This is a genomic window from Acinetobacter sp. ANC 7912 (assembly GCF_039862785.1).
GTDB classification, from domain to species: Bacteria; Pseudomonadota; Gammaproteobacteria; order Pseudomonadales; family Moraxellaceae; genus Acinetobacter; species Acinetobacter thermotolerans.
Genome location: NZ_CP156795.1, coordinates 690973 through 806315, shown reverse-complemented (window position 1 = coordinate 806315; position 115343 = coordinate 690973). Strand labels below are relative to the sequence as shown.

General features: G+C 43.8%; 105 protein-coding genes, 1 other RNA gene, 6 pseudogenes and 1 other annotated feature (3 of these 113 cut by a window edge). Of the genes and pseudogenes, 48 read left to right on the top strand and 64 right to left on the bottom strand.

Translation table 11 applies throughout. The features are described 5' to 3' along the window. From ABEF84_RS04055 to ABEF84_RS04040, 4 genes are all read left to right on the top strand, one after another. On the top strand, nucleotides 1–1247 hold the 3' portion of the coding sequence (locus ABEF84_RS04055; protein WP_347455571.1) for a feruloyl-CoA synthase. The gene continues 640 nt to the left of window position 1, outside the view; 1247 of the gene's 1887 nt are visible here — the last part of the coding sequence; the start codon falls outside the window, past its left edge; its stop codon occupies nucleotides 1245–1247. Between the two features lie 70 nt (nucleotides 1248–1317). Beyond that, nucleotides 1318–2457, top strand: a complete 1140-nt coding sequence (locus ABEF84_RS04050; protein WP_347455570.1) for an acyl-CoA dehydrogenase family protein — start codon at nucleotides 1318–1320, stop codon at nucleotides 2455–2457. 57 nt (nucleotides 2458–2514) lie between these two features. Then, the gene (locus tag ABEF84_RS04045; protein WP_347455569.1) at nucleotides 2515–3768 is read left to right on the top strand and encodes an OprD family outer membrane porin; all 1254 of its coding nucleotides are present in this window, start codon (nucleotides 2515–2517) and stop codon (nucleotides 3766–3768) included. A 241-nt stretch (nucleotides 3769–4009) separates the two neighbouring features. Continuing rightward, on the top strand, nucleotides 4010–4399 hold the full coding sequence (locus ABEF84_RS04040; protein WP_347455568.1) for a PaaI family thioesterase: 390 nt from the start codon (nucleotides 4010–4012) through the stop codon (nucleotides 4397–4399). An 82-nt stretch (nucleotides 4400–4481) separates the two neighbouring features. On the opposite strand, the gene pcaG is transcribed toward ABEF84_RS04040, so the two are convergent. From pcaG to ABEF84_RS04000, 8 genes are all read right to left on the bottom strand, one after another. Further along, complete coding sequence (gene pcaG / locus ABEF84_RS04035) at nucleotides 4482–5111, bottom strand: protocatechuate 3,4-dioxygenase subunit alpha (protein WP_347455789.1); 630 nt, start codon at nucleotides 5109–5111, stop codon at nucleotides 4482–4484. 14 nt (nucleotides 5112–5125) lie between these two features. Next, nucleotides 5126–5851: a protocatechuate 3,4-dioxygenase subunit beta gene (gene pcaH / locus ABEF84_RS04030; protein ID WP_347455567.1), complete on the bottom strand. Its 726-nt coding sequence runs from the start codon at nucleotides 5849–5851 to the stop codon at nucleotides 5126–5128. Nucleotides 5852–5886: 35 nt separating this feature from the next. After that, the gene (gene pcaC / locus ABEF84_RS04025; RefSeq protein WP_347455566.1) at nucleotides 5887–6285 is read right to left on the bottom strand and encodes a 4-carboxymuconolactone decarboxylase; all 399 of its coding nucleotides are present in this window, start codon (nucleotides 6283–6285) and stop codon (nucleotides 5887–5889) included. Between the two features lie 85 nt (nucleotides 6286–6370). Beyond that, nucleotides 6371–7153, bottom strand: coding sequence for an alpha/beta fold hydrolase (locus ABEF84_RS04020; protein ID WP_404798869.1), 783 nt, complete (start codon nucleotides 7151–7153; stop codon nucleotides 6371–6373). 5 nt (nucleotides 7154–7158) lie between these two features. Then, nucleotides 7159–8511 (bottom strand): 3-carboxy-cis,cis-muconate cycloisomerase, encoded by a 1353-nt coding sequence (gene pcaB / locus ABEF84_RS04015; protein ID WP_347455565.1) that lies wholly within the window; start codon nucleotides 8509–8511, stop codon nucleotides 7159–7161. Between the two features lie 70 nt (nucleotides 8512–8581). After that, nucleotides 8582–9787 (bottom strand): 3-oxoadipyl-CoA thiolase, encoded by a 1206-nt coding sequence (pcaF, locus tag ABEF84_RS04010; protein ID WP_347455564.1) that lies wholly within the window; start codon nucleotides 9785–9787, stop codon nucleotides 8582–8584. 132 nt (nucleotides 9788–9919) lie between these two features. Then, on the bottom strand, nucleotides 9920–10573 hold the full coding sequence (locus tag ABEF84_RS04005) for a 3-oxoacid CoA-transferase subunit B (RefSeq protein WP_347455563.1): 654 nt from the start codon (nucleotides 10571–10573) through the stop codon (nucleotides 9920–9922). 15 nt (nucleotides 10574–10588) lie between these two features. Further along, nucleotides 10589–11260, bottom strand: coding sequence for a 3-oxoacid CoA-transferase subunit A (locus tag ABEF84_RS04000; RefSeq protein WP_347455562.1), 672 nt, complete (start codon nucleotides 11258–11260; stop codon nucleotides 10589–10591). A gap of 284 nt (nucleotides 11261–11544) precedes the next feature. Between ABEF84_RS04000 and pcaU the strand changes: the two genes are divergently transcribed. After that, the gene (pcaU, locus tag ABEF84_RS03995; protein ID WP_347455787.1) at nucleotides 11545–12369 is read left to right on the top strand and encodes an IclR family transcriptional regulator PcaU; all 825 of its coding nucleotides are present in this window, start codon (nucleotides 11545–11547) and stop codon (nucleotides 12367–12369) included. Between the two features lie 115 nt (nucleotides 12370–12484). Here the strand turns inward: pcaU and pobA are convergent, their stop codons facing one another. Beyond that, nucleotides 12485–13678, bottom strand: coding sequence for a 4-hydroxybenzoate 3-monooxygenase (gene pobA, locus ABEF84_RS03990; RefSeq protein ID WP_347455561.1), 1194 nt, complete (start codon nucleotides 13676–13678; stop codon nucleotides 12485–12487). A gap of 153 nt (nucleotides 13679–13831) precedes the next feature. Between pobA and ABEF84_RS03985 the strand changes: the two genes are divergently transcribed. From ABEF84_RS03985 to ABEF84_RS03975, 3 genes are all read left to right on the top strand, one after another. After that, on the top strand, nucleotides 13832–14641 hold the full coding sequence (locus ABEF84_RS03985; RefSeq protein ID WP_347455560.1) for an IclR family transcriptional regulator C-terminal domain-containing protein: 810 nt from the start codon (nucleotides 13832–13834) through the stop codon (nucleotides 14639–14641). Nucleotides 14642–15052: 411 nt separating this feature from the next. Continuing rightward, on the top strand, nucleotides 15053–16402 hold the full coding sequence (locus ABEF84_RS03980; protein ID WP_347455559.1) for an MFS transporter: 1350 nt from the start codon (nucleotides 15053–15055) through the stop codon (nucleotides 16400–16402). Between the two features lie 63 nt (nucleotides 16403–16465). Beyond that, entirely contained in the window at nucleotides 16466–17734 is a 1269-nt protein-coding gene (locus ABEF84_RS03975; RefSeq protein ID WP_347456348.1) for an OprD family outer membrane porin, read from the top strand. A 110-nt stretch (nucleotides 17735–17844) separates the two neighbouring features. Here ABEF84_RS03975 and ABEF84_RS03970 read toward each other — a convergent pair whose 3' ends face one another. Further along, nucleotides 17845–18327 (bottom strand): VOC family protein, encoded by a 483-nt coding sequence (locus ABEF84_RS03970; RefSeq protein WP_347456221.1) that lies wholly within the window; start codon nucleotides 18325–18327, stop codon nucleotides 17845–17847. A 282-nt stretch (nucleotides 18328–18609) separates the two neighbouring features. Further along, nucleotides 18610–19815 (bottom strand): annotated as a pseudogene (locus ABEF84_RS03965) (IS3 family transposase). A 1169-nt stretch (nucleotides 19816–20984) separates the two neighbouring features. On the opposite strand from ABEF84_RS03965, the gene hcaE reads away from it, so the two are divergent. The 3 genes from hcaE to ABEF84_RS03950 all read left to right on the top strand — a co-directional run bounded on the left by hcaE (nucleotide 20985) and on the right by ABEF84_RS03950 (nucleotide 23985). Beyond that, nucleotides 20985–22352, top strand: a complete 1368-nt coding sequence (gene hcaE / locus ABEF84_RS03960; protein ID WP_347456220.1) for a 3-phenylpropionate/cinnamic acid dioxygenase subunit alpha — start codon at nucleotides 20985–20987, stop codon at nucleotides 22350–22352. After that, on the top strand, nucleotides 22349–22867 hold the full coding sequence (gene hcaF, locus ABEF84_RS03955) for a 3-phenylpropionate/cinnamic acid dioxygenase subunit beta (protein WP_347455556.1): 519 nt from the start codon (nucleotides 22349–22351) through the stop codon (nucleotides 22865–22867). The genes hcaE and hcaF overlap by 4 nt, the downstream gene beginning before the upstream one ends. Before the next feature lie 152 nt (nucleotides 22868–23019). Then, a complete protein-coding gene (locus tag ABEF84_RS03950; protein ID WP_347455555.1) occupies nucleotides 23020–23985 on the top strand; it encodes a 3-carboxyethylcatechol 2,3-dioxygenase in 966 nt (321 codons plus the stop codon). Between the two features lie 313 nt (nucleotides 23986–24298). Here ABEF84_RS03950 and ABEF84_RS03945 read toward each other — a convergent pair whose 3' ends face one another. From ABEF84_RS03945 to ABEF84_RS03935, 3 genes are read right to left on the bottom strand one after another with little or no spacing between them, the layout of a single operon-like run. After that, the gene (locus ABEF84_RS03945; protein ID WP_347455554.1) at nucleotides 24299–25600 is read right to left on the bottom strand and encodes an aspartate aminotransferase family protein; all 1302 of its coding nucleotides are present in this window, start codon (nucleotides 25598–25600) and stop codon (nucleotides 24299–24301) included. A 3-nt stretch (nucleotides 25601–25603) separates the two neighbouring features. Continuing rightward, complete coding sequence (locus ABEF84_RS03940) at nucleotides 25604–26620, bottom strand: phosphotransferase (RefSeq protein ID WP_347455553.1); 1017 nt, start codon at nucleotides 26618–26620, stop codon at nucleotides 25604–25606. Nucleotides 26621–26632: 12 nt separating this feature from the next. Then, on the bottom strand, nucleotides 26633–27916 hold the full coding sequence (locus tag ABEF84_RS03935; RefSeq protein ID WP_347455552.1) for an amino acid permease: 1284 nt from the start codon (nucleotides 27914–27916) through the stop codon (nucleotides 26633–26635). A gap of 216 nt (nucleotides 27917–28132) precedes the next feature. Between ABEF84_RS03935 and ABEF84_RS03930 the strand changes: the two genes are divergently transcribed. Next, the gene (locus ABEF84_RS03930) at nucleotides 28133–29089 is read left to right on the top strand and encodes a helix-turn-helix domain-containing protein (RefSeq protein WP_347455551.1); all 957 of its coding nucleotides are present in this window, start codon (nucleotides 28133–28135) and stop codon (nucleotides 29087–29089) included. A gap of 97 nt (nucleotides 29090–29186) precedes the next feature. Here ABEF84_RS03930 and ABEF84_RS03925 read toward each other — a convergent pair whose 3' ends face one another. Both ABEF84_RS03925 and ABEF84_RS03920 read right to left on the bottom strand, forming a co-directional pair. Beyond that, nucleotides 29187–29855: a helix-turn-helix transcriptional regulator gene (locus ABEF84_RS03925; protein ID WP_347455550.1), complete on the bottom strand. Its 669-nt coding sequence runs from the start codon at nucleotides 29853–29855 to the stop codon at nucleotides 29187–29189. A 203-nt stretch (nucleotides 29856–30058) separates the two neighbouring features. Then, complete coding sequence (locus tag ABEF84_RS03920; protein ID WP_347455549.1) at nucleotides 30059–30952, bottom strand: phytanoyl-CoA dioxygenase family protein; 894 nt, start codon at nucleotides 30950–30952, stop codon at nucleotides 30059–30061. A 152-nt stretch (nucleotides 30953–31104) separates the two neighbouring features. On the opposite strand from ABEF84_RS03920, the gene ABEF84_RS03915 reads away from it, so the two are divergent. Then, nucleotides 31105–32339, top strand: a protein-coding gene (locus ABEF84_RS03915; RefSeq protein ID WP_347455548.1) for an IS3 family transposase whose coding sequence is annotated in 2 segments (ribosomal slippage) — nucleotides 31105–31381 and nucleotides 31381–32339 — 1236 coding nt in all. Because the reading frame shifts where the segments join, the coding sequence is not laid out codon by codon here. Further along, nucleotides 31380–31496 (top strand) — a sequence feature (AL1L pseudoknot). Its footprint overlaps the gene before it by 117 nt. Nucleotides 32340–32367: 28 nt before the next feature. Here ABEF84_RS03915 and ABEF84_RS03910 read toward each other — a convergent pair. Then, nucleotides 32368–32601 (bottom strand): annotated as a pseudogene (locus tag ABEF84_RS03910) (Arm DNA-binding domain-containing protein); the annotation flags it as partial. Between the two features lie 183 nt (nucleotides 32602–32784). Next, nucleotides 32785–33144, bottom strand: a transfer-messenger RNA (tmRNA) gene (ssrA, locus tag ABEF84_RS03905). A gap of 131 nt (nucleotides 33145–33275) precedes the next feature. Here ssrA and glpK point away from each other — a divergent pair. After that, the gene (glpK, locus tag ABEF84_RS03900) at nucleotides 33276–34760 is read left to right on the top strand and encodes a glycerol kinase GlpK (protein WP_347453627.1); all 1485 of its coding nucleotides are present in this window, start codon (nucleotides 33276–33278) and stop codon (nucleotides 34758–34760) included. 49 nt (nucleotides 34761–34809) lie between these two features. On the opposite strand, the gene ABEF84_RS03895 is transcribed toward glpK, so the two are convergent. From ABEF84_RS03895 to ABEF84_RS03885, 3 genes are all read right to left on the bottom strand, one after another. After that, the gene (locus tag ABEF84_RS03895) at nucleotides 34810–36336 is read right to left on the bottom strand and encodes a DHA2 family efflux MFS transporter permease subunit (RefSeq protein ID WP_347453626.1); all 1527 of its coding nucleotides are present in this window, start codon (nucleotides 36334–36336) and stop codon (nucleotides 34810–34812) included. A gap of 6 nt (nucleotides 36337–36342) precedes the next feature. Further along, a complete protein-coding gene (locus tag ABEF84_RS03890) occupies nucleotides 36343–37485 on the bottom strand; it encodes an HlyD family efflux transporter periplasmic adaptor subunit (protein ID WP_347453625.1) in 1143 nt (380 codons plus the stop codon). 244 nt (nucleotides 37486–37729) lie between these two features. Beyond that, complete coding sequence (locus tag ABEF84_RS03885) at nucleotides 37730–38221, bottom strand: thioesterase family protein (RefSeq protein WP_347453624.1); 492 nt, start codon at nucleotides 38219–38221, stop codon at nucleotides 37730–37732. A gap of 107 nt (nucleotides 38222–38328) precedes the next feature. Between ABEF84_RS03885 and hemB the strand changes: the two genes are divergently transcribed. Further along, nucleotides 38329–39342, top strand: coding sequence for a porphobilinogen synthase (hemB, locus tag ABEF84_RS03880; protein ID WP_347456219.1), 1014 nt, complete (start codon nucleotides 38329–38331; stop codon nucleotides 39340–39342). A 77-nt stretch (nucleotides 39343–39419) separates the two neighbouring features. Continuing rightward, entirely contained in the window at nucleotides 39420–40541 is a 1122-nt protein-coding gene (gene thiO, locus ABEF84_RS03875; protein WP_347453622.1) for a glycine oxidase ThiO, read from the top strand. Here the strand turns inward: thiO and ABEF84_RS03870 are convergent. Next, complete coding sequence (locus ABEF84_RS03870) at nucleotides 40521–41432, bottom strand: TIGR01777 family oxidoreductase (RefSeq protein ID WP_347453621.1); 912 nt, start codon at nucleotides 41430–41432, stop codon at nucleotides 40521–40523. The genes thiO and ABEF84_RS03870 overlap by 21 nt on opposite strands. Nucleotides 41433–41567: 135 nt before the next feature. On the opposite strand from ABEF84_RS03870, the gene ABEF84_RS03865 reads away from it, so the two are divergent. Further along, nucleotides 41568–42431, top strand: coding sequence for an IS982 family transposase (locus ABEF84_RS03865; RefSeq protein WP_004679438.1), 864 nt, complete (start codon nucleotides 41568–41570; stop codon nucleotides 42429–42431). Nucleotides 42432–42597: 166 nt separating this feature from the next. Here ABEF84_RS03865 and ABEF84_RS03860 read toward each other — a convergent pair whose 3' ends face one another. Continuing rightward, the gene (locus tag ABEF84_RS03860) at nucleotides 42598–43053 is read right to left on the bottom strand and encodes an ABZJ_00895 family protein (RefSeq protein WP_347453620.1); all 456 of its coding nucleotides are present in this window, start codon (nucleotides 43051–43053) and stop codon (nucleotides 42598–42600) included. Between the two features lie 554 nt (nucleotides 43054–43607). On the opposite strand from ABEF84_RS03860, the gene ABEF84_RS03855 reads away from it, so the two are divergent. Genes ABEF84_RS03855 through ABEF84_RS03845 form a run of 3 tightly spaced genes read left to right on the top strand, consistent with a single transcriptional unit; the run spans nucleotide 43608 to nucleotide 49585 of the window. After that, on the top strand, nucleotides 43608–44858 hold the full coding sequence (locus ABEF84_RS03855; protein WP_347455547.1) for an exonuclease SbcCD subunit D C-terminal domain-containing protein: 1251 nt from the start codon (nucleotides 43608–43610) through the stop codon (nucleotides 44856–44858). A gap of 9 nt (nucleotides 44859–44867) precedes the next feature. Then, a complete protein-coding gene (locus tag ABEF84_RS03850) occupies nucleotides 44868–48473 on the top strand; it encodes an SbcC/MukB-like Walker B domain-containing protein (protein WP_347453618.1) in 3606 nt (1201 codons plus the stop codon). Nucleotides 48474–48478: 5 nt separating this feature from the next. Continuing rightward, nucleotides 48479–49585, top strand: coding sequence for an acyltransferase (locus tag ABEF84_RS03845; protein ID WP_347453617.1), 1107 nt, complete (start codon nucleotides 48479–48481; stop codon nucleotides 49583–49585). A gap of 35 nt (nucleotides 49586–49620) precedes the next feature. Here the strand turns inward: ABEF84_RS03845 and ABEF84_RS03840 are convergent, their stop codons facing one another. Next, nucleotides 49621–50307: a YggS family pyridoxal phosphate-dependent enzyme gene (locus tag ABEF84_RS03840; RefSeq protein ID WP_347453616.1), complete on the bottom strand. Its 687-nt coding sequence runs from the start codon at nucleotides 50305–50307 to the stop codon at nucleotides 49621–49623. Between the two features lie 123 nt (nucleotides 50308–50430). Between ABEF84_RS03840 and ABEF84_RS03835 the strand changes: the two genes are divergently transcribed. Next, a complete protein-coding gene (locus ABEF84_RS03835) occupies nucleotides 50431–51468 on the top strand; it encodes a type IV pilus twitching motility protein PilT (RefSeq protein ID WP_034585994.1) in 1038 nt (345 codons plus the stop codon). Nucleotides 51469–51500: 32 nt separating this feature from the next. Continuing rightward, on the top strand, nucleotides 51501–52622 hold the full coding sequence (locus ABEF84_RS03830) for a PilT/PilU family type 4a pilus ATPase (RefSeq protein ID WP_034585991.1): 1122 nt from the start codon (nucleotides 51501–51503) through the stop codon (nucleotides 52620–52622). Nucleotides 52623–52688: 66 nt separating this feature from the next. Here the strand turns inward: ABEF84_RS03830 and fur are convergent, their stop codons facing one another. Continuing rightward, nucleotides 52689–53126: a ferric iron uptake transcriptional regulator gene (gene fur / locus ABEF84_RS03825; protein ID WP_347453615.1), complete on the bottom strand. Its 438-nt coding sequence runs from the start codon at nucleotides 53124–53126 to the stop codon at nucleotides 52689–52691. Nucleotides 53127–53238: 112 nt separating this feature from the next. On the opposite strand from fur, the gene ABEF84_RS03820 reads away from it, so the two are divergent. Beyond that, nucleotides 53239–53637, top strand: a complete 399-nt coding sequence (locus ABEF84_RS03820) for an outer membrane protein assembly factor BamE (protein ID WP_034585986.1) — start codon at nucleotides 53239–53241, stop codon at nucleotides 53635–53637. Between the two features lie 109 nt (nucleotides 53638–53746). Here ABEF84_RS03820 and ABEF84_RS03815 read toward each other — a convergent pair whose 3' ends face one another. From ABEF84_RS03815 to ABEF84_RS03775, 9 genes are all read right to left on the bottom strand, one after another. Next, nucleotides 53747–54073 (bottom strand): RnfH family protein, encoded by a 327-nt coding sequence (locus ABEF84_RS03815; RefSeq protein ID WP_347453614.1) that lies wholly within the window; start codon nucleotides 54071–54073, stop codon nucleotides 53747–53749. After that, entirely contained in the window at nucleotides 54073–55152 is a 1080-nt protein-coding gene (locus tag ABEF84_RS03810) for a hypothetical protein (protein WP_347453613.1), read from the bottom strand. Before ABEF84_RS03810 ends, ABEF84_RS03815 begins: the two co-directional genes overlap by 1 nt. Nucleotides 55153–55292: 140 nt before the next feature. After that, on the bottom strand, nucleotides 55293–55748 hold the full coding sequence (locus tag ABEF84_RS03805) for a bacteriohemerythrin (RefSeq protein WP_347453612.1): 456 nt from the start codon (nucleotides 55746–55748) through the stop codon (nucleotides 55293–55295). A 273-nt stretch (nucleotides 55749–56021) separates the two neighbouring features. After that, nucleotides 56022–56870, bottom strand: a complete 849-nt coding sequence (locus ABEF84_RS03800) for a class II glutamine amidotransferase (protein WP_347453611.1) — start codon at nucleotides 56868–56870, stop codon at nucleotides 56022–56024. 267 nt (nucleotides 56871–57137) lie between these two features. Beyond that, nucleotides 57138–58046, bottom strand: a complete 909-nt coding sequence (gene argB / locus ABEF84_RS03795; RefSeq protein WP_034585973.1) for an acetylglutamate kinase — start codon at nucleotides 58044–58046, stop codon at nucleotides 57138–57140. A 10-nt stretch (nucleotides 58047–58056) separates the two neighbouring features. Beyond that, a complete protein-coding gene (locus ABEF84_RS03790) occupies nucleotides 58057–59475 on the bottom strand; it encodes a phosphomannomutase/phosphoglucomutase (RefSeq protein WP_347454435.1) in 1419 nt (472 codons plus the stop codon). Nucleotides 59476–59713: 238 nt separating this feature from the next. Next, a complete protein-coding gene (gene dut / locus ABEF84_RS03785) occupies nucleotides 59714–60166 on the bottom strand; it encodes a dUTP diphosphatase (protein WP_347453609.1) in 453 nt (150 codons plus the stop codon). A gap of 46 nt (nucleotides 60167–60212) precedes the next feature. Beyond that, nucleotides 60213–62252 carry a DNA helicase Rep gene (rep, locus tag ABEF84_RS03780; protein WP_347453608.1) on the bottom strand — a complete coding sequence of 680 codons (2040 nt, stop codon included), beginning with the start codon at nucleotides 62250–62252 and terminating at the stop codon, nucleotides 60213–60215. Between the two features lie 134 nt (nucleotides 62253–62386). Beyond that, a complete protein-coding gene (locus ABEF84_RS03775) occupies nucleotides 62387–63040 on the bottom strand; it encodes an OmpA family protein (RefSeq protein WP_034585961.1) in 654 nt (217 codons plus the stop codon). A gap of 250 nt (nucleotides 63041–63290) precedes the next feature. Between ABEF84_RS03775 and ABEF84_RS03770 the strand changes: the two genes are divergently transcribed. The 6 genes from ABEF84_RS03770 (at nucleotide 63291) to ABEF84_RS03745 (ending at nucleotide 67807) form a co-directional block, all read left to right on the top strand. Next, a complete protein-coding gene (locus ABEF84_RS03770; protein ID WP_034585957.1) occupies nucleotides 63291–64214 on the top strand; it encodes an acyltransferase in 924 nt (307 codons plus the stop codon). 19 nt (nucleotides 64215–64233) lie between these two features. Continuing rightward, nucleotides 64234–65301: a hypothetical protein gene (locus tag ABEF84_RS03765; RefSeq protein WP_034585955.1), complete on the top strand. Its 1068-nt coding sequence runs from the start codon at nucleotides 64234–64236 to the stop codon at nucleotides 65299–65301. Between the two features lie 158 nt (nucleotides 65302–65459). Then, nucleotides 65460–66176: a septum site-determining protein MinC gene (gene minC / locus ABEF84_RS03760; protein WP_034585952.1), complete on the top strand. Its 717-nt coding sequence runs from the start codon at nucleotides 65460–65462 to the stop codon at nucleotides 66174–66176. Between the two features lie 66 nt (nucleotides 66177–66242). After that, a complete protein-coding gene (gene minD / locus ABEF84_RS03755; RefSeq protein WP_034585950.1) occupies nucleotides 66243–67055 on the top strand; it encodes a septum site-determining protein MinD in 813 nt (270 codons plus the stop codon). Between the two features lie 2 nt (nucleotides 67056–67057). Beyond that, the gene (gene minE, locus ABEF84_RS03750; RefSeq protein ID WP_034585949.1) at nucleotides 67058–67330 is read left to right on the top strand and encodes a cell division topological specificity factor MinE; all 273 of its coding nucleotides are present in this window, start codon (nucleotides 67058–67060) and stop codon (nucleotides 67328–67330) included. A gap of 189 nt (nucleotides 67331–67519) precedes the next feature. After that, the gene (locus ABEF84_RS03745; RefSeq protein WP_034585947.1) at nucleotides 67520–67807 is read left to right on the top strand and encodes a PA4642 family protein; all 288 of its coding nucleotides are present in this window, start codon (nucleotides 67520–67522) and stop codon (nucleotides 67805–67807) included. 67 nt (nucleotides 67808–67874) lie between these two features. On the opposite strand, the gene ABEF84_RS03740 is transcribed toward ABEF84_RS03745, so the two are convergent. Continuing rightward, entirely contained in the window at nucleotides 67875–71006 is a 3132-nt protein-coding gene (locus tag ABEF84_RS03740; RefSeq protein WP_347456218.1) for a DNA translocase FtsK 4TM domain-containing protein, read from the bottom strand. Between the two features lie 261 nt (nucleotides 71007–71267). On the opposite strand from ABEF84_RS03740, the gene trxB reads away from it, so the two are divergent. From trxB to ABEF84_RS03725, 3 genes are all read left to right on the top strand, one after another. Further along, a complete protein-coding gene (trxB, locus tag ABEF84_RS03735) occupies nucleotides 71268–72224 on the top strand; it encodes a thioredoxin-disulfide reductase (protein ID WP_034585941.1) in 957 nt (318 codons plus the stop codon). Nucleotides 72225–72310: 86 nt separating this feature from the next. Continuing rightward, complete coding sequence (aat, locus tag ABEF84_RS03730; RefSeq protein ID WP_034586024.1) at nucleotides 72311–73042, top strand: leucyl/phenylalanyl-tRNA--protein transferase; 732 nt, start codon at nucleotides 72311–72313, stop codon at nucleotides 73040–73042. A 21-nt stretch (nucleotides 73043–73063) separates the two neighbouring features. Continuing rightward, nucleotides 73064–73879, top strand: a complete 816-nt coding sequence (locus tag ABEF84_RS03725) for an arginyltransferase (protein ID WP_034585938.1) — start codon at nucleotides 73064–73066, stop codon at nucleotides 73877–73879. A 24-nt stretch (nucleotides 73880–73903) separates the two neighbouring features. Here the strand turns inward: ABEF84_RS03725 and rimI are convergent, their stop codons facing one another. The 7 genes from rimI to ABEF84_RS03690 form a co-directional block, all read right to left on the bottom strand. Next, nucleotides 73904–74362 (bottom strand): ribosomal protein S18-alanine N-acetyltransferase, encoded by a 459-nt coding sequence (gene rimI / locus ABEF84_RS03720; protein WP_034585935.1) that lies wholly within the window; start codon nucleotides 74360–74362, stop codon nucleotides 73904–73906. Between the two features lie 105 nt (nucleotides 74363–74467). Then, nucleotides 74468–75349 (bottom strand): metal-dependent hydrolase, encoded by an 882-nt coding sequence (locus ABEF84_RS03715; protein WP_034585932.1) that lies wholly within the window; start codon nucleotides 75347–75349, stop codon nucleotides 74468–74470. Between the two features lie 210 nt (nucleotides 75350–75559). Beyond that, nucleotides 75560–76750 (bottom strand): elongation factor Tu, encoded by a 1191-nt coding sequence (gene tuf / locus ABEF84_RS03710; protein WP_347453254.1) that lies wholly within the window; start codon nucleotides 76748–76750, stop codon nucleotides 75560–75562. A 91-nt stretch (nucleotides 76751–76841) separates the two neighbouring features. Next, nucleotides 76842–78977, bottom strand: coding sequence for an elongation factor G (fusA, locus tag ABEF84_RS03705; protein WP_347454437.1), 2136 nt, complete (start codon nucleotides 78975–78977; stop codon nucleotides 76842–76844). A 131-nt stretch (nucleotides 78978–79108) separates the two neighbouring features. Continuing rightward, on the bottom strand, nucleotides 79109–79579 hold the full coding sequence (gene rpsG, locus ABEF84_RS03700) for a 30S ribosomal protein S7 (RefSeq protein ID WP_034585285.1): 471 nt from the start codon (nucleotides 79577–79579) through the stop codon (nucleotides 79109–79111). Nucleotides 79580–79758: 179 nt separating this feature from the next. Then, complete coding sequence (gene rpsL / locus ABEF84_RS03695; RefSeq protein WP_019837219.1) at nucleotides 79759–80133, bottom strand: 30S ribosomal protein S12; 375 nt, start codon at nucleotides 80131–80133, stop codon at nucleotides 79759–79761. Between the two features lie 158 nt (nucleotides 80134–80291). Next, nucleotides 80292–81806 carry an EcsC family protein gene (locus ABEF84_RS03690; protein WP_034585290.1) on the bottom strand — a complete coding sequence of 505 codons (1515 nt, stop codon included), beginning with the start codon at nucleotides 81804–81806 and terminating at the stop codon, nucleotides 80292–80294. A gap of 277 nt (nucleotides 81807–82083) precedes the next feature. Here ABEF84_RS03690 and ABEF84_RS03685 point away from each other — a divergent pair, with 277 nt between their 5' ends. After that, nucleotides 82084–83313, top strand: coding sequence for a beta-ketoacyl synthase N-terminal-like domain-containing protein (locus ABEF84_RS03685; protein WP_034585293.1), 1230 nt, complete (start codon nucleotides 82084–82086; stop codon nucleotides 83311–83313). Nucleotides 83314–83336: 23 nt separating this feature from the next. Further along, nucleotides 83337–83789, top strand: coding sequence for a protoporphyrinogen oxidase HemJ (hemJ, locus tag ABEF84_RS03680; protein ID WP_034585295.1), 453 nt, complete (start codon nucleotides 83337–83339; stop codon nucleotides 83787–83789). A 413-nt stretch (nucleotides 83790–84202) separates the two neighbouring features. On the opposite strand, the gene tnpA (ABEF84_RS03675) is transcribed toward hemJ, so the two are convergent. After that, nucleotides 84203–84616: an IS200/IS605 family transposase gene (gene tnpA / locus ABEF84_RS03675; protein WP_075167884.1), complete on the bottom strand. Its 414-nt coding sequence runs from the start codon at nucleotides 84614–84616 to the stop codon at nucleotides 84203–84205. A 20-nt stretch (nucleotides 84617–84636) separates the two neighbouring features. On the opposite strand from tnpA (ABEF84_RS03675), the pseudogene ABEF84_RS03670 reads away from it, so the two are divergent. After that, nucleotides 84637–85694, top strand: a pseudogene (locus ABEF84_RS03670) (RNA-guided endonuclease InsQ/TnpB family protein). 95 nt (nucleotides 85695–85789) lie between these two features. Here the strand turns inward: ABEF84_RS03670 and tnpC are convergent. The 9 genes and pseudogenes from tnpC to ABEF84_RS03625 all read right to left on the bottom strand — a co-directional run bounded on the left by tnpC (nucleotide 85790) and on the right by ABEF84_RS03625 (nucleotide 92186). Beyond that, nucleotides 85790–87394: an IS66 family transposase gene (gene tnpC, locus ABEF84_RS03665; protein WP_347473765.1), complete on the bottom strand. Its 1605-nt coding sequence runs from the start codon at nucleotides 87392–87394 to the stop codon at nucleotides 85790–85792. 74 nt (nucleotides 87395–87468) lie between these two features. Then, nucleotides 87469–87804, bottom strand: a complete 336-nt coding sequence (tnpB, locus tag ABEF84_RS03660; RefSeq protein WP_160243458.1) for an IS66 family insertion sequence element accessory protein TnpB — start codon at nucleotides 87802–87804, stop codon at nucleotides 87469–87471. Then, nucleotides 87801–88183: pseudogene (locus ABEF84_RS03655) on the bottom strand (transposase). Before ABEF84_RS03655 ends, tnpB begins: the two are co-directional and overlap by 4 nt. A gap of 227 nt (nucleotides 88184–88410) precedes the next feature. After that, nucleotides 88411–88908, bottom strand: coding sequence for a peptidoglycan-binding protein LysM (gene lysM / locus ABEF84_RS03650; protein WP_034584510.1), 498 nt, complete (start codon nucleotides 88906–88908; stop codon nucleotides 88411–88413). 187 nt (nucleotides 88909–89095) lie between these two features. Further along, a complete protein-coding gene (acpP, locus tag ABEF84_RS03645) occupies nucleotides 89096–89332 on the bottom strand; it encodes an acyl carrier protein (RefSeq protein ID WP_004783299.1) in 237 nt (78 codons plus the stop codon). A gap of 86 nt (nucleotides 89333–89418) precedes the next feature. After that, a complete protein-coding gene (gene fabG / locus ABEF84_RS03640; protein WP_034584508.1) occupies nucleotides 89419–90153 on the bottom strand; it encodes a 3-oxoacyl-ACP reductase FabG in 735 nt (244 codons plus the stop codon). Further along, nucleotides 90150–91136 (bottom strand): ACP S-malonyltransferase, encoded by a 987-nt coding sequence (fabD, locus tag ABEF84_RS03635; RefSeq protein WP_034584506.1) that lies wholly within the window; start codon nucleotides 91134–91136, stop codon nucleotides 90150–90152. Before fabD ends, fabG begins: the two co-directional genes overlap by 4 nt. 232 nt (nucleotides 91137–91368) lie before the next feature. Then, nucleotides 91369–91551, bottom strand: a complete 183-nt coding sequence (gene rpmF, locus ABEF84_RS03630; RefSeq protein ID WP_004783304.1) for a 50S ribosomal protein L32 — start codon at nucleotides 91549–91551, stop codon at nucleotides 91369–91371. A gap of 77 nt (nucleotides 91552–91628) precedes the next feature. Further along, a complete protein-coding gene (locus ABEF84_RS03625) occupies nucleotides 91629–92186 on the bottom strand; it encodes a DUF177 domain-containing protein (RefSeq protein WP_034584504.1) in 558 nt (185 codons plus the stop codon). A gap of 97 nt (nucleotides 92187–92283) precedes the next feature. On the opposite strand from ABEF84_RS03625, the gene ABEF84_RS03620 reads away from it, so the two are divergent. The 4 genes from ABEF84_RS03620 (at nucleotide 92284) to ABEF84_RS03605 (ending at nucleotide 95353) form a co-directional block, all read left to right on the top strand. Further along, entirely contained in the window at nucleotides 92284–92946 is a 663-nt protein-coding gene (locus ABEF84_RS03620; RefSeq protein ID WP_034584502.1) for an elongation factor P hydroxylase, read from the top strand. An 86-nt stretch (nucleotides 92947–93032) separates the two neighbouring features. Beyond that, on the top strand, nucleotides 93033–93650 hold the full coding sequence (locus ABEF84_RS03615; protein ID WP_034584499.1) for an L-threonylcarbamoyladenylate synthase: 618 nt from the start codon (nucleotides 93033–93035) through the stop codon (nucleotides 93648–93650). Nucleotides 93651–93688: 38 nt separating this feature from the next. Next, nucleotides 93689–93979: a hypothetical protein gene (locus tag ABEF84_RS03610; protein WP_034584497.1), complete on the top strand. Its 291-nt coding sequence runs from the start codon at nucleotides 93689–93691 to the stop codon at nucleotides 93977–93979. 144 nt (nucleotides 93980–94123) lie between these two features. Next, entirely contained in the window at nucleotides 94124–95353 is a 1230-nt protein-coding gene (locus ABEF84_RS03605) for a transposase (protein WP_168419539.1), read from the top strand. An 83-nt stretch (nucleotides 95354–95436) separates the two neighbouring features. On the opposite strand, the gene tnpA (ABEF84_RS03600) is transcribed toward ABEF84_RS03605, so the two are convergent. Beyond that, nucleotides 95437–95850, bottom strand: a complete 414-nt coding sequence (tnpA, locus tag ABEF84_RS03600; RefSeq protein WP_075167884.1) for an IS200/IS605 family transposase — start codon at nucleotides 95848–95850, stop codon at nucleotides 95437–95439. Between the two features lie 20 nt (nucleotides 95851–95870). Here tnpA (ABEF84_RS03600) and ABEF84_RS03595 point away from each other — a divergent pair. Continuing rightward, nucleotides 95871–96928, top strand: a pseudogene (locus tag ABEF84_RS03595) (RNA-guided endonuclease InsQ/TnpB family protein). Nucleotides 96929–96941: 13 nt separating this feature from the next. Here the strand turns inward: ABEF84_RS03595 and ABEF84_RS03590 are convergent. From ABEF84_RS03590 to ABEF84_RS03580, 3 genes are read right to left on the bottom strand one after another with little or no spacing between them, the layout of a single operon-like run. Beyond that, nucleotides 96942–97403 carry a hypothetical protein gene (locus ABEF84_RS03590; protein ID WP_034584899.1) on the bottom strand — a complete coding sequence of 154 codons (462 nt, stop codon included), beginning with the start codon at nucleotides 97401–97403 and terminating at the stop codon, nucleotides 96942–96944. Between the two features lie 26 nt (nucleotides 97404–97429). Continuing rightward, complete coding sequence (locus ABEF84_RS03585; RefSeq protein ID WP_227504135.1) at nucleotides 97430–97654, bottom strand: hypothetical protein; 225 nt, start codon at nucleotides 97652–97654, stop codon at nucleotides 97430–97432. Nucleotides 97655–97711: 57 nt separating this feature from the next. After that, nucleotides 97712–97993, bottom strand: coding sequence for a hypothetical protein (locus ABEF84_RS03580; RefSeq protein WP_227504136.1), 282 nt, complete (start codon nucleotides 97991–97993; stop codon nucleotides 97712–97714). A 134-nt stretch (nucleotides 97994–98127) separates the two neighbouring features. Here ABEF84_RS03580 and ABEF84_RS03575 point away from each other — a divergent pair, with 134 nt between their 5' ends. From ABEF84_RS03575 to ABEF84_RS03555, 5 genes and pseudogenes are all read left to right on the top strand, one after another. Next, complete coding sequence (locus ABEF84_RS03575; RefSeq protein WP_004783898.1) at nucleotides 98128–98790, top strand: IS1595-like element ISAcra1 family transposase; 663 nt, start codon at nucleotides 98128–98130, stop codon at nucleotides 98788–98790. A gap of 348 nt (nucleotides 98791–99138) precedes the next feature. Next, a complete protein-coding gene (locus tag ABEF84_RS03570; RefSeq protein WP_034582723.1) occupies nucleotides 99139–99933 on the top strand; it encodes a ScpA family protein in 795 nt (264 codons plus the stop codon). Further along, nucleotides 99930–100520 (top strand): SMC-Scp complex subunit ScpB, encoded by a 591-nt coding sequence (gene scpB / locus ABEF84_RS03565; protein ID WP_034582725.1) that lies wholly within the window; start codon nucleotides 99930–99932, stop codon nucleotides 100518–100520. The genes ABEF84_RS03570 and scpB overlap by 4 nt, the downstream gene beginning before the upstream one ends. A gap of 41 nt (nucleotides 100521–100561) precedes the next feature. Beyond that, a pseudogene (rluB, locus tag ABEF84_RS03560) lies at nucleotides 100562–101464 on the top strand (23S rRNA pseudouridine(2605) synthase RluB); the annotation flags it as partial. 246 nt (nucleotides 101465–101710) lie between these two features. Further along, entirely contained in the window at nucleotides 101711–102244 is a 534-nt protein-coding gene (locus ABEF84_RS03555) for a hypothetical protein (RefSeq protein ID WP_034582728.1), read from the top strand. Nucleotides 102245–102295: 51 nt separating this feature from the next. Here ABEF84_RS03555 and bfr read toward each other — a convergent pair whose 3' ends face one another. Then, complete coding sequence (gene bfr, locus ABEF84_RS03550; protein ID WP_034582731.1) at nucleotides 102296–102760, bottom strand: bacterioferritin; 465 nt, start codon at nucleotides 102758–102760, stop codon at nucleotides 102296–102298. A 343-nt stretch (nucleotides 102761–103103) separates the two neighbouring features. Between bfr and ABEF84_RS03545 the strand changes: the two genes are divergently transcribed. After that, a complete protein-coding gene (locus tag ABEF84_RS03545; RefSeq protein WP_034582733.1) occupies nucleotides 103104–104171 on the top strand; it encodes an aldehyde reductase in 1068 nt (355 codons plus the stop codon). Between the two features lie 120 nt (nucleotides 104172–104291). Here ABEF84_RS03545 and rlmF read toward each other — a convergent pair whose 3' ends face one another. The 6 genes from rlmF to ABEF84_RS03515 form a co-directional block, all read right to left on the bottom strand. Continuing rightward, nucleotides 104292–105266 (bottom strand): 23S rRNA (adenine(1618)-N(6))-methyltransferase RlmF, encoded by a 975-nt coding sequence (rlmF, locus tag ABEF84_RS03540; RefSeq protein ID WP_034582736.1) that lies wholly within the window; start codon nucleotides 105264–105266, stop codon nucleotides 104292–104294. Nucleotides 105267–105486: 220 nt separating this feature from the next. Beyond that, entirely contained in the window at nucleotides 105487–107526 is a 2040-nt protein-coding gene (gene ligA / locus ABEF84_RS03535; protein ID WP_034582738.1) for an NAD-dependent DNA ligase LigA, read from the bottom strand. Nucleotides 107527–107620: 94 nt separating this feature from the next. Next, entirely contained in the window at nucleotides 107621–108586 is a 966-nt protein-coding gene (locus ABEF84_RS03530; protein WP_034582741.1) for a cell division protein ZipA C-terminal FtsZ-binding domain-containing protein, read from the bottom strand. Nucleotides 108587–108589: 3 nt separating this feature from the next. Continuing rightward, on the bottom strand, nucleotides 108590–112042 hold the full coding sequence (gene smc / locus ABEF84_RS03525) for a chromosome segregation protein SMC (RefSeq protein ID WP_347453594.1): 3453 nt from the start codon (nucleotides 112040–112042) through the stop codon (nucleotides 108590–108592). 11 nt (nucleotides 112043–112053) lie between these two features. Continuing rightward, nucleotides 112054–112749 carry a GntR family transcriptional regulator gene (locus ABEF84_RS03520; protein WP_034582744.1) on the bottom strand — a complete coding sequence of 232 codons (696 nt, stop codon included), beginning with the start codon at nucleotides 112747–112749 and terminating at the stop codon, nucleotides 112054–112056. Between the two features lie 265 nt (nucleotides 112750–113014). After that, nucleotides 113015–113824, bottom strand: coding sequence for a sulfite exporter TauE/SafE family protein (locus ABEF84_RS03515; RefSeq protein WP_034582746.1), 810 nt, complete (start codon nucleotides 113822–113824; stop codon nucleotides 113015–113017). Between the two features lie 27 nt (nucleotides 113825–113851). Between ABEF84_RS03515 and ABEF84_RS03510 the strand changes: the two genes are divergently transcribed. Continuing rightward, complete coding sequence (locus ABEF84_RS03510) at nucleotides 113852–114607, top strand: biotin--[acetyl-CoA-carboxylase] ligase (RefSeq protein ID WP_034582749.1); 756 nt, start codon at nucleotides 113852–113854, stop codon at nucleotides 114605–114607. Nucleotides 114608–114621: 14 nt separating this feature from the next. Beyond that, nucleotides 114622–115343, top strand: the 5' portion of a protein-coding gene (locus tag ABEF84_RS03505) for a type III pantothenate kinase (RefSeq protein WP_034582751.1). Its footprint extends 25 nt past the window's final position; the window shows 722 of its 747 coding nt (coding positions 1–722); its start codon is at nucleotides 114622–114624; its stop codon lies off the right edge, out of view. Then, on the bottom strand, nucleotides 115316–115343 hold the 3' portion of the coding sequence (locus ABEF84_RS03500; RefSeq protein WP_034582754.1) for an alpha/beta hydrolase. 581 nt of this gene lie beyond the right edge of the window; 28 of the gene's 609 nt are visible here — the last part of the coding sequence; its start codon lies beyond the right edge, outside the window; the stop codon is at nucleotides 115316–115318. The two genes, ABEF84_RS03505 and ABEF84_RS03500, sit on opposite strands and share 53 nt — an antisense overlap.

The following is a 115343-nucleotide window of genomic DNA, read 5'->3' as shown; positions in this document are numbered from 1 at the left end:
ATGAGCACCAGATTGCAAAATTTCTGTTTACTTCCGGCTCTACCAAAATGCCGAAAGCGGTACCCACAACACATTTGATGTTATGTACTAATCAGCAAATGTTATTACAAACCTTCCCAGAGTTTGAGGAAACACCACCGATATTAGTAGACTGGCTCGCTTGGCATCATACCTTTGGTGGTAGCCATAATGTTGGAATCGCTTTATATAACGGTGGAACGATCTATATCGATGATGGCAAACCAGTCCCAGGTAAAATGGATGAAACTATTCGCAACTTGAAGGAAATTTCACCAACCGTCTATTTAAATGTACCTAAAGGCTGGGAAGAAATTACTGAAGCCCTGGAGCATGATGCTGAATTGCGTGACAAGTTTTTTGCAAAAGTAAAAGTACTGTTTTTTGCTGGCGCAGCTTTGTCTGAGGCCGGATGGAATCGACTAGATAAGATTGCACAAGACCACTGCGGTGAACGTATACGCATTATGAGTGGTCTAGGGATGACCGAAACTGCACCTTCCTGTGTATTTACCACTGGACCTAAAGTCATGGCGGGCTTTATTGGTTATCCGGCACCAGGATGTGAAGTCAAGTTAACACCATATGGCGATAAGCTTGAATTCTGTGTACGTGGCAAGAATGTCATGAAACATTACTGGCGTCTACCTGCTGATCAGCAAGCCGATATTTTTGATGAAGAAGGTTTCTATCGTACGGGTGATGCTGTGCAACTGGTAGATCCTAATGATCCAAGCCAGGGATTAATGTACGATGGCCGTATTGCTGAAGACTTCAAACTGAATACAGGAACATTTGTTAACGTTGGCACACTCCGCAACAAAGTCCTCATTACGGGTAACCAACTGATTCAAGATGTGTGCATTACAGGTTCCAATTTAAGTGCGATTGGTTTTTTGATTTTCCCGAAAATCAATGCCTGCGCTGAGTATGCTGGTTTAGACCTGCAACATTCAAATGCCAAAGAGATTTTAGCGCATCCCAAAGTTCAACAATGGTTCAAACAGTTCCTTCTTGATTTCAATAAAGATGCTACGGGTAGTTCCAATACTGTTCCAATGCTGTACCTCATGACCGAGGCACCACAACTGGATGCAGGTGAAACAACTGATAAAGGAAATCTGAATCAAAGCGGCATTCTCAAGCGCCGTGCTGCATTAGTACAGGAACTGTATGAAAAAAATGTCAATAATCCACTGATTATTCGCATTCCAACACTGAAAGCATAAGTCATTCAATTTTAAAAACAGCTCCTTTTTTGGAGCTGTAAAGCTATTTTTGTCCAAAAAAGGGGAAATCATGCAAAGGGATAGTGATTTTGAGTTGTTCCGTGACAATTTTAGGCGCTTTCTACAGGAAAATGTAGCGCCATTCTACGAATCGTGGGAAGAACAGGGTTTGATTCCACGTGAGCTATGGTATCAGCTTGGTGAAAACGGTTTTCTCTGTGTTGATGTACCTGAAGAATATGGCGGTTTTGGTGCTCCGATTCATTATTCACAGATGCTGGTTCAAGAAACAGCTCAAGCCGGATTTACCTCTCTTGCGGTTGCCATTGGTGGACAAAGTGAACTGGTTTCTCCCTATATTCAGAACATTGGTTCTGAAGATCAGAAAAAATACTGGTTACCGAAAATGGTTACTGGCGAAGTCATTACTGCAATTGCGATGACTGAAGCCAACGCTGGCTCTGACTTACAGGCAATTCGTACGCAAGCTATTCCTGAAGGTGACCACTATATTGTAGATGGCTCGAAGACTTTTATCTCTAATGGTCAACAGGCTGATCTGATCGTATTGGTTGCTAAAACGGATCCACAGGCACGTGCCAAAGGCATTTCAATTCTACTGGTCGATGCTCATCTAGAAGGCGTTAAAAAAGGCCGTAGTCTAAAAAAAATTGGTCTGCATGCCCAAGATACTGCAGAGCTCTTCTTCGATCAGGTCAAAGTACCCAAAAATCAGCTTCTCGGCCAGGAAGGCCAAGGCTTCAGTTATCTCATGCAGGAGTTACCACGTGAACGTCTCAGTATTTCACTGATGGCACTTGGTTCAATACTGGGCGCAATTGAACTCACTAAAAACTATGTGCTGGAGCGTAAAGCATTCGGACAACCGTTGTCTCAGTTCCAGAATACCCGTTTTGTACTTGCCCAAGCTCAAATTAAGGCACTGGCAGCCCAGTCATTTGTCGATCATTGCACCCAGCTGTATAGCCAAAATGCACTAACAGTGAATGAGGTCGCGGCCTTGAAATGCTTCATTACAGATACCCAATGTGAAGTTATCGATCAACTGCTGCAGCTCTTTGGGGGTTATGGCTACATGCAGGAGTATCCAATTTCACGCTTCTTTGTAGATGCACGAGTGCAGAAAATTTATGGAGGCACTAACGAAATTATGAAAGAGATTGTTGCTAGAGAATTACTCGGTAAGTAATACCTTTTAGCAACACAAAACAAGAATATTTTTTATAAAGCTTCAGGATGAATCAAAATGAATAAATTATGGATAGTGCCACTACTTATAAGTAGTACACCTGCTTTAGCAAACAATTTTATAGAAGAAAGTGCAGTTGAATTGACTGCAAGAAATTTCTACTTTGATCGTGATTATCAGGTAGAAAACCGTTATCCCGCACTCAGAGACTGGAGTCAGGGCTTTATCTTAAAAGCAAATTCTGGTTTCACCGAAGGACCTATAGGATTTGGTTTGGATATCCTTGCCACTGCAGGCTTTAAACTGGAGGGTGATGCAAAATATGGGGGTACAGGAAACCTGCCTCGTAATGCGCGTACCAATGAACCTGCTGATCAATATGGTGAAATTGGGATTACTGCTAAAGCTAAAATCAATCAAACAGAATTACGTGTTGGTACATTACAGCCGATGACGCCAGTACTGGTCGGCTCCCCTGCACGCTTACTTCCACAGATATATCGTGGCGTGGCATTACAATCCAAGGATATTCCTCAACTCGATCTGCAAGTCTCATATATTGATAAAGTAAATCATCGAGATTCGACCAATTATGAAAATATCAAAATTTCAGGAGTAAACGGTCGTTTCACATCTGCAGAGTCTGATCACCTCTACTATGTCGGTGGACATTACGATTTAAGCGCAGCTCCTTTGAAAGTCACCGCTTTCCATATGGATGTAGAAGATCTATATCATCAGTCACTTTTAGGTGGTACCTATAAATACGCTTTTAGTGACCAAACCGTTTTAACTTCCCAACTACGTTATTATCTTAGCCGTAAAGATGGTCAAGGCCGTGCTGGAAAAGTCGATAATGACCTCATTCACAGTCATTTCGAGCTTAAGCATGATGCCCATAAATTTATTCTTTCAACATTCCATCATCAGGGTAAAACTGCTTTCCCTTATTTAACTGGAGGTGAAACCGGTTTAACCATTGATACCTGGACTGGAGAATTCCTAAATCCAAAAGAACAAGTCTATAGCTTACGCTACGAATATGATTTCAAGAATTATGTACCTGGCTTACGCTTTATGACACGTTATACTGCCGGTAGTAATATTTATGCGCCGCAATTTGGGGGAACAGATTTCAAAGAAGATGAACTCGACTTTGACATTGGCTATACCGTACAAAATGGACCATTAAAAAATCTTGGTTTACGTGCACGTTATGCCATTTATGACAATGACATGCCTGCGACTGCTAATATCAAAGAAGCGAATGAAACCCGCATCAATGTCGATTACACATGGAAGTTTAAATAATTTCTTCTTCGAGAGGCTCTGAATTTGCAGAGCCTCTTTTATCTTAGATGTCGTTCCAAACCAAAATGACTTTCACTTGAGCATGCTTTAAAACGAGTATTCCCCCTATACCTCGTTAAATCAGACAATGGCTATAAGCAGTGCAATACGTTGAGGCAAGGCCGCCATTGATGATGCTTTCACCTGAAAATAAAAAAGAATGAATCATCAGTATCTAAAAAATTTTTAAGGAATAATAGCTATGGATAACAAGATTCTGGACCACCTCCCTCCTATTCATCACTTATTAAATGGTCACAATATTCAATGGAATGAAGAAAAACGTGAAATTGAAGTAACGTATACAGCAATTGAAAGTTTTACTAATCCACGTGGTACAGTAGAAGGTGGAATGATCTGTGCAATGTTAGATGATGCTATGGGAATATTGGCAGCACTCAATAAAAGTCAGAAACCAGCCGCGACGATTAATCTTTCTATGGATTTTTTTAGACCTTGTGAAGTAGGTGATGTGCAAACCAAGGCACGTTATATCAAGGAAGGAAAAAAAATTCTGAGTATTGAAAGTGAAGCTTGGCAACATAACAAATTGGTCGCAAAAACCAGTGCAGCTTTTATGGTTCTTGATTAAATCCTGAAATTTTATTCATTTGTATTAAAAAGGTCAGTAAAAACTGACCTTTTTTTGTCGTTTAACGCTTTCCATCGAATGCTTAGATATCTAGGAATACCGTTTCATTTTCGCCCTGAACACGGACATCAAAACGATAAACCACTTCACCATCACGTTCTTCACGTTTGGCAACCATTGTCTGACGACGTGGCGTCCATTCAATACCATTTAATAATGGATCTTTGGCATTCGCTTCCGTTTCGTCATCAAAGTAAATACGGGTATGCAAACCGAGGTTAATACCGCGGGCAAAAATAACTAGCGCAATATGTGGTGCCTGAATAGAACCTTTACGGCCAGGTACGGCACCTGGTTTAATTGTTTCGAAACTCCACAGGCCGGTTTCAAAATCTGCAGCTGCACGTCCCCAGCCAAAGAAGTGTGGATCTGCCTGCTTACCTTGGGTATCCGCATGACTTGGATAAACACCATTCGCATCAGCTTGCCAGATCTCAACTAATACATCACGCAAAGGCAAACCTAGTCCATCCAATACTTGACCTTCAATACGGATACGTTCGCCCTGAGTTTCCGGCTTTACCATTTTATTGTTAAAGCTCTGTTCAAAAACTTCAATCCCTGCCTGGTTTGGCATCAGGCCAATATGAACATAAGGACCACCTGTTTGAGATGGTGTTTCACGTAATTCCTCAAATTTCCAACCGTACATCATGATGCTCCTTATCATGTCAAATCATTTTCAAAATAAGTACCGCGACGACCGCGTAAAGTAATATCGAAACGATAACAACGGCTGTCAGCCTCGATAAAGTTACTCTTATCTTCACGTGCAATCAGGGCACGGCGTTGTTCTTCAGATGGGATAGTTCTTAAAATTGGACACGTATCAATTAAAGTGTCGCCTTCAAAATAAAACTGAGAAATCAGACGTTGTGCCCATCCATCTGCAATTACTGAGAAGTGGATATGCGCTGGACGCCATTCATTGATACGGTTACGCCATGGGTATGGACCTGGTTTAATGGTACGGAAAATAAAGAAACCATTTTCATCCGTCAGCATTCGACCACATCCACCAAAGTTTGGATCTACTGAACCGATATACTGATCATTTGGGTGACGATATCGACCCGATGCATTTGCCTGCCAAACTTCAATCAGTGCATTTTTCACAGGGCGGCCAAACTGATCACGCAAATAGCCGTGAACAATGACACGCTCACCGATTGGTAAACCATCTTTGGCATAGTTTAAAATCAGATCGTTGTCTTTTGGACCTAATAGTTCTGAGGTGAAATGTGGCGCAGTGACTTCTGTCAGTGTTTGTGCTACGGAAATGAGTGCATTTTTTGGTGAGCGTAAAACACTGGTTTTATAACCCGGTGCATATGCTGGTGGATGGTCATCTGTATTACGTTGCGCATAGGCGCCTAGTTGATTCTGAAACATGAATCTCTCCTTGTTCAATTTGTTAACATCGTCCGTTATTTAATTTTTTCTGGTGAAATTCCCAGTTCAGCAAAGACCTCTTCTGCCATATGCATGGCGGCATTTGCGGCTGGCAAACCAGCATATAAAGATGAATGCAGGAAAAGTTCCTTGAGATCATTTTTCGTCACACCGTTGTTAAAGCAGGCACGAATATGCATGCGTAGTTCGGCTTCTCGACCCAAGGCCAGTAAAATCGCAATAGTCACCAAGCTACGTGTATGGCGCGGCATACCTGGCCGAGACCAGACCTCTCCCCAAGCAAAACGACTAATGAAATTCTGAAAGTCTTCATTAAAATCATTCAGGTTTTCCAGTGAGCGCCCAACATGTGCTTCCCCCAATACAGAAGTCCGCACTTCAATTCCCTGTTTGTAACGTTCTTCATCATTCATGATAAATACACTCTTAAGGATTTATTTGGCGGTACGAACATGTCTGAGGAACATCTTCATACCATTATGGTTTTTTTCAATAAAATCAGTGCTTCGCAATAAAAGCTGAAAGTACTTGGTTAAATTGCACTGGCTGTTCAATATTGGATAAATGCGATGCTTCTACTATCGCAATTTCACATTGTGGAATACGCTCTTGCATCAATTTGCCATCAGCCACTGTTGTTACCGGATCAAGACCACCACACAGTGCCAGACAAGGCACCTGAATATTTGAGATCTCTTCACGCAGGTCTGCAGCTGCAAGCGCCCTACAAGAGGCTGCATACCCTTTCGGCTCTGTCACCGACAAACTTTGAATGGTTTTTTGCGCGATGGCATCGTGAATATAATCAAACTTGTCACTAAACCAGCGGGTATGGGTTGTGCTGACAATATTTGCCAAACCATCAGCTTCTACTGTAGTCGCACGAGATAACCAAGCTGCTTCTTGACCTATTTTTGCCGCAGAATTCGCAATAGTGATACTTAAAAAGCGTTCGGGTGCAATGAGTCCGAGTTGCAAGCCAGTAATTCCCCCCATAGAAATTCCACAGAAATGTGCCTTTTCAACTTGGAAGTGATCGAGAATATCCAGTACATCATTGGCCAGGTCTGTAAGGGAGGTATTTTCAATAACAGAACTCTTGCCATGACCCCGCGTGTCATAACAGATCACATAATAGTGCTGAGAAAATTCGGCCACCTGTGACTGCCACATGCCATGATCTGTGCCTAATGAATTTGAAAAAATAATGGCTGGATGTGCTGCATCCCCAAAGGAATAAACTGCTAATTGCTGGCCATTACGATTATTAATAAGTGTCATGATGGCTATCTTCCTTGTACATGTTGCAATACCGCATCAATCTGCTGCTGGGTATTTCCTAAATAATTCTGTGGATTAAAAATCTGTTCGAGCTGCTGGACATTAAAAATAGCTGTAATTTCTGGATTTTCTTTTACGATATCCAATAAATGGCGATGTTCCGCAACAGCCTGTTTACATGCTGCTTCAACCAGATGATGAGCATTTAAACGCCCCAACTCAGGCGCGAGCGACATCATCAGTGCCTCTGCCATAATCAAACCTTGAGTACATTCCAAGTTACGAAGCATATTGTCTGTCTGTACATCCAGCCCCTCAAAAACTTCAGTCGCGCGTTGCAGGCTACCTGCACATAACTGAAAAATTTCTGGTATTGCCAGCCATTCAGCATGCCATGCCCCTAAACTGCGTTCATGTTCCTGCACAAGACTTTGGTAAATACTGGACATGAGTGTTGGAACACGATTTGCTGCGGCCAGAATGGAAGCTGCTGCAACAGGATTACGCTTGTGCGGCATAGTCGATGAACCACCACGACCTGCACCACTTGGCTCAAATACTTCTGCGATTTCAGTCTGCATCATCAGGGACCAATCACGGGCCATTTTTCCGAGGTTGCCGGCAATAGTGGCGAGCACATGTGCAATTTCGACAAAGCGATCACGTTCACCATGCCAAGTACAGGCGGGTTCATTCAGATTCAGCTCTGCTGCAAAAGTCTGCACGACCACACTGCCCTGATCCAGCAAAGAAGCCAAGGTACCTACTGCTCCACCTAACTGAACTGTTAAAACGTTCTGCTTCAGTTGCTGTACACGATCCAGATCACGCTGCAAGCTTGACATCCAGCGAGCAGTTTTATGCCCAAATGTCAGTGGTAAACCCTGCTGTAACCAGGTACGCCCAATCATGACTTGATCACGATATTTTTGAGTTAATGCAGTAGTCGCGTTTATAGCTTTTTGTAGTTGTTGTTCTATGACAGTGAGTGCTGCTCGGCACTGCAGCATACATGCGGTATCAATGATGTCCTGACTAGTCGCTCCCCAATGTACATATCGGGAAGCTTCTTCATCTACAGCCTTAACTGCAGCTGTAAACTGCTTTACTAGAGGAATGGCAATATTGCCTGCCAGCCCTGACGCTTTTGCCAAAGCAGCAAAATCAATAATATCTTCTACAGAGCGCTGGGCGACATTCACAATTTTTTCTGCAGCCTCAGAGGGAATCACACCGACTTTTGCTTGTGCTCGAGCCAATGCTGCTTCTGTCTCCAGCATATATTTCACCAAAGTAACATCGCTAAAAATGCCTGTTACTTCTGGCTGGTAAAATAAGCTTGCATATAACTGACTCATCAAATCTTCCCTCTTCACTTTGTTTTTTATATGAACTCACATTCTGCTTGAACATGAGCTCGTTATTGTCTTAAACACGTTCAATAATCAGCGCGATACCTTGACCCACACCGATACACATAGAGCAAAGGGCATATTTTCCACCAGTCTGTTCCAGCTGGTTCAAGGCAGTGGTCACCAGACGCCCCCCGGAAGCACCGAGTGGATGGCCAATTGCAATGGCCCCACCATTCGGGTTGACATGCGCAGCATCATCTGGAAGACCTAGGTCACGGGTAACAGCCAGTGCCTGTGCGGCAAAAGCTTCATTCAGCTCAATGACATCCATCTGGTCTAGCGTCAAGCCGGTCTGAGCTAGCAGCTTTTTGATCGCCGGTGCCGGACCAAAGCCCATAATGCGGGGTTCTACACCGACAACCGTTGAACCAATAATCTTGGCACGTGCTTTTAGGCCATATTCAGCAACAGCTTCATCAGATGCAATTAATAATGCCGCTGCACCATCGTTAATGCCAGAAGCATTACCCGCAGTCACCGTACCATCCGCTTTTACGACTGGTTTTAGCTTAATTAATCCTTCCAGTGTTGTAGATGCACGTGGATGTTCATCAGTATCAACTACAACCGGTTCGCCTTTACGCTGAGGAATGACCACGGGCACGATTTCATGTTTAAAGAAATCTCTGGCTTGTGCCGCTGCAGTACGTTGCTGGCTGGTCAGGGCAAACTTGTCTTGATCTTCACGGTTGATATTGAATTGTGCTGCCACGTTTTCAGCAGTTTCCGGCATGGTTTCCACACCATACAGTTCTTTCAGTTTCGGGTTGATAAAACGCCAGCCCATGGTGGTGTCTTCAACCTTTTGTGTACGGCCATAAGCCGTTTCGGCTTTGCCCATCACAAATGGGGCGCGTGACATGGATTCCACACCACCCGCTACAATCAGATTCGCTTCACCGGCTTTAATGGCACGTGCCGCAATCGCTACCGCATCCAGGGAGGATCCGCACAGACGGTTAATCGTGGTTGCCGGTACCTGATAAGGCACACCAGCAAGCAGAGCGGACATACGACCCACGTTGCGGTTATCTTCACCAGCCTGGTTGGCACAGCCGTAAATCACATCATCAACTTTTTCCCAGTTGATACTTAGGTTACGCTCCATCAGGGCCTTAATCGGAATCGCACCCAGGTCATCGGCACGAACAGGTGCCAGTCCACCGGCATAGCGACCAAATGGGGTACGGATGGCATCGATGATATATGCGTTTTTCATTGTTTCTATTTCCAGTCCTCTAATCCCTCCCGACCTCCCTTTGATAAAGGGAGGAGAGCTTCCGGCATATATTTTCGAAAGTCCCCCTTTGAAAAAAGGGGGATTTAGAGGGATTTAATTTTCCTTTATTACTTAACCTTGTGTCGCATTAATCAATGTTGCACCCGTCATCGACTGCAATTCTTCAAATGACAGACCTTCAACTTTTTCAATCACTTTCATGCCTTCAGCAGTGACATCAATTACACACAGGTCGGTATAGATGCGGTCTACACATTTCAGGCCAGTGGCCGGATAAGTCAGTTCAGCCACGATCTTTGGTTCACCTTTTTTAGTGACATGATCGGTAGTGATAAAGACTTTCTTGGCACCGACGGCCAGATCCATCGCGCCACCGACTGCAGGAATCGCATCCGGTGCACCGGTATGCCAATTAGCCAGGTCACCATTGGCAGCGACCTGGAAAGCACCGAGTACCGCAATGTCCAGGTGACCACCACGCATCATGGCGAAAGAATCGCCATGGTGGAAAAAGGCACCGCCGGTCAGCATGGTCACAAATTCTTTACCGGCATTGATCAGTTCAGGATCTTCTTCACCTTTGGCAGGTGGCGGACCGAAAGCCAGCAAGCCATTTTCAGAATGTAGGAAAACATCCTTGTCTGCAGGAAGATAGCTGGCAATCTTGGTCGGCAAGCCAATACCAAGGTTAACATAGGCACCATCAGGAATGTCCTGGGCAACACGTTCAGCAATCTGGTCACGGGTCAGTTTGATATAGCTCATGATTTTGCTCCTGAATTACTGTACCGGTTGTACTTGGACAACGTGTTGGACAAAGATGCCCGGGGTAATGATGTGTTCTGGATCCAGCTCACCGAGTTCAACCACTTCAGCGACCTGGGCAATAGTCACATCTGCCGCCATCGCCATGATTGGACCAAAGTTACGTGCCGATTTACGGTAAACCAGATTGCCCCAGCGATCGCCTTTATGCGCTTTGATCAGAGCAAAGTCAGCTTTAATTGGATTTTCTAAAACGTAATCTTTGCCTTCATAATTCAAGGTCGGTTTGCCCTCTGCCAGCAAGGTACCAAAACCAGTCGGAGTGTAGATTGGACCAAGTCCCATACCGGCAGCCTGAATACGGCAGGCCAGGTTGCCCTGAGGCACCAGTTCCAATTCGATCTTGCCGGCACGGTACAGCTCGTCAAAGACCCAGGAGTCTGACTGGCGCGGGAAAGAGCAGATGATTTTACGTACTGCACCGGTCTTCAGCAGTTTCGCCAGACCATAGTCGCCATTGCCGGCATTGTTATTAACGATCACCAGATCTTTCACACCCAGCTCAATCAGACCATCAATCAGTTCAGCAGGCTGACCTGCAGTACCAAAACCACCGATCATGATGGTTGATCCGTCCTTGATTTGTGAAAGTGCTTCAACCAGTGAAGCAGAACTTTTATCGATCATCAAACAACTCCGTTTGTTCCCAGTACATACAAAATATTTTGGAAAATCCGCGATACTGGCGAAATCATTCTGGACGGAGAATGGAATTCCAACCAATATCGTTAGGATTCTGCACTGCTTATTCTTGTTAAAATTAGTTCAATCTACTACGGGAAAAAGATAGTTTTGTGCGATATACAAATATTATGTTCGATGATCGTACAATAACTTTATAAATCACGTATTATTAGAGAGAGTTACTGAAGCTTTTCTCAAAAACAATTGGAATAAGAAAAGGATTTATGATGTCAGGAAATAAAGAATCTCGCACACAATGGATTCAAAATATTGAAAATAAAAAATTAATCCGTCATGAAGACTTTGTAGCGGGCATCAGTAAGGGACTCGCCATTTTAGATTGCTTTGCAAATGACCGGCACCGTTTGAATGTCACAATGGCTGCAGAGAAAACTGGTCTGACTCGTGCAGCAGCTCGTCGTCATTTACTGACACTAGAATATTTAGGTTATTTAGAATTTGATGGCCACTATTATTATTTAACCCCTAAAGTCCTGAAATTTTCAGGTGCTTATTTGAGTGGAGCCCAGTTACCTAAAATCGCTCAACCTTTATTGAATTTATTAACCCAGCAAACTTCCCTGATCTATTCGGTGATGGTTTTAGACGGCTTTGAAGCAATTACCATTGCCCGTAGTGCGGCACACCAGCAAACAGATCGAGTGAATCCTTATGGATTACACCTAGGTAACCGTCTGCCGGCACATGCGACTTCTGCCGGAAAAATTTTATTGAGTTTCTTAAATCCAGAAGCCCAATCAGAGTGGCTGGACAAATATCCGCTTAAATCTCTTACTAAATATACTTATACGGATAATACAGAATTTTTAAAATTATTGAGTTTAGTAAGAGCGAATGAATTTTGTTATTCAGCAGAAGAACATGAGCTAGGCGTACATGCTCTTGCGGTTCCTATTTATAATTATCGTTCTGATGTGATTGCTGCCTTGAATATCGTGTCACCTACTGGACGTACGAGCAAAGAATATCTTCTGCAACATATCCTCCCCTTACTTCAAGAGACAGCAAGAGAATTCCGCCAACTGCTATAAAAAACATCTCTTTCAAATACTTATATAAAAACACATATCAGATAAATCAAATTCCTGATATGTGCTTTATATCTGTCATCTACAAAACGTAGAACATTTTATTGACTGAAAAGGTTTAACTTGCCTTTTGCAAAGGCAAACCTACGTAGTTTTCAGCTAATGTCGTCTGACCAGCTTTAGACCCCAGGATATAACTGAGCTCTGCCTGTTTAATTTTGTGTTCAAACTCTGTTTCTGTTTCAAAACGATGAAGTAGATGTGTCATCCACCATGAGAAGCGTTCCGCTTTCCAGACACGTTTTAAACAGTTTTCTGAATAGCTTTCAATTCCCTGTATAGAACCAGTCTGATAGTACTCTATTAACGCTTGAGACAAGTAAGCAATATCAGAAGCAGCCAGGTTCAGGCCTTTAGCACCTGTAGGCGGTACTATATGTGCAGCATCACCTGCCAGGAACAAATTTCCAAAACGCATTGGCTCAGTGACAAAACTACGCAGCGGTGCAATACTTTTTTCAATCGATGGACCGGTAACTAATTTCTCTCGGCTTTCAGGATCCAAACGATTTTTCAATTCTTCCCAAAATTGTTCATCTGACCAGTTTTCAACTTTGTCAGTCAATGGCACTTGCAGATAATAACGGCTGCGTGTAGTCGAACGCATACTGCATAATGCAAAACCACGTTCAGACTGTACATAGATCAACTCATCTGCGACTGGAGGCACATCTGCCAATACACCGAGCCAGCCGAATGGATAAACTTTTTCAAAAGTTTTAATTTTGTCTTCGGGCACGCTTGCACGGCATACTCCATGATAACCGTCACAACCAGCAATAAACTCACAGTTTACGGTCACTTCGCGACCCTGATGTTCAAAAGTAACCGAAGGATTTTCAGTATAAAAGTCATGCACCTGAACATTTGCAGCTTCATAAAATGAAGTCAGTTCTGCTTCTGTACGTGCTTTCATCAAGTCTTTAGTCACTTCAGTTTGACCATAAACTGTCACTTGTTTTCCACCTGTTAAAGCGGTTAGATCAACACGGTGTTTTTCACCATTGGTGAGAATTTCAATTCCTTGATGCGGAAGGCCCTTTTCCTTAAGTTGGGCATCGACCCCTGCTTCTGTCAGCAAATCTACAGAAACCTGTTCCAAGATCCCAGCGCGAATACGCCTTGCAACGTATTCAGCACTACGCTGTTCAATCAGAATATGATCTATACTTGCTTTATGAAGTAACTGTCCCAATAGTAAACCGGCAGGGCCAGAGCCAATAATTGCAACTTTGGTATTTAAAATTTCCATATGCTCGCCTTTTAAAATCATCATCCTTTTTTAAAAATTAAGTAATTTTTGAAACGCTCGCTAGACTTTAGCCTTAATCCCTACCGAAATAGATGACTTTTGTCCGATGATCGGACAAGATATATAAGGGTTATAGGAATAAAGAGAATATAAATGCGTAATGAATTGATTTTAAATAAAAATAACAATGAAACCATTCAATATGATGATTATATTGCGGGCCTTGCGAAGGGGCTAAACCTGCTAGAATGCTTTAATACTGAACGGCAAAAGCTGAATATCACTCAAATTTCTGAACGTACTGGACTCAGCCGTACTGCGGCTCGACGCTATGTCCGTACACTGAAATATCTGGGATATCTAGATACGGATGAACATTTTTACTGGCTTACTCACAAAGTATTGCGTTTTAGTAGTGCCTATCTCAGCTCAGCTTACTTACCCAAAGTCGCCCAACCTTTGCTGAATCTCTTAAGCATCAAAACGGCCTTAAGCTTTTCTGTGGTTGTATTAGATGAACATGAAGTAGTTCCTGTCGCAAGAAGTATTCCCCAACAAGCTGAAAGCAATAAAATTAATCCTCTTGGGATTCATTTAGGTAATCGTTTACCTGCTTATGCAACGTCTACAGGTAAAATTTTACTTTCCCGGCTCTGCCTTGAAGCACAAAAACAGTGGTTGGAAAAGTACCCCCTTAAACGTTTAACCCCATATACGATTACAGAAGCCAATGTCTTTTTAGAAACTTTAGAAAAGATTAATCATTTTGATTATTGTATTTCTATAGAAGAACATGAACTTGGTGTCATCGCTATCGCCGTGCCGATTTTAAATATGCAAGGTGACACGGTAGCTGCTCTGAATTGTATTGGATCAAGTGCACGGATACAGGAGAACTATCTTATTCAGAATATTCTTCCTCTTCTAAAACAGACTGCCCACGATTTACGCACTATACTTTGATTTTTATATGAATTTTAAAGTATTTAAGATTCATGTTATGCATAATTTTGAAATAAGCAGAATTATCTTCAAGAAAAAATACACTTTTCAATATTTTTTAATTCCTAGTGTTTTAATCAATTTTTCAGTATCTCTAGGCCTTAAATGGATCCATTTAATATAAAAAAACAATAAGTTTATATATTACACCCTTGCTTTTGGATCCAATAATGATACATTTTGCACATCGCAGTGAGGCTGCTTAATTATGCAGCAGCAGAATATGGACGGGTTCTGATCTGCGATGAACACTTCAAACATTACTAGGATGACACCTTTTTGCCAGGAATAAGCAAGAATTTTAATTGAACAATAATATTATTTTCTTGCATTTCACCCAGCTTCAGGTGTCTGATTCCATGGAGAAAGTAAATGGTTCAGAACCCTCGTGAGGAAATGAATAACAAAGCCATGAATGGTTATCAGTGGTTTGTTATTATCATTTGTATTCTTTTGAATGTCATCGATGGTTTCGATGTTTTAGTGATGGCATTTACTGCCTCATCAGTTTCAGCAGAATGGAGTCTATCAGGTTCACAATTAGGTATGCTGCTCAGCGCAGGCCTTTTTGGTATGGGAGCAGGTTCCTTATTCTTGGCACCTTGGGCCGATAAAATTGGTCGCCGCCCACTGATCTTACTATGCCTGTTAATCTGTGGTGTAAGTATGATCGCTTCCTCAATTGTACAAAATGCAACTCAACTTGGCATTTTACGTTTTATTACGGGTCTCGGTATCGGTGGTATTTTAGCAAGCAGTAATGTTATTGCGAGTGAATATGCATCTTCACGCTGGAGAAGTTTAGCTGTAAGTCTTCAATCCACAGGTTATGCAATTGGCGCGACGATTGGCGGTATGATTGCCATTGCGCTGATTAGTCATTTCGGCTGGCGCTCAGTTTTCCTTGCTGGTGGTTTAACCACCATGACCATGCTGTTCGTAGCATTTTTCACTTTACCAGAATCTTTAGATTATCTATTAGTTAAACAACCGAAAAATGCATTAGAGCGTATTAACACGCTTTGCCAACGAATTGGTCTTTCTCGTCTTTCACAACTACCTGAGGTGTTGATCCCGTCAGCCCAGCCTAAAATAGGAATTGCGAAACTATTTAGTGCAGGCCTAGGCTTACAAACTATTTTCCTATGGCTTAGCTTTTTCTGCGTAATGTTCGGCTTCTACTTCGTGATGAGCTGGACACCAAAAATCCTGTCAGCAAATGGTATGACCACTGAACAAGGGGTTACTGCTGGTGTTTTAATCAGTGCTGGAGGAATGTTTGGTGCAGCACTGATTGGCCTAATTAGTGCACGTATCCGTGTTTTCTATGTGCAAGCTGCTTTTCTAGCACTCACTGCTGCATTAATTCTATTGTTTGTAAACAGTACTGGCACCTTAACTCTTGCCTTCATCCTGTCTGTACTTTTAGGTGTCTTATCAAATGGCTGCGTGGCTGGCTTATATGCAATGTCACCATCTATTTATGAGGCAGATGTACGCGCGACAGGCGTAGGATCGGCAATTGGTTTCGGTCGTATTGGTGGAATCTTGTCTCCACTGGTTGCTGGTACATTCTTAGATACCGGTATCTCTTCTCTAACTTTATATGGTTATTATGCTGGCGCATTTATTCTCGCCATCATTACTGTTCTTTCTTTATCCAAATTACAAGCAAAACATACAGCTCAATTGAACTTCCAAAATTCAGCTGTGAGCTCATAACACAATTTAGGTCACCATGAGCTAGACATGAAGTCTAGCTCTCAAAATACCAGGGATAACTTCATGAGATTTTCTCCACTCTTTTTAGGGCTAGTTGCGGCTGCGACATTACAGACCGGTCATGCAAATAATTTCATCGATGACTCAAATGTCACTTTAACTGCACGTAACTATTTTTTTGACCGTGATTATAAACAGGGCGATTCCTTTCCAGCTGCACGCGACTGGGCTCAAGGTTTTATTTTTAAGGCAAATTCAGGCTACACCCCGGGTGTTATTGGGTTCGGCCTAGATTTACAAGCATTTGCCGGTTTTAACTTATTAGGTGATAGTACCGATGGTTATGCTGCTTCAGGCTTGTTACCAGTAGGCAAAGATTTAAAACGTACAGACCAGTACGGTGAAGTTCGCTGGACTGCTAAAGCAAAAATACAGGACTCTACTTTACATGTCGGGACTTTAACTCCGATGTTCCCTGTACTTTTTTCTAGTCCGGCTCGTTTATTTCAACAAAACTATCGCGGGGCTCATCTCCAATTTAATGAGATAGACAATTTAAAGCTTCATGCCCTATATACAGATCGAGTGAATCAGCGCGACTCAACCAACTTTGAAAAAATTCGTCTTGGTAATACCAATAGCAGATTTGATCAGGCAGCAGAATCTTCTGGTTTACATATGCTAGGAGCTGACTATAAAGTTAATGACCAAATTAACACCCAAGTCTATCATGCTGATTTACATGATGTATTTCAGCAAAATTTCCTTGGTGTCAAAACCAAGCATGACGTAGGTATTGGTAACTTACTTAGCGATATCCGTTTATTTGTAAGCAATGATAGCGGTGAAGCATTAGCAGGTGATATCGAAAATCAGCATCTAAGCGGACTTATAGGGCTTCAACGTGGCAATCAGACATTTAGTATTGGCTATATGCAATCCTTTGGTGACACAGCCATGCCTACACTGGCCGGAACAGAACCTGCAGTCATGCTGGATTGTATGAGTGCTGACTTTACCAATAAGGATGAAAAAGTCTATCACGTTCGTTATGACTATGATTTCAAAGACACTCCTTTGAATGGTCTAAAATTTATGACCCGTTATAGCAAAGGTGTTGACATAGACTTGCCACAATTCGGTCGTGACGATTTTGAACAAGATGCATGGGATGTTGATTTGAGTTATCGAGTACCAACCGGCACATTAGAAGGTTTAGGTGTTCGCACGCGCTTTACTCATTATCGTAATGAGATGCCTGCAACAGGAATGGCCTTCCGTTCAGACAATGAAACCCGTGTAAATATTGATTATACGTGGAAATTTAAATAAGGCTCATTCTTTTAAATTATCCAGTAATTACAAATATTGTTTCCAAATATAAAAATGAGGTCTGCATTGACCTCATTTTCTTTTATATTGCTATTTATTGGTACTGTTCTTCATTTTCCAATCGCCGCCTCAATTGCTGCTACATCAATTTTCTTCATGGTCATCATGGTCTCAAAGACCCGTTTGGCCACTGCGCGATCGGTACTGGTATAGCCTTCAATTAAAACCTTCGGAGTAATCTGCCAGGACACTCCCCATTTATCTTTACACCAGCCGCATTCACTTTCTTGTCCGCCATTATTAACAATGGCGTTCCAATAACGGTCAGTTTCTTCCTGATCTTCTGTGGCAATCTGAAAGGAAAAGGCTTCATTGTGTTTGAATACAGGACCGCCATTCAGCCCGATACAAGGAATACCCAGCACGGTAAAATCGACGGTGATCACATCACCTTCTTTTCCTGAGGGATAGTCAGTCGCTGCATGATGGATGGCATCAATGAATGAATCGGGAAAAACTTCGGCATAAAAGCGTGCCGCTTCTTCAGCATCATGATCGTACCAAAGACAGACGGTATTCTTGGCAATATTCATGCTCTTACCTCACGGCAGAAATTATAGAATCAACCTGTTAACAGTGTTTGTCTATAGATCAAACAAGATGGTTCATACAGGCTCTTGATATAAGTTTATGGTCTTCTCCTTATAGCGAGAGTCCTATTTCTTTATTGTAGTTTTATTCATCAAATTGTAAGACTGAATGTTTTTCGCTAAGAATATTTATACTTGATCATTAAATAACAATTTAAATTTATACGCTATGTTCCCAATGTTTTATCCTCTAATCCCTACTTTTCATATAGGCAAACCCTGATCCTAGACAGTATCGTGGACAATCGATCCCTCTAAACTTTTAATATATTTCTGTTCAAAGGCTTCTGGACTTAACCAACCGTTTGCAGAATGCCTTCTGACCCGATTGTAATAAATCTCAATATAGTCAAACAAGACCGCATTCGCCTCTTTTCGAGTGACAAACACACTGCCATGCACCACATGGCCTTTCAATGTATGAAAGAAGCTTTCAGTCACGGCATTATCCCATGAGCAGTATACTGCGCAAGGCCGCGTCTAGACATACTTTGAATACAATCATTTGTCAGCAAGAGTGCTCTAAAATCACGACTACAGTACTGACTGCCTTGGTCCGAATGAACCATAACACCTGTTGGATAGCCCTGACGAGCCATTGAATAATGAAACGCATCACACACCAATTGGCGGTCTATTCGATGGCTGGTTTGCCATCCCACGATACGACGACTAAATAGATCCAGCATCACACATAAATACAGCCAACCTTGCTTGGTACGGATATAGGTAATATCCGTTGTCCAAACCTTGTTAGGCTGCATGACTGTAAATTGGCGATCTAACAAGTTTGGTGCTGTAGGCAAACGATGCTTTGAATCAGTCGTATGCTTGTATTTACGTGCAATCTTGCTCCGTAGACCAAGTTTTTTAGCATTCTTCCAACGGTTCGTTCGCTCATGGTGTACCCTAAATCATGCATGTCATGTACTAATGAAGGTGCACCCAATCGTGCATGATGCTGCCAATATACGGCTTTTAAATCATTATATTTCTGCGCTGGATTGGCCTGGCGTTTTCGCCAGGCATAATAGCCTGAAGTGCTGACACCCAGGCATTTACAGGCAGAAGATACAGTGACTTCATTCACATCCAGATCTTGAATTACCGTGTACTTTTCTTGGCATGATCTGTCAGAAAGTACACATGCGCTTTTTTTAAGATGTCATTGGCTTCCCTGAGCTGTTTGACTTCTTTCTCTAATTCTAAAATCCGCTGTTGTTCTGGTGAAAGTTGGCGTTTGCTTGAACCCGCCGGATTGATTTCACGAATCCATTTATCCAATGTTGAATAACCAACACCTAATTTCTGGGCGATTGCAGCTAAAGATTCGTGCGAGTTTGAAAGTGCATAATCAATTGCTTGCTGTTTAAATTCAGGACTTGAGCAGCATTGCTGCGCAAGATAGCCATTTCTTGAATCTCCAAAGATTAAAGTTACCTTATCTTTAGAGGGACGTGCTGTCCATTATTTTGGCTAGGATCACCCTATTCGACTTAAGTCGTAACAGACAACAGTGATTCGCCCAAGAATTGATTAAATTTAGTTTTTTGATAGTTTTTTTTGATATTTCTAAGATAAGGAAAATAGCTGGAATGACTCAATCAGATTAACCTTTATGATTAAAAATCACACAATCCACTACAAGAGCTCAAAAATCTGCACCGAATTTCTGCCTACATCTGTTCACATTCAGTTCACGATAAAGTTACTCTCCAGCCAGTGCCTGAATTACACAAGCTTCTATAGCTAATCGCATGAGATAGCCTCACAAACCAGCAAACCCTCCCTTCTCAATGATCCTATCGTGTAAATGAATGTTTGATAAAAAAATTGGTCTTTTATATCAGATCAAGCTAAATGTCATGGGTTTACATTGAACCCAGAATTTTATTGCGCAGAGTCAAACAATACGAACTAAAGAAACTTGTCTTTACTAATACCTCACACCTTCCATTTTTCATTATATAACTTTTAAAATTAATTACTTAAATCAATATGATTTGTTTTTTCCTGAGTAAAAAACTTAGCTATACCTATTTTTCAAAGATTCTTAATAAAGTGCATGACTTCCACAATGATAATCCAAATATAGAGTCGATATCATTTTATAAAATCAACCATTCGGTTAAATAAAATTTAATATATTTACCCAAAATATAACAACCATTAAAAAATACAACTATTTTAGTTGGAATTAATTAAATTAAAAAATTTAATTAAAATAAAATCACACATTATAATCACTACTGTTTTAGTCAGAATTATTTCCAAAAAATAATTTAAAATATTTTTAAGATTAAAAAATATTTATAGTAAGCATATGTTTTATTTAACTTATTTTAGATTCAAAATATTTATTAAACACAACCATTTTAGTAGGATTTATTCCAAATTTAGCTAAATTAAAATATACAAAAATAATTAAAATAAAATTATAATTTCGAGTAATTTAATAGGAATTAATCCCTCTAAAATTAATCAATAAAACTTATCAATTAAAATAAAAAAATATTTCATTAAAATAATTCAAAATACCATCATCGTTGAAAAGTTGAGTCTACTACTTTGTGCCAAGACTGGTCACAGGAGAACTTTTCATGAGTGGAAAAATTGATGTGCGCGAAATCGACGCTTTGGTCGATGCACAAAATGGACGTATTACACCAGCAATTTATACTGATTCTGCCCTTTACGAATTAGAACTTGAACGTGTCTTCGGTCGTACCTGGCTGTTCCTTTGCCATGAAAGCCAAATTCCTAAGGCTGGCGACTTCTTCAATACTTATATGGGCGAAGACCCAATTATTGTGGCACGTCAAAAAGACGGCTCAATCAAAGCCTTCTTAAACCAATGCCGTCACCGTGCAATGCGTGTCAGCTTCGCAGACTGTGGTAATACCCGTGCATTCACTTGCCCATACCACGGCTGGTCATACGGTATTGATGGTTCTCTGAAAGACATCCCGCTTGAAGATCGCGCTTATCCACACGGTGCCTGCAAACAGGAATGGGGCCTGCTTGAAGTTACCCGTGTGAAATCTTACAAAGGCCTGGTATTCGGCTGCTGGGATGAAACTACGCCTGATCTAGAAGAATACATGGGTGACATGGCCTGGTACCTGGATGGTGTACTTGATCGTCGTCCTGGCGGTACCGTGATCGTGGGTGGCGTACACAAATGGGAAATCGAGTGTAACTGGAAATTTGCAGCTGAACAGTTCGCATCTGACCAATACCATGCCCTGTTCTCACACGCATCTGCAGTACAAGTACTCGGTGCTAAACCAGATGATAACTCCACCAAAACCTTAGGTGCTGCGCAAACTGCTCGTCCAGTGTGGGAAACTGCCAAAGACGCGATCCAGTTCGGTTCCAAAGGTCACGGTTCAGGCTTCTTCTTCACGGAAAAACCGGACGCAAACGTATGGGTAGATGGTGAAGTAGCAAATTACTTCCGTGAAACATATGAAGAAGTCAAAGAGCGTCTGGGTGAAGTTCGTGCACTACGTCTTGCAGGTCACAACACCATGTTCCCAACTCTGTCATGGCTGAATGGTACAGCGACCCTTCGTGTATGGCATCCACGTGGTCCGAATAAAACTGAAGTTTGGGCATTCTGTATCTGTGATGCTGAAGCACCGCAAGAAGTGAAAGATGCCTTTGAACGTTCTGCAACTCGTGCCTTCGGTCCTGCCGGCTTCTTGGAGCAGGATGACTCTGAAAACTGGGTAGAAATCCAAAAGGTACTTCGCGGTTATAAAGCACGTCAAAACAAACTCATTGTAGAAATGGGTAAAGGCAGCGAAAAAGTGCGTGAAGACGGCGTACCTGGTATTACCAGCTATATTTTCTCAGAAACAGCAGCACGTGGTTTCTATCGCCGTTGGGCAGACCTGCTGATTCATAAAGACTGGGAAGATGTAGAAAAAGCAACTGAAGCATACGAGAAGGAGCTTGTGAAATGAGTCAAGTAAGTCTGGAACTTCATCATCAAATTAGCCAATTCCTATATCGTGAAGCGAAGCTGCTTGACGACTGGAAATTCCGCGAATGGTTAGACCTGTTAGCAGAAGATATTTCTTATGTGCTACGTACCACACCAAACGCGCAAACCCGTGACCGTCGTCGTTCAGTTGAACCACCGACAACCTGGGTATTTAACGATAATAAATTCCTGCTCGAGCGTCGTGTGGCTCGTCTGGAAACGGGTATGGCTTGGGCTGAAGAACCTCCATCACGTACCACTCACATGGTGAGCAACGTGATTGTTGAGCCAACTGAAGTGAAAGGCGAATACGATGTCTACGTCACTTACCTGCTCTATCGTTCGCAAAAAGAGAAGGATATTACGATTTACTGCGGTAAACGTCATGACAAGATCCGTAAGGTTGAAGGCGGCCTAGGCTTTCAGATCTTTGATCGTAAGATCACGTTGGATCAAGTGACTTATACCTCACATAACCTGAGTGTATTCTTCTAATAAATAAGTTTTTGTTCATCGGGTTGCGGCTTGGGGATACGCGGTTGATGGCAACCACGTACCGCTTCCCGGGATGAACAAAACTTGAGTCTGAGTAAAAACAGACTGATGGCAGCCTGTTCTTCGGCTGCCTTCCTTTTAAGGAGTCTCTTATGGCGATTAAACTGATTTGTGCATCGCATAGCCCATTAATGGAATTTGCTTCACCACAAGAACAACGCAAAGAGCAAGTCGTTCGTGATGCCTTTGCCAAACTTGCAGCTGAAGTCAAAGCCTATGACCCTACCTTAATCATTACCTTTGGCCCTGACCATTTCAATGGTTTCTTCTATGACCTGATGCCAAGTTTCTGTGTGGGAATTCGTGCTAAAGCAGCAGGTGACTGGGATTATGGTAAAGATAATGACCACCTGAATGTGCCTCAAGACACCGCGCTGGCGCTAGTTCGCCGTGTCCTGGATGAAGGTGTAGATGTTGCGTATTCTTATCGCATGCAAGCGGATCACGGCGTAACTCAGCCATTGCACTTCCTGTGTGAAGGTCAACTGGATCGTTATCCAACCATTCCGATTTTTATCAACGGTGCTGCAGCACCTATGCCAACCACCAAACGCACCATCGCTTTAGGTCGTGCTGTAGGTCAGTTCATCAAATCTTTAAATCTTGAAAATGAGCGTATCCTTGTTTTAGGTACAGGTGGTCTTTCACACGATCCACCAACACCTCAAATGGGTTCTGTACCACCAGAAGTGGAAGAGTTCCTGATTGCAGGTCGTAACCCGACTCCGGAAGCACGTAATAAACGTCAAGCCAATGTCATTTCTGTCGGTCAGCGTCTGGCTGCTGGAGACAAGAGTGTTTCTGTACCGCTTAGTCCTGAATGGGATCTGGCATTACTGGAAAAATTCAAAAATGCTGACTTCGCTGCACTGGAAGCCATGAATGAAGCTGAAATTCGCCGTGACGGGGGTCGTGGTGGTCAGGAGGTTCGTGCGTGGATGGCCGCTTTTGCTGCATTGAGCGAATTTGGCGAGTATGAAATGACTACCCATTGTTATGAAGATATCAGTGAATGGATTGCAGGCTTTGGTATCGTCTCTGCCGAACTAAAAGCCTAAACAGATAAGCAACATCAAAACCATGGAACACAATAGCATAAAAATCTCGTGCTAAAGCAAATAGACTTAAACTTTTAATATGGTGATGATGATGTTTATAAGCAACTATGTCTTATGACTGATCATATCAACTCATAAAAAAAATATAGCTAAAATAAAAGCCCTAAATCTTTTGGTTTAGAGCTTTTGTTTTGGCAGGCAGTATGCTTTAGTTTAATAAATTTATACCAAATATTCGCATCTAAGTTGGTACCAGTTACTGTATTTCAATTATTAGTTAAAATACACCACTGGCACTAACTCATACAAAAAATTAGATCCGTCCTAAGCAATCTCCTAATTTTTCTAAAAGCTCATCTGCATGCGACTGAGTAAATACGAGTGGTGGTCGGATTTTCAGGACATTGTCATACGGTCCCATCGTACTGACCAAAATGCCTTGATCTTTCAAGTCATTTACCAGTTGCTTGGTTTCTTGAATCGCCGGTGTCTTTAATTGATTGTCTGTAACCATTTCAAAGCCGATCCACAGCCCTACGCCACGCACATCATCAATTAAACTGTATTGCTGTGCATAATGACGAAGCCCAGCACGGATATAGTCTCCAACTTGGGTAGCATTAGTGAGCAGGTTTTGCTCGTCAAAAATATCCAGCACAGCATTTGCTGCTGCAGCAGCTACTTGTGCCCCAGCAAAAGTATTGAAATAGAAATTCTTTCGTCTAAATTGATCAAACAGTTCTGCATGCGCCACAACAGCCGCAATCGGATAACCATTACCCATCGGTTTGCCCATAGTGACGATATCTGGCACAAAGCCCATCTGTTCGTGGCCCCACATTTGCCCAGTACGGCCGAATCCAGCTTGAACTTCATCAGCAATTACCAAGCCCCCTTCTGCATGAACCAGATCGGTGACTTTTTGCAGCAGAGTAGCAGGTACATCCGGTAAACCCTCATTAGCAAAGACAGAACAGAAAATAATCCCAGCAAAGCTCACACCACTCTGTTTAAATGCATCAATCTGCATTTGCACTTGTTCAAGATAAGCATTAATCAAGGCTTCACCAGTTAAACCATTCAGGGGGCGATAGGTTTCCGGGAATGGAATCATACGAACATCATCATAATTGTATCGATCCTGTTGTGCCTTAAAGAGTGGCGACACACGATCCACAGCAGCCGTATTACCATGATAGGCATAAGTCGAACAGATGATTCCCTCAGCACCTGTCACCTGGCGCACGATACGTAATGCCTGATCATTGGCTTCTGAACCGGAACAAGTAAAAATAATTTGATCAAAACCCGCCTTAAAGGTTGTCAGTAAGCGCTCACCGTAACTGACGATATTGTCACTTAAATAACGGCTATGTACATTTAGTACCTGTGCCTGTTCATAAATCGCTTGCACCACCTGAGGATTACAATGCCCCACAACGGGAATATTATTATAACAATCTAAATAAGGCCGACCTTCCGCATCATAGAGATAAACTCCCTCACCTTTCACCAAATGCAGCGGTTGTTGGTAAAATAATGGCGATTGTCCCATGACACGTTTACGACGCATTAATAGAGAAGTATTAAGATCTTGATGTACCGAACTATTCATAACTTATGCGCCTTTTTTATATAAATTTTGATAATCAAACACTTGGTTAGCCAGATATTGTTTGGCAAATTCCACGGTATCAACCGTGTACTGCACGCCCATTTCATGTGCTAGCTCGGTGCCTGGATGAGAACCCGCCCAGCCCATAATCACCAGACGTCTTAACAACATAAATACTGGAATCTCAACCAGATCAGCATCCGACAGTGGTGCAACCTGGAAATAACCTTGTAACCATGAATGAATAATTTCATCACGCTGTTCATGCAGCTCTAAAAAGGTCATGGACGATGCCAGGTCATACAAATACCAGCCAAAGCCACAGTCATCAAAATCGAGGATTTTGGTTTTACCTTCATGTACAAACAAGTTCGCCGTTCTAAAATCTGAATGAATCAGGCCATAGCGTTCATTGGATTTGCCATAACGGCGTAACCGTTTTTCCATATGTGCTGCAGCTTTTTCCACGATCTCGATACCTGACACATGGGCGGCAAAACCAGCCTTCCAATGTCCCCAATTCGGTTTAGCACCAAAAGCACCTTCGAGATCCCAATGCAGGCGCTCAAAATAATCCGGTCTTTGCCATTGCTTGGCATGCACATGCAATTTGGCAGTCATCGCACCTAATTGATTAAAGGCAGCGACCAAGTCTTCAGATTCTGGATGTTTGCCTTCAATAAAATGGAACAGCGCCATAGTACGTTTGCTATTGGTTTTTGGTTCATGCACAAACTGCAAAACATCACCATCACATCCCTCAATGGCCAGCGGAGTTTCAATCCCGGTATCTTCGCGCAGCGCTTTCATCCAGGCCAACTCGGAGCGAATCCCATTTTCGGTATGATAGTCAGGACGATTGACCCGCAATACCCATTTTTGTCCTTCATCTGCCACGAGGAAGGTGGCATTTTCAGAGTAACTCAGCAGTTTCAGCGATGCCTCTGGACGAATATTCCATCGCGGTAAAGCTTGGCGAATGAGTGTTTCTAAATAATCAACCGGTTCTAATTGAATCATGATCTCACCCCCTTATTTCGCTAAAGTGTGTGTTTTCTTCACACTCATCATCTTGCTGAAGTATTGACTGCCCATACACACCATCAAAATCAGGAATGGGCCAAGTACCACCAGATCAAACTTAAAGGCACTTACGAATAACAGAGCGGAAGCAATTAACATGCCGTATCCTAAAGCCACCCCGCCTACAGCTTTATAAGGACGCTCTACATGAGCATGACTACGGCGCAGGTAAATAAAGGCCGCACTGGTCAGGACATAAGTGAAGGTAAACATCACCACTACACCCAGCATTACACGTTCAGGATCCAGCAATGAGATGCCAAAGCCAGCAATTGCAACCACTAGGACTGAATAAATCGGTGTGCCATTTTTATTCACTTTGGCAATCACCGATGGAATCACCCCTTCACGTGCCACATCGAACAGTTGGCGAGACGCTGAATAAACGATAGAGAAGAACCCTGCCAATAAGCCCAGCAATACACCAAACATCACGATATTCTTAAGCATCGCTTGTTGAGCGCCAATACCAGCTAAGAGTGGATCTAAGACGCTAGTTAATTGACTAGTTCCTACGGCACCTGGTGCAGCAAGTAATAAGCAGATGGCTGTAGAAGCGAGGATTAATAATCCAAGTGTTAAACCTTTAGGTACATCCTTCGCTGGATTTTTGGTTTCTTCAGAACAGGACACAGTATGTTCAATACCTACGAACATCCATAGTGCAAATGGAATCGCAGCAGCAATACCCATCAAGGAAATTGGCATCTTGGTAATTTCAAGGTTTTCTGCCTTGAAGGATGGTGCAACACCACCTGAGAAGATAAACAGGGTAGCAACGGCAATGGCACCAACAATTAAGGTGATAGATACCAAATCCTTTGCACCCCGGACACTGATCGCTACTACAAAGATAAATAACAGCAACTTGATCAGTGATTCATCCATGGTGAATAAGGAAGCGGCGTAACCCACGATAAAGGTTGCCACTACCCCAGCACATGAGATCAGGGCCAGTCCAATAGTAATCCCGGAGAATGATCCGGCTAAATTACCAAAGGCACGTCGTACAAATGAGCTTAAACCACCTGCATTTGGCCAAGTTGCCGCCATTTCAGAAATACATTGACTAAAGCCAAGATAGAACAGAAACATAATGGCAAAAGCAATACACATATTGCTCCAGCCGTATTCCAAACCAAAATTCCAGCCTGAGAACTGGCCAGCGATTACAATGGATACACCGATTGCGGTGACCATATACCAGCTTAGTGTGCCTTTTTTCAGTGACATATTCCGTCTCCCCAATTGATAACTTTTATTGCTGACCTTGTGGGATGTGCTTATCTCGTCAACATTGAAAAGTTATGGATTGTTCTTGATCTGATGTCTTGATTCTGAGACGAAGTAAAAAAATCACTTAACAAAAAAAGTTCTTTTTTATAATTCTTTTTATGGCATCAAACTTGCAGATGCTTTGAGTTGTTTTAATAAAAATCTCTAATCAGCATGTTTGAATCGCAACCACATAAACAGCTCAGTCCACGTCTCTACTTTCGAGATGCCGATGAACAAGCGCAATTTATCAGCGGTTGGGATCAGCAATACGAGCAGATCAGCATGGGGCAATTTCATGGCTGCTTACAGGAGTTGTGGCTAGGCGATATCCAAATAATTTTGGAAGAATGCAGCCAATCTGTGCATCAGATTGGTGCTTCATGGTCGAACTCACGCTGTTTTATCCTGCCCATTCAGCAACAGGGAGTTTCACTGTTCCGCAATCAGGTCGTAGATATTGATACACCCATGACCCTGAATCCTAATGAAGTCATGGATTACAGGACATGCACCAATAACCTGACCATTGGTATTGCAATTCCCAACCAGATCATGGATGCCTTATCCTGTCTAGAGGAGTGCGAAAATTTGAACGATTTTTTTAGAAGTCATCCGCACTTGCAAGGAAATCCTCAACATTTCAATGAACTTAAAGCATTACTTATGGGTCTCTTTAATAACGACTCAGGAGATGAAAATTTTTATCATACATTGAATGAACATTACATTTTAGATGAGATTTTCTGTCTGCTCTTTTCCTCTTTTAAAATCCAAGAGAATCCATTTGAGAAAAAGATCTACTCACATAAGCGCATCGTGAATCAGGTGAAAGAACTGATCTTAGAAGATCCCTCAATCACACCCTCGCTTACTGAGATTTGCCAAAATGTGGGTGTCAGTAAAAAAGTCCTGCAAACCTGTTTTCAGGAAATAATGGGAACCAGCGCCTCGCATTATTTAAAAGCCATACGCTTAAATCGAGTTCGCCGTGATTTAAAACAGGCTGATCCTAGAACAGAATCAGTGCAAGATATCGCTTGCAAATGGGGCTTCTGGCATGCCAGTAATTTTACTGCCAATTATAAAACCATGTTTGGTGAACTACCATCGGAGACATTAATGCATTAAAGCAAGATACCCCTATCATGCTCATCTCTCCCTCTTTCTCCCTTAGTCCTATTTTATTTTTCTTGTTTCAGAACTAGGTCAGAACTTAAAATATTAATTAGACCAATTGGTTTAAAAGCACGGTCAGTGCGAGACGATTCGGAACATTGAGTTTTTCAAAAATACGGTTGGTATTAATTTTCACGGTTCCCAATGAAATTCCCATCATTTCAGCAATATCCTGGTTGGAAGAACCTTTTAAAATCAGAAAACAGAGCTGACTTTCCCGGTAAGTCAGCATGTGCTGATTCAGATAGTTTGAAATGACCTTCTCTTTTACACCATCGATGCTAAAAATATTGGTTTTCAGAATATGATAAAGGGCTTTATTGGAAGCTAAATCTATTTTCTTTTCTTCATTGGGATTAGTTACAGCAATGCCTGCAAAAGCATGGTCATTTTCCCAAAACACCACTTCGAAAATTTCATTAATAGTTAAATCTGCAGCAAAAGTCTTATAGCTGTGAACTTTTTGAGTGACATTGTGCACTGAATTTAAATAATTCATGTTGTCATGACTACTTAAAAAGTAATCTACATTGAGAGGATCACATTCTTGAAAATGTTGATGATATTTATGAATAAACTCTTGAGGAACTTCAATATTCTGATGAATTTTGGCTTTACGCTGCTCTTCGTCTACCCAATAAAACATTGCACCTTCAGCATCTAAATAGTTTTTGGCTAAAAGTAATGAGTTTTCAATAATTAAATCTTCTTTTAGCATCTTTTTGTACCTCATATTTTACAATATAGAAGTAGCAATTAATATGCCAGTCAGAAGTATTCATACTTAAAGTTAAATAAAAAACTGAGTAATAAAAAGCCTCTCTTCTAAATATATTGCTTATTCACAAGGCTCTAGACTAACATAATCATTTTGCTAGTCTAGAGCCTTCACAAATATTCAGGAGAGAGGCATATAGTCAATTAAACAACTTCCCCGACTTCTTTGGCATATTCTTTAATGACTTCATTTCCTGTGGCGACAGTCACATTAAGTCCAGCAGAATGACGCTCTTCCTTGCCTCTAAACACATCCAATGGATCTTCAAAGTCACGTACATACCCTAATGCAAAACATGCACATTGATATCCCATGAGTTTTAATAACTCGTCATCTAAAGTCTGCGCAATTTCAGGCGGTGTTGCCAAATACTGATTTTCTTCTTGTCTTAACCAGCCTGCGCAATAATTGATATTAATCGCCTGGCGGATTTTGTCAGTCTTGTTCTCACCAGCACCGTGATAAATTTTTCCGGTATAAATCAGGACTGACCCTTTACTCATTTCTGCGGCAATCGTTTGCTCTTCGGTAAATTTTTGACGAGCACCTACATACATACTATTTGGAACCACACGAGTCGCGCCATTTTCTTTGGTGTATTCTGTCATGGCCCACAGCGTATTGAATTGCGGTTCATAATCATCAGGAAAATCAAAGAAATCCCACGTCAACTGATCCTGATGCAATACTTGAGCAGGGGAACCTGGATTCACGGTAATAATTTGTGTTAATTGCAATTGAATCGTAGATGCTTTATGTAAATGTTTTTTTGCTGCTGCCAACATTAAAGGATGACGAATAATTTCTTCACGTGCTGTTTGTGAACGTGCAACCAATGCACCTGTTCTCTGAATTTTTTTCCCTAAAAATAAATCTTCACCAAATGGACTGTCATATACATATTCATGTGTTTCTTCAGCGATACGGTCCATGACTTCAGGTGAAACCAGATTTTCAATAATACAATGACCATGCTCTTTTAGTGCTTGTGCAACGTCATCGGCAGTAGCAGTGTTTGGTAAACGAATCAGTCCCATAGTATTGCCCTTTCTTAACTTGTTCTGGATGATTTAAAGTTAAAAAAAAACGATCACCGTGACATCTAACTAAAGTTATATAATTTATGGAATCCTATTGTTTGAACCGTACCGGGTTTGTCGGAGAGTCAATATTCTGAGAGACTATCCCGATGACAAAATTAAAATATACCCCTGAAATCAGAGAAAGAGCGGTTCAATTATTGATTGAATCTGAAAAAGATTATCCATCGAATTGGGCTGCGATCACCGCTATTGCTCCCAAGATAGGTTGTACTCCTGAAACACTACGTGTTTGGTATCAAAAATATTTAGATAAACAAAATCCAGTTAAAGTACAGCAGCTTTCAGACCAAGAACGTATCAAACAACTCGAACGCGAAAATAAAGAACTGCAACGCGCCAATGAGATTCTACGTAAAGCAGCCGCTTTTTTCGCCCAGGCGGAGCTCGACCGCCCACACAAATAATGGTGGATTTTATCCATAATAATAAAGAGCTGTACGGAGTCGAGGCGATTTGTAGAATTTTACCGATCGCACCTTCAACCTATTACCGGACTCTAGATCTCTGCGATGAGAAGCATTGCTTCGCAAGGGAACATCGAGCAAAGCGAGATTTACATGACTTGCATCATGCTGAGGAGATTAAACGAATTTGGAAAGAAAGTTCAGGTCGATACGGTGTGCGTAAGGTCTGGCAACAACTGAAACGTGAAGGCTATGTGATTGCACGTTGTACAGTTGCTCGATTGATGCAGAAGCTAGGTATACAAGGTGTTTGGCGCGGTAAGAATAAACAAACTACCCGTAGCCGGGATGACCAAAAACGGGCAGATGATTTAGTGAAACGTAATTTTAGTGCTGATCATCCAAACCAACTATGGGTCGGTGACTTTACGTATATTCAAACTCATTCAGGCTGGGTCTATACCGCCTTTATTATTGATGTGTTTTCACGAGCAATTGTTGGATGGAAAGTATCTACACGGATGAATACAGATATGGTGCTCGATGCATTGGAGCAAGCATTGCATGATCGCGGCATGCCAAAGAATGTGATTCATCATTCCGACAGAGGTGTGCAATATCTTTCCATTCGCTATACCAATCGTTTAGAAGCTGCAAATTTACGAGCATCAGTCGGTACGACTGGTGATTCATACGATAATGCTTTGGCTGAAACGGTGAATGGCTTATACAAAACAGAGGTGATTGAATATCTAAAAGCAGATTGGCAAGGTTTAGCAGATGTACAACTTGCGACATTAAATTGGGTAGATTGGTTCAATAAAAAGCGTGTACACAGTGCACTGGGTTATGTATCGCCTTTTGAGTTTGAAGCAATGTACTATGATAAGATTAACCCGTTAGGTCAGGTGGCCTAACTTAAATAAAAAAGTCTCCGACAAACCCGGTACGGTTCAGTTTGTATTTGAGTTCAAGTGCAAGCTCCCTTGCTTTCTTTAAACTCATATCAGGATATGGACCAAGCGACTCTGACTTACGTTCACCATGAACGGTATAACGTACATTCCAGTATTTTTGTCCTGCTGGCGTCACAAGAAGTGACAGACCATTCTCATCTGACAGACGATATCGTTTTTCTTTTGGTGTCGCTTTTCTACATTCAGTATCGGTGAGTTTCATGTGTATTTACCCTTTATCAATCGTAAAATTATTGGGTAAATTTTCCCAATAATTACCCACTGAAGGCAAAAATTGGGTCACACAGCTTAGGACCGGATCGGACAATACAGCCAATAAAAAAGCCCTTAAACGTTGAGTTTAAAGGCTTTTTTACATTCAGTCGAACTTCTCTGAATTGAATTTTGGTGGAGATGGCGGGAGTTGAACCCGCGTCCGCCAACACTACGCTCGAGAATACTACATGCTTAGATATCGTCTATTATTTTAACACCCAGAGACCCGACGAACAGGGTTCAAGGTGCGATCCTCTAAGTTTGGTATAAAGCCCCGAGGCTTGACTCTATACGGACTTGTGTGCGTTCGCTTCAGTCGGGACCCCTAACCACAAGTATTCAGGGATGCGGACAAGCTGCCCTTAGGCAGCTAGAGCGTAAGTTTCGTCGTTTGCGACTATTTAAATGCAAATTTGATTTACGAGAGAAAATGCGCTCTCGGCATGCATCTATGAGTTTCATCATCGGCGTCGAAGCCAAGAACATCCCCAGATGTATGAGCAATCATAGCACAACTGGCAAAAAATACGATGCATTTTCTACACAATTACACTTTTCGATGCGCTCAGTTACTTTATTGAGCTAAACTTTTCTTTTTCAAGTCATCCTATAGAAAAAATTATGAGCTTTTTACTCGCCCTCGATCAAGGAACGACTTCCAGTCGTGCGATTATTTTTAATGAACATGGACAGGTTCAAGCGACGGCTCAACGGGAAATTCATATCCAGACCCCACATTCCGGCTGGGTAGAACAAGATGCCATGGAAATCTGGACCACTCAGATTGGTGTGGTACAACAGGCGATTGCCTCCGCCCGTATTCTCGCGAAAGATATTAAAGCCATTGGACTCACCAACCAGCGTGAAACCACAGCAGTCTGGGATAAGCGAACTGGCAAACCACTCGCCCCGGCCATTGTCTGGCAGGACCGCCGTGCGACGGACTGGTGTAATCAGCTGATCCAGCAGGGTCAGATGGAGCGCGTACAACAGAAAACCGGCCTGCGTATTGACCCCTATTTCAGTGCGGGAAAACTGGTCTGGTTATTAGAAAATGTTGAAGGCTTGCGTGAGCTGGCAGAACAAGGCCATGTCGCATTTGGCACCATGGATAGCTGGCTGATCTGGAACCTGACCCAAGGTGCCGAGCATGTCATTGAAGCTAGCAATGCTTCACGTACCATGCTCATGAACCTCCACACCCAAACTTGGGATGAAGAGCTGCTCAATCTGTTTAATATCCCAGCTTCGGTACTACCCAAAATCATTGCATCGGACAGTTATATTGCTGACACCGCCTCTGGTCTGCTCGGCGCCAATATTCCAATTACCGGGATTTTAGGGGATCAGCAGTCTGCCCTGTTCGGCCAGTCCTGTTTTGAAGTCGGCTCAGCCAAAAATACTTACGGCACTGGCTGTTTTATGCTGTTTAATACCGGTCATGACATTCAGCTCAGTCACAACAAATTACTCTCTACCCTTGCCTGGCAAGCTCAGGATCAAACGACTTATGCCTTAGAAGGCAGCGTATTTATGGCCGGCGCGGTGGTGCAATGGCTACGTGATGGTCTAGGCATCATTCAAAAAAGTTCAGAGGTAGAAAAACTGGCCTGCAAGGTACCGGATACCGACGGCGTGGTCTTGGTGCCAGCCTTTACCGGACTCGGTGCGCCGCACTGGGATAGCGAAGCCCGTGCGCTGCTGTGTGGTATGTCCCGCGGAACCAATAAAGCCCATATTGCCCGAGCAGCTTTGGAATCCATCGCCTTTCAGGTCTCCGATGTACTAACCGCCATGCAATCCGACATTACCCATCCCTTAAAGGAACTGCGTGTCGATGGCGGTGCCAGCGCAAATGATACCCTGATGCAGTTTCAGGCTGATCTACTGAATGTGCCAGTGCTGCGTCCGAAAATGTTGGAATCCACCGCTTGGGGCGCGGCAGCCATGGCAGGGTTGAAATCAGGCGTATTTTCCAGCCTGGATGAAATCGCCCAGTCCTGGCAGTTAGAACGCGCTTTTGAACCGAAAATGCAAACTGATGAACGTGAAGCCCATCTGGCCAAATGGCAGAATGCCTTGAAACGAGCCAAATCAGACTTATAAGCCTTTAAAAAAACCGCTGACTGTGCAGCGGTTTTTTATTTTGAAAATTTTAATGTGATGGCATACCACCAACCCCGGCTTTCGGTCGTGGTGCCAGCCAGACCAAACAAGCGGCGAAGATAAAAACCAATGCCAGTATCAGAAACAAATGATTGGCGGATAAGGTCAAAGCCTCTTTATCCACCAGACTAGAAATATAGCCCAAGGCACTATCCGAACTCATGCCCTGTGCCATCAAGGCATTCTGGGTTTCATCAACATTCAGTTTACCCACCAGCTCGCTACGTGCCACTTTACTGTGATCATCCCAAATGGTCACCGCAATTGAAGCACCAATTGCACCCGCCATAGTACGCAGGAAGTTCATCAAACCGGCTGCTGATGGCATTTCCTGCGGCAGCACTGAAGCCAACGCCATATTCGACAGTGGAATAAAGAAAAACGGCACTGCAAAACCTTGCAGGATTTGCGGCCACGCTAACGCCATAAAATCAGCATCGCTGGTCCAGAAAGCCCGCATCAGGGTCACCCCAGCCAGTAAAGTCAGACCAAAACTCGCCAGAATCCGCTGGTCATATTTGGTTGCCAGTTTTGCCACAATCGGTGACATCAACAGACTGCCAAAGCCCATGGTCGCGGTCAGGTAACCTGCCCAAGTCGCCGTATAGCCCAAGTTAATCTGTACCCATTGCGGAATCAGCACAATACTAGAGAAAAAGGCACCAAAGGCAAAGGCCAGTGCCAGCACGGCAAAGGTAAAGCCCCGGTAACGGAAAATACTGATATCCACGATAGGATGGCGTTCGGTCAGTTCCCAGATGGTGAAAATGATCAGACCAACAAAAGCGATCACTGCCAAGGTGCCGATAAAGGAACTGCTAAACCAGTCATGTTCATGACCGAGATCCAGCATCAACTGCAATGCACCAATCCACAGGATCAGCAGGAACAGACCACCTTTATCGATATTCAAGCTATTGGTTAGGGTTTCTGCTGGCTTGAGCAGTTTCAACGCCATCAGACCACAGAACAGACCCACTGGAATATTGATAAAGAAAATCCAGTGCCAAGACAGGTTATCACTGATGGTACCACCGAGAATCGGACCTAGAATTGGCCCTACCACAGTTGTCATCGCCCACATCCCCATGGCCTGGGATTGCTTTTCTGGTGGGAAAATCCGCAGTAACAAAGTCTGACTGAGTGGCATGATCGGCCCGCCGAACAGACCCTGCCCGATCCGGCAAAACACCAGCATTTCCAGACTGGTGGAAATCCCGCACATCACTGAAAACAGGGTAAAACCAAGCAGGCAGACACCAAACAGTTTCACGCTACCAAAACGTCCGGCCAGCCAACCCGTCAATGGGACACAGATTGCTTCCGCTACGGCGTAGGATGTAATCACCCAGGTGCCTTGCGAGCTGGATACCGCCAGACTACCGGTAATATGCGGCACCGAGACATTGGCAATGGTCATGTCCAGCACGACCATGAAATTGGCCAATGCCAGAACAAAGGCCGCCAGCATCAGCTTGCCGCCAGTCAGATTCCCATATGGAACATATTTATTCATTGGGAATTACTTCTTAAAGTGGATTTCAGCTTCCATCGATAGACCCACACGTAGCGGATGCTTGGTCAGTTCTTTCGGATCCAGCTGAATACGCACTGGTAAACGCTGTACCACTTTGATCCAGTTGCCTGTGGCATTCTGAGCCGGAATCAGAGCAAAAGCTGAACCTGTACCGCCAGAGAAGCCAACCACGGTGCCGTGATATTTCACCGATTTTCCATACAGGTCAGAGGTCAGTTCAGCTTTCTGCCCCACGCGGACCTTCTCCAACTGGCTTTCCTTGAAGTTGGCATCCACATAGAGCTGATCGACCGGTACCACCATCATCAACACCGTACCAGGTGCGACACGTTGACCCACTTGAATCGAACGGCGTGAAACCACCCCGTCAAAAGGTGCTTTGATTACGGTACGTTCCAGATCCAGTTCAGCTTGTTTTAATTTAGCTTCAGCGACCAAAACATCTGGCGTTGAGTTTTCATTAGCACCCTGAATCAGCGCTTCATTCGCGGCAAGGTTGCTTTGTGCTGCTTTCTGGCTGGATTTGGCCTGTGCCAAGCCTGCTTCTGCCGAAGCCAGTCCCGCTTTTGCAGTATCCAAGGCACTTTGCGCAGTACTCAGTTCTTCTTTGGAAATTGCCCCCGTTGCACTCAGTTTTTCACGACGGCTATATTCATCCTGAGCCTTACGTACAGCCGCTTGAGCCTGAGCGACTTGGGCTTCAGCACTACGAATGGCATCACTGCTGACGCCAATCTGTGAACTTAATGCACCACTATTGGCCGCAGTCTGTTTATATTGACGTTTGGCCTTGATCAGCTCAGCACGCGCCTGTGCCACGGCAATTTGTGCATCCCGGTCATCAATTCGTGCAAGTACCTCACCTTTTTTCACCGCCTGGGTATCATGCACCAAAACTTCAGCCACCTGCCCGCTGATCATCGAGGTGACCGAAGCCGTTTCTGCACCAACATAGGCGTTTTCAGTACTGACCGAATTATTCAGGAAGAATTTCCATATCAGAAACAACACCAGCGCAATGGCCATGAGAATGGCAACGATCCCGAGCGCTTTTTTACGTTTGGCTTTTAGCTCTTGCTCAGAAGGCTGCGATGTATTTTCTGGCAGGGTTTCTTGTGTATCTGTCATTGATTTTCCTAAATCCAACAGACTTGGTCATGCACACATGCCCATGCATTTTTTGATTTACTTGGCACAGACAGGTGGTTTTGCTGAGAAAGTCATAAAACTATAAATGTCACGCATTCTAATCTCAAAATCGGTTTTTGGAGCAAAATTATGTAACTCTACAGTTTCCAAATGCAGACAGGCACTGCTCCTGCTGGAACAATGCCTGTATCGAAAATTTTAAAATGATTTTGAATTAAAAAAATTAATACGCGTAAGAGGCAATTGCAGTCGCGATCGGTTTGGCTTCATCATTGATCAGGGTCATACGCATGGTGCAGCCTTTACGACCCAGACGCAGGGTTTCCGCACGTGCAGTAAAATATTTGCCACGACCCGGTGCCAGATAATCTACGCGCATATCCACCGTTGCCAGTCGGGAGACTTTCTGGCTGGTATCAACCATATCTTCCTGGCTGGCTTTCTTATACAGCTCGCCCATTGCGGTAATGCCGCCGATACTGTCTAAAATGGTCGCCGCCACGCCACCATGTAAAATCTGGAATGCCACATTACCAATCAAATCCTTTTGCATTTCCACATAAGCTTCAATCTGTCCATCCACCACACGCATTTGCATACCACAATATTTGTAGAATGGTGAATCATTAAAAGCAGCACACAACTGGTCTAACAGAACATCCTTATCCGAGCCTAAATCAATATTTCCTGTCCAACTTTTCTCTGCTACCGTCATAGTTTGCTCGAATAACCTTGATCAAATAAAAAAATACTTTCATTTGCCCTAAATGCAAATTAAGGCGCTACAATACTCATAGTTTAATATTGATCAATGAGATTTTTATGACCTATACGTTCAATCGTCCCGCGTTTCCTGCGACTCGCATGCGTCGTATTCGTAAAAATGAGCATTTACGTTCTATGGTACGTGAAACCCATCTCAGTGCTGATCACTTGATTTATCCAGTATTTGTGCTGCCGGGACAAAACCAGACCCAAGACATTCCAAGTATGCCAAATGTGCAGCGCCTGTCTGCTGACTTGTTGTTAAAAAAATCAGAACGTTTATTGGAACTGGGTGTCAATAAACTGGCGCTGTTCCCGGTCACACCACAAGAAGATAAAAGTCTGACTGCAGAAGCCGCTTGGCGTGAAGATGGCCTGGTCCAGACCACTGTGCGCTTGCTAAAAAAAGAATTACCAGAAATGGTGCTGATCACTGACGGCGCGCTGGATCCTTATACCACCCATGGTCAGGATGGCATCATCGATGAAACTGGCTATGTGCTGAATGATGAAACGGTTGAATGTCTGATTAAACAGGGTCTGAGTCATGCTGAAGCAGGTGCCGATGTCTTTGCACCAAGTGACATGATGGATGGCCGGATCGGTGCAATCCGTCAGGCCTTTGAAGCGAATGGCTTTATCTATACCAATATCATGGCCTATTCTGCCAAATATGCGTCCAGCTTCTACGGTCCGTTCCGTGATGCAGTCGGTTCTACTTCTAACTTGAAAGGTGGTAATAAATACAATTACCAGATGGATGTCGGTAATCGTGCTGAAGCCCTGCATGAAATTGCACTGGATATTCAGGAAGGCGCGGACATGGTGATTGTAAAACCGGGCCTGCCATATCTGGATGTGGTACGTGAAGTCAAAGACACCTTTGGCATTCCAACCTTCGTGTATCAGGTCAGCGGTGAATATGCGATGCTGGCTGGCGCGATTCAAAATGGCTGGCTGTCCGATAGCGTGATTCTGGAATCGCTGATGAGCTGCCGCCGTGCCGGTGCAGACGGCATCTGGACTTACTTTGCTGAAGAAGCCGCATTGAAACTGAAAGACATGAAATAATCCAAAATGCCTTCCTTAATTCAAGGGAGGCATTTTTTTGCGTTTTGTTTGATGATTGAAATAAAGGTGAAAACCTGATGCATATTGCCATCATCGGTGCAGGAATTAACGGATTCATGACTGCACTGGAGCTGATTGAACAGGGCTGTTCAGTGACGATTCTGGATCAACAGCAAGCAGGCAAAGCCGCCTCCTGGGCCGGTGGCGGCATCCTCTCCCCGATGTATCCATGGCGTTACCCTCAAGCGGTGAATGATCTGGCCAAATATGCCAAACCGCTGTATCAGAACTGGAATGACAAACTAAAACCCATCACGGGCATCGATTTTGAAATTCACGAAACCGGCATGCTGATCTTTGATGAAGAGGATTTTGAAGTCGGCTATCACTATGCCGAACAGCATCAGGAACCGCTGCAGGAAGCGCTGTATGTCGAACAGGAACAGATCGAGCAGATCAATCCGCAGGTTTCCACCAGCTTTAAACATGCGCTGTATTTCCCGCAGATCGCCAATGTCCGCAACCCTCGTCTGCTACAATCGATTAGCTGTTATCTCAAACAGCATCCACAAGTGACCTGGCTGGAACACGCTCCGGTACGTCAGATAAAAATTAGTGATGATCAAATTGCAGCAGTACAAACTCAACAGGGAGACTGGATTGAAGCCGATCAGTTCGTATTTACCACTGGTGCCTGGTCAGCACAATGGTCAGATCAACTCAAGCTGGATATTCCGGTGCGCCCGGTACAGGGGCAAATGGTCTTGTTTAAAACACCGGAACACTGGCTACCGACCATGTGTATGAACCGGGTTATGTATCTGATTCCACGTCAGGACGGGCATATTGTCTGTGGTTCCAGCATGCGTGAAGTCGGATTTGATACCACTCCTGCGACTGAGATTCGCCAGAAAATTCTGGATGCCTGTTTTGAAATGGTGCCAGAACTGGCAGACTTCCCGATTGTGCAGGAATGGGCTGGGCTGCGTCCCGGTTCTCCAAAAGGTATTCCCTATATTGGTCAGTTACCACAACTGAAAAATGGCTGGGCCAATTTCGGCCATTTCCGTAATGGCCTGTGTATGGCACCAGCTTCGGCATTATTGCTCCGGCAGCTGATGTTTGGACAACCCACTTTGATTGATCCTCAAGCCTATACAGCGAAACAGTTGCAGCACTTAACTGCGCTTACCCACTAAATCGGTTAAGGCTTCTTTAATGGTTGGAAACTGAAATTCAAAGCCTGCATCTTGCAGCGCTTTGGGTTGGACATACTGACCATTTAAAACTAGCTGCGACTGCTCGCCCAGCAACCATTTCATAAAAATGCCCGGCAAACAGAACAACGGTTTGCGATGTAATACCCGCGCCGCGGTTTGACTAAAATACTGCTGGCTGGTTTTTTCCGGCGCAACTACATTAAAAATATCCGAAGTGGTCGGTTCGTGCATCAGGAAATCAAAAACACTGAGCAGATCCTGAATATGTACCCAGGAAAATGGCTGGCGGCCGCTACCAATCTGGCCAAACAGATTTAATTTAATCGGCATCAGGATTTGCGGTAACAGCCCACCTTTTCTGCCCAGTACCACACCAAAACGCATGATCTTGGTATCTTGATCGGTATAAGACAGTGCCAATTCTTCCCATTGCGCGCACAGTTGTGACATAAAAATCGGCTGTGGTGGCGATTCTTCGGTACAGACCTGCTGCCATTGTTCTTCAGGATCAATGCAATAATAGCCCACTGCCGAGGTCGACAGGATTCGTCTAGGGAATATCTGGTTTTTCTCTAAAAATTCATACAGTCTGCGGGTGGTCTCGAGACGACTGCTGAGCAGCGTTTGCTTGCGCTCATCCGTCCAGCGCTGGGCACCAATATTTTCACCGGCGAGATTAACCACATAGTCAATCTGCTGGCTATGTAATTCTTCGAAATCATGAATCCATTCAAAATCTGGATGCATGTCGATCCGGTGCCGTTCACGGGTCAGACCAATTACATGATAATCCATGCCAAGAAAATGCTGGACGGTATATTGACCGATAAAACCGCTGGCGCCGGTAATCAGTACGACAGGTTTATACATTGTTATTCAGTCGCCATTGTTCTTATATCGGGACTATTGTAACCTGAGTTCGATATAAAAAAAGAGTAGAAAAAAAGCCCTGTTTTTGTAACATATTGGTTCTCAAGACAAAATGTTATAAAACAAGGCTTCTCAATGGATCATATTACCGAATTATTTTGTATTTTGGATGATTTCTGCAAAAAATTTAATGAATCTTTAGAGAAAGCTTTAATTTCTAATCAAAAAACCAGGTTGAAAAAGTCAGCTTTAAGCTTGTCTGAAGCAATGACCATTGTCATTTTATTTCATCAATCCGGTTTTAGATTCTTCAAATATTTTTATTGCCAAATGATCGTTCCATTCTGGAAATCTGCTTTTCCTAAACTGCTTAGCTACAACCGATTTATTGAAATCATGCCCCGTTGTTTGCAAGCTCTGAGTAGCTTCTTCCATCAGGTGAAAGGAAAAGATACGGGAATCAGTATCATTGACTCCACTAAATTGGTAGTTTGCCATAATCTTCGGATTAAAAGGCATCGTGTATTTAAAGGCTTGGCCGGTCGTGGAAAAAGTAGTACGGGTTGGTTTTATGGTTTTAAATTACATCTCGTTATCAATAATTTAGGTGAAATTATTAATCTCAAGCTGACATCGGGAAATGTTCATGATGTTGCTATATTAGAATCTTTAACTCAAGAATTAAAAGGGATCCTACTCGGAGACAAAGGCTATTTGAGCAAAGCAAAAGCCGAAGCTTTAGCAGCAAGAGGACTGAAAATATTGACCCCATCACGTCGGAATATGAAAAATAAACCCATCCAAACTGAAGAAGAAAAACAATTACTTTGCAGAAGAGGATTGATCGAAACAGTGAATGATCAATTAAAAAATTTACATCAACTTGAACATTCACGTCATCGTTCGGTAAATAACTTCATGGTGAATATCATGGCTGCTGTAGTGGCTTATTGTTTGAACCCCAATAAGCCAACTTTCCAAAATATGCTAAAAGGTTAAGTGGATTTCATCGAACTCAGGTTATTGTACTGAACTGCGTGGGTTTTAGAGCTATCCAAAGCGCTCAATAAGCGTAACAATTTATACCGACAGGTATAGCTAAACCTTTAATATTCACCTATCTGATGTGAATTTTAAGATATCGAGATTATTATTTTTCAGCAATTTACTGGGTCGAGCCAAACATTTTATCAGCCATACGCTGTGCCTGCGCCCCATAAAACCAGTAGGTTAATAAATACAAAGGAATCGCCAGCAGCAGAATCATGATCAGCACCATACTCATAAATTGAGGCTGCTGCAGATAGAGCAGAAAATCCTGCCAGGCATTCGGATTGGAACGGGTTGCCAGTAAAATCCCCAGTAATAAAAATGCCAGGTTATAGCCCCAAAAAATCAGGGTAAATCCTAGCGTGATTTTTTTACGTTCTTGCTGGGTCGGTGCACGGCGGTTTTGGTGCAGAAATTTATACAACACCCAGATCATGGCCACCAGATACGGCACCACCGTCAGAATTGCTCCCATTCCGGTTGGCATCAGCGCAGCAATGACACCGCAAATACAGGTCAATACAAAGCAGATGAAAAAAAACCAGAGAAAATAGCGTTTTAAGGAAACCATGACGGGGATTCACACAAAGATATGCAGCTAGTATAAAAAAAATTGGATTTTTTTTCATTTTATTGTCAACCGATACGGAACCCCTGACGTTATATAGGATACAAGGTCACCAAATTTGTACCGGCATCCACAAATATGTTTGATCTTTGCTAAAGCAATAAGACTCGTGTGCCAGCAGAAAATTTTGAATAGCAGCCAAAATTTTCATAAACAGCACACTTTGACCGACGATTTCACCATCACTCGAATCGTCGGTCTTTATTTTTTGGGTAATGTAATTTTCCCAGCTTTATTTTTTGATATTGGTTCATATTTTAACACTTTAGTATCTATAACTAACGATAAATAAGATTTCATGACATCGAATTTACCCCCACGAATCCACTGCTAGGTGCTAGTGTTCATCCCTAGAGATGACTATACTGCTATTTTATAGCCAGCCTAAGGCACGTATTTCTGCTGATAAGACTAAATGGGAAATACAGCTTAGATCGGTTTTCATCCATGCTTTTTGCCCATATCCGGGTGTTTAATTTTTTACAGGCTCAGGGGACATGGCAGTTCACTTTCTACATACATCAGACTGGCATTTGGGGCAGTTCTTCCATAATCATGATCGTGAATTTGAACATACCCAATTTCTGGACTGGCTGCTAAAACAGATTGAGGAAAAACAGCCGAATGCCCTGCTGATTGCCGGGGATATTTTTGATGTCATTAATCCTGCGTCCAGTGCACAAAAACAGCTATACCAATTCCTGGCTACGGCGCATCATCTGGCACCGCATATGCAGACCCTGATGATTGCCGGCAACCATGACTCCGGTTACCGCATTGAACAGGTCGAGCCATTCTTAAGTAAATTCAATGCCAAAGCAGTTGGCGTGATCAGCAAAACTTCTGACAATAAACTCGATCTGGATCGTCTGCTAGTACCTATTTATAACCCTGAACAGAAAATTGTAGCCTGGTGTCTGGCACTGCCTTATTTGCGTAGTGCGGAAATTACCGGGCTGAATGAACATACCAGCAATAACCAAAGTGCGATAGCTTACTTACATCAACAACTGATTGCCGAAGCCCGTTCGCGCCAAGAGCCGGATCAAGCGCTGATCTTAATGTCACATGCACATATGCAAGGCGGTGAAACTTCCGATTCGGAACGCCCAATTGTGATCGGTAATGAAGAAGCGCTCTCCACAGCCCTGTTTGAAGATGGTATTGACTACGTCGCACTAGGTCACCTACATAAACCGCAGAAAGTCGGTAAGGAACATATCCGTTATAGCGGCTCACCAATTCCACTGTCATTTAGCGAACTGAACTATAAGCATCAGGTAGTGGAAGTCAGGATTGATCCTACTCAATCAAATGAACAGCGTTTTCAGTACGAATCTCTGATCATTCCAAGAACTGTCGATCTGATCCGGATTCGAGCTGATCTCAATGAATTAATTGAAAAAGTCAAAGCCCTGCCACCGGGAGAAATTGAACAGCTGTATGCACGGCATTTTCTGGAAATTGAATATACGACAACGGCGCCACCACCGGTTGATCTGAGACAACAGATCGAACAGGCTTTGCCGCCGAACCGCTACCGCCTGCTGCGGATTTCCAGAATTTATCAGCAGGTCATGGATACTGACGCACAAATTTCTAAAATTGACTTGGCGCCTCCAACACCGGAATCCCTATTTAGCACCCTATGGAAAAAGATGGGCTATGAACCGGATGATTCGGTACAGCGTGATTTTCTGCAGCTGCTGCATGAAGCGCAGCAGGACATTGATCTGCAGCAGCCTTAAGGAGATGCCATGAAAATTCTACGTTTAAGCCTGAATAATCTGGCCTCTCTGGCAGGTACGCACGACATTCGTTTTGATGAAAGTCCATTGGCCCATGCCGGACTAATTGCCATTACCGGAAAAACTGGTGCAGGAAAATCTACCCTGCTGGACGCCATGTGTCTGGCACTGTATAACGAAATTCCCCGCCTTAAAGGTGCTTCCGGCAGCCTAAAAGATACTGGCGGACAGGATGTATCCATCAAGGACTCAAAAAATATCTTACGTCGTGGCACCACTTCCGGTTTTAGTGAACTGGAATTTTTCGCGCTGGATGGCAAACGTTATCTGGCACGTTGGGATATCCGCCGTGCCCGTAACAAGGTTGATGGCAATCTTAAGGTCGAGCGTTATATCAAGTGTCTGGATGATGACACTACCCTGACCCAGAAAATTTCAGAAGTGACACCCTTGATTGAAAAACTGATCGGTTTAAGCTTCGAGCAATTTACCCGAGCCGTATTACTGGCTCAGTCTGAAGTCGGTGCTTTTTTAAAAGCCAAGGATCATGAACGTGCGGATTTGCTGGAATATTTGACCAATTCCCAGATTTTTAGTGTGGTCAGCCAGAAAGCCGCACAGAAATTCAGTGAAGTCAAAAACAAGCGCAGCGAACTGGAAAAGCTGATTGGCTATATTGAAATCCTGTCAGAAGAAGACATTGCTGCATTGCAACAGCAACAGCAGGCCCTTTCCCTGCAACTGCAGAATCTGCAACAGTCAGAAAAGCTGCTGGAAAATGAAAGAAAATGGCATCTGGACCAGCACAAGCTCTATGCCGAAGTGCATGCCAAAAAAGAAGTTTATGATGTACAGCTGGATGCCGTGACTAAATCTGCCGGGCAGCAGCAATTATTAGAACGACTGGATGAGTTCCAGTCGATCCGGGAGCAGTTTGTACAACGTGCCCGTTTAGAACCACAAAAAAGCCAGATTCAGCAGCAACAAGCCCAGTTCACGCTTGAATTTGAAAAGCTCAAACAATCCTTTGCTGCAGAAGAAGCGAAATTGCAAGCCCTGCAACAACAGCAGCAGCAATTCCAACAGTATTTAGAAAATATCAAGCCGCATCTGGATGCTGGTCTAAAACTGGATCATGAAATTAATACGATTTCCGAGCAGTATAAAAAACTGAATGCTGAAAAAAGTCAGTTCCAAACTACACGACTGCAGCCGCTAGAACAACAACTGGCACAGCAGCAATTGACTTTTAATCAAGCACAGGCAAAACAGCAACAGCTTACACAGCAATTGGCTGAATCTGAGTACTTAAGTGTATTTGATCAGGAACCGCAAAGTATCCTGCAACGTATTCAGGACTATCTGCATCAATATCAGCAACTACAGCAGCAGGCCCCACAGCGCCTGCAGCAACCACTAGCCGAACTAGAAAATTCAGTTGCACAACTATCAACTAATCTAAATCACTGGACACAACAGTATCAAAGCCTGCAACAGCTGGAACAATTACTACATTCTGTGCAAGAAAAACGACAACAGGATCAAACGACCCTGCTACAGCTAGACATCTTGCAACAACGTCTGCAACAGCTTGCTCAACAATCGCAAGAATCAGAACAATTACAAACTGCTGTACAAAACCAGCAACAACAGTTAGTTGTGCTACAAAATGCTGAGCTCAATCTACAACAACAGATTCAATCTGAACAGCAAGCTTATACACAGCTAGAACAGACCCTTGCCCAACAGCGTCTGTTACATGCTCAAAGCGTGCAGGAACTGCGTGCCCAACTAAAACCGAATGAGCCTTGTATGGTTTGCGGTAGCCATGAGCATCCTTTTGTACAGGGCCAGCATGAACTGCTAGAACAAAGCCTGCATCAATTACAGGAACAACAGTTGCAGCAGGCAAGACAGCAACTAGATCAATTATTACAGAAACAGCAAGCCAAACAGATTGAAATATCTAAGCTACAAACGGTAATTGAGCAACAACAGCAGCGTTTGCAGACATTACAGCTGCAGATACAGCAACAATCTGCAGAATGTACCACTCAGCTGCTAAGTTTGGGAGTTATTACTCAGCAGGAGAATGACCTCCCTCACCTCATCAAAAAGTTAGCAGATCATCACAATGTTGTAGTTAAAAAAATTGAACAGCTGCAACTCCAGGAACAACAGCTGCAGCAGCAATTACAGCAATGGCGCCAGCAACAGCAGCAATTACAGCAGCTACAACTGGCATTACAACAACGCCAACAGCTCGAACAGCTGATTGCACCTGTCATGATGACCTTACCTGAACAGTATCAGGTTCAACCACCAATCAACTGGTTACCTAAACTCCAGCAACAGTTACAACAGCGGATTCAACATTTATCCATATTAAAACAGCTGGACTCCGAGCTGCAGCAACAGCAGCAAGCAGTAGAGAAAACTCAATATCAACTACAAGTTGAACAACAGAATTTTGCACAAATCAGCCAGTCTCTAGAACAACTGGTGGAACAAGGCAAAGCGCTGCGCCAGCAACTCGCCGAACTGACTGAACAACATGCTGGACAGGTATATCGTGTGGCTGCTGAATGGCAGGTTGTACTAGATCAACAAGGCAAAGCTTTGCAACAGGAACTGGATAATCAGCGGCAACGCACTGCTCAAGCAGAAAAACAGCTGCATCAAGGTAACCTCAAGCTGCAAGATTTTGTTACCCAATTACAGCAGCTGGAGCAGCAACTAGAACAGCATCAACAACAGATTCAGGTATGGCAGTTAGCTCACCCGCAGGTAACTACAGAACAAATTGAGCATTGGTTAAGTATCGATCTCACCAGCCATCAACGGATCCGACAGGATCTGGCGAATCAGAAACAGGCATTGGAAAATGCCAAAACTGCATGGCAGCTGCTGGAAGAACAATATCAGGCGCATTTAAAACTGCAGCCTGAACATAGTTTTGAAGATATTGAACAAAAACTGGCAGCACTGGCTCAGGAAAAAACGGCACAACAGGAAGCAGTGAATGAGATTGATGCCAAACTGCGCCTGAATGCCAATAATCAAAACACCTATGCCAAATACCAGCATCAGATTGAACAGATCAAGGCTGAGGAATATCGCTGGGGTCGGATTTATGACTTGATCGGGCATAAGGAAGGTACCAAGTTCCAGAAAATCGCGCAGGAACATCATCTGGATATTTTAGTGGAGTACGCCAACCAGCAATTACAACCACTATCGCAGCGTTATCAATTGCATCGTATTCCGGATAGTCTGAGTCTGGCGATTGTCGATCTGGATATGAATAGTGAAATCCGTCCGGTACTCTCCCTGTCCGGTGGCGAAACCTTCCTGGTTTCTCTGGCACTGGCACTGGCGATTGCCAATATGGCCTCCGGTTCAATGAAGCTAGAATCACTGTTTATTGATGAAGGTTTTGGTACGCTTGATCCAGCTTCGCTGCATATGGTGATGAATGCGCTGGATCATCTGCAAAGCCAAGGTCGTAAGGTGGTTCTAATTTCGCATGTACAGGAAATGCATGAACGTATTCCGGTGCAGATTCAGGTCAAGCCGGTCGGCTCCGGTGCCAGCACTATCCAAATTATAGGCTAGCGCTTATGAATATGACCTCAGGCAAGCTCTCTGCTGAATTCAGCTTACAACTGGAAAGCTTGCGTGGAGTCAGTGCCATTGTGGTACTGTTCAGTCACTGCTTTCAGGCTTTTATCGCGCCATTTGATGTGACGCTATATTCCTGGATACGCCTGTTCGGGCAAGCTGCTGTGATGATGTTCTTTGCCTTAAGCGGTTATCTGATCGGAACTTCTATCCAGCAGAATATTCAAAATAATGGTCAATTTGATCTCAGACATTATGTTCGGCAACGCTGTCACAGGATTTTGCCACCGTTCCTGTTTGCCTTGGTTCTGACCGTATTGTTATATCTGCTGGCTCCTTTCCTGTTTAGTTCGCAGAGTCATCAGTTTGAACACAACTTCGGCATGATGATTCGGACGGATTATAGTCTGGAGTGGGAGAATCTTCTAAGTTCACTGCTATTTTTAAACGGCTTTGTTACACCGACTTTATCTGCTAATGCCCCTCTCTGGAGTTTAAGTTATGAAGTCTGGTTCTACGTGCTGGCAGGCTTTCTGCCCTTTTTAAGAAACTCGGTCCTTGCTCAAGCCAGTTTTATACTGGTTTTAGTCATTCTGTCGCTACTCAATCCGCAATTCCTGATTTATTTTCTGCTCTGGCTCAGTGCCTTTTCCAGTTCATTTCAGCAAGTTCAGCAATATCTGCTAAATCATTTAAGTTCACTTAAATTAGTCTTCTTTAGTTTAGCTCTACTGATTGCCTGTATTGATAATTATGTTTTCCATTTCATCGAACACACCAATATTTATCGTGGTAGCTATTTTGTACCATTTAATCTCTGTATCGGATTGGGATGGATCTGCTGGTTAATTCAGCTTCAATATCAACACAGCTATTATCATCCGGTCTGGATCCAGTCAGCAGGCTTTTCCTATACTCTATATGTCACCCATTTCCCTCTACTACTGTTTATTCTCGGCTGTTTTCCACAAAGCCGAAGTTATGGTCTGGGAGGAGCTGTTTTGGCCTTATTAGCCAGCATGACCTTTTTAATCTTCTTTGCCTGGTTCATCGCAAGATGGCTAGAACCCCAAAAAAGAAAAGCGTTACTGCCTGCACCCCAATAACGCTTTTTATGAATCTGATCTACTTGATGGATTGCTTAGTCTTTTTTAGGACGTGCCCCAAACAAGGCTGTGCCGACACGCACCATAGTTGAACCTGCGGCCATCGCTTCTGTCATATCACCTGACATACCCATACTTAAAGTATCCCAATCTTCAGGATGGGCATGCTGTGTTTTGACCTCGTCAAATAAAGCCTTGGCATCGCTAAAGGCTTGAGTATTGTTGGGTGCCGGAATCACCATCAGACCACGCAAACGAATGTTGGGTAACTGGCTGATTTGTGCGACAAGTTCAGCCACTTCTGCTGGCTGGCAGCCATCTTTCGTATCCTGTCCGTCAATATTGACCTGAATACAAATATTCAATGGCTCCTGATCATCCGCACGCTGATTAGACAAACGTTCCGCAATAATCAGGCGATCCACCCCATGCACCCAGGCAAACTTTTCTGCCAGATGCTTGGTTTTATTGCGCTGTACATGACCAATGAAATGCCATTCAATTTCCAGATCCTGCAACTTTTCAATTTTATCCAGCGCTTCCTGCAAGTAATTTTCACCGAAACTGCGTTGTCCTGCTGCATACATTTCCACCAATGTTTCTGCCGGATGGGTCTTGGACACCGCCAGTAACTGTACCGTATTTTCATCACGTCCAGCCTGCTGACATGCAGTGTGAATTTGAGCCAAAACCTGATTTCGCGCGTGTTGCAACATATTCATTGACGGAGTTCTCATTTCATTCAAAATTTTTCCGCTTGCTCACTAACAAAGTGTTGGTTAAGCTGTGGGAAAGCCTTATTATTCTACCAAAATAAATAACATTTTAATGACTCTGGGGACTTTATGGACATTACAGAATTACTGGCGTTTTCTGCTAAGAATGGCGCGTCGGATTTACACTTGTCTGCGGGGATGCCACCACTGATTCGTGTGGATGGTGAAGTACGTCGTATCAACCTGCCTGCTTTAGAACACAAAGAGGTTCACAAGCTGGTTTATGACATCATGAACGATAAACAGCGCCGTGACTATGAAGAAAACCTAGAAACTGACTTTTCCTTTGAAGTTCCTGGGGTTGCGCGCTTCCGTGTGAACGCATTTAACCAGAACCGCGGTGCAGGCGCGGTATTCCGTACCATTCCATCAAAAGTTTTAACAATTGAAGATCTTGGTATGGGCCAGATTTTTAAAGATATCTGCGAATATCCTCGTGGACTGGTACTCGTAACAGGTCCTACCGGTTCTGGTAAATCAACCACATTGGCTGCGATGCTGGATTACATTAACGATACACGTTATGACCACATCCTGACCGTCGAAGACCCGATCGAATTTGTGCACCAATCCAAGAAGTGTCTGATCAACCAGCGTGAAGTGCACCGTGATACGCATGGCTTCAACGAAGCGCTGCGTTCGGCACTGCGTGAAGACCCCGATATTATCCTGGTGGGTGAGATGCGTGACCTAGAAACCATCCGTCTGGCACTGACTGCAGCGGAAACAGGTCACCTTGTATTTGGTACCCTGCACACCACCTCAGCAGCAAAAACCATCGACCGTGTGATCGACGTCTTCCCTGCTGAAGAAAAAGACATGGTCCGTGCCATGCTGTCAGAATCACTGCAAGCCGTAATTTCGCAAACCCTGCTCAAGAAAAACGGCGGTGGCCGTGTGGCAGCACATGAAATCATGATCGGTATTCCTGCGATCCGTAACCTGATCCGTGAAAACAAGGTTGCACAGATGTACTCTGCAATCCAGACCGGTGCCAACTACGGCATGACCACGCTGGATCAAAGCCTGAAAACGCTGGTGTCCAAAGGTATTATCAGTCCTCAAGTGGCACGTACTGCAGCGAAACAGCCTGAAAGCTTCCTATAAAAATATAAGCCTTCATTTTCTTGGGGATTTACATGGATTTTAACGGTTTACTTGATTACATGGTGGCACAAAAGGCATCGGATCTGTTTATTACCGCCGATGTTGAGCCTTCCATTAAAGTAAATGGCACGATTGTGCCGATTGGCAACGTCAAACTGCCGGGTTCTGCAGTAGGCCAGATTCTGCATTCGATCATGTCGGAAAAGCAGCGCAAGGAATTTGCTGAAACCCGTGAATGTAACTTTGCCATTACCAATGCCAGCAAATCGGCACGTTTCCGTGTCAGTGCTTTCCAGCAGCGTGACCAGCCAGGTATGGTGTTGCGTCGGATTGAAACCGTGATTCCGACCATGGATGATCTGAAGTTACCGCCGATTCTAAAAGAACTGGCAATGACCAAGCGCGGGATTATCATTTTCGTAGGGGCAACCGGTACTGGTAAATCAACCTCATTGGCTTCGATGATTGGCTACCGGAATGAAAATTCCAAAGGCCACATCATTACCATTGAAGACCCGATCGAATTCGTGCACCAGCATAAGGGCTGTATCATTACCCAGCGTGAGGTCGGCATCGATACCGATTCTTTCGAAGTTGCGCTGAAAAACACCCTGCGTCAGGCACCCGATGTGATCCTGATCGGTGAGATCCGTTCCCGCGAGACCATGGACTATGCCATTGCCTTTGCAGAAACCGGTCACCTGGTGTTTGCTACCCTGCACGCCAATAACGCCAACCAGGCGATTGACCGGATCATTCACTTCTTTGAAGCGGATCGTCATAGCCAGCTGTTTATGGACTTGTCCCTGAACTTACGTGCCATGGTGGCCCAACAGCTGATTCCTACCATTGATGGTACCGGCCGACGTGCAGCAATTGAAATTCTGATCAACTCGCCACTGGTTTCAGATCTGATCCGTAAAGGTGATGTACATGAGATCAAGGATTTGATGAAGCGTTCACGTGAACTCGGTATGCAGACTTTCGACCAGGCATTGTATGACCTGTATAAGGCCAAACAGATCAGCTATAAAGATGCACTGAAACATGCCGACTCACCAAATGACTTGCGTCTGCAAATCAAGCTTTCTGAGGAAGGCGGTGCCCATCTGATGAATTCACATAGCAACATCACATTTGATGGCCAGTCTTAAATTATTTTCTATGCAATAAAAAACAGGCTTCAAATGAAGCCTGTTTTTTTAACGACATGCCTGAAATCATTTCTTGCGATAGGCTTCTTGGCATTCAGGTGCATCACAGTAACCATAAAGGTTCAATGAGTGACCAGTCAGCTCAAAGCCAAATTTTTTTGCCACTTCGTGCTGTTCATGCTCAATTACATCATTGGTAAATTCAACCACTTTATTGCAATTCTGACATACCAGGTGATCATGGTGATCTTCCTGCATGATTTCAAAGACTGAATAGTTATTTTCAAAATGGTGGCGCTGAATAATGCCTGCTGCTTCAAACTGTGTTAACACACGATATACAGTCGCGAGACCCACATCTTCGCCTTGATCGAGTAAAGTCTTATAAATATCTTCGGCACTCAGGTGGTGCTGGCGTGAGTTTTCTAATAGTTCTAATATTTTAATTCGCGGCAATGTAACTTTTAGTCCAGCTTTACGTAAATCTTGATTTGAAATAGGCATGTACAAAGGTCTCTCAACAAAATTAAAGTTGGAATATGCAACAAAGTTTAGATGCAGTATGATCTATCCCTGGATCAAATGCATCATAATTAATTTGGGATAGTGTAGCAAAATGCAAAAAATCATGCTGACGTTATTCGTCACTTCATTGCTTGTCGGCTGTTCGACATTAGGTGTGTACAAAGTTGATATTCCTCAAGGAACACCTTTAACTCAAGCACAAGCCTCAAAAATCCAGGTAGGTATGAGTCACCAGCAAGTCCGTTTCCTGCTCGGTAGCCCAACGGTAACTGATCCGCTTAATCCTTTACGCTGGGACTACATTTACAATTATACCCCAGGAACCTATGCTAAAAAAGCCAACATCCCTGCTGCACGTGGTCAACACCTGAAAATTTACTTCACTCCAAACGGTATCGTAGAACGCATTGAAGGGTTAGAAACCATCCCTGAATCACAACCTGGCCTACCAGGCTCAAAAGAAGCGATTCTTACAGCGCCCCCACTATAATCGCTTTTCCATAAAAAAACCCCTAAGTGACTAGGGGTTTTTCTAATAAATAGCATAGGTTTATCAAATAACCAGCATTTTGTCGCTATTCAAATGGATTTGCGATTTTTTAAGATTTCCATAATTTGGCACGGTTGCCCTTGATATAACGACCAACCGGATTTTCTGCTGCACGTTTACGGCGGATATCTTTCGGATTAATCGTCAGTGGCCGGTAGATTTCTACACGATCCCCCGCTTCCAATGGCTTCTGATGATCCTGTAGTTTAACGCCGAAAATACCCAAATTTAGCGGCTCAGGTAATTCCACCTGTTCACGGATACCACTCGCTGCAATCGCGTCCAGTGCGGTCATGCCAGCTTGAAAAGGCACGGCAATATGAAATTGTTGTTCAGGGGCAGCATACGCCACCCAAACCATCACTGCCTGACTCATCAGAACCACTGCCCTAATACTGCAATAATTGCTGTGATGATTGCTACTGGCAATACAATACGCACCGCGATACGCCAGATGTTATAGAAAGCTTCTGAACTAAAGTTCATCGATTTACGCAAATGACTAATTTTCATGATCCAGCCGGCAAACAGTGCGTAAATCAGGCTGATCACCAAACCCCATAAAATCAGCAGATTGTTAAAGATTGGTGAAATATTTGGAATTAACCAGATTAATGTCGCAACCACCACCACGGCCCATTGAATGATGACATTCATCTGACGTTGTTGTAGCTGTTCACGTGCCATTTGCAGCATTAACGCAGCGGCCGCCACAATTGCTGCAATCAATGCAAATGCCGGCATTTCGGCTTTCACAGCAAAGAAACCGAAAGCAATCACGGCCAGCAGCTGGGCGATCCAAATTGGCAAAGCAGTTTTCGTAGCAACGTCCTGCTGATTTACTGCAGCTAAACTAGATTGCCAGTACAAGCCCATCCCTAAACCACTTGCGACAAGTGCCAATACAGTAGCATTTCCCCATTCGACAAATTGTACAGGTGTCACTTGCCATGCTGGCAGTTGAGTTCCCATAACATTGGCTAAGATTAAAGAAGCCAATACACCTACTGTAGTAATACCAACGAGTATTAAACGCGGCACTAAAGACAGCGCCAAAGCAGCAATGGCGAGGACTGCAAAAATTACCGGTTGCTGAATCTTAATATCAGCCACCGCAATCACATTGGACGCATGATTCAGCATGGCACCCGACAGGAATGGAATAAATACCACCGCCAACCAGCCAACCAAGCGCCAGCGCTGTGAGCTATCCGCTTCGCGGGTCAGGCTGGACAATGCTTGGAGTGCTGTAGTTTTGGAGCGTTTCGCCAGCGCAATTTCCAAATAGCAAACCGGAAGAGCCAGAATCAGCATGGTCGCTAACCACAACAGCCAGAAATCAAGCTGACGGTCAATCTGAATCCCGGTTATTGGTGCGAGCGTCGCAATAATAAGAAAGGATAAGCAAAAAGCCATCAGCGGCGATAACCATTTCAACATAGCATTGTCCTGCATGATGCATTCCTATAAAAATCTAGCGCTATTTTGCCTTGCATGGCAGTGAAAATCAAAAACAAAAAGCAAACCATCCGAAGATGATTTGCTGCGCAAAAAAGATCGTTAGACTTTATTTTTTGTTATCAGGAATAATCGGCTCATGAGAAGAAACGGGCGAACCAGTTCTTGCCTTTTTTCTTTTCTTTTTCCTTGATCAGACCAATCATGTTTTCCTTCACTGCACCCACATAATCCGCATCATCGTGCTGGATATGGTTGATCAGCCATTTTGATAACACTTCATGCAGTTCCGCTTCAATGGAATGCCCCATCTCAAAGCGGTCACGATAAGATTCAATTTTCTTGATAAACAGGTCGTGTACACGTTTGTGTGGTACGCGATATTTATAGCCCGCCTCTTCCTGTAGAGATTCTTCAAAGGTGAAATGAGACTGGGTATAGTCAATGATGTTTTCCAGGATCTGTTTGATTCGAGCACGATCAGTAGATTCATCAATTTCATCAATTTCATTGATGTAATCGAGAATTCGTTTGTGCTGATCGTCAATCACATCGATACCAGTGTTATAGTCTGGAATCCACTTCATCTTCATTACGACCACCTATCAATATTAAAGACTTATCACATGAAATGAGCATATATGTTATTGATTAAAATAAAAATGAAGTGAATTAGTCGGTTTTCATATCAAAGTCAGTATTTGAATAGTAAGTTATTGTTAAATTTAGTTAAAACAAAACAAACCCGAGTAAAAGAATAAGATATTTATTAACCAGTGATAAAAATAAGCGCTTATTTAATCGTGATTTTTACTTTAATTTAAAATTAAAAAATGGCGGATTTTTTATTCCGCCAGCTGATATTTTTAATATTGATCTGCTCGAGTGACCCGCTTTAAGGAAGGATCCAATCGTTCACGTTCCAGACGTTCAACACGAGTAAGTTGGGAACGGATATTATTACCATCTCGGAATAAGATCATTTCACCCGGCTGAAATGGCGTCCAGACTTCATTCTGGGTCAATGGTTCAGTAGTAATGACGGCGACACGATCTTCCGGTGTGGTTACCTGACTAAAATCCACTTCCACATCAATATCAATCAGCTGGGCGGGCTTAAATGGATATTCACGCACGAGCCAATGCAGTTTGGTCGTCGCATAAGTGAATAAGGCCTGACCATTGGACAAACAGAAATTAAAGGTACCATGTTCGGCAATGCCTGGAGAAATCTCAACTAGCAGATCAAATACCTGATCCAATTTAGGTTCATCGTAACCAAAACGTTTCACCAGCTGATCGAGCAGATAACAGAAAGCACGTTCACTATCCGTATTACCGACCGGAGTAAAACGACCAGATAATTCCGGAAAGAAACCATGCAAATCGCCATTATGTGCGAAAATCCACTGACGTCCCCACAGTTCACGGCTAAACGGATGGGAATTTTCCAGATTGATTTTGCCCTGTGTTGCCTTGCGGATATGCGCAATCACATTACGGGATTTGATCGGATAGTTTCGGATCAGTTCGGCAATCGGTGACTCGACTGCCGACTGATTATCCACAAACAAACGGCAAGCTTTATCTTCAAAAAAGGCGATACCAAAGCCATCAGAATGATCTGAGGTGATTCCTGCACGCTGCGAAAAGCCCCGAAATGAAAAGGTAATATCGGTCGGTGTAGCACAATTCATTCCTAACAGCTGGCACATAGTCTCAATTCTATTCTTGGGTAATTCATACAGTTATTCTGCATCAGCCCTGGTGGCTTTTCAAATCTGGATTGCTGCAAGGCTTTGCAGCAAAAGTGCTAAAAAAGTTAATTTTATGCATATTTATTAAAAAAATAAATTTTTAGCTTACATTCGCTCTACTTTTTATTCTCACATTTTCAACTCATCTGATTTAGATTAAATATTTTTAGGATAGTACTAAAACAAAAAGAGCCTCAAAAGAGACTCTTTTTTATTCACGCCAAATCAATGATGAGCTGATTTCACCCGGTTGGTAATCAAGGTACCGACACCATGATCGGTAAAGATTTCCAGCAGACTCGCATGTGGTACACGACCATCAACGATATGTGCACTTACAACACCGCCTTTGACTGCATCAAGCGCACAACCGACTTTTGGAATCATACCGCCATAGATCACGCCCGTTTCGATTAGACGATCTACTTCCTGAGTGGTGAGGCCAGTCAGCAGATTTTTATTTTCGTCTAGAACACCGGTGATATTGGTTAGCAGAATCAGTTTTTCTGCGCCCAAAGCTTCCGCCACTTTACCTGCGACCAGATCGGCATTGATGTTATAGGTATTCCCTTCTTCATCAACACCCAGTGGTGCAATCACCGGAATAAAATCACTTTTGGTAAACATTTCCAGGACGTCGGTTTTCACGCCAACGACTTCACCGACCATACCTAAATCAATTTTCTGGATCGAACCGTCTTCTGCAGTTTTTTCCATCAACAGTTTGTGGGCACGAATCAGGTTACCATCTTTACCAGTTAAGCCAATCGCACGGCCACCATGTTTGTTGATCAGGTTCACGATCGATTTGTTGACGCTACCACCCAGCACCATTTCGACGACTTCCATGGTCGCCGGGTCAGTCACACGCATACCATCAATACGTTCAGACTCACGGCCTAGCTGTTTCAGCATGGAATCCACTTGCGGGCCACCACCATGTACCACGATCGGATTCAAGCCCACGGTTTTCATTAAGACGATGTCACGTGCAAATGAACTTTCCAGCTCAGGATCAGTCATTGCGTTGCCGCCATATTTTACAACCAAGGTTTTACCTGCAAAGCGTTGAATATACGGCAAAGCTTCGGTCAGTACTTGTGCTTTGTCGATGCCGGTCTGTTGATTTGGCATTCGCCTCTCCTTATTGAGCATCTAAAATATCTTTGGCGATCGCAGGATAGCGGTCACGCAACATCGAAACGAACAGGTGACGGATCTCATTCAGTCGCTGCTGATTTTCTGCATCAAAGCGCACTGTAAAGTATTCACCCGTATTGGATGCTCGAATGATGCCAAAACCATCATCAAAATCAAGACGTATCCCGTCAATTTTACTGATTTGTGCATTTAATTGACGGGATTGCACTTCAACAAAGTCGAGTAATTCTTGAGGTTGAATCCGATGGGTAGAAATATACAGATCTTCAGTACCAACCCGTTTTGGATATTTTTTGAGTGCTTCTGCCAGGCTTTGACCGGTATGATCCAGATATTCCATGATTCTTAAAGCGGTATAGACGCCATCATCATAACCACCGCCACGGCCGTCATTAAAAACATAATGCCCGGCATATTCACCACCGAAAATAGCTTGGCCTTTGGCATTGGCCAGATATTTACGCAGGAAAGAACTGCCGGTACGTAGCATCACTGGTTTACCACCCAATGCCAGTACAGTATTACGTACCTGGGTCGAACATTTCACATCAAAAACAAATTCCTGTCCCGGATGGTCTTTCAGGCAGATTTCCGCACATAGGCAAAGTAACTGATCCGCCCGAATGATCTCTCCAGCAGCATCGATCAGTACCAAACGGTCGCCATCACCATCCAAGGCAATTCCCAAATCAGCGCCGGTCTTCAGTACTGTTAATTTCAGTTTTTGCAAATGGGCATCTTGGGAAGGATCCGGGGCATGATCCGGGAAATGGCCATTGGCTTCGGTACGAATGGTGGTTAGGTCACAGCCCAGTTTTTTTAAGACCAACGCTGCACAACGCCCAGCTGAACCATTTAAGCCATCTAACACCACCTTATAACGGCGTTGTAGCTGAATATCATCCAGAATCGACTGCTGATACTTTAGGCAATATTCGGTGATGATTTCATGCTGCGCTTCTGGAATGGGTAGTAATTCATCCGAGTAATACTGTTTTGCTTCTTGTCCGACTTTCTGAATCGTCTCAGGGCAAGGTGGTTCACCCTGCATTAACCACTTGATACCATTATCCTCACGCGGATTATGGCTGGCGGTAATCATAATACCGTTACCATCAAATTCTTTGGCCGTGAAATAAAGCATCGGGCTGGAGCAACAGCCGATCACGGTTGCATCAATTCCATATTGCTGAAAGATCTGCTGAATAATTTTTGCATAGGTCGGACTTGTCAATCGGGCATCATAGCCAATCGCGACACGCGTCTGCCCTGCCTGCTGATACTGCTGTGCCAGACCATGTGCAATAGCCTCCACCACGCCGGCATTCAGTAAAGAAACCTTACCGCGGATGTCATATGCACGAAAGAGTTGCATGGGGAATTGATGTTGCATGAATCCCATAGACGATAATTTCACTGCTGGATAGGAGAAAATAAGCTCAAAAATCGGGTGGGTTCACCACGATATGAAACTTGTTATTCTTGTTCTAAAAAACAAGCTACTTTTAGCCGATTTTCAGAAAATAATCAATGTAAGAAAATTTATCAAATGGATAAATAGTAGCCAAATACTCGACAATTATAATTTTATCAAAGATTAAAAAAGCCCACATTTAATTGAATGTAGGCTTTTTTCTAAATTAGTTTTTGCCAGTATGACCAAAGCCACCTGCACCACGTTCAGTGGCTTCAAATTCATTCACAATATCAAATTGTGCCTGAACCACAGGGACTAATACATATTGTGCCAGACGTTCGCCCGGTTCCAGGCTAAACGCAGTTTGACTACGGTTCCATACCGATACCATCAGCTCACCCTGATAATCTGAATCGATCAGACCGACTAGGTTACCTAGCACGATCCCATGTTTATGACCTAAACCTGAACGTGGCAGAATCAGTCCCGCAAAGTTAGGATCTTCGATATAAATGGCTAAACCAGTTTTGACCAATACAGTTTGACCTGGTTCGATCACGATGGTTTCATCTACACATGCACGCAGGTCCAGTCCTGCAGAGCCAGTTGTTGCATAAGTTGGCATTGGCCATTCATTGCCAAGGCGTGAGTCAAGGACTTTCACCTGTACTTTCATTATTTCTTTCCTATTGAAAAATATTGATTTAGAAATTGCTTAAATCTTAACGCTTAATTAAAGCGCGTAAATTTTCTAGATATTGTTGGGCTTGCTGTTTTGGATCGATATTGCCAGCCAGCTTTTTCTTACGGCCGAGCCATTCCAGTTCATCCTCTGGCAACTCATCCAAGAAACGGCTTGGGGTCATCTGTTTCATCTGACCACCCGCCTTACGCTGTTCGGCCAAAGTAATGGTTAAACCTTGACGGGCACGGGTAATGCCTACATACATCAGACGGCGTTCTTCCTCAACAGTATCGGCAGCAATCGAATTTTTATGCGGCAGAATTTCCTCTTCCAGCCCAATCAGATATACATAAGGGAACTCCAGACCTTTGGACGCATGCAGAGTCAGCAGGTTGACCTTGTCTGTATCTTCCTCTTCCTGCTGCTGTTCCAGCATGTCTAACAACACCATCTTACGAATCACGCTTTCGATGTTCTTTTCATCGACATCTTCGGCACGGTTAATCAGACTCTGGATACTGCTATATAGCACTTCAATATTATCCAGCTTGGTTTTTTCCTGTGCCGGGGTGGCTGCTGATTCCTTGATATAGTCAATATAACCGGCTTCCACCATCATCTGGCGGATAATCGGCACCGGCTCGTCATCATCTAGCAGGTTGCGGGTAAAGATATTAATAAAGTCAGCAAACTCAGCCAACTGTGTTGTCGCTTTCTTCGGAATCGCCATGGTCAGGCGCTGATCCCCTGCTGCAGCCAGCAGTGACAAATTATTTTCCTGGGCAAACAAACCCAATTTTTCCAGCGTCACCGGACCAATCGCGCGTTTCGGTGTGTTGATAATGCGTAGAAAAGCACTGTCATCTTCCGGATTAATGATCAGGCGAAGATAACTCATAATATCCTTGATTTCCGCACGGGCGAAGAAGGACTGCCCACCAGAAAGCTTATAAGGAATCTGCATCTGACGCAGCTGGGTTTCCAGAATACGTGCCTGGAAATTCCCGCGATACAATATCGCGTAATCTTTCCAGTTTTTACCATTCATCAGCTTGTGTGTGATCAGGTCTTTGACCACACGTTCTGCTTCATCGTCATCATTGCGGCAGGTAATCACCCGAATGACTTCACCATGGCCTTTATCCGACCAGAGTTTTTTATCGAAAATATGCGGGTTATTGCCAATCACTGTATTGGCCGCTTTCAGAATCCGGCTAGTGGAGCGATAGTTCTGCTCCAGCTTGATCACTTTCAGGTTTGGGAAGTCCTGTTGCAGCAAGGCCATATTTTCGGGCTTAGCCCCACGCCAGGCATAAATCGACTGGTCATCATCCCCTACTGCTGTGAACTGCCCCATCACGCCCACTAGCAGTTTCACCAGAATATATTGTGCGGTGTTGGTATCCTGATATTCATCCACCAGCAGATAACGTACCCGATTCTGCCATTTATCACGGACTTCCGCATTTTCCTGTAGTAACCGCGTCGGCATCACAATCAAGTCATCAAAATCGACAGCGTTATAGGCACGCAGGTTACGTTCATACAGTTGATATAAATGCGCAAACTGAACATCTTCCGGCGTTTCACAAGTGGTATGTGCTTGTTCCGGTGGAATCAAGTCGTTCTTCCAGTCAGAAATCATCTTCATCGCTTTAGCAATGAGTTCCTTACTTTCTGCACCGGACAGGTTATCACGGTGCATCAGGTCCATCAGAATACGTTTGCAATCATCTGCATCCAGAATCGAGAAGTTGGCTTTCAGGGGCGTGTGTTTCAACTCGAGACGCAATAAATTTAAGCCAAAGGTATGGAAGGTCGAGACTGACAGACCTTTCGCTTCTTCACGTGACAACAGTTTGGTTACACGCTCTTTCATTTCACGTGCAGCTTTGTTGGTAAAGGTCATGGCGGTAATACGGTGTGCCGGAATGCCACAATGCTTGACCAGATAAGCGATTTTTCTTGTGATTACGGAAGTCTTACCTGAACCTGCCCCCGCAAGTACTAACAAGGGTCCTTGAGTGTATTTCATGGCTTCAAGTTGCTTGTCATTTAACTGACTGGCGAGTGACATAGTGCTTCCTCTTCTAGATTCGGCTCCGATTATAGTCATCTGCGAGCAACTTGCCTAATTGAAAATTCATTTTCCTGAGTCAAATTTCCAACATAAAAAAACCACCCGAAGGTGGCTTTTTTACAAGTCAGATCTTACTGAACTTGATATACCGCGATTTCAACACGACGGTTTTGTTCGCGGCCCGCAGCTGTTGAGTTGTCAGCGATTGGGTTCGCAGAACCTAAACCTTGAGCGTTGATACGTGAAGTTGAAATACCTTTAGACGCTAAGTAGCTCGCAACAGACTGAGCACGCGCTTGAGACAATGGCAGGTTGATTGAATCATTACCAGTACTGTCTGTATAACCAGTTACTACGATACCGCTCTTGTTGTCTTCAGTTAATACTTGAGCAACTTTGTTCAAAGTATCATAGAAGTTTGGTTTGATATTTGACTTGTTAGTGTCAAATGTAATGCTACCTGGCATTACCAGATTCACTGAACCATCTGGATTACGGTTTACGTCGATACCGCTACCCGCTGTTGCTTGACGAAGTTTTTTCTCTTTATTGTCAAGGTAAGCACCCGCTGCTGCACCTACAACTGCACCGATTGCAGCAGCACGGTTGTTTTGAGCGCTAGTGTTGGCATTGCCTTTAGAAATACCATAACCTGCTGCAGCACCGATCACTGTGCCCAGTGCAGCTTTATCGTATTCGAAGCCACCAATGTTGTTACCTGTAGTTTGACAACCTGTAAGTGCTACCGCCCCTGCTACAGCTGCTGAAATTAACAATGCACGCATTGCATGCCTCCTTAACTTGTTTTGTTGTATTTGAAGAATAATGGTCGATATTTCAATCAACAACCATATTTGCTTTGTTAATCATAAATTGTTTCGTAATTATTTGTAATGTTTATGTGTAACTAAAACAGTTAAATTCATCACAATTTCTCCACAGTTCTCATTCTGGACTTTTCTAATCGCCTCTCAGAACGTATATTGTTAAAAATATGACAAATTTTAAACGATTACCCTCTTAGGACAGATTTATATGTCGTCTGAAAGTAAAAAACAACCGCTTTTAAAAAAAATTGCTCGTGGCCTCACTGTAAGCTCAGTTATGACAGGAAGTACTTTCTTTCATGGGCCTCCAGTACTTGCTTTAGGTCTAACCAAGTTAGTGAAAAAGTCACCTAAAATTGACGAAACCAATATCAAGATCACTAACAGCTGGCTGAGCGTCAATAACTGGCTGATTGACACCATGCTGAAAAATACCAAGTGGACCATTACCGTTGATGAATCACTCGACCTAAGCATGCAAGGTCGTTACCTGATGACCTGTAACCATCAAAGCTGGGTTGATACCACAGTGAATCAGTATTTTGGTCTGACTCGTATGCCACTCACCCGTTTCTTTACCAAATGGGAGCTGATCTTTATTCCGTTCGTGGGACAGGCGTTTAAGATTCTGGGCTTTCCGATGATGAAACGCCATACCAAAGAACAGATTGCCAAGAATCCAGCACTGAAAGATCGCGACATGGATGAAGCACGTAAGTCATGTCAGCAGTTATTGAGTCAGCCATTTACCCTGCTCAACTATCTGGAAGGCACCCGCTTTACCCAAGAAAAGCATGACCAGCAACAATCTCCATATAAAAACCTGCTGAAACCAAAAGCCGGTGGTCTGGCGCTAGCCTTGAATATTCTGGGTGACCGCATCGATGCCTTTGTAGATATGACCATTGTCTATCCAGACGGCGTACCGGGCTATGGTGAATTCTGGTTAGGCGAAGTGCCAAGAATTGCGGTAGATTTAAGAAAGATTGAAATTCCAGACTGGGTACTGGGCGGTAATTATGAGGATGATCCTGAATACCGTGAACGTTTCCAGCAATGGGTACATCAATTATGGACTGAGAAAGACCAGCTGATTGAAAAAATGAAGCAGGATCTGGCTCAGGCAGCCTGACCTGATTTTTTGAGATGTGATGAAGCCGAACTCCCCAAAAACCAGCTCTACAGCCTTCAGCTTTTTCCGCGAAGGCACTTGGGGCTGGAAGGTCGCGCTGGCCTACGACATTTTCATGATGGTGCTGATCATCATCAACCTGTTCTGTCTAAGTGCCAATGCCATTTTGCTTAGCGACTTCGGACAATGGCTGTTCGACTTCATTCGTCTGCCCGAAATTCTACATTTCTATAAGGCTGAACTGCGCCCTTGGGTGATCATTACCGAAGGCTGGTTTACCACTTTTTTAATTGGCGAACTGCTAGCGCGCTGGCTGATTGCTATCGTACTACGTCATCATGTGCGCTGGTGGTTCTTCCCTTTCGTACATTGGTATGAAATTCTCGCGATTATTCCACAGCTACGTTTCCTGCGTCTGCTACGTGCTGTCGCGATTGGCTATAACCTGCATAGCCATGGTTTCAAGGTCATTCCTAACAGCTGGTACAAACGTGCAAATTTCTATTACAACCTGGTGATGGAAGAGCTTTCCAGCCGTATCGTGATTACCGTGCTGGATGGCATTAAACGAGAACTGACCACCAGTACCACCCATCGTCAGATGATTGATGATCTGGTTGAGCATCACCGCCAGCTGTTTGCCACTGCCCTTGCGGATATTTTGCAGGAAAGTCTGGGCAAGGAATTACAAGCCCAACGTTCCATGATTGCCAAGAATGTCGGTCAGGTGGTGAATCAGGCCATTGAAGATACGCCCGAACTGACCCAACTGTTACGTCTGATCCCCATTGTTGGCAGCCGCATCGAACAGCAGATTCAGAGTATCGGTCAGCGTCTGGGTGAAAATATTACCCAAGGACTGATCGATCCGTTTACCCACACCAATTACAGCAAGGATAATCCAACCTATGCCATGATTGCCGAGAAGATCAGCCAAATCGAGATTGAACAAAATCCACACATTGACAAACTGGTCGAGTCGGCTGTTTTTGAAACACTTGAAGCCATTCGCGAACAGGTCAAAATCAAGCAGTGGCAACAAATTCTAGAAGAAAATGAGAAAAATCAGCGATCAACCTATCAATAATCCGGCAGGAATAATGCTATTCTTTTTAAGGGAATTTGATCGCATAAAAAAATAACTTGGATCGCTAGAGAATTAACGAAATTTGTTCTAGGATTTGCACTATTTACAACATTGCTTCGACATAAAATTTTACAGGTCAGAAGTATTAAGGAAGAACTATGGCTGATATACGGATTAAGGGCAGAATGGTCAATGCGATTCGCATTAGCCTTGATACAAATGATCATGATGCGATCCGCCAGCAATTAGCACCAAAATTACAAGCTGCATTTCCGCCAGGTATGCTGGTGGTGATTGAAAGTTCAGTCGAGCAGGAACTGATTGCCCTGATTCAATTGCTGATTAGCCTGGATGTACAACCGATGGCGGTGACTGAAGGTCCACTGGCTGAACAGGCACGTGCCATCCAGTTCCCGGTATTACCGCCAGACCGTCAGTTGCAGGAAATCAAAGCCAGCAAAGAACAGGTCATCGAAATCAAACCTGAAATCAAGGCTGACGCTAGTCAAGAGGCTGCTGTAGTGGCGCCAGTGATTGCGCATGTGACGTCTTACCATGATGAAATTCTGCGTACCGGTCAATGTATCGTGCAGGATCATGGTGACATTATTATCAATGCTGGCATGAACAGTGGCTCGGAAGTGATCGCATCAGGCAATATTCATATTTATGGCAGTGCACGTGGTCGTGTGATTGCGGGTGCAGGTGGCAATACCGCTGCCCGCATTTTCTGTCATGCGCTGGAAGCAGAACTGATTTCGATTGCAGGTACCTATTGCGTCGCAGATGACATCCCACCAAATGTGGTGAAAAAGCCTGTGCATATTTATTTGAATGATCAACAAGAGCTTGTATTTGAAGCTCTACAATTTTAATGTATAAATAAACACCAAAACCCCTATATCAATTAGGGGATTTAAACCATAACAGGAGTGGATTCGGTGGCGAAAATTGTTGTCGTAACGTCAGGCAAAGGTGGTGTAGGTAAAACTACGACGAGTGCATCTTTTGCAACAGGTTTAGCCCTACGTGGCCACAAAACTGTTGTGATCGACTTTGATGTGGGTTTGCGTAACCTTGACCTAATTATGGGTTGTGAACGCCGCGTAGTTTATGATTTTGTGAATGTTCTGAATAACGAAGCACGATTACAACAAGCGCTTATTCGCGATAAAGATATTGAAAACTTATATATTTTGCCTGCTTCACAAACACGTGATAAAGATGCCCTGACTGATGAAGGCGTTGCGCGTGTAATGGATGAATTGTCGCAGGAATTTGATTACATTATTTGTGACTCTCCAGCGGGGATTGAACGTGGTGCCATCATGGCGATGTACCATGCCGATGAAGCCATCATTGTGACCAACCCTGAAATTTCATCCGTACGTGACTCTGACCGTATTATTGGTATGCTCGACAGCAAAACCAAGAAAGTGGAACAAGGTGAAGGCCGTATCCGTAAGCACCTGTGTATCACACGTTTCAATCCTGAACGTGCTGACAAGCAAGAAATGCTGACCATCGACGACATCTCTAAAGACATTTTACGTGTCCCAACTTTAGGCGTGATTCCAGAATGCCCTAGCGTTCTGCAAGCATCAAACGAAGGTAAACCGGTCATTCATTTTACTGCATCTGCTGCAGGCCAGGCTTATGATGACCTAGTGGCACGTTTCCTCGGTGAAGAACGTCCTTACCGTAATCTTGAAGTGAAACCGAAGGGCTGGTTAGCTCGTCTATTTGGAGCATAAGGATGGCAGGATTCTGGAGCAAGATTTTTGGTAACGAAGACAAACCATCAAGCGCGCAAACTGCGAAAGATCGCTTAAAGGTCATCGTAGCATCTGAGCAAGGTTTGGGACGTCGTCTGAGCCAAGATAAAATTGACATGATGAAAAAAGAAATCATGCAGGTGGTGAGTCGCTACGTGCGTGGTGTGGATGAACAACACATTCAAATGCAGGTGCGTTCTGAAGCAAACATTGAAATGCTTGAGATGAATATCAATTTACCTGAAGAACGATAATTTGATTTTTGATTAGTCAAGAATCTAGATTCAAGGCAGAATATGAGACTAGCTGAATGAAGTTATTTTATTAAATTCAGCCCACTTGAAGCAGAGCTTCAAGTCTTGCGACTAGGCAAAGCAGTGCTTTGCTAATCTAGTCTCATATTTTGCCTTTTTCATATCGAAAATTATATCAAGGAGTTTGTGATGGCATTGTCTCAACCGGCAACGTTTAACGAAGAATGGTCAGATGAGCGTGTATTTGCCTATCTCAATCAATTACCTCCTGCAGGCGTAAACGCGGATTTTCATGTGCTATATCATGCATATAAACACATGCGTCCATATGACTATGAACGTCTGTTGACTAAATTCGTTGCTGATGGTCGTGATATCAATGCCACCAATCCTGAAGGCGAGCGTATTCATGACGTGATTGCCAAATTCCCACGTCACAGTGCTGAATTCCTGGAAGTTCTTGCAAAATTTGCTTAAGACTTTCTAGGTCACACAAAAAAGCCTGCTTGATGCAGGCTTTTTTTATTGCTTGGAGATTCTGGTATTAAACCAAAATCTCACGTTTACCGTTCGCTCCCATCGAGCTCACAATACCATTTTCTTCCATCTGGTCAATGATCCGTGCCGCACGGTTATAACCCAGACTAAATTTACGCTGTAGCGATGAAGTGGATGCCTTACGGGTTTCCAGCACGAAGGATACACACTGGTCATACAGCGGGTCACGATCTGAACCACCGTCTCCGCCATCTTCAAAGCCCCGGCTACTTGGTTCTTCATCAAATGGGGTCAGGATTTCATCCACATAATTCGGTGCACCACGTTCACGCCATGCATCACAAATCCGGTTGACTTCATCATCGGCAATAAAGGCACCATGTACACGTTCCGGCTCGATCTTGCCAGGGCCAAGGAACAGCATGTCACCATGGCCGAGCAGGTCTTCTGCACCACCTGCATCCAGAATGGTACGTGAGTCAATTTTCGAGTTGACACGCAGTGCCACACGGGTCGGGATGTTGGCTTTAATCAGACCGGTAATCACATCCACCGAAGGACGTTGGGTTGCCAGCAACAAGTGAATACCGGCAGCACGGGATTTCTGTGCCAGACGGGTAATCATCTCTTCCGCTTTTTTACCCACCTGCATGATCATGTCCGCAAACTCGTCGGCAACAATCACAATAGAAGGAAGTGGAGTCAAACGAGGAGCACGTTCCCCTGCCACAGATTCGCTGGCTTTCCAGGTTGGATCAAACAGGTCTTCGCCATTGGCTAAAGCTTCTTCCACCTTACGGTTATAGTCACTTAGCTTACGGATTTTCAGGAAAGACATCAGCTTGTAACGGCGTTCCATTTCATTAACACACCAGTTCAATGCGCTGACCGCATCTTTCATGTCAGTGACTACAGGCGTCAACAGGTGCGGAATATCGTTATAGTTGGCCAGTTCCAGCTGTTTTGGGTCAATCAGAATGAGTCGTAATTGATCTGGTGTATATTTCAGCAGCATCGACAAGATCATCGAGTTCACTGCAACAGATTTACCCGAACCTGTGGTACCGGCAACCAACATATGCGGTGCTTTACCGAGCTCAGTAATCACCGGATTACCAGAAATGTCTTTACCCATGGCCATCGACAGAATGCCATTCGGATCTTCAAATTTGGGCGTTTTGACCAGTTCAATCAGGCGTACCATTTCACGGGTACTGTTTGGCACTTCAATCCCAATATATGGCTTGCCCGGAATGACTTCCACCACACGCACCGATGCCATCGACATCGAACGTGCCAAGTCGCGGGAAATATTGGTCACCTTAGAAGCTTTCACACCCGGTGCCAGATCCAGTTCAAAACGGGTCACGACTGGACCAGGCTGAGCTTCGACTACTTTCGCCTTAACATTGAATTCCTGCAGCTTGATTTCCAGCAATTCAGACAGACGGGATAGCTGCTCTTCTGTAAAATTAACCTTCTTGTTTGGATCAACTTCATCTAACAGTTCCAAACCTGGCAAGGGCGGCAGATCTTTACGGCGTTCTGCCACCATCATGGCACGCGATAATGGACGCCCCATAGAATCCGTCAATGGGGCATCAAAGTCGAAATCATCTTCATCCTGAGGCGCGCCTGCAGTTTCCTGCCAGGCTTCAATAAATTCTTCTTTGGATAAAGGAACTTTAACTGCATCAGAATTTTGCTGTTCAGCAACAGTTGGATTTACAGCTTTAGGCACATCAATACCTTGGTGCTGAATTGGTGCTTTTACAAAAGCAGAAGACTGGGCATAGCTGGATGCTCGTACTGGCTGTGCTGGTTCAATCTCTTCAACCAGCAAATCATCCAGATCATCAAAGTCAGTTTCCAGTGCATTGCGTACCGATGGAGCATGAGGTACTGCGTTGCTCACCCCTGTTACTACAGCAGCACTTGCTGCCGCCGCAGTTGCAGGCAGGTCTTCAACAATTCTTAAAGTTGGCTGTTCAGTAGCTGTAGGGGTAGTAAATGGCGTATGCACATCCGTCGCAGTTTTGCCTGCTGGTACGGCTGCCAGTAACTCATCAAAAATTTCATCATCATCCCAGTCCAAGCCTTTTTTAGCTGTTGTCATTGGAACTGAAGTTTCAGCTTTTAAATGTGCCTTAATATCTTCAATTGGGGCTACAAGTGTTGAAGTAACTGGTTCAGAATGAGTTGATGTTGATACTGGCTGATTTTCTTCTGCCGCCTTCAGCAATGCATCAATATCCTGCTTATGACGCTGATCTTCATCAGAGTTCAAAGCACGCCAGACTTCACCGGTAGTAATAATTCGGTTTGAATCCTGCACCAGACGATGGGCTTTTTCCAGCGTCTTTTCAAATTCTTCATCTTCAGGACTCAGTTCAGGCTCTACATGTTGCTTCTGCTGTGCTTCCAGTTCACGGTCGGCAATATCATCAAACAGACGTTCTGCGATATGGTCATGCACCACAGGATCAATCGCGACGGGTTCATGTTCTGGTACAGGAATCACTGGTGTAGGCACAGCCTTTTTCAGAGCTACCACATCTTTCTTCGCTGCCAGCATGGAACGATCAAAGTCACTCTCCCCTTCCGGTACATTACGATAGAATAGATCCTGCAAATAAGCCGGAGCTGCTTTGAGGCTGCTCCAGGTCTTGTTCCATTTCACCCCAAATGCCAATGTAAATAGTAGGAACCATAGTGCAATCAGGAATACCGCTGCACCATAAATTGTAAGCAGCTGTTCCAGGCTCTGGCCCAGCTCATAACCGATGATGCCACCTGAAGAATTATCTAAAGTATCTGCTGGCACTTCCCAGAACAGGAACATCAATGCAGAAGTGGTCAATAACAGGAAGAATTGCGCCGCATAGCGGAAAGGACGGTTCAGGAAGCTGCGTGGCCACCACACCTGGATCGCTTCAATAAACAGATACAGTGGAATCAGCAAACTCGCCCAGCCCAGAAAACCAAACAGTAGGTCTGAGATCCACGCCCCTGCAACACCACTGGCATTGGACACAGTCTGGGTATCACTGGAAATGTGCATCCAGCCTGGATCAAATGGCGTATAGGTTACTGTTGCAAGAAACAGATAAATCCCAAATGAGACTAAAAATAATGTCATTACTAAGCGCTGTGCATAAGCACTCGACACCGTTGTCATATACTGTCCTGTAGCGAATTCTTCATGAATGTTCTTTTGCTATTATGATTCAAAAAAACGACGCAATAAAATGCTTATTATGCACCTGTTACACGAAAAAAGATGCAGTATTGTGCAACTGTGCAGCGTCCTTGTTGTCTATCGTCTCTATATAGCTCAAATCGATTTGAATGATCAATAATATCGACTTTAATCTCACACCACTGTTATACAGTTTCCCGTATAATTCAATAAATTTCTAAATACAAAAAGGATGTCCCGATGAGCGCACGTCACTCTCGACTGATTATTTTAGGTTCCGGCCCTGCTGGTTACAGTGCGGCTGTTTATGCAGCACGTGCAAACTTAAAACCAACCCTTATTGCAGGTTTACAGCTTGGTGGTCAGCTCACTACCACAACTGAAGTAGATAACTGGCCAGGTGACCCTGAAGGTCTGACTGGTCCTGTCCTGATGGAGCGTATGCAGGCACATGCGGAACGTTTCGGTACTGAAATCGTCTATGACCACATCAATGAAGTGAACCTGAATGTCCGCCCTTTCGTATTGAAAGGTGATATGGAAGAGTTCACTTGTGATGCACTGATCATTGCGACAGGTGCAACTGCACAATACCTCGGGCTGGAATCTGAAGCTGCATTCATGGGCCAAGGCGTGAGTGCTTGTGCGACTTGTGACGGTTTCTTCTATAAAGGCCAGAAAGTCATGGTTGTGGGTGGTGGTAACACTGCGGTTGAAGAAGCCCTGTACCTATCTAATATTGCTTCTCACGTGACTCTGGTTCACCGTCGCGACTCTTTACGTTCTGAAAAAATCCTTCAAGATCATCTGTTTGAAAAAGAGAAAGAAGGCAAAATTAGCATCATCTGGAATCATCAGGTGGATGAAGTCCTGGGTAATCCACAAGCGGGTGTGACTTCAGTCCGTCTGAAATCAACCCAAGATGAGTCTACTCAAGAAGTTGAAGTCTCTGGTCTATTCATTGCGATTGGTCACAAGCCAAATACCACTATGTTCGAAGGTCAATTAGAGCTTCGTGATGGTTATATCCAGGTACAAAGCGGTACTGCGGGTAATGCGACTCAAACTTCACTTCCTGGCGTATTTGCTGCGGGTGATGTGGCAGACAGCGTTTACCGTCAGGCGATTACTTCTGCAGGTTCAGGCTGTATGGCGGCGCTGGATGCAGAAAAATATCTGGATGCACTGGGTAAATAAGACCAAGCAGCCAAAAAAAAGCCGTCCATCTTGGGCGGTTTTTTTATGTATGATAATCCAAGATGATTTTCCACTTGGGTTCTTGTATGCAGCCTCTTCCTCCTTCACAGTACATTTTCCCCAATCCTGTCGAAGCAGATCCTGAAGGTCAGGGCCTGATTTGTATTGGGGCCGACCTTGAACCATCTACATTATATGAAGCCTATACCCATGGCCTGTTTCCATGGTTTTCAGAAAATGATCCAATCTGCTGGTGGAGCCCGGAACCGCGCTGCATTATCCGGCCTCACGAATACCACCCCAGCAAATCCCTGATTCGCAATATGAAAAAGTATGATTATCAAATTACTGTGAATCATGCTTTTGAGAGAGTGATCCGCTCTTGTTCCCTGCCACGTGTTTATGCTGATGACACCTGGATTACTGAGGATATTATTGAAGGATACTGTAACCTATTTGATGCCGGCTATGGCTATAGCATTGAAGTTTGGGAAGAAAACCAGGTGGTAGGTGGACTGTATGGTGTGACCATTGGCAAAGGCTGTTTTGGCGAATCTATGTTTAGTACCCGTACTGATGTCTCCAAAATGGCATTTTATACCTTGATGTTGATTGGACAGGAAAATCAGCTGCCCTGGATCGATTGTCAACTCGTTAATGATCATTTACTTAGCCTTGGAGCTAGTACAATTTCTCGCCAGGCGTATCTTAATTCGTTACAAGATGTGATAAATCAGCCGTCTATCAATTGGCAAAAATATCAGGAGGGTGTATTTTCAAGTAAAACAATAGCGATAAACGCGCAATTAGATGAATGAAAATAACAGAGGGAATTTGCTATGAACTCTTATCACCCAAAGTCCCTGCTGAACGATTTACAGTACTATATCACCCCGCCACACGACTGCAGTTATCTGCCGAACAAATCTGCGCGTATGGTGTTTTTAGATCCTTCGCATCGTATTGATGTCGTCACCCTTTCTGAATTATCCCGTACCGGCTTCCGCCGTAGTGGTGATTTCGTTTATCGCCCTGAATGCCACCTTTGCCGTCAGTGTCTGTCCTGCCGTGTGCCTGTACATGAATTTTCCATGAACAGCTCCCAGAAAAAAGCATGGAAACGGAACCAAGACTTGACCGTTAGAATTACCGCCCCAGAAGACGCCACTAATACCCACTATGCGTTGTATGAACGCTACATCAATGAACGTCATGCCGATGGTGACATGTATCCACCAAGCCGGGATCAGTTCGAAAAATTCCTGCTGCAAAGCTGTACCAACAGCTTCTTCCTGGAATTATGGCAAGATGGCCAGCTGATTAGCGTTTCTACCTGTGACTTGCTTGATGATGGTATTTCTGCAGTCTATACCTTTTTTGATCCAGACATGAACCGTCGCTCACTCGGTGTATTTGCAATCCTGAAACAGATTGAACATGCTAAAAGCTTAAGCCTACCATTTATTTATCTGGGCTATTGGGTACCGCATTCCAACAAGATGAATTATAAATCCCAGTACCTACCGCTGGAACTACTGATTGATGGGCAATGGCGTCGCCTGAATCGTATGTTGAATGCCGAGGAGATCGAACACCTGGGAAACTCCTTGATGACGACCCTACCCTCCGGATGGAATAATTCAATTATCAAGTAACGTCATCAGGCGAGAAATCTCTTGTTATTTAAATAGGCTGGCAAAATCGTCTGTGCAGGCTTTCACCATGATAATCGCATGCTCACGGCTGCCATCCGGATTTGGATAATAGTTCTTGCGCAAATCAATCTGGTGAAAGCCAACTTTCTCATACAGCTTGATCGCAGGCGTATTGCTTACCCTGACTTCCAGAAAAATCTGTACCGGATTATTTTTCAGTAACTGGATGGATTCTTCCAACAACTGATAGCCCAAGCCCCTACCCTGCTGGCTCGGATCAATCGCCATTAAGAGCAAATTGGCTTCATCAAGCACCGGCTGCAGAATACAAAAACCAACGACTTTTTCATCCTGCTCGATTACCGTGCTTTGATACGTAGTCACCGCTTCAGCAAATTGATTTTTCGTCCATGGATGGGATTGTACTTTTTGTTCAATGTGACTGACGGCTTCAACATCAGAAGTTTGCATCAAACGAATCATGTTCGTTCATCTATCAATAAAAATCTCCTGCGCATTATAGAAACTTTGTGCTGAAAATCGAGTAAAAAAAAGAGCGATTTCAATCGCTCTTTATGACTTGTCGAATTACAGACCAAGTTTGGCTTTCCAGTTCGCCAGCAAACGACGTGTATCATGGTCATTCGGATGAAAGCCTGGCTTGAAGTACATCGCCATTTCACGTCCCATACCGGTAATGATGCCTTTGGAAGGACTATAACCGTAGTGGTAAATATCTTTCAGTGCTTCGAAATTCAGCTGTCTGTCTTCTTTCAGCAAACGCAGCACAAAGTAAGTTTGCACAAAGAATAAAGTGACCATGGCAATCACCAGCGAACTGGTACGCAACGCATAGGATTTCAGGCCTTTACCAAAGACACTTTCAAACACATCATAAGCTACCGCTTTATGCTCATTTTCTTCAATCGCATGCCAGAGCCACATGGTTTTCATCGTGTCATCTTTCATCAGTTCTTGAATATGACTATTGGTCAGTAGCTGAGAAGCAATGGTCGCAGTGAAATGTTCCAGTGCTGTAGTAGCCGTCAAGTCCACCATTTCCTGAGTAATACCCACAGGCTGGGCTACTTTAGCGATAAATTTACGTGTAGTTTGAATCACTTTATCGGTATAACGATCTAGGGTATCGACATCATGACCGTATTTCTGCGCTGATGCATTAAAGCCAACATGTTCCTGAGTATGCATGGCTTCTTGACCAATAAAGGCAGAGATTTCTTTCTGTAGCGCTTCGTTGTCTTTCAGCTTTGGATGATTGCGTACCGCACGCACGCTGTCGATAAAGAATTTTTCACCTGCAGGAAACAATGCAGACAATGCTGTCATAAAATGAGTCAGCCCCGCTGATCCATTCATCCAGTATTCCGGAACCTGATCAAAATTAAAGTTCATACGACGAACCGGGAAACTTGCACCGGCACGGTTAGTAATTTTTACTTCAGCATTCATGTAACGCCTCCCGCAGATCTTCTCGACCTGGCCCTATTTTTCTATTCTCTGATTGTTATATTACTTACATATCTGTTTGACATCATTGCAGTTAAGGTCAGTGAAATATCACTTAAGGACAGCTTTTTATTTTTGTTCAACAATTCATTTTTACTTTAATTAGGCATAAAAAAAGCGCCCCAGAGGGACGCTTTTTTCACAATTCAGTGATTAAGCAGTAACGCGAGATACTACACCAGCACCAACTGTACGACCACCTTCACGGATCGCAAAACGCAGACCTGCGTCCATTGCGATTGGGTGGATCAGTTCTACTGACATTTCAACGTTGTCACCTGGCATTACCATTTCAACGCCTTCTTTCAACTGGATCGCACCAGTTACGTCAGTTGTACGGAAGTAGAACTGTGGACGGTAACCATTCAGGAATGGAGTGTGACGACCACCTTCGTCTTTAGACAGTACGTATACTTCTGCATCGAATTTAGTATGCGGTTTGATTGTACCTGGTTTAGCAAGTACTTGACCACGTTGTACTTCTTCACGTTTAGTACCACGAAGCAAGATACCACAGTTCTCACCAGCACGGCCTTCGTCAAGAAGTTTACGGAACATTTCAACGCCAGTAACAGTTGTTTTCGCTGTATCTTTGATACCAACGATTTCAACTTCTTCACCAACACGGATTACACCAGTTTCTACACGGCCAGTTACTACTGTACCACGACCAGAAATTGAGAATACGTCTTCGATTGGCATCAAGAATGGTTGGTCGATTGCACGTTCTGGCTCTGGGATGTAAGAGTCAAGCGCTTCAACAAGAGCAACTACTGAGTCTTCACCATATTGACCAGCTTCACCGTTCAGTGCAGCAAGAGCTGAACCACGGATTACTGGAGTGTCGTCACCTGGGAAGTCGTAAGTAGAAAGAAGTTCACGAACTTCCATTTCAACCAGCTCAAGAAGCTCTTCGTCGTCTACAAGGTCACATTTGTTCAGGTAAACAACGATGTAAGGTACACCTACCTGACGAGAAAGCAGGATGTGTTCACGAGTTTGTGGCATTGGACCGTCAGTCGCAGCACATACAAGGATCGCACCGTCCATCTGAGCAGCACCAGTGATCATGTTTTTAACATAATCGGCGTGTCCTGGGCAGTCTACGTGAGCGTAGTGACGAGTTGGAGAGTCGTATTCTACGTGAGAAGTGTTAATTGTAATACCACGTGCTTTTTCTTCTGGTGCAGAGTCGATTGCAGCGTAGTCTTTCGCTTCACCACCGAATTTTTTAGCACATACAGTTGCAATCGCAGCTGTTAAAGTTGTTTTACCATGGTCAACGTGACCGATTGTGCCCACGTTAACGTGTGGCTTATTACGTTCGAACTTAGCCTTAGCCATGAGATCTTCCTTTTTGAACTACTCATGCAGGATCACTGCATGAGCACTTGGTTTTAACTATGAATTAGTTGGGCTTATAGTAATCGAAAGATTACTCGTCGTCACCTTTTTTACCGCCAGACTGGAATTTAGCGATGATGCCTTCAGCCACGTTACGTGGAGTTTCAGCATATTTAGCAAATTCCATAGAGTAAGTCGCACGACCTTGAGACATAGAACGCATTTGAGTCGCGTAACCAAACATCTCAGCAAGTGGAACTTCAGCACGGATCGCTTTAGTACCGCCAGGCAAGTCGTCCATACCCTGAACCATACCACGACGACGGTTCAAGTCACCCATGATATCGCCCATGTAGTCTTCTGGAGTTTCTACTTCAACTTTCATGATAGGTTCAAGAAGAACAGGATCTGCTTTCATGAAACCGTCACGGAAGGCATAAGAACCTGCCATTTTGAACGACAATTCGTCAGAGTCGACGTCATGGTAAGAACCGTCAAACAGTGTAGCTTTAACGCCAACGACTGGGTAGCCAGCCAATACACCATTCTTCATACGTTCTTGAATACCTTTATCAACCGCACCGAAGAATTCTTTAGGTACTACACCACCAACAACTTCTTCAGCGAATTCGTATTCTTTACCAGATTCAGGATCAAGCGGTTCTAAACGTACGTATACGTGACCGAATTTACCTTTACCACCTGTTTGACGAACGAATTTACCTTCTTGTTCAACAGTCTTTTTGATTGTTTCACGGTAAGCAACCATTGGTTTACCAATGTTCGCTTCAACGTTGAACTCACGTTTCATACGGTCAACAATAATGTCAAGGTGAAGCTCACCCATACCAGAAATAATTGTTTGACCAGATTCTTCGTCAGTACGTACGCGGAATGAAGGGTCTTCTTTCGCTAAGCGGCCAAGAGCAATAGACATTTTTTCTTGGTCAGCTTTAGTTTTAGGTTCAACCGCAAGCGCAATTACTGGCTCTGGGAATTCCATACGTTCAAGCGTAATGATCGCTTTTTCGTCACACAGTGTATCACCAGTAGTTACGTCTTTAAGACCTACACACGCAGCGATATCACCCGCACGGATTTCTTCAACGTCTTGACGTTCGTTCGCGTGCATTTGCACGATACGGCCGATACGTTCACGTTTAGATTTCACAGGGTTGTAAACTGAGTCACCTTGGTGAAGAACACCAGAGTAAACACGTATGAATGTCAAGTTACCTACGAACTTGTCGTTCATGATTTTGAACGCTAACGCAGAGAACGGAGCATCGTCTGAAGATTCACGAGAAGCTTCAGTTTCAGCTTTGTCGTCAAGGATACCTTTGATCGCTTCAACGTCATCTGGAGCTGGCAGGAATTCAATTACTGCGTCCAACATACGTTGAACACCTTTGTTCTTGAACGCTGAACCACAAAGCATTGGCTGGATTTCACAAGCCAGAGTTTGGGCACGGATACCCGCGATGATGTCTTCTTTAGAAAGATCACCTTCTTCCAGGTATTTGTCCATTAACTCTTCAGATGCTTCAGCAGCCGCTTCAACCAGGTTAGTACGCCATTCGTTAGCAGTATCAACTAGATCAGCAGGGATGTCACCGTAAGTGAATTCCATACCTTGAGAAGCTTCGTCCCAGATGATTGACTTCATTTCGATCAAGTCAATAACACCAGAGAAAGTATCTTCAGCACCCACTGGAATCACAACTGGTACAGGGTGTGCACCAAGACGTGTTTTCATTTGTTCAACAACACGGAAGAAGTTGGCACCAGTACGGTCCATCTTGTTCACGAATGCCAAACGAGGCACTTTATATTTGTTAGCCTGACGCCATACAGTTTCAGACTGAGGTTGTACACCACCTACAGCACAGTAAACCATGCACGCACCGTCAAGAACACGCATAGAACGTTCAACTTCTACTGTGAAGTCTACGTGTCCCGGAGTGTCAATTACGTTGATGCGGTGTTCAGGGAACTGTTTAGACATACCTGACCAGAAACAAGTAGTCGCAGCAGAGGTAATTGTAATACCACGTTCCTGCTCTTGTTCCATCCAGTCCATAGTTGCTGCACCGTCGTGTACTTCACCGATTTTGTGAGATACACCTGTGTAGAACAGGATACGTTCAGATGTCGTTGTTTTACCAGCATCGATATGCGCAGAGATACCAATGTTACGGTAACGAGAAATTGGGGTTTTACGAGCCATGATTTCTAGCATTCCTAAATTTTGTTGTTTAAAACAGGACGCTTTAAGCTGACAAGCAGCTTAAAGCGTTTCGATGACTGATCAGCAACAACTGACTCATCACCCTCCTGAATAGGGGCTGTTTTAACCGCTTAGAAACGGTAGTGAGAGAAGGCTTTGTTGGCTTCAGCCATACGGTGCACATCTTCACGTTTTTTGACCGCTGCGCCTTTACCTTCAGCTGCATCAAGCAACTCGCCAGCAAGACGTAAAGCCATAGTTTTTTCAGAACGCTTAGCAGCAGCTTCTACTAACCAACGCATAGCTAGGGCAGTACGACGGGATGGGCGCACTTCCATAGGTACTTGGTATGTAGCACCACCAACACGGCGTGCTTTTACTTCGACCATAGGACGAACTTTTTCAAGCGTAGCTTCAAAAAATTCAACTGGATCTACTTTAGATTTTTCTTGAACGCGGTCTAAAGCACCGTAAACGATACTTTCAGCAATAGATTTTTTACCATCTTGCATTACGTGGTTCATGAATTTAGCGATTGTTTGGCTGCTGAACTTAGGATCCGGAAGGATTTCACGAGCAGCGACTACGCGACGTCTTGGCATTTTAAAACTACCTATAAATATGACACTTCAGGTTAATCCAGCAGTAGCACAAAGTGTCATGTGCATTCGCTGGCCTTACTACACGTCGCTTGAATTTCACAAAATTAAATGCAGAAATCAGACAAGCGAGACGATAAAGGATTGCAGTTCTAGCGAACTAAGAGCTTAATCTCGAAAGATTATTTCTTAGGACGTTTAGCACCGTATTTAGAACGTGCTTGGTTACGGTCTTTCACCCCAGCACAGTCTAAAGAACCACGAACGGTATGGTAACGTACACCTGGTAAGTCTTTAACACGACCACCACGGATCAGCACAACACTGTGCTCTTGCAGGTTGTGGCCTTCACCACCGATGTAGCTAGAAACTTCGAAACCTGAAGTTAAGCGTACACGGCAAACTTTACGCATTGCTGAGTTAGGTTTTTTAGGTGTAGTTGTGTAAACACGTGTACAAACACCACGACGTTGTGGACAAGCCTTCAACGCAGGAACTTTAGATTTTTCAACTAAAGTCGTACGACCCTTACGGATCAACTGATTTGTTGTTGCCATTTGGCAATTCTCCCGTTAATAAAAAGCCCCAAAAACTACTACTTTTTGAGGGCATGCAATTGTAAGTCAAGATGCAAAATTGGTCAATATGATCAGCTGACGCAAATCCCCATCCTTTGTTACTTACAATTGCCTAGAACTTTCATATTTTTACTGTTTTATTCAGGCTGATCCGTACCTTTTGTAACATCTTTGGTTTTGGCTTTCGCAGCAGCTTTTTTAGGCTTTTGCGAAGCAGTTTCTACCGCTTCAGTTTGTGCTTCAAATGACGTATTTTTCGGAGCAGCTGAAGTAACCTCCGCTTCATCAGTCACATCTCCTTTTAATTCAGCTTCTGCCAAAGTATCTTCGATATCCTCCGGCGCAGGCTCACTTAATGCTGGTTGTTGAACATGCTTTTCTGCAGTCGGTGTGACCAGCTTGTCAGCCAAAGTACTCAGCTTTTCACTGACCTCTTCGTCTTTTTCTTCCTCATCAACTTTCTTGTCGGTCTTTTTCACAATTTTCACTTGGGTGATCTTGTCATTGCCTTCGATCGGAATTTCTTTTTCCAGAATTGGCTCTTCACCCACATGACTATCAACCTTAGCGATATTTTCCAGCAGTTTAGGTGCAGCCTGTTTTAGCAACTCTTTGGATTTTTCATAAGCTTCTAATACAGATGCTGTACTTCCTTTATGCTGCAACAGATATTGACGAGCATTAGAGAACACATCTTGGGCTTTCTGATTAACATCATCTACGAAACGGCGACTATAGACAGCCCCCACCCCTGCTCCAGCCAATGGAGCCAGTTTGCTCAGTTGATCCAGCAAAGACACTTTCGGCACATGATTCATCCATTCCCATTTTGGCTGGCCATCGGCATTGTTCATAAACTTGCGCAGCAGCTCGGTATCATTGCTTGACCCCAGCATCATTTGTAGCTGAGAAATGTCATGTGTTTTTAAAGTCGACGTAAATGCTTTTAATGCCATTAATATCGTTTGCTTTTCTGCAATCAGGCTCAGATCAATCTGGCGGAAGATATGCTGCACGATGTCCTGATCTTCCTGCTTGGTCAGATCAAAACCATAAGAACGGCCGACTTGATAAATGGTACGTAATGCCAAAACTAAAGACGCAGGAATATCAATTGCTGTTCCGATGACACCCGTAGCACCTGACAGCGCTCCCTGTACTGCCGCAATCCATTTATTCTGTTCACCGAATGCCTGGGAAATGCGTTTAGAACGTTCCACATCCTGAGTCAGTTCTTCTAGATCACGTACCCCTGCTTCTTCTAGAACAGCATCTACGGAACTAATATCATTAGTGAACTGATTTAAATGCTCAAAGAAATAGTCAGAAATTCGTGTTCCTAACTTTGGAGAAACGAAATGGGCAACATTATTGACTGTATTAAAATGACGTCCAAAAATCTGACGCGAGATATTCGGTAAATGTTCACGCAACATGTCTTGCGGATCATCGTATTTTTTTGATTCAAATGGGCTCTTGCTGCGTGCTGCACCTTCAATCACCCTATCGACGTTAAAAGACTGCGTCACCTTGGAAACAGAATCCGGCGCAACATGGTTGAGCAACTCTAATCCGGTTGTACTGAACTTTTTCGCCACTCCAAAAGCACCAGAGATGAAGCCATTTGATTGTTTATTATTGGTATTTGCCATTCCTTACCTCAGCATGCACGTGCTTGTATTTTGTATAAAATACTAGGTGCTGCCGGCATTTATCTCAACCTTATTGTGTTTCATTTAGTAATTCATCTGTTGATGATTCACATTCGTTCTGTGCAGCTTACTCGGCATAACATTTGCCATAAGATTTCAAAATTCTTTCTGTTATGATGTTGGTCATTGTGAACATTGGGTCAGCCTCATATTTATCATGGTATCAAAATGGTAGATATCTCCCCTGACCATAGACATGAACTATAAGGATCTGTAGATGAAACGTGTTGTCATCACTGGTATGGGTATCAACTCATGCATCGGAAATACATTGGAAGATGTAACTCATTCTTTACAAAACGGGATTTCAGGCACACGTTTAAATCCAGTCTATGCTGAGATGAACTTTAAGAGTCATGTCAGCGCCGCTGCTGAACAAGATTTTGACAATATCGACCGTCGCCTGAAACGCTTTATGGGCGTATGTGCAATGTATGCCTATAACTCAGCGATCGCTGCAGTTGAACATGCAGGCCTGAAACCTGAAGATCTGGCAGGTAATCCACGTTACGGTATTACTGGTGGTTCAGGTGGTAACTCAACTGCTTCTGTTGCAGAAATGATCAAACTACTGGAAGAAAAAGGCGCGCGTAAAATCGGCCCATTCTTCGTGCCACGTAATATGTCAAACACGATTACCGCCAACGTCGGCGTAGCACTGAAACTACAAGGGATCGCGCATTCGATTACTAGCGCTTGTGCAACATCTGCTGATGCCATTGGTTATGCCTACAACCTGATCCAATTGGGTAAACAGGACCTGATGCTGGCTGGCGGTGGTGAAGAAGATCACTGGTCGCAAAGTCTGCTGTTTGATGCGATGGGTGCACTATGTTCTAAATTCAACGACACCCCAGAATCTGCATCTCGCCCATACTCTGCGGATCGTGATGGTTTCGTGATTGCTGGCGGTGGTGGTTTCGTGGTACTGGAATCACTGGAACACGCACAAGCACGTGGTGCTAACATTCTGGCTGAAATCGTGGCTTATGCAGCGAACTCTGACGGCGCTGACATGGTTGCGCCAAGTGGTGAAGGTGCAACACGCTGTATCCTGATGGCACTGGACGAAGCTAAACAGCACGGTGTTGAATCGATTGATTATGTGAATACTCATGGGACTTCTACTCCTGCTGGTGACGTTACCGAACTAAAAGCGATGGAACGTGCTTTTGGTGAAGGCAAAGTACCTCCACTGAGCTCAACCAAGTCTATGACTGGTCACAGCCTAGGTGCTGCCGGTGTTCAGGAAGCGATCTACTCGATTCTGATGATGCATAATGACTTTATTGCACCAAACATCAACGTGACTGAGCTGGACGAAGGTGCAAAACCATTTGATATCGTGCTTGAAAAACGTGACGCAAAATTGAATACTGTGATGAGTAACAGTTTCGGTTTTGGCGGCGTAAATGCTTGTCTCGTTTTCAAAAAATGGGAAGGCTAAGCCGCCCATTTTAGGGTGACTTGATGGATGCTCCTTCTGATGCTTTCCTTTGGGTAAAAGCATTACATATTATTGCCGTGGTCTGCTGGTTTGCTGCGTTGTTTTACCTGCCACGGCTGTATGTTTACCATGCCATGAGTGAAGATACGGTCAGTCATGAACGCTTCCAGGTCATGGAACGCAAGCTGTATCGCGGTATCATGTGGCCAGCAATGGTCGCAACACTGATTACAGCACACTTTCTAGTGGATTGGGGTGATGCAACGCGTCACTATCATGAAGCCTTATGGTTCTACCTGAAAGTCGGTCTGGTCGGTTTATTAGTGATTTATCACTTGGTATGCGGTTATTACCGCAAAAAGCTGATTGAGAATGCGCATTACAAGTCACACAAGTTCTGGCGCTTCTTTAATGAAATGCCAACTTTAATTTTGTTTGCTGTGGTGATTCTGGTAGTGGTGAAACCTACCTTCTAATTCAGATAGCAAAAATAAAAAAATCCCCGACTGATTGGGGATTTTTTTATATTTACCGCTTAAACTTCAATCTGCAACCTAGCAACTCTTGGCAAGCACAGTACAAGATAGCTTGCTAACAAAACAAGCAAATACAATTGGCTAATGATCCAGCTGTTCAAGGTGATCCATTCTGAGAGCAAATTACCTCACCTAAAAAAGAATAAGACTCGCATTCTCGACCTCGACTATCAACTAAAGCTAGAATAGTTTTGTAGAAGAAGACATTTAAGAACCAAAACTAATAATTTAAAAATGGCACTCGCCATCGTTTACTTGATGATTTATCCCTTTAGCCGTAAAACCTCGCCCTTCAGGGCGGGGATATAAGGCTGCAATCCGCTAGTCCCCCTTGTGGGGATTAGCTAGGATTGCTAATGCGGTGTTTGCTGTTGTTGGATATATTGTTTAATAATCCCAATGGGAGCACCTCCACACGATGCAGCGAAATAACTAGGCGACCACAAAGCATTCCCCCATAATTTGTTTTTAATTTCAGGGTGTTTAGTTCTTAAAATACGACTAGATGCACCTTTTAGGCTGTTAACCAAGCTAGAAATAGCTACTTTTGGTGGATAGTTCACAAGTAAATGAACATGATCATGCTCACCATCAAATTCTACCAACTTAGCTTCAAAGTCTAAGCAAATGCGCTTGAATACTTCATTCATAGTTTCGAGCATAGCTTTGGTAAAAACATCTCTACGATATTTAGCCACAAAGACTAAATGAACGTGCATATTAAAAACACAGTGACGACCTGTTCTAATCTCTTGACTATTATCCATAGACCAAATATATTTTAGTGATGAAGACACTTAAATTACGCATAAAAGACAAACATTGCAAGGTGCTAGACCAATTGGCATCTGAAGTTAATTTTGTCTGGAACTATGTCAATGATTTGTGTTTTAAACACTTGCAAAGAAAACAACAATTCTTTTCAGCTTACGATATTGCTAAATACACGAAAGGTACATCAAAAGAGTGCAATTTGCACAGCCAAACCATACAGGCAGTTGCGGAAGAATTAGTTACTCGAAGAAAGCAATTTAAAAAAGCCAAGCTAAAATGGCGTGTCAGTAACAAAAAAATGCTAGACGTTCTCTCGGTTGGATTCCATTTAAAAAAGTGGCGGTGAAATATGCCGATGGGTATGTCCAATACGGCAAGCATCAATTCAAGCTATGGGACAGTTACGGACTAAGTAAATACAATGTTAAAACAGGCTCGTTTGTCGAGGATAGCCGAGGGCGTTGGTATGTATGTCTTGTGGTTGATTCAATTAAAACAGAGAAAACCACCGCTAAAACCTCAATTGGCATTGATCTAGGACTCAAAGACCTTGCGACTTGCTCAGATGGTGTAAAGTTCAAAGCGCCTAAAATCTATCGTCAATATGAACAAAAACTTGGTATTGCTCAAAGAGCAAGAAATAAAAAACGTGTCAAAGCGATTCATGCCAAGATCAAAAATCTACGTCAAAATATGCTGCATCAATTCAGTCATAAACTGGTGAATGAACATGCAGCCATCTTCGTTGGTAATGTGAATGCCAAAGCATTGGCACAGACAAAATTAGCTAAGTCTGTACTCGATGCAGGTTGGACGACCTTAAGAACCATGCTCAAGTATAAATGCGAGAACGCAGGGGTATGGTATGAAGAAGTCAATGAAGCCTATACCACCCAAACTTGCTCGTGCTGCGGCTCACGCTCCAGTAGTCTGAAAGGTAGAGCAGGACTTGGAATAAGAGAATGGCAGTGTGTGGAGTGCGGTACATTCCACGATAGAGATATAAACTCAGCACTGAATATTCTTGCGCTCGGACATGGGCGTCTCGCAGGAGGAATCTCCGTCCTTTAGGTCGGAGAGGATGTCAATAAAAGATCTTGTTGATATTTTTAAAAAAGTTATTCAGAAATAAATAAGTAAGCGTCCGCTGAATCCCATACCAATTTTTAATTCGATTTAGGTTTCCAGCAGTGTGGCAGTAACTCTTCAATCTGGGTCACTTTATGTGTCGGCAGCCTTTTCAGCACATCACTTAAATAGGCATACGGATCCAAGCCATTCAGCTTTGCTGACTGGATTAACGTCATGATATTTGCCGCTCGCTGTCCACTGCGCAGCGAGCCAGCAAACAGCCAGTTCTTGCGCCCTAAGGCCCAAGGTCGCATTTGATTCTCTACCCAATTATTGCAAATCGGTAGATTGCCATCATCCAAATAGCGGCTTAAGGCTGGCCAACGCTTCAGAGTGTAATTGATCGCCTTGGCGGTGGGAGAACTCGATGGCACCGTCAGATGATGTTGGTTGAGCCATCCATATAGTTGTTGCATCACTGGTTGACTATGCTGTTGTCGGTATTCGCGGCGGTCTTCCGCTGTACCATCGGTCTTTTTCCTGAGCTCTGCTTCTATCGCATACAGTTTCTGAATCAGCACTAATGCCTGTTCAGCGACCTGACTTTTCCCAGTTACATGCAGTTCATGGAATTTACGACGTGCATGGGCCATGCAGCCCACCTCAATGACCTGGCCTGATTTAAAGCGTGCTTTATAACCACTGTAATCATCACAGGCTAGATAACCCTGCCAGCCTTTCAAGAACTCTGCAGCATGCTGGCCTGAACGACTATCCTGAAAGTCATAGATCACCGCCTGAACTGGATTGTACTGTGTAGTGGCATAGGCCCAGACATAACCTTTCTTCGGTTTTTTATCATTCTCACCCATCCGCATGATGGTGACCGGTGTTTCATCTGCATGCAGCACCTGCTGTTGTAGTACCACCTCTTTTAAGGCATTGGCCAGAGGTTCCAGTTCTACACCGCAGCGACCTATCCAGTCAGATAACGTTGATCTAGAAAGCTCGATTCCCGCCCGCTGATAGATCAGACGTTGACGGTACAGCGGTAAATGATCGGCATACTTCGATACCAGCACATGGCTGAGCAGTTCAGGTGAAGCAATGCCTTTATCAATCACATAGGCGGGCATCGCTTGCTGAGTCAGGGTGTCACACTGATCACAGACCCATTTACCACGCACATGCTGTTCCTTATAGAACTGTGCCGGTCTGAAATGCAGTTTTTCACTGACATCTTCGCCGATACGACGTAACTGGCAGCCACAAGCGCATTGGGTTGATGCAGGTTCATGCTCAATACGGATGGTGTGTAGATGATCTGGCAGTGGTCGACGTTTAGGTTTATTGGTTTTGGCTTTCTGTGTCGCTGCATCGGTTTTGTCTGCATTTAGCCGTTCCAGTTCTAGATCAACCGCGGCAATATCTTCTTCAACCGCTTCGTCCCACAGGTGGATTTGTTTGGTCGTTAAGTGTTCATTCTTCTGGGTGAACTTATGCCGTTTAAACAGCGCCAGTTCATGCTCGTATTTTTGAGTGAGAATAGAAAGATGTTGAACTTTGGCATCCAATTGCTGGTTTGATTTTTCTAATTCTTGATTTGATTGTGCCAGAGACTGATGCTGCAGCGCCAACTGCCTGGTGAATTCCAGCAGTTGTTCATGGGTCAGTTGGCTTAAGTCAGACAGCGTATTCATGACCGCAGTATGCCTGAGGTCATGAGAAGAATGAAATAGAACGTTTGGAGAATAGCAGAATGGACCAACCTAGTTTAGAGCATCGTCACCACCTGCTGTCGTCCAATGCGCTGCCAAGGTAAACCCTGGATCAGTGCCTGTAACTGTTCCGGACTGATCGCCATGCTTTCACCCTGGTGAACCTGCGCCCAGTGGAATTTTCCCTGTTCCAGCCGCCGGGCACACAGCCAGATGCCCAGTCCATCATGTACCAGCACTTTCATGCGATGGCCACGTTTATTACAGAACAGGTAAGCACAATGCGGTTTGATGTAGCCAAAGGCTCTCACCACCTGAGCCATGGTCGTATCCATACCTGCACGCATGTCCATGGGCTGAGTAGACAACCAGATTTCATCAATGCGGATCATGTTGCAAGTGCCTTGAGTAATTCTGCCAAGGCAGGTATTTCTGATGTCTGCCATTTTAGCTGAATATCATTATTCGTATGAGGCACGGTGATACACAACGTGATCCTCTCATCAATAGGTTGGCTGATTGCAGCAGTGTAAGGCAAAGCAATAAATGCTGGATTCACATGAGTAGGATCCTGTACGGCACCCTCATGATGGCTGAAGATCCTGATCCAACGACTGACAAGGTTGGCATTAATACTATGTTGCAGTGCGACCGAAGCGATCGAGGTATTAGGATTTTTACAGGCATTGACAATACTGAGTTTGAATTCTTTGCTGTATTTTCTGCGTTTTTAGCAACAGGAGGTGTTGCTGAATATATATCCATGTTCATGGATTAAGTCCCCACTTGTTTTTAGGTGGGAACTAAATTAAGGCTTATAGGATCGCTTGGTAAGGCTGTGTTAGCCGGATGCTTACATAAATAACAGAGACACCCTTCACATTGATGTGGAAGCTTAATACCTTATTTTCTCCTAGCAACAACAAAGCACCCCAAAGGAGCCTTGCTGTGAACTGTTCATCTAGAAGGTTTTTTTAAAAATTCAGAATCAGAAATTATTAATTTGGAATACGCAGTACCTGCCCCGGGAAAATATCATCGGCATTTTTTAATAATGGGCGATTGGCCTGAAAGATTTTATTGTACTGGTTGGCATCCCCATAAAATTCTTTAGAAATTTTAGACAGCGTATCGCCAGATTTCACCGTATAAAATTTGCTTTCTGGTTCAGGATTCGCCACAGTCAGTTGGTCATCAACTTTGGCGACATGATCAATATTACCAACAGCAAGAATGATTTTTTCACGGTCGGCTTGGCTTTGTACCTGCCCTTTCACGGTTGCCAGATCAGTGCTGCCATTATAGGTGACCGATAGACCTGAAATCGGCAAACCTAGCGATTTGATATGACCCAATAACTGATCAGCAATTTGCTGAGCAGATGGTTCTGCAGGCTTCGCTGTGGGCGTTTGTTGTGCCGCGGGTGCTTGCTGCTGTGGCTCTGCAGGTGCGGTGTTTTTCTTGCCAATGCCTTTTACAAAATCAAAAATACCCATGGAAGGCTCCTTATTATTCTCTGGTTTTTCTCTCCCTATTGTTTATAGCGGAATTCATCTACCCCAAAGTTCATCATTGGTAAGCTTCCTGTTAAGGAATGTAAGCTTTCACAACTGCAAAAAATTCAGACACAAAAAAACCACCTTGCGGTGGTTCTTAAGTTCAGCAAAGCTGAAAATCTAGCGATTAACCCAGTTTTTTAGTCACGTAGTCAATTGCAGATTGTACAGTTGTAATTTCGTTAGAATCTTCATCTGGGATAGTGATGTCGAAATCGTTTTCGAAAGACATTACCAATTCAACCAGGTCAAGAGAGTCAGCACCTAAGTCATCCATGAAAGATGCTTCGTTTTTAATCTCTTCGACTTTGATACCAAGTTGTTCTGCAACCGCTTGTTTAACGCGTTGTTCGATATCGCTCACAGGAATTCTCCTCATTGCTTGTGGCGTTTTTAATGCCGTTAGTTTAATTGAATCTATAAAATTTGGAAAGTTTATACTTGAGCCCCTTAGCTCATGTATAAACCACCATTCACATGAATTACAGTACCTGTAATGTAACTTGCCTTATCCGAAGCCAAGAAACTTACGGCATTTGCGATATCCTGTGGCTCGCCGAGACGATTCAGTGCCACTTGATCACTCATTTTTTTACGAATTTCTTCGCTCAACTGTTCGGTCATTTCTGTCGCAATAAAGCCAGGTGCCACAGAGTTTACAGTGATCTGACGGCTACCCATCTCTTTTGCCAGGCTGCGGCTGAATGCTTCGATCCCTGCTTTTGCAGCAGAGTAGTTCGCCTGACCTGGGTTTGCAAAATGCGCCACCACAGAACTGATATTAATGATGCGGCCGAAACGCGCTTTGGTCATGCCTTTCAGCACACGTTTAGACAAACGGTAAACTGCTTTCAGATGGATGTTCAGGATATCGTCCCAGTCATCTTCTGACATACGCAGTAACAGGTTGTCTTTGGTAATACCGGCATTGTTTACCAATACCAAGACTGGGCCATAGTTCTGCTCAATATCAGTTACCAGTGCATCAATGGCTGCGCCGTCACGCACGTCCAGTACTTTGCCCGCACCATTTTCACCAAAGCCAGCTGAGATTTTTTCAGCACCTGCTTCAGAAGTGGCAGTCCCTACCACAAAAAAACCGTCCTGTATCAGTTGTTGTGCAATTGCAGCACCAATGCCGCGGCTTGCACCTGTCACCAAGGCAACTTTACGTTCCTGTGTCATGCAATTTTCCCTTCTGCCACCAATACGGTGTTGAGTGCATCTTCCAGACGGGATTTGGTATCCAGCGGAAGTGCTTTTTCGATGTTTGGTAAACGTTTTGCCATGTTGGCAAGCACATTACCCGGACCGCATTCCACGATATACGCAATGCCTTCGTCTTGAAGGAACTGCAAGGTTTTGGTCCACTGTACAGATTCATAGAGCTGTGCAGTCAAATTTTGACGAAGCTCATTCACATCTGACGCAATTTCTGCGCCCACATTTTGTATTACAGGAATACGTGGCAGCTCAATGGCAGTTTGTTCCAAAGCCTGAGCAAACTGCTCAGCGGCAGGTTTCATCAGTGAACAGTGTGATGGAACAGAAACTGGTAGTGCGATGGCTTTGCCGCCATTCTCTTTTGCCAACGCCATCACAGCTTCAACGCGTTCTTTATTCCCTGCAACAACTACCTGACCTTGAGCATTGTAGTTTGCGGCTTCAACAGAGCCTTCACCTGCTGCAGTCGCCTGAGCACACAGCTCAACCACTTTTGCGTCATCCAGACCAAGGATTGCAGCCATTGCACCGACGCCTTCTGGTACAGCAGTTTGCATCAGCTTACCGCGCAAGTTAACAAGCTTCACAGCATCACTCAAGCTTAAAGCACCAGCAGCCACCAATGCGCTGTATTCTCCTAAAGAGTGACCTGCCAGGTACTTCGGTGCCACACCGCCCAGCTCTAGCCATACACGCCATAATGCGATAGATGCCGTTAATAGTACCGGTTGAGTAAATTCAGTTTGGTTCAGCCCTTCACCACTCTGTGCAATCTGCCAAAGATCGAAGCCAACAGCCTCTGAAGCCTCAGCAAATGTGTCACGCACGCTACTAAACTGCTCTGCCAGTTCAGCGAGCATGCCCGCTTTCTGTGAACCCTGCCCCGGGAATACAAATGCAGTTTTGGTTGCCTGAGCTGCTTGCTCGAGTTGTTTAGCAGACATAATAAAATCCTTTCATTCAAGAGAAATTAATTTTCATCGTACTGATCAAAATTAACAGGTAATACCACCTAACTCATTGTGGAGCGCAATTTAACACGTAATTTTGACCACAGTAATTGCCAAATACAACAAAAACCGAGCTTTTAGTCTATTTTATAAAAACAGGAAATAAAAAAAGGGAGCTTAACGCTCCCATTTTTTCTATCAAGCTTAACGCTTAATACATCACCTATTATTCAGCAGATGCTTTAGCGAATAATTGACGACCACGGTAGATACCATCTTTAGATACGTGGTGACGACGATGAGTTTCACCAGTAGTTTGGTCTACAGTTAATGCATTCTCGGTTAAAGCGTCATGTGAACGGCGCATGTCACGGCGAGAGCGACTTTTACGGTTTTGCTGAACGGCCATGATGGCTCCTTACAAAGATCGAAAAAATGGATCAGAACAAATTCGATTGTCTTATACCTTGGAGTATAACACAAAAATTAGTTAAGTTTACCCTTCAACGCTGCCAAAACTTCAAACGGATTGTCCCGTTTTTCTTCGACAGCCTCTTCAGCGGCGGGTTGGTGCTTATGCTCACAAGCATCATGCTTAGGAGACAACGGCATCAACAATAACAATTCATCTTCTATCAGTGCGAGCAAATCAGCGGTCGCAGGTGCATCATATGAACCTTTCGTCGTTGCTTCGCTTTCACCTAAGACGATGAAATCAGCATCCTCATCCAAGCGCTCTATCAGTGATTCGTCATCCACAAGAGCCAGATGAAAATCTGAAACAAGATCAATCTCAACAGTTTCCAGACAACGCTGGCATTCCATTGGAACTGATGTTTCAACATGACCATCTAGCCACACAATGCGATGATAAGCATCCATTGATAGCTTACAGTCTATGTTGATCAATTGATCATCAATTGATCCAACAGCTTCACGAGCAATACGAACAAAGCGGGATAAAGGCAGTTGACCTGACCATTTAAAGCCCTGTTCAGCCCATTTAAACGGCTCAATCTGTGCCGGAAAGGTATTTGCTGACATAATTAAGGCGGCAATTCTACAAATTCATCAGAACTCTGTCAAAGATTAAGATACAATTTTGCACTTATTTAGACAGACCAATTGGGTAATTTCAGTCATGCATCTGTTGCAGCCGCAAACAGAAGTGAATGTTTCATCACTCGTTAGCACACTTTCAACTCAGGATTCTGACAACTCACTACAGCAAGTGCAACGCTTACCTTGGGCGAATTTATCGTCAGAAGCAGAACAGGTTGATTGGCTCATCTTACACTTTAATCATTGGTTTTCCCACCTAAATGTCACATTAGTCCGTGGTGATTTTGAACCAGAATATTTCCCGGCAACCCAAGATGCTCCTGCACGAATTCAGTTCGCACATGGCTTCTTTAATAGCGCCCTGCACGAGATTAGCCACTGGACCATTGCGGGTAGTGAACGCCGTAAACTGCCTGACCTGGGCTACTGGTATGCGCCAGATGGTCGTACCGCCGAACAGCAGGCTTTGTTTGAACAGGTTGAAGTCAAACCACAGGCGATTGAATGGATGTTTTCCAAAGCCTTTGGGCGTAAATTCCGCGTGTCTTTAGATAACCTGACGGGTGAAGGCGGTGATGGAGCAAGCTTTAAAGATAATGTCTATACGCAGGTGCAGCGTTATTTTAGCGGTGAAGCCAAGCTGCCCCGTGATGCGAAACGTTTCATTGATTGTATTTGTGCCTGCACCCGGAATGGCAAAAGTTTACAATCCGACGAATTTCTTCGTGAAATGCTTGATTAATTTACATAAAACTACTGTGAATGGGATTGCGTGCAGGGTTCAGGCAATCTCATAATAAGGTCAGCATAGGATCGGAGGCATAGCTTATGTTGCATTTACGCGTACACCCAGACAATCCCCAACCACGTCTGATTTCACAGGCGGTGGAACGTATCCGTGCTGGTGATGTGGTTGTCTATCCGACCGATGCCGCTTATGCGATTGGCTGCCAGATCGGGAACAAAAATGCCATGGAGCGCATTGCCCAGATCCGTAATCTTGGGCCTAAGCACCAATATGCCATTCTGTGCTGTGACTTGTCTGATATTGCGACTTATGCCAAGGTCGATAATGCCACCTACCGTTTGCTGAAAAATAACACTCCTGCAGTGACGACTTTTATTCTGCAAGCCACCAGTGAAGTACCACGCCGTTTAATGCATCCGAAAAAGAAAACCATTGGTTTGCGTATTCCAAGTAATCCGGTCTGCCAGATGCTATTACGTGAACTAGGTGAACCCTTACTAACCTCTACCCTGATTCTGCCTGACCAGACTGATCCACTAGATGATCCGTATGAGATTGAAATGCAGCTCGGCAAACGGATTGATGTGTTTATTGATAGCGGCTTAGGGACTTTAAATACTACTTCAATTGTGGATTTATCCGGTGAACAGCCTGAAGTGATTCGTCATGGTGTTGGGGACGTGAGTGCGTTTGAATAATTAAAGCTTCTTATAGTTTGGTTTCGGGAGAAAGTAAAATGAATCTGTTTTATCTCCTCCTGAACCTAAATGAGTTTCCTGACGATCATCTGATCTATGCTGAAATACCCTGGACACTAGAATCCAAGGCAATTTCTATCGAAAAGAATTCTAACTCTACCTTAAGCCTGAATATCGACAATATTGAGTATCACTATTTCCTCAATATTGCGCTGGCAAAAAAGTTGCTACAAATTTATTCCACCAATAATGTTTGTCTGGCAGAAACCTGCCAGAAAGTAATTGAATATGCATTACAGGAGCAAAATAAAATAGCTTTATCCCTTTAGCCGTAAAACCTCGCCCTTCAGGGCATAGGTATCTACACAATTTCCATGTTTTGCGTTAAATTGAAGAGCATGCTCTTCAATTTTAACATCTCTCGCTTAGATCAGCGCCTTGTCAAACGTTACAACAACCTCGTTCAACTCAATATGAATCCTCTTGCTTCACTTGCTCCTGCAATCAAAGATATTGCCTCTGCTCAAAAAAATAGTTTCGCAACGACGCAAGCTGTATGGCGGTTTTTAAATAATGATAAAATCTCATTTAAACAATTAAATGAACCTATTCAAAAACTTGCTTGTGATCAGATTAAGACATCGCTGCATCGTTATGCTTTAGTTATTCATGATTGGTCACAAATCCAATATGTGACACATCGTAATAAAACCCAAAAACTCCAAAGGACACATCAGTACGACTCAGGCTATGAATTACAAACGAGCTTACTTGTTGATGCTGCTTCTGGACTACCTGTTGCTCCATTAGCTCAGACCCTTTCTAGTGCTTCAGGTTGCTATTCGACATTCAATGAGCAACAGACCGAACGTAAAACCCATTTAGACTCCCTTTCTGAACAAATTCAAAAAGTTGAACAGTTTCCTCTTGATAAAACCTGCGTACATATTATTGATCGTGAAGGAGATTCCATTGCTCATCTCAGGGAATTAAGCAGTCATGGTTTTCAATGGCTTATTCGAGCAAAGGAAGGAAATCGGATTGAGCATCAGGGTGAAATATGTAAAGTTGGAGAAGTTGCTGAACGTATCGAAATACAGCAAGTGAAACCCATTTCTTATAAGGGTAATCAACATATGCTTTATGTTGGAGAAACCAATGTTCGGCTTACCCGTGCTGCAAAATCAAATAAAAAAGATTGTTTAGGTCAAAGAGTTGCTCCTCAGAAAGGTGCTGCAATTGAGGCTAGACTGATTATTGCGGTGGTTAAAGATATTAATGAAAAGACAGTTGCAAGATGGTCATTGATCAGTAATGTACCAACTGAGATTACCGCAGTAGAACTGACGACTTGGTATTACTGGCGTTGGTCAATCGAATGTTATTTCAAACTTCTCAAGCAAGCAGGCCATGATATTGAGTCATGGCTTCAGACTACGCCAGAAGCGATTTTAAGGCGTTTGCTAATCAGTTGTATGGCTTGTGTGTTGACGTGGAGAGTACAGCGTTGTACAGATGAACAAAATCAGAAAGTCCGTGCATTTTTGACTAGACTTTCAGGTAGACAACAGAAAAGAGGCAAGGTAGAGAGTGCGCCTGCCATATTGGCAGGACTCTCGATTTTACTAAATACTCTTCAACTGCTCTCAGAATATTCAATAGATGAACTGAATGAAATCGCAACTATTGCACTAGGTACCTAAAGATGTGTAGATACCTATGCCTTCAGGGCGGGGATATAAGGCTGCAATCCGCTAGTCCCCCTTGTGGGGATTAGCTAGGATTGCTAATGCGGTGTTTGCTGTTGTTGGATATATTGTTTAATAATCCCAATGGGAGCACCTCCACACGATGCAGCGAAATAACTAGGCGACCACAAAGCATTCCCCCATAATTTGTTTTTAATTTCAGGGTGTTTAGTTCTTAAAATACGACTAGATGCACCTTTTAGGCTGTTAACCAAGCTAGAAATAGCTACTTTTGGTGGATAGTTCACAAGTAAATGAACATGATCATGCTCACCATCAAATTCTACCAACTTAGCTTCAAAGTCTAAGCAAATGCGCTTGAATACTTCATTCATAGTTTCGAGCATAGCTTTGGTAAAAACATCTCTACGATATTTAGCCACAAAGACTAAATGAACGTGCATATTAAAAACACAGTGACGACCTGTTCTAATCTCTTGACTATTATCCATAGACCAAATATATTTTAGTGATGAAGACACTTAAATTACGCATAAAAGACAAACATTGCAAGGTGCTAGACCAATTGGCATCTGAAGTTAATTTTGTCTGGAACTATGTCAATGATTTGTGTTTTAAACACTTGCAAAGAAAACAACAATTCTTTTCAGCTTACGATATTGCTAAATACACGAAAGGTACATCAAAAGAGTGCAATTTGCACAGCCAAACCATACAGGCAGTTGCGGAAGAATTAGTTACTCGAAGAAAGCAATTTAAAAAAGCCAAGCTAAAATGGCGTGTCAGTAACAAAAAAATGCTAGACGTTCTCTCGGTTGGATTCCATTTAAAAAAGTGGCGGTGAAATATGCCGATGGGTATGTCCAATACGGCAAGCATCAATTCAAGCTATGGGACAGTTACGGACTAAGTAAATACAATGTTAAAACAGGCTCGTTTGTCGAGGATAGCCGAGGGCGTTGGTATGTATGTCTTGTGGTTGATTCAATTAAAACAGAGAAAACCACCGCTAAAACCTCAATTGGCATTGATCTAGGACTCAAAGACCTTGCGACTTGCTCAGATGGTGTAAAGTTCAAAGCGCCTAAAATCTATCGTCAATATGAACAAAAACTTGGTATTGCTCAAAGAGCAAGAAATAAAAAACGTGTCAAAGCGATTCATGCCAAGATCAAAAATCTACGTCAAAATATGCTGCATCAATTCAGTCATAAACTGGTGAATGAACATGCAGCCATCTTCGTTGGTAATGTGAATGCCAAAGCATTGGCACAGACAAAATTAGCTAAGTCTGTACTCGATGCAGGTTGGACGACCTTAAGAACCATGCTCAAGTATAAATGCGAGAACGCAGGGGTATGGTATGAAGAAGTCAATGAAGCCTATACCACCCAAACTTGCTCGTGCTGCGGCTCACGCTCCAGTAGTCTGAAAGGTAGAGCAGGACTTGGAATAAGAGAATGGCAGTGTGTGGAGTGCGGTACATTCCACGATAGAGATATAAACTCAGCACTGAATATTCTTGCGCTCGGACATGGGCGTCTCGCAGGAGGAATCTCCGTCCTTTAGGTCGGAGAGGATGTCAAAACTGACGCAAGGCCATAAAGTTCGGACAATCTGCTAGTATTTGTTTATGTTCAAACAAAGCCTTCCCAAATTTATTTTGAATGGTATAGGTATATGCAACCTGATCCTCTTCAAGAACCACCGCATAGGCTTTCACCAAATCTGGCTCTTGGCCTTTTAACAAATCAACCTGCATGCATCCAAACTGTTGCACATGGGTTTGGATTTGTGTCGGTAGTTGATCATCCGCCAAAGTGGTTAATTTCATATAAGTAATAATGTTTGGATACTGATTCAGTATATCCCCTGAAATCGACAGACCACTATTTTCCAAGCGCTGTTTAGTCTGTGCATCCATGTGTAGCTGTTTTAAATTATCTCGCGCTTGCTGCTGAAAGGTATGCTCCCAATATTTTTCAGTGCCGAAAAATAGTCCAGCGATCACTAAAAGTCCACCAACAACAAATTTTATATTCATAGTTTTATCCATAGGTTTTTTTATATTCAAAGTTGTGCAGCTTCTTCAGAAACCGAGGTACTGACTGCTGGTGCTACCATTTCCACTTGGTTATTTTTCTGAGGTGGTGGAACATATTCTTCTCCGGCTTTTAAGGCTCTCATGTGTAAAAAACTTGGGCAATCTGAAAGTTTTTGCTGATGTTGCAGCATCTCCATCCCGAATTTATTTTTTACATTCATATGAAAAATAACCTGATCTTCTTCAATCACATTCAAGACCGCGGTTCGAGACTTGTAATCAAAGTTCTGAAAGGATTCAATTGAGTCTCAAGCTATATTTTTGACATTCTGTTCACTTTTTGCAGAAAGCTTTTTATTTTCATCTTCAAGCCAGCGTGTATAAAAACGGATATTAGGATACTGGTCCAGAATCGTAAGTTCTATCTTTTTTCTTTCAAGGATGGGTTTATACTTCGCTTCTAAAGCTGCAAATTGACCTGATTGAAGTTGCTGACGTGCTTGATCTTCAAGTTGCATCATTTCATATTTCGGATAACCCCAGAAAATCCCCAAGCCGATTACGGCAATTAAAATAAGAATAATGGGCATATTTATAATTTTTCCTGTTATTGGTTTATTTATTCATTAGTCTATTTTTTCTGCGATATTAGAATATTTTTTAAGCAATAGATATCTGTTTTAAAGGCTCTAGACTAGCAAAATGATTATATTAGTCTAGAATCATGATAGAAAACAGTAAATTAAGTCACTACAAGATTAAAAAAATTATTCAATGCTTTTGTGTTGATATTCCTGCTTCCAAAACAGCCTTATTACTCAATTTAAATCGTAATACGATTAACTATTGGTACATGCTTTTTAGAGAAACTATCTATGATCATCAAACAGATTTAAGAGCTAAGTTTGTTGGTTCAATAGAAGTAGATGAAAGCTATTTTGGAGCGAAAAGGCAACGTGGGTTTCATGGAAAGTTAAAGCGTGGTCGTGGGACTCTAAAACAGCCAGTATTTGGAATATTCGAACGTAATGGGCGCGTCTATACTGAAATCGTACCTGACTGTAAAATGAAGACTTTACAAGAGGTTATCATTGGTAAAGTTTCACTTGAGAGTGTGATTTATAGTGATGGATGGCGTGGCTATAATGGTCTTGTTGATGTGGGTTATTCAAAGCATTTTAGGGTAAATCACGGAGCAAATGAGTTTGCTAGAGGAGAATGTCATATAAATGGAATAGAATCATTTTGGAGCTTTTGTAAAAGAAGGCTAGCAAAGTTTAACGGCATATCAAAAGAGTACTTTGATTATCATCTTAAAGAAACTGAATGGCGTTGGATGAGGGAACCTAATGAGTTAGCAACTGAGCTGTGGAACCTCATTAGGTAAAATTAAGTGTAAATCTGCTAGTCTAGAGCCTTTTAAAAAATAATTTTATTCTTTGGGTGAAGATTATCGACTCAAAATATTGATTAAGTCGTTTAAATACTTACCAACTCATACTTACATTCAAAATGAACCATCCTAAATAAAAGACCATTTTTATTTCTCGTGATCAAAAAATAGAAAGACCCGATCAAATCAGCACTTTTTTTGTATTTGCGGGCGGCAATAATTTATTTAGCGACAAAATTCAAGTACACTAGGCTTAACTTTTTACATGCTTTTTCTTTCGATGCGAGATCGAAGAATCAGCCCTTTCATGCCTTTGAAAATTCGCGTGGCTAACAACTGTATATGAATCAAAGCATCCACAATACGATGGAAACTACTCCGCACATCCGTGTTCTGGATGAATGGCAGGAGACGATTCCTGAGGATCTTTATATTCCACCCTCAGCATTTGAAATCCTGCTAGAGCATTTCGAAGGCCCGCTCGACTTTTTAATTTACCTGATCCAGAAAAACGGTTTTGACCTGTTGCAGGTCGATATTGCCCCGATTGCAGCCCAGTATCTCTCTTATATGGATGCCATGAAATCGCTGAATATCGAACTGACAGCCGACTATATGGTGATGGCGGCGTTACTCGCGGATCTAAAATCCCGTTTATTATTACCAAAACCAAAATCAACTTCTCCAACAGAACAAGACCCGAAAAAAGAACTGATCGACCGTCTGGAAAATTATTTACGCATTAAACAGGCCGCAGAACGTCTTGGCAAAATGGACGTTCTGGAACGGGATACTTTTGAGACCAATGTTCACCTAGGCGATTTTATCCAGCCAAATGAAGGTCACAGTGCCGATCTGCTGCGCGATGCCCTGCTGTGTATCTTTAACCGTCCTGAACCAGTCATTCACCAGGTTCAGCAGGAACCGGTATTGCTCGAAGAACGGATCGCCTATATTGAAAGCCGTCTGGACAGTGGTGAAGTGCTGTCATTTGCCGAATTATTAAAACCTAGCCAAGGCCGTATGGGCATGGTAGTCACCTTTATGGCGGTTCTGGAGCTGACCCGCCAGCAGAAAATTCAGATTATTGCTACAGGTATTGAAGCCCCGCTCGCAATTCAAGGAGCACATGCATGACGATTGACCAGAGTTCAGTCTTCACCGCGGAAGACAATTTGCATGAAATTTTAATGCAGTTGGAAGCCATCATTTTTGCGAGTGATTCCCCGGTTTCACTGGCGCGACTGAAAGAAGCCTTTCAGGATCGCTATACAAAGCAGGAACTGAAACAATATCTGCAGCAACTGTCCATGCTGATGCATGGCAGATCGATTGAACTAATTGAAACTGCTCAAGGTTTCCGTTTTCAAGTCCGTGCAAAGTATCGTAATATTATTGCTCAGACATGGCCCGAGCGACCAGCGCGCTTATCGCCTTCATTGCTTGAAACCCTGGCTGTGATTGCCTATCACCAACCGGTGACCCGGGCAGATATAGAACAAATTCGTGGTGTTACAAATAATAGTCAGATTTTGCGTACGCTATTTGACTGGAACTGGATCAAGGAATCCGGTTTTCGTGAACTCCCGGGACGACCTGCGTTGTTAGTGACAACGCCACAATTTTTAAATGCGTTTGGCTTAACCAGTTTAGGCCAATTGCCTCCCCTGCAGGATGCCAAGGAAGCTTTTATGGCCCTCGATGCACATGCACCGAAGTCATAAATAGGTGAACTGTTGATAATTAATTCTAAGGTTATGCTGTCATGAGTGAAAAATTGCAAAAGGTGCTTGCACGTGTTGGTTTGGGTTCTCGCCGTTATATGGAAGAAGTCATTGCCGCTGGTCGTGTAAGTGTGAATGGGCAAATTGCCCAAGTGGGTGAGCGTATCGAACCAGGTGATGAGCTTCGCATCGATGGTCGTAAGGTACAATTCCAGATTGAGGATGAAATCCGTCGTCGCGTACTGATTTACTACAAACCGGAAGGCGAAATCTGTTCACGTAACGACCCTGAACAACGTCCAACTGTATTCGACAACCTGCCTGTGCTGGCAAATGACCGCTGGGTAATGGTGGGTCGTCTGGATATCAACTCCACTGGTCTTCTGCTTTTCACAAATGACGGTGAACTGGCCAACCGCTTAATGCACCCTTCTAATGAAATCGAACGTGAATATGCAGTTCGTGTCATGGGTGAAGTGACACCTGAGCTAAAAAATAACATGCTCAATGGCGTGGTGTTAGATGACGGCCCAGCAAAATTCGAATCATTCTCTGAACTCGGTGGTGACGGGATCAACCGTTGGTATCAAGTTGTCGTGAAAGAAGGTCGTAACCGTGAGGTTCGTCGTATCTTTGAATCTCAAGGTCTGAAAGTAAGCCGTCTGCTGCGTACCCGTTACGGCACCGTGATCCTGCCACGTGAACTGCGTACTGGTCGCTGGATGGAACTGGATAAACAAGACATCGATAACCTGGCAAAATCAGTTGAGCTGAAACCACGCCAAGGTACTGGTCTGTACGGTATGGCGAAACGCCGCTCTGAACGTATGCAGGAAAAACCAATGGCAGCACGTCGTGGTGGTTTCCTCCGTCAGCAGCGCCGTGACAATGACGAGCCAAATAATTCTAGTCGTGATCAACGTCGTGAAGGCGGTTTTGGTCGTCGTGATCAAGGTCCACAATTTGGCCGTCGAGAAAACCAGAATGGCACCCAGTTTGCCCGTCGTGACAACCGTCAGGATCAAGGTTTTGGCCGTCGTGAAGAACGTGATGAAAATGCACCACGTCGTCCGTATGGTTTTAACAAGGGCTTTAACAAATTTTAATAGCCTTTAAAGACAGATTAAAATAGAGTCACTTCGGTGGCTCTTTTTTTACCATTTATTTTAAAAATAAAAATGACGACAAAAATGACAAAACATTATTACACACAGGCTATGAACCATCCTTATCCTTTATTTTTTATGGCGCATACCCTGTTTCTGTTCTTTCTATTCCATTATTCAGTTTGGCAAAGAGAGGATCCAAACCGTAGTTCACTTCCCTTCTCCGAGATACAATTTTTTCAGGATTTCTTTACCCAAACTTTATATTATCTCGATCCATTCATCACCAGCGTGATTCTATTGCTAGCTTTCTGGGTTCTGTGTTCGAACATTATTGAATCCAAACGCATGCTATATATTTCTGATGAACACATTTCATGGATGATTTTTGGTTATCGCTATAAAACTGTTGTACGATGCCAGTATATTCAGAAAATTCAATATATTGAAATCCCACCTAAAGATAAAAATCAAACCGTGTTATTACGCTTTAAAACTCCCGATAATGAATACGACCTCAAACTAAGTTTATTTGATGAGACCACTAAACAATCAATCCTAGAACAATTATCCAAATACGAACCAAACTTATTTGGCAATCGCATGTCAAAATCCTAGATGATATAAAAAAATCCCGCACAAGGCGGGATGAGAAGCTAAGTTTCAATCTTACATCTGCGATTGAATATAGTTTTGCAAACCGATCAGCTCAATCAAGCGTAACTGTTTTTCTAACCAGTAAGTATGGTCTTCTTCCGTATCTGACATTTGTTGACGCAGCATGTCACGGGTTACGTAGTCACCCTTCTCTTCACACAGTTTTACGCCTGCAGCAAGTTTCTGACGAACTTCATATTCCAGTTTCAGGTCAGCTTTCAGACAGCTCACCACATCTTCACCGATTTCGATATCGTCACGCTGCATGTTTGGGGTACCTTCCAAGAACAGCACACGGCGAATGATCGCATCTGCATGCTGGGCTTCTTCCTGCATTTCGTGATCAATACGTTCAAAGATTTTGGTCAAGCCCCAATCTTCATACATACGTGAGTGGATCAGGTACTGGTCGCGAGCAGCCAGTTCGCCACCGATCAACATATTTAAATAATCTACGACTTCTGGATTACCACGCATTTTTATAACTCCATACCTTTATGGACTTATTATGGAGAAAAGCATCCAGATTTGCAAAATAAAATTTTCGTAAATATATGATTTTTAAATAATTAAAATGAGAAGTACTTTCATTTACAGTTTGCATGACTTTAAATCCTATTTATAAAACAAGGCGTTGCAAATTTCATTCGGAAGCAGCTGGCCAATCTGGAGCAAAATTTCCGAATGTTAAATTTTGTAAGATCTGTGACCGATTCGACTTTTCATTGCTGAATATTTCTAAAAATTCCGACGTCTTAGTCCTTTAAATGCTATTGTTTCTTACACTTAGCATAGAAAACACTATAACAATCGGGTAATTATGACGACTTCAGAATCACAGTCACCTGTACTGGTCACAGGCGCATCCGGCTATATTGCTAGCTGGGTAATTGAAAAATTGCTTAAACTGGGTCATACCGTACATGCCACCGTCCGTAATTTGAATAAAACCAGTAGTTATCAGCATTTACAAAAAATTGCCGCGGCCAGTCCCGGCGAACTGAAACTGTTCCAGGCCAATCTGCTAGAAGCATCTTCCTTTGATGAAGCCATGCAGGGCTGCGAAATCGTGTTCCATATGGCCTCGCCTTTTGTAGTAACCAATTACAAGGATGCCGTCAAAGACATCATTGAGCCAGCCGTATTTGGCACTGAAAATGTCTTGGCCAGTGCCAATAAAACTGAATCCGTGAAACGTGTGGTTCTGACTTCGAGTATTGCCGCGACCTATGGCGATGCGATCGATATCAAACAAACAGAAAACAACTGTTTTGATGAATCCCATTGGAACACCACCAGCTCTGAATCGCATCAATCCTACCCCTATTCCAAAGTCGCTGCGGAACGTAAAGCCTGGCAAATGGCGGAAGCACAAAATCGATGGGAGCTGGTCTGTATTAATCCTGCTCTGGTGTTTGGTAAATCCTTAACACCCAATACTCAATCTGGCAGCGTTGAAGTATTACAACAATTTGCTAATGGCATGACCTTACTCGGCGTTCCTCCAATGTGGAACGGGGTGGTAGATGTGCAGGATGTAGCAGAAGCCCATATTCGTGCCGCCTTTAATCCGGATGCCCATGGCCGTTATATCATCTGTGCTGAAACCATGAGTTTACTGGAAATGGGCAAAATCCTGCGTGAAGCCTTTGGTTCAAAATTCCCATTTCCTCGCAACCAGTTACCCAAAGCAGCCTTTAAACTTTTTGGCCCATTTGCCGGATTTAGCCGCGAGTTTGTGGAAAAGAATATGGGGATTCCAATCTATTTTAATGCCCAGAAAAGTAAAGATGAACTAGGGATGGAGTATCGCCCAGTGAAGGAAAGCCTAGTTGAGCACTTCCAGCAACTACTGGATGATGGTGTAGTGAAAAAATATATTCCTTAATTGTACTAGCTCAAACCTGATCTGGCAGTTACCGATTTTTTATTGTGTCTGTCAGATTAAATTTGAGCTACTACACCGACTTATGCGCCCACAGGCTCACTATCCCTGCCTAAAAACAAGCTAAGCAGAAGTCCAACGCGCATTTTTCCACGCTTGCTGTTGCTTTGCATCTAGAAAAGTCCAAGCCACAAAACGACTCTCTTTTTGCCCCTGCGTCATTTTAATGGTTTTTACATCCACTGCACCGCACTTACGCAAGGTATTTAACAGCATAGGCAATGTGGTTTTCTTAGAAACCAGTGTACTAAACCAAAGACATTGCTCAGCAAACTGTGTGCTCTCTTGTACCATCTGGCAAACAAAGCGTTCTTCTCCACCCTCACACCACAGCTCGTTCTTTTGTCCGCCAAAGTTTAACACCCCTTTAGACTGATCAACCAGTTTGCCAAGTTTGCGTAATTTTTGCGTTGCTGTGGCATTTGCTTCATCTTGCGAAGCATGAAATGGTGGGTTACACAGCGTTAAATCAAAACGATCTGAAGGTTTAATCACACCTTTGAAGATATTGCTTGGTGTCTTTTGCAATCGAATCTGAACCCCCTTCCTGAGATTTGGATTTGCCTCCACAATAAATTGAGCACTTTTAACCGATGCCGAATGAATGTCTGAGCCGACAAATTTCCAACCATAACTACGATGCCCAATGATCGGATAAATACAGTTTGCGCCCACCCCAATATCTAACACCTGAACTGCACGCCCTGTTGGAATCTGGCCGTTATTATCGTCACTTAACAGGTCAGCCAAATAGTGAATATAGTCGGCTCTACCCGGAATAGGTGGACAAAGATAATCTTGAGGAATATCCCAATATTGAATGCCATAAAAATGCTTCAGCAATGCTTTATTGAGCATTTTCACAGCCAATGGATCAGAAAAATTGACTGAAAGATCGTTGTATTGATTTAGGCTGATAAAAGGTGCAAGTTCCGGACAACTCTTGATTAACTGAGGAAAATTATAACGACTGCGATGCAGATTTCGTGCATGTAATTGCGATTTTTGTTGCGGAAAAGATTTCTTTGCTTGCGCCATGTGTATGCCAATAAATCAAAGGGAGAACAGAATCGATAAGGCAGGATCTATACCTGCAAATGAATCGATATTGTACGTGAATCCAACTCACATTGCCGACCCTGTCCTTGTATCTGTCTATCCTACACCTCTCTTATTCACCTATAGTTTTGAATTGGAAATAAAAAAGACACCTAAGATTCCTCATCCTCGGTGTCTTTTTCAGTCATTTTTAGAAAGATCAGCCTTCGATTTGACCATGTTCTTTCATGAGCGCAATAAACTGTTCTTCATTGATCACAGGTACACCGAGTTTTTCTGCTTTATCGAGCTTAGAGCCAGCTTTTTCACCTGCAACGACACATTTGGTCTTGCTAGAGACACTGCCACTGACACGTGCACCCAAGGCTTGCAGTAATTGCGTCGCGTCATCACGCCCCATAGAACTTAAAGTGCCTGTCACCACCCAGCTTTCGCCATTCAGTGGTTGGCGCGTTGGTGCAATTGGCGCATCCCAATGAATGCCGGCAGCCAATAAGCGATCCAGTACTTCCAGGTTATGTGGTGCCTGGAAGAAATCGACAATCCATTCTGCAGTGATGTCACCCACATCTGGGGTTTTCTTGAGTGCTTCCACATCAGCATTGCGTAAAGTCTCCAGAGTCTGGAAAGTATTTGCCAGCATACGGGCTGTAGTTTCCCCAACACCACGAATACCCAGTGCATAGATGAACGCTGCCAGTGTGGTTTTCTTACTGTTCTCAATCGCATCCAGCAGGTTCTGAACCGATTTTTCACCCATTTTTTCAATCTGTAGCAACTGTTCACGATGCTCATGCAGATGATAAATATCCGCGACATCTCTCAACAGATTCAGGTGCAACAGCGATTCCACCCAGCGATCGCCCAAACCTTCAATATCCATGGCTTTGCGCGATACAAAGTGGCGAATGGTCTCGATGCGCTGCGCGGCACAATATAGCTCACCAGAACAACGAGCCAGTGCTTCACCTTCGGGCATTACCACCGGAGAACCACAGACTGGACAGGTAGCTGGCAACTGTACTTCTACTGCATCAACAGGGCGAAATTCCGGCCAGACCTTTTCTACTTTCGGAATTACGTCACCACTACGGTATACGCTGACGGTATCACCAATGCGTACATCCAGACGGTGAATTTCACCAATATTGTGTAAGGTCACATTGGAAACCGTTACCCCACCGACTGCGACCGGATTGAGACGCGCTACTGGAGTTAAGGTTCCGGTACGGCCGACCTGCCAGTCAATATTTTCTACTGTAGTTAAGGCAGCCACTGCCGGGAATTTATAGGCAGTCGCCCAACGAGGTTCACGGCTCAGGAAGCCCAGCTGTTTCTGCTGTTTCAGGTCATTAACCTTGATCACCATCCCGTCGATTTCTACGCTCAGGTTTGGACGTTCTTCAATGATCTGCTTATAGAACTGCTGTACATCTTCAATATTGTCACAGACAAAATGACGTTCACCTACTGCAAAACCAAAGTGTTCCAACCATTCCAGACTCTCAGACATGGTACTCAGACCATGATGCGGCACACATTGGGCAATGCCATAGGCATAGAAAGCCAACGGGCGTGATGCAGCAATATTTGGATCGAGCTGACGCAAACTGCCTGCAGCTGCATTACGAGGATTAGCAAAGGTCTTTTCACCTTTAGCCAGATTCTCGGCGTTCAGCTTTTCAAAACCAGACTTTGGGATCAGTACTTCACCACGGACTTCCAGCAGATCTGGGACTTTGCACTTTCCATCACATAATACTTTTGGCAGGTTACGAATAGTTTTGACATTCTGAGTAATATCTTCACCAGTTTCTCCATCACCACGGGTTACGCCACGGACTAGCACACCATTTTCATACCACAGGGAAATCGCCAGACCGTCAAATTTCAGCTCGACATCATATTCAATTTTCTGGTTTGGCAGACGCTCTTCAATACGGCGGGCAAAGGCAAACAGTTCTTCTTTGTTAAATACGTTGCCCAAAGACAGCATCGGCACGGCATGGGTTACGGTAACAAATTTCGAAAGCGGCTGACCACCGACACGATTGGTTGGCGTATCTGGTTGAACCAGTGCTGGATATTGTTGTTCTAAAGCTTTGAGCTGATGAAAGAGCTGATCGTATTCACTGTCCTCAATCGTAGGCTGATCCATCACATAATAGGCATGGTTATGCTGGGCAATCAGTTGAATCAGCTGGCGCATTTGCGCAACGACAGTGGCTTCCTGTGTCATAGTTTCACCATAAAAAAGGGCGGAAAACCCGCCCTGTATATTCTTCAGTTTTGGCTATTATAAAAATCGAAATGTCCAGTTTCAATACAGAAACTTAGACTTCAGCAGGTTGTCCTGCACGGTAATCAATCGCCTGATGGCGCCAGAATTCACGCAGTTGTGGGGTGAATTCCTGCTGGTTCTGGTCATAGACAATACCATCAATTTCACGGGCAATTAAACGTGAAATGCTGTCCATGGTGTCAAAAGCATTTTGTACATCGCTATGTGGCAATGCCAGGAAGAATGCCAGACCTTTAACTTCTTCAGTCGAAAGTGTTTCCAGATCAAAACCTTCCATGCCGGTATCGGTAATTTGCAGAACCGAGAACAGCAGCTTAGAACCGTCTTCACTATAACGGTGGAAACATGCTAGCTCGCCATAACGCAGACCGTATTTCAGCAACACTTTCAGCGTTTTCTCCCCAGACAGTGCACGACCTTGCGGGAATACGCTCAGGGAAATAATGCTTTCAGCATTCGCCAGTGCACATTCATCATCGACCACTTTCTGTTCATGCAGATGCGCATCCAGAATACTGCTTTCATCATCAAATTCAGAAATTTCAGCTTTTTCAATATTGCTGTTCAGGCTGAATTCAGCAGCTGTGGCTTCAGGTTCTGTAACAGATGCTTCTTCTTTTTTCGCTTCAGCTACTGGTGCGGTTTCTTCAGCTTTAGCTACTTCTGGTTCAGCTTCATCAATGACTGGCGTATCCAGTGGGCTTACAGCCTTAGGCGCTTCTTTGGCAGGTTCAGCTTTGACCGCCTCTTGCTGTTCAGTCGCATTTTCCACAATTTCAGTATTTAAGCTTGGCTCAACACGTGCAGCCTCTGCTTCCTGCTTGGCCAGTTGTGCACGTACATGACGCGGAATCACTGGTATCTGGCTGTCTGGATCAATATGTAGCTCTGAATCCAGTGAGGGTACTGCATCAGCAGGTTTTTTCATGATCATTCGAATGCCCAGGAGCATGATCACGACTGCGACAACAATCCCGATAATAGTAGTGATTTCCATTTTTTATGCCTCCGCCGCTAAGCCGTATTCTTCTGCCTGTTCCAAATTCACTGTAACCAGTTTAGAGGTGCCCGGTTCAGGCATGGTCACACCCAAGAGATCTGTTGCCATCATCATTGCAAGCTTATTATGTGTGATGTAAATAAATTGCACTTGTTCTGAAAGCTCTTTGACTAAATTACAAAAACGTCCCACGTTCGCATCATCCAACGGCGCATCGACTTCATCGAGCACACAGAAAGGCGCAGGGTTAAGACGGAAAATCGCAAACACCAGAGCCAGTGCGGTTAATGCTTTTTCACCACCGGACAATAAAGCCAATGAACTGTTACGTTTACCCGGTGGTCGTGCCATCAGTTTTACACCTGATTGCCATCCATCTTCAAGACTTAAACTCGCTTCACCACCATTAAATATTTTCGGGAACAGGTTCTGCAGTTCTGCATTGACCTGATCGAAGGTGGTCATGAACAGTTTGCGGGTTTCCTGGTCGATGCTCTTCATCGCCGCCTGCAACTGTTCAACGGTTTTTTCCAAGTCCTGAATCTGATGGCTCAGCTCATTATAGCGTGCTGAAACCTCTTCATATTCTTCAGATGCTGCAAGATTCACCGCTCCGAGCTTGTCGAACTGTGATTGGGCTTTCTCCAGCTTGGATTGATGCGATTTCACCTCAATGTTCAGGCCAGTAATCACTTCACTATTCAATTCTTTAAGTTGCTCAGAATAATGTTGCAGGTCAGATTTAGCTGCCTGCCAGGCCAGTCGTTTCAATTCCAGCTCATTACGCAGTTTTTCATCCTGCTGCTGGAACTGGTGGCGCTGTTCAGTCAGTTGCTGCTGTTTGCTTTGTACCTGATTCAGCTCCACCTGCCATTCTGACCAGGTTTTCTGCAGCTTCGCGGTCAATTCAGCCTGCTGCTGGTACTGACTTTCTAGATACGGCAATTCCAGCTGTACCGGATCAATAAATTTCTTGGCCTGATCGATTTGACTAATAATCTGTTGATATTGCTCTTTTAAGAATACCCGGTCTTTTTCCAGCAATTCGACCTGTTGTTTGGATTGCACTGACTGGCGACGGGTAATTTCCAGTTCCTGCTGGGCATGCTGAGTTTGCTGCTGGCTATCTTCCAATTGTGCAGTCAGCTCATCTAACTGGAATTGCAAGGTTTTATAGTTTGGTAGAGCCTGTTCCAGTTTAAGATTCAGTGCATGCAGATCAATTTCCAGATCATCTTTCTGCATCGCATCTTCTTCTAGCTGTTCATCCAGTTGCTGAAGCTGATTTTGTAATTGCTGCTTTTGTACAGCAAAAGCCTGTGCTGCACTTTGAACTTTGGCAATATTCAGATCCAGCTGTTGCAGCTGTTTTTGTGCCTGTTGCTGCTGGCTGGTGATCTGCTGTAGCTGAGTTTGTAGCGCTGTGAGCTGTTCTTTTGATTCAGTAACTTGCTGTTCAACGAGCTGGAATTGTTCTTCCAATTGAATCATTTGCTGCTCGATTTCATCCAAGCGGATCCGGTGACTCAATGCACCCTGTCCAGCTTGGCTTGCTTCATCAAATTCCAGCCCAATCACCCAGTCTGGACCGACATGGTAAGCGTCTAAACTCAGGGTTGATTGACCCGGCTGTAATTGGCTTTGTAGTTGTAGTGCCTGTTGCAAGGTCTCGACTACCGCTACTTGCTGCCAGAGTGAATATTGCGGCTCTTCAATCCAGTCCGCCAAGCACTGTGCCTTGTCCAGCTGGATTTTTACTGTGCTTTGCTGTGCTTTGAGCTGACGGGCCGTATTTTCCAGGAAATTCTCTGAATCTGAGAGCACCTGAGCGGACAGCCATTTCGCCAGGAATTTTTCGATCAGGCTAGCATGCGCTTTGCCCTGATCATTCAGTTTCAGTACATGCATCAGTTGCATAGCATCGGCTTTGGCAGCCGGATTCGCTTTGGCTAACAGCTGGGACAGATTTTTCTTTTCCGCATTCAGCACCTGCAGCTCAGATTTCAGCTGCATCTGCTGTTGCTGCTGTTCATCATGCGTCTGTTTGACCTGTTCCAGCTGCTGGCTCAATTCAGCTCGTTGGCCTTCTAATGAAGTAAGCTGCTGTTCAGCTTCTACTTTTTCCTGCTGGTACTGTTCCAGCTCATCCTGCTGCGCCCGATTCTGGATCTGTGCCGCCTGTTGTTGCAAAGTTTCTTTTTGCTGCTCGATGCGGGCAATATTTTTTGCCAGTTGTTCGCTTTGCGCCAGCATCTGCATCTTGCGCTGCTGTTGCTGTTCAACCTGAGTTTTGACCTGGGCAAACTGCGCTGCCACAGCTGCCTGTTGGTTTTTTAGTTCCTGCAGACCTTGCTGCTGGTTCTGACTGAGGCCTTCCTGTTGTTGTAATTGGGAAGTTTGGTTTTCTAACTGTTCCTGCAGCGTATCCAGCTGCAGTTCAATCAGTTGTAGGCGTTCTTTGGTTTGTACTTTTTGTTGTTCGAGTTGCACCAGACTGGTTGAGTTTTGTTCCAGCAAAGACTGTTTTTGCTTCAGGTTCATTTCCAGTTCAGCCAGCTTTTTCTCAGCCTGCTGCCATTCATTCTGTAATGGCGTAGACTGCTGGATCAGACGCTGGAACAGTTCACTGGTCGCGCCCAGATCATGCTCAACTGTGGTCAACTCAGAACGCACCAGCTTAAAGCTTTCACCAAGGGTGTTCATCTCGACCGTATATTCTTCCTGTAGTCGCTGGCTTTGCTCGCACTGGAATGACAGGATTTCAATTTTCAGGGTACGGATCTGTCCTTCGAGTTCTTTATATTGAATCGCAGTTTCGGACTGGCGTTTTAAGGTTTTGAGCTGGGATTTTAATTCAGAGGCAATATCTTCCAGACGCGACAGATTCTGGGTAGTGTGTTCCAGATGCTGCATAGTTTCGCGACGGCGTGCCTGATAACGTGATACGCCAGCAGCTTCTTCAATATAAACCCGCATTTCTTCTGGCTTGGCATCGACCAGACGGTTAATCATGCCCTGTTCGATAATGGCATAAGAACGTGGCCCCAGACCGGTACCCAGGAAAATATCGGTGATGTCACGACGGCGGCATTTGGTGCCATTCAGGAAATATTCAGACTTGCCATCGCGATTGACCTGACGGCGGACTGCCAGCTCGTTATAAGCATTATAAGCACCGCCGAGTTTGCCGTAGGTATTTTCAAAGCGCAGCTCGACACTGGCCACCCCGACCGGTTTACGTTTTGCAGTACCGGTAAAAATCACGTCCTGCATGCTACCACCACGCAACTGGCGTGCACTGGATTCCCCCATCACCCAACGGATCGCATCGATGACGTTGGATTTCCCACATCCATTCGGTCCTACAACGGCGGTACGGTTATCTTTAAAATGTAAAGTCGTGCTATCGGCAAAAGATTTGAAGCCTGAAAGTTTTAAACTGCTTAAACGCATAATGTCCTGAGTTAACGTCGCGAGCGTCTCGCCCACGCAAGTTCAATTTGTTTCATCCGTGTCAGTGATTCCAACACAAGGTTGCGTAAGTGTCGACAAAAATCTTCCATAAATAAAGTGGCCTGATGTGATTTTCGGCTCAGAATCGCATCAGTCACCAGCTTGAACAGGTCGAAAGAGTCCTGCAGCTCACGCCGGGATATATTCAGGGTCAAAAAATAGCTGCGTCGCAGTGAAGGCAACAGTTCATGGTAATAACGCATCAGATAAGGATTGCCGACCATGTCCTGCTGCTGTGACAGGCCCTGAAAGATCAGATCATAAAACTTTTCGGTATTGCCTTGGCGGGTTTCTGCTTCCAGTTGTTCTAATAATAGCTGAACGCGCTCGGCTTCATGCGGACGCCAGGTTTCTGCCATGCGATGCACGATCTGACCCAGCAGCAGACAGCACATATCAAACAGGGCACGCACCTGCATGGCAGACATTTCCGAGACAATCGCGCCACGACGCGGGTAGATTTCGATGAGTTGGGTTCGTTCCAGCAACAATAAGGCCTCACGCACCGAACCACGACTGACATCCAGTTCTGATGCAATCCTGAGTTCCTGAATCCGCTCGCCTTCTACCAGTTCACCGCGAATGATCTGTTCACCGATATGCTTGGCAATCTGTTCAGACAAGCTTTGCACTTGTTCTTGTTGCATGGCCATCCTGTCTTTATTTTTATTAATGCGGTTGTTGTCATGCTAGATGACTTTTCATTTATTTAACCCATTTTTTACCGAATTGCTTTGACATTGTCAGACAATTTTCCGTCGATAGAGTCAACTTCAACCAATTAAGTCCAGCAATAGCTGAAGCAAAAATCGCTAAGAGCCTGTATCTTTTATTATTCTGATTAAATAATCACTTGATCGGAATCATAAAAAAGAGAGCCTATTTGCTCTCTTTTTTTAGTTGATAAGTTACTTAGAAAAATGCACTGACACCACGGTATATAAAATAAGTGCCCACTGTCAGCAACAAAGCTGCAAAACATTTTTTCAGCATCACTGGGGAGAGCTTATGTGCGACTTTGGCTCCGAGTTTTGCGGTAAAGAAGCTCATCACACTGATGCCAATAAAGGCATAAATATGGATATACCCAATGGTATTTGCTACCGGTACATCGGATTTTTCACCAAACCAGATAAAACCCAGTGCCCCTGCAATCGCAATTGGTAGACCACAAGCAGAGGACGTCGCCACGGCTTTTTGCATCACCACGCCACAACGGTTTAAGAATGGCACGGTCAGACTACCGCCACCAATGCCAAAGATCGCTGAGGCTACACCAATACCGGCACCGGCAGCCATCTGCACCGGGGTGGATGGCAAAGTACTGACTGGGTCCAGTTTGACATTGGCACGGCTAAACATGCGTGCTGCCACCCATACTGCAAAGAAACCAATCAATAGCTGTAAGCCTTGCCCCGGCAACAGATCCGCAATTCCAGCACCGAGGAAAGAACCGAGTACCAGTCCCGGTGCCAGATTCCGCACCACCGACCAGAGTACAGCCCCTTTCAGGTGATGTGCCATCACCGAACTGATTGAAGTCACGATAATGGTGGCTAGCGACGTACCGACCGCCATATGCATAATCACACTCGGGTCATAATTCAGCTGGGTAAATACAATAAAGAGAATCGGCACAATAATCAGGCCACCACCGACACCAAACAGTCCGGCAGCAAAACCAGCAATTGCACCAATCAATAAATATATGATTAACTCCATAACGATATTTACCACGTTTAAATTCAGATGGATGTAGAAACTCGCGAACTGCAACAACTGCTGGAACAGGCAGGACAACTCCCCGAAGTCTTGTTACTCAAACCGGTCACCACCTCGACCAATGACGATGTACGCGACTTGGCACAAAAAGGTGTACAGCAGGTTTTGGTCAGTAGCCGCGCGCAAACCCAGGGTCGTGGCCAGCGCCAACGCCAATGGATTTCACCGGAAGGCAACATCTATTTAAGCACATTGCTGAATACAGAGATACCGATTGATGGCCGCCTGGCTTTAGAGGTCGCACTCAATATTTTGCAAATGCCAAGTCTACAAGGTCTTGATCTGCAAATAAAATGGCCAAATGATTTATATAGCCATAACGCCAAATGGGGTGGCATTCTGGTCGAGCCGATTTCAGCCTATCAGGCAGTGGTGGGTGTAGGGATTAATTTGGCACCAATTGAAGCCGAACAATTAGAACATGCCACCACTTCCCTGTCTGAACTGGGACTAACCGCTGTCACCCGTAATCAGCTGATTGCCGAACTGTATCTGGCGATCCAGCAAGCTGGACGATGGTTCAGTCATGGCTCGCATAATCTGGCAGCACGCTTTAACCATCATGCGGCTTTTTTACAGCAATTAGTTGAATTTACGGATCTTGAGGGTCAATATACAGGCACTTTTGCTGGCATTCAGGAAGACGGCGCCGTGCTGATCCAGACCGATGCTGGCGTACAAAGCTTCTATCAGGGACAGTTACGTTTAAAGACAGGCAGTTGATCAGGTAAATCTCAATGAAAAAATTATGGCTGGACATTGGCAACACGCGGCTAAAATACTGGATTACTGAAAATGACCAGATCATTGAACATGCTGCAGAACTGCATCTACAATCCCCGGCTGATTTGCTGCTCGGTCTGATTCAGCATTTTCAAGGCATGGGAATACAGCAGATTGGCGTATCTTCGGTGCAGGATAAAAAGAGCAACGAACGTATCCAGAAAATTCTAAAACGACTGAATGTTCCAGTGATTTTTGCCAAAGTACAGGCCGAATATGCTGGACTGCTCTGCGGTTATGATGATCCCTCCCAGCTCGGGATTGACCGCTGGCTGCAAGTTCTCGCGGTCGCACAGTCCAATGAACAAAATTATTGCGTCATTAGTTGTGGTACAGCTCTAACGATTGACCTATCACAAGGTAAAAAGCATCTTGGCGGTTTTATTTTGCCGAACCTATACCTGCAACGTGATTCCCTGATCCAGAACACAAAAGGGATTAAAATTCCTGATGCTGCTTTTGAAGAACTGAGCCCAGGGCGTAATACCATTGATGCGGTACATCACGGTATTCTACTCGGTCTGCTCAGCACCATTGAAAAAGTACTGGGTGAATTCCCAGCACAACTGATCCTCACTGGTGGCGATGCGCCGCTGTTTGCCCAGCACCTGCAAACCTACCAGCCGGTTATTGAATCGGATCTGTTACTTAAAGGTTTGCAGCACTTTGTAGCCCA

Bases quoted from the DNA above. Each gene is read 5' to 3' on its own strand.
- ABEF84_RS04005 (WP_347455563.1), bottom strand. From the start codon at position 10,573: ATGAGCTATATCAAACTGACCCGTGACCAGATTGCTGAACGTGTTGCC.
- ABEF84_RS03940 (WP_347455553.1), bottom strand. From the start codon at position 26,620: ATGATTCAATTAGAACCGGTTGATTATTTAGAAACACTCATTCGCCAA.
- ABEF84_RS03840 (WP_347453616.1), bottom strand. From the start codon at position 50,307: ATGAATATGTTGCAACACGCGCGAAATCAGGTTTTGGCTCAAATTCAC.
- fusA (WP_347454437.1), bottom strand. From the start codon at position 78,977: ATGGCTCGTAAAACCCCAATTTCTCGTTACCGTAACATTGGTATCTCT.
- ABEF84_RS03970 (WP_347456221.1), bottom strand. From the start codon at position 18,327: ATGAATATTGCCAAGAATACCGTCTGTCTTTGGTACGATCATGATGCT.
- ABEF84_RS03935 (WP_347455552.1), bottom strand. From the start codon at position 27,916: ATGTCACTGAAAAAAGGCACACTAAGCTGGTATATGGTCACCGCAATC.
- ligA (WP_034582738.1), bottom strand. From the start codon at position 107,526: ATGACACAGGAAGCCACTGTCGTTGCGCAAATGCGCCAGCTGATTCAA.
- rpsL (WP_019837219.1), bottom strand. From the start codon at position 80,133: ATGGCAACAACAAATCAGTTGATCCGTAAGGGTCGTACGACTTTAGTT.
- hemJ (WP_034585295.1), top strand. From the start codon at position 83,337: ATGGATGCTCCTTCTGATGCTTTCCTTTGGGTAAAAGCATTACATATT.
- pobA (WP_347455561.1), bottom strand. From the start codon at position 13,678: ATGGAAATTTTAAATACCAAAGTTGCAATTATTGGCTCTGGCCCTGCC.
- ABEF84_RS03845 (WP_347453617.1), top strand. From the start codon at position 48,479: ATGAATATGACCTCAGGCAAGCTCTCTGCTGAATTCAGCTTACAACTG.
- ABEF84_RS03975 (WP_347456348.1), top strand. From the start codon at position 16,466: ATGAGATTTTCTCCACTCTTTTTAGGGCTAGTTGCGGCTGCGACATTA.
- ABEF84_RS04045 (WP_347455569.1), top strand. From the start codon at position 2,515: ATGAATAAATTATGGATAGTGCCACTACTTATAAGTAGTACACCTGCT.
- pcaC (WP_347455566.1), bottom strand. From the start codon at position 6,285: ATGAATGATGAAGAACGTTACAAACAGGGAATTGAAGTGCGGACTTCT.
- ABEF84_RS03690 (WP_034585290.1), bottom strand. From the start codon at position 81,806: ATGGCAAATACCAATAATAAACAATCAAATGGCTTCATCTCTGGTGCT.
- dut (WP_347453609.1), bottom strand. From the start codon at position 60,166: ATGAAAGTACAGGTGAAAGTCCTTGACTCACGCCTTGGCAATGAATGG.
- ABEF84_RS03745 (WP_034585947.1), top strand. From the start codon at position 67,520: ATGGCATTGTCTCAACCGGCAACGTTTAACGAAGAATGGTCAGATGAG.
- rpmF (WP_004783304.1), bottom strand. From the start codon at position 91,551: ATGGCCGTTCAGCAAAACCGTAAAAGTCGCTCTCGCCGTGACATGCGC.
- ABEF84_RS03925 (WP_347455550.1), bottom strand. From the start codon at position 29,855: ATGCTAAAAGAAGATTTAATTATTGAAAACTCATTACTTTTAGCCAAA.
- ABEF84_RS03820 (WP_034585986.1), top strand. From the start codon at position 53,239: ATGCAAAAAATCATGCTGACGTTATTCGTCACTTCATTGCTTGTCGGC.
- fabG (WP_034584508.1), bottom strand. From the start codon at position 90,153: ATGACACAGGAACGTAAAGTTGCCTTGGTGACAGGTGCAAGCCGCGGC.
- ABEF84_RS03865 (WP_004679438.1), top strand. From the start codon at position 41,568: ATGGATCATATTACCGAATTATTTTGTATTTTGGATGATTTCTGCAAA.
- pcaG (WP_347455789.1), bottom strand. From the start codon at position 5,111: ATGTACGGTTGGAAATTTGAGGAATTACGTGAAACACCATCTCAAACA.
- ABEF84_RS03685 (WP_034585293.1), top strand. From the start codon at position 82,084: ATGAAACGTGTTGTCATCACTGGTATGGGTATCAACTCATGCATCGGA.
- fabD (WP_034584506.1), bottom strand. From the start codon at position 91,136: ATGTCTGCTAAACAACTCGAGCAAGCAGCTCAGGCAACCAAAACTGCA.
- ABEF84_RS03800 (WP_347453611.1), bottom strand. From the start codon at position 56,870: ATGTGCCAGCTGTTAGGAATGAATTGTGCTACACCGACCGATATTACC.
- ABEF84_RS03575 (WP_004783898.1), top strand. From the start codon at position 98,128: ATGATAGAAAACAGTAAATTAAGTCACTACAAGATTAAAAAAATTATT.
- minC (WP_034585952.1), top strand. From the start codon at position 65,460: ATGGCTGATATACGGATTAAGGGCAGAATGGTCAATGCGATTCGCATT.
- ABEF84_RS03570 (WP_034582723.1), top strand. From the start codon at position 99,139: ATGAATCAAAGCATCCACAATACGATGGAAACTACTCCGCACATCCGT.
- ABEF84_RS03775 (WP_034585961.1), bottom strand. From the start codon at position 63,040: ATGCGTGCATTGTTAATTTCAGCAGCTGTAGCAGGGGCGGTAGCACTT.
- ABEF84_RS04050 (WP_347455570.1), top strand. From the start codon at position 1,318: ATGCAAAGGGATAGTGATTTTGAGTTGTTCCGTGACAATTTTAGGCGC.
- ABEF84_RS03830 (WP_034585991.1), top strand. From the start codon at position 51,501: ATGGATTTTAACGGTTTACTTGATTACATGGTGGCACAAAAGGCATCG.
- scpB (WP_034582725.1), top strand. From the start codon at position 99,930: ATGACGATTGACCAGAGTTCAGTCTTCACCGCGGAAGACAATTTGCAT.
- ABEF84_RS03810 (WP_347453613.1), bottom strand. From the start codon at position 55,152: ATGCAGGACAATGCTATGTTGAAATGGTTATCGCCGCTGATGGCTTTT.
- fur (WP_347453615.1), bottom strand. From the start codon at position 53,126: ATGCCTATTTCAAATCAAGATTTACGTAAAGCTGGACTAAAAGTTACA.
- hcaE (WP_347456220.1), top strand. From the start codon at position 20,985: ATGAGTGGAAAAATTGATGTGCGCGAAATCGACGCTTTGGTCGATGCA.
- hemB (WP_347456219.1), top strand. From the start codon at position 38,329: ATGACCTATACGTTCAATCGTCCCGCGTTTCCTGCGACTCGCATGCGT.
- ABEF84_RS03815 (WP_347453614.1), bottom strand. From the start codon at position 54,073: ATGAGTCAGGCAGTGATGGTTTGGGTGGCGTATGCTGCCCCTGAACAA.
- ABEF84_RS03980 (WP_347455559.1), top strand. From the start codon at position 15,053: ATGGTTCAGAACCCTCGTGAGGAAATGAATAACAAAGCCATGAATGGT.
- ABEF84_RS03530 (WP_034582741.1), bottom strand. From the start codon at position 108,586: ATGGAAATCACTACTATTATCGGGATTGTTGTCGCAGTCGTGATCATG.
- rpsG (WP_034585285.1), bottom strand. From the start codon at position 79,579: ATGCCAAGACGTCGCGTAGTCGCTGCTCGTGAAATCCTTCCGGATCCT.
- bfr (WP_034582731.1), bottom strand. From the start codon at position 102,760: ATGCGTGGTAATCCAGAAGTCGTAGATTATTTAAATATGTTGATCGGT.
- tnpA (WP_075167884.1), bottom strand. From the start codon at position 95,850: ATGGATAATAGTCAAGAGATTAGAACAGGTCGTCACTGTGTTTTTAAT.
- rep (WP_347453608.1), bottom strand. From the start codon at position 62,252: ATGTCACTCGCCAGTCAGTTAAATGACAAGCAACTTGAAGCCATGAAA.
- smc (WP_347453594.1), bottom strand. From the start codon at position 112,042: ATGCGTTTAAGCAGTTTAAAACTTTCAGGCTTCAAATCTTTTGCCGAT.
- ABEF84_RS03850 (WP_347453618.1), top strand. From the start codon at position 44,868: ATGAAAATTCTACGTTTAAGCCTGAATAATCTGGCCTCTCTGGCAGGT.
- argB (WP_034585973.1), bottom strand. From the start codon at position 58,046: ATGCCAAATCAACAGACCGGCATCGACAAAGCACAAGTACTGACCGAA.
- ABEF84_RS03715 (WP_034585932.1), bottom strand. From the start codon at position 75,349: ATGAATGCTGAAGTAAAAATTACTAACCGTGCCGGTGCAAGTTTCCCG.
- ABEF84_RS03545 (WP_034582733.1), top strand. From the start codon at position 103,104: ATGACGACTTCAGAATCACAGTCACCTGTACTGGTCACAGGCGCATCC.
- ABEF84_RS03605 (WP_168419539.1), top strand. From the start codon at position 94,124: ATGAATCCTCTTGCTTCACTTGCTCCTGCAATCAAAGATATTGCCTCT.
- ABEF84_RS03985 (WP_347455560.1), top strand. From the start codon at position 13,832: ATGCGTAATGAATTGATTTTAAATAAAAATAACAATGAAACCATTCAA.
- pcaB (WP_347455565.1), bottom strand. From the start codon at position 8,511: ATGAGTCAGTTATATGCAAGCTTATTTTACCAGCCAGAAGTAACAGGC.
- ABEF84_RS03580 (WP_227504136.1), bottom strand. From the start codon at position 97,993: ATGCCCATTATTCTTATTTTAATTGCCGTAATCGGCTTGGGGATTTTC.
- tnpC (WP_347473765.1), bottom strand. From the start codon at position 87,394: ATGAATACGCTGTCTGACTTAAGCCAACTGACCCATGAACAACTGCTG.
- ABEF84_RS03615 (WP_034584499.1), top strand. From the start codon at position 93,033: ATGTTGCATTTACGCGTACACCCAGACAATCCCCAACCACGTCTGATT.
- ABEF84_RS03555 (WP_034582728.1), top strand. From the start codon at position 101,711: ATGACAAAACATTATTACACACAGGCTATGAACCATCCTTATCCTTTA.
- ABEF84_RS03930 (WP_347455551.1), top strand. From the start codon at position 28,133: ATGTTTGAATCGCAACCACATAAACAGCTCAGTCCACGTCTCTACTTT.
- ABEF84_RS04020 (WP_404798869.1), bottom strand. From the start codon at position 7,153: ATGACACTTATTAATAATCGTAATGGCCAGCAATTAGCAGTTTATTCC.
- ABEF84_RS03765 (WP_034585955.1), top strand. From the start codon at position 64,234: ATGAAGCCGAACTCCCCAAAAACCAGCTCTACAGCCTTCAGCTTTTTC.
- ABEF84_RS03945 (WP_347455554.1), bottom strand. From the start codon at position 25,600: ATGAATAGTTCGGTACATCAAGATCTTAATACTTCTCTATTAATGCGT.
- pcaH (WP_347455567.1), bottom strand. From the start codon at position 5,851: ATGTTTCAGAATCAACTAGGCGCCTATGCGCAACGTAATACAGATGAC.
- ABEF84_RS03770 (WP_034585957.1), top strand. From the start codon at position 63,291: ATGTCGTCTGAAAGTAAAAAACAACCGCTTTTAAAAAAAATTGCTCGT.
- trxB (WP_034585941.1), top strand. From the start codon at position 71,268: ATGAGCGCACGTCACTCTCGACTGATTATTTTAGGTTCCGGCCCTGCT.
- ABEF84_RS03920 (WP_347455549.1), bottom strand. From the start codon at position 30,952: ATGGGACTGATTCGTTTACCAAACACTGCTACTGCCGATGACGTTGCA.
- ABEF84_RS03805 (WP_347453612.1), bottom strand. From the start codon at position 55,748: ATGAAGATGAAGTGGATTCCAGACTATAACACTGGTATCGATGTGATT.
- ABEF84_RS04000 (WP_347455562.1), bottom strand. From the start codon at position 11,260: ATGATCGATAAAAGTTCTGCTTCACTGGTTGAAGCACTTTCACAAATC.
- glpK (WP_347453627.1), top strand. From the start codon at position 33,276: ATGAGCTTTTTACTCGCCCTCGATCAAGGAACGACTTCCAGTCGTGCG.
- ABEF84_RS03740 (WP_347456218.1), bottom strand. From the start codon at position 71,006: ATGACAACGGTGTCGAGTGCTTATGCACAGCGCTTAGTAATGACATTA.
- ABEF84_RS03885 (WP_347453624.1), bottom strand. From the start codon at position 38,221: ATGACGGTAGCAGAGAAAAGTTGGACAGGAAATATTGATTTAGGCTCG.
- ABEF84_RS03835 (WP_034585994.1), top strand. From the start codon at position 50,431: ATGGACATTACAGAATTACTGGCGTTTTCTGCTAAGAATGGCGCGTCG.
- pcaF (WP_347455564.1), bottom strand. From the start codon at position 9,787: ATGAAAAACGCATATATCATCGATGCCATCCGTACCCCATTTGGTCGC.
- ABEF84_RS03790 (WP_347454435.1), bottom strand. From the start codon at position 59,475: ATGGGATTCATGCAACATCAATTCCCCATGCAACTCTTTCGTGCATAT.
- ABEF84_RS03855 (WP_347455547.1), top strand. From the start codon at position 43,608: ATGGCAGTTCACTTTCTACATACATCAGACTGGCATTTGGGGCAGTTC.
- ABEF84_RS03860 (WP_347453620.1), bottom strand. From the start codon at position 43,053: ATGGTTTCCTTAAAACGCTATTTTCTCTGGTTTTTTTTCATCTGCTTT.
- hcaF (WP_347455556.1), top strand. From the start codon at position 22,349: ATGAGTCAAGTAAGTCTGGAACTTCATCATCAAATTAGCCAATTCCTA.
- ABEF84_RS03620 (WP_034584502.1), top strand. From the start codon at position 92,284: ATGCATCTGTTGCAGCCGCAAACAGAAGTGAATGTTTCATCACTCGTT.
- ABEF84_RS03625 (WP_034584504.1), bottom strand. From the start codon at position 92,186: ATGTCAGCAAATACCTTTCCGGCACAGATTGAGCCGTTTAAATGGGCT.
- ABEF84_RS03895 (WP_347453626.1), bottom strand. From the start codon at position 36,336: ATGAATAAATATGTTCCATATGGGAATCTGACTGGCGGCAAGCTGATG.
- tnpB (WP_160243458.1), bottom strand. From the start codon at position 87,804: ATGATCCGCATTGATGAAATCTGGTTGTCTACTCAGCCCATGGACATG.
- rlmF (WP_034582736.1), bottom strand. From the start codon at position 105,266: ATGGCGCAAGCAAAGAAATCTTTTCCGCAACAAAAATCGCAATTACAT.
- minE (WP_034585949.1), top strand. From the start codon at position 67,058: ATGGCAGGATTCTGGAGCAAGATTTTTGGTAACGAAGACAAACCATCA.
- ABEF84_RS03950 (WP_347455555.1), top strand. From the start codon at position 23,020: ATGGCGATTAAACTGATTTGTGCATCGCATAGCCCATTAATGGAATTT.
- ABEF84_RS03590 (WP_034584899.1), bottom strand. From the start codon at position 97,403: ATGAATATAAAATTTGTTGTTGGTGGACTTTTAGTGATCGCTGGACTA.
- ABEF84_RS03725 (WP_034585938.1), top strand. From the start codon at position 73,064: ATGAACTCTTATCACCCAAAGTCCCTGCTGAACGATTTACAGTACTAT.
- tuf (WP_347453254.1), bottom strand. From the start codon at position 76,750: ATGGCTAAGGCTAAGTTCGAACGTAATAAGCCACACGTTAACGTGGGC.
- ABEF84_RS03515 (WP_034582746.1), bottom strand. From the start codon at position 113,824: ATGGAGTTAATCATATATTTATTGATTGGTGCAATTGCTGGTTTTGCT.
- tnpA (WP_075167884.1), bottom strand. From the start codon at position 84,616: ATGGATAATAGTCAAGAGATTAGAACAGGTCGTCACTGTGTTTTTAAT.
- lysM (WP_034584510.1), bottom strand. From the start codon at position 88,908: ATGGGTATTTTTGATTTTGTAAAAGGCATTGGCAAGAAAAACACCGCA.
- ABEF84_RS03890 (WP_347453625.1), bottom strand. From the start codon at position 37,485: ATGACAGATACACAAGAAACCCTGCCAGAAAATACATCGCAGCCTTCT.
- aat (WP_034586024.1), top strand. From the start codon at position 72,311: ATGCAGCCTCTTCCTCCTTCACAGTACATTTTCCCCAATCCTGTCGAA.
- ABEF84_RS03870 (WP_347453621.1), bottom strand. From the start codon at position 41,432: ATGTATAAACCTGTCGTACTGATTACCGGCGCCAGCGGTTTTATCGGT.
- ABEF84_RS03510 (WP_034582749.1), top strand. From the start codon at position 113,852: ATGGATGTAGAAACTCGCGAACTGCAACAACTGCTGGAACAGGCAGGA.
- pcaU (WP_347455787.1), top strand. From the start codon at position 11,545: ATGTCAGGAAATAAAGAATCTCGCACACAATGGATTCAAAATATTGAA.
- ABEF84_RS03520 (WP_034582744.1), bottom strand. From the start codon at position 112,749: ATGCAACAAGAACAAGTGCAAAGCTTGTCTGAACAGATTGCCAAGCAT.
- ABEF84_RS04040 (WP_347455568.1), top strand. From the start codon at position 4,010: ATGGATAACAAGATTCTGGACCACCTCCCTCCTATTCATCACTTATTA.
- ABEF84_RS03610 (WP_034584497.1), top strand. From the start codon at position 93,689: ATGAATCTGTTTTATCTCCTCCTGAACCTAAATGAGTTTCCTGACGAT.
- rimI (WP_034585935.1), bottom strand. From the start codon at position 74,362: ATGATTCGTTTGATGCAAACTTCTGATGTTGAAGCCGTCAGTCACATT.
- thiO (WP_347453622.1), top strand. From the start codon at position 39,420: ATGCATATTGCCATCATCGGTGCAGGAATTAACGGATTCATGACTGCA.